Annotated in this window: 111 protein-coding genes, 1 tRNA gene and 2 pseudogenes (1 of these 114 only partly in view); 54 read left to right on the top strand and 60 right to left on the bottom strand. The window is 65.0% G+C overall.

Features of this window, described 5'->3' with window-relative positions:
* Positions 1-716: the 5' end (the start) of an oligoendopeptidase F gene (pepF, locus tag P2T60_RS13260; protein WP_276279730.1), read on the bottom strand. Its footprint begins 1,078 nt before the window's first position; only the first 716 of its 1,794 coding nucleotides appear in the window; it begins with the start codon at positions 714-716; its stop codon lies beyond the left edge, outside the window.
* Positions 717-867: 151 nt separating this feature from the next.
* Here pepF and P2T60_RS13255 point away from each other — a divergent pair, with 151 nt between their 5' ends.
* A complete protein-coding gene (locus P2T60_RS13255; RefSeq protein WP_276279729.1) occupies positions 868-2,187 on the top strand; it encodes a M28 family metallopeptidase in 1,320 nt (439 codons plus the stop codon).
* A 204-nt stretch (positions 2,188-2,391) separates the two neighbouring features.
* Here P2T60_RS13255 and truA read toward each other — a convergent pair whose 3' ends face one another.
* From truA to P2T60_RS13195, 12 genes are all read right to left on the bottom strand, one after another.
* Positions 2,392-3,192, bottom strand: coding sequence for a tRNA pseudouridine(38-40) synthase TruA (gene truA, locus P2T60_RS13250; protein ID WP_276279728.1), 801 nt, complete (start codon positions 3,190-3,192; stop codon positions 2,392-2,394).
* 684 nt (positions 3,193-3,876) lie between these two features.
* Positions 3,877-4,152, bottom strand: a complete 276-nt coding sequence (locus tag P2T60_RS13245; protein ID WP_276279727.1) for a DUF5808 domain-containing protein — start codon at positions 4,150-4,152, stop codon at positions 3,877-3,879.
* A gap of 463 nt (positions 4,153-4,615) precedes the next feature.
* Entirely contained in the window at positions 4,616-6,313 is a 1,698-nt protein-coding gene (locus P2T60_RS13240; RefSeq protein WP_382210301.1) for a bifunctional N(6)-L-threonylcarbamoyladenine synthase/serine/threonine protein kinase, read from the bottom strand.
* A 165-nt stretch (positions 6,314-6,478) separates the two neighbouring features.
* Positions 6,479-6,613, bottom strand: a complete 135-nt coding sequence (locus P2T60_RS13235) for a 30S ribosomal protein S27ae (protein ID WP_276279726.1) — start codon at positions 6,611-6,613, stop codon at positions 6,479-6,481.
* Complete coding sequence (locus P2T60_RS13230) at positions 6,613-6,930, bottom strand: 30S ribosomal protein S24e (RefSeq protein WP_276279725.1); 318 nt, start codon at positions 6,928-6,930, stop codon at positions 6,613-6,615. The genes P2T60_RS13235 and P2T60_RS13230 overlap by 1 nt, the downstream gene beginning before the upstream one ends.
* Before the next feature lie 220 nt (positions 6,931-7,150).
* Entirely contained in the window at positions 7,151-7,837 is a 687-nt protein-coding gene (locus tag P2T60_RS13225; RefSeq protein WP_276279724.1) for a hypothetical protein, read from the bottom strand.
* A gap of 63 nt (positions 7,838-7,900) precedes the next feature.
* On the bottom strand, positions 7,901-8,452 hold the full coding sequence (locus tag P2T60_RS13220) for a GTP-dependent dephospho-CoA kinase family protein (protein WP_276279723.1): 552 nt from the start codon (positions 8,450-8,452) through the stop codon (positions 7,901-7,903).
* Between the two features lie 12 nt (positions 8,453-8,464).
* On the bottom strand, positions 8,465-8,662 hold the full coding sequence (gene spt4 / locus P2T60_RS13215; protein WP_276279722.1) for a transcription elongation factor subunit Spt4: 198 nt from the start codon (positions 8,660-8,662) through the stop codon (positions 8,465-8,467).
* A gap of 2 nt (positions 8,663-8,664) precedes the next feature.
* Positions 8,665-9,237, bottom strand: coding sequence for a DNA-directed RNA polymerase (locus P2T60_RS13210; protein WP_137284470.1), 573 nt, complete (start codon positions 9,235-9,237; stop codon positions 8,665-8,667).
* Between the two features lies 1 nt (position 9,238).
* Complete coding sequence (locus P2T60_RS13205) at positions 9,239-9,619, bottom strand: DUF188 domain-containing protein (protein WP_276279721.1); 381 nt, start codon at positions 9,617-9,619, stop codon at positions 9,239-9,241.
* A 1-nt stretch (position 9,620) separates the two neighbouring features.
* Complete coding sequence (locus P2T60_RS13200; RefSeq protein ID WP_276279720.1) at positions 9,621-10,853, bottom strand: translation initiation factor IF-2 subunit gamma; 1,233 nt, start codon at positions 10,851-10,853, stop codon at positions 9,621-9,623.
* Between the two features lie 106 nt (positions 10,854-10,959).
* Positions 10,960-11,145, bottom strand: a complete 186-nt coding sequence (locus P2T60_RS13195) for a hypothetical protein (RefSeq protein ID WP_276279719.1) — start codon at positions 11,143-11,145, stop codon at positions 10,960-10,962.
* A gap of 130 nt (positions 11,146-11,275) precedes the next feature.
* Between P2T60_RS13195 and P2T60_RS13190 the strand changes: the two genes are divergently transcribed.
* Positions 11,276-12,235, top strand: coding sequence for a winged helix-turn-helix domain-containing protein (locus P2T60_RS13190; protein WP_276279718.1), 960 nt, complete (start codon positions 11,276-11,278; stop codon positions 12,233-12,235).
* Between the two features lie 57 nt (positions 12,236-12,292).
* Here P2T60_RS13190 and P2T60_RS13185 read toward each other — a convergent pair whose 3' ends face one another.
* Both P2T60_RS13185 and rdgB read right to left on the bottom strand, forming a co-directional pair.
* Positions 12,293-12,667 (bottom strand): hypothetical protein, encoded by a 375-nt coding sequence (locus P2T60_RS13185; protein ID WP_276279717.1) that lies wholly within the window; start codon positions 12,665-12,667, stop codon positions 12,293-12,295.
* A 145-nt stretch (positions 12,668-12,812) separates the two neighbouring features.
* Positions 12,813-13,355 (bottom strand): RdgB/HAM1 family non-canonical purine NTP pyrophosphatase, encoded by a 543-nt coding sequence (gene rdgB, locus P2T60_RS13180; protein WP_276279716.1) that lies wholly within the window; start codon positions 13,353-13,355, stop codon positions 12,813-12,815.
* Positions 13,356-13,824: 469 nt separating this feature from the next.
* Between rdgB and P2T60_RS13175 the strand changes: the two genes are divergently transcribed.
* Both P2T60_RS13175 and P2T60_RS13170 read left to right on the top strand, forming a co-directional pair.
* A complete protein-coding gene (locus P2T60_RS13175) occupies positions 13,825-14,322 on the top strand; it encodes a pyruvoyl-dependent arginine decarboxylase (protein WP_276279715.1) in 498 nt (165 codons plus the stop codon).
* A gap of 86 nt (positions 14,323-14,408) precedes the next feature.
* On the top strand, positions 14,409-14,801 hold the full coding sequence (locus P2T60_RS13170; RefSeq protein ID WP_276279714.1) for a DUF5811 family protein: 393 nt from the start codon (positions 14,409-14,411) through the stop codon (positions 14,799-14,801).
* Positions 14,802-14,803: 2 nt separating this feature from the next.
* Here P2T60_RS13170 and P2T60_RS13165 read toward each other — a convergent pair whose 3' ends face one another.
* Together P2T60_RS13165 and infB are read right to left on the bottom strand one after the other, a co-directional pair.
* The gene (locus P2T60_RS13165; protein WP_276279713.1) at positions 14,804-15,055 is read right to left on the bottom strand and encodes a DUF8015 family protein; all 252 of its coding nucleotides are present in this window, start codon (positions 15,053-15,055) and stop codon (positions 14,804-14,806) included.
* Positions 15,056-15,220: 165 nt separating this feature from the next.
* Positions 15,221-17,023, bottom strand: a complete 1,803-nt coding sequence (gene infB / locus P2T60_RS13160) for a translation initiation factor IF-2 (RefSeq protein ID WP_276279712.1) — start codon at positions 17,021-17,023, stop codon at positions 15,221-15,223.
* Positions 17,024-17,243: 220 nt separating this feature from the next.
* Between infB and P2T60_RS13155 the strand changes: the two genes are divergently transcribed.
* Complete coding sequence (locus P2T60_RS13155; RefSeq protein ID WP_276279711.1) at positions 17,244-17,489, top strand: PRC-barrel domain-containing protein; 246 nt, start codon at positions 17,244-17,246, stop codon at positions 17,487-17,489.
* Positions 17,490-17,954: an NOB1 family endonuclease gene (locus P2T60_RS13150; protein ID WP_276279710.1), complete on the top strand. Its 465-nt coding sequence runs from the start codon at positions 17,490-17,492 to the stop codon at positions 17,952-17,954.
* A gap of 85 nt (positions 17,955-18,039) precedes the next feature.
* Here the strand turns inward: P2T60_RS13150 and P2T60_RS13145 are convergent, their stop codons facing one another.
* The 3 genes from P2T60_RS13145 to P2T60_RS13135 all read right to left on the bottom strand — a co-directional run bounded on the left by P2T60_RS13145 (position 18,040) and on the right by P2T60_RS13135 (position 20,808).
* Positions 18,040-18,183: a CopG family transcriptional regulator gene (locus P2T60_RS13145; RefSeq protein ID WP_276279709.1), complete on the bottom strand. Its 144-nt coding sequence runs from the start codon at positions 18,181-18,183 to the stop codon at positions 18,040-18,042.
* A gap of 114 nt (positions 18,184-18,297) precedes the next feature.
* The gene (locus P2T60_RS13140; RefSeq protein WP_276279708.1) at positions 18,298-19,407 is read right to left on the bottom strand and encodes a CPBP family glutamic-type intramembrane protease; all 1,110 of its coding nucleotides are present in this window, start codon (positions 19,405-19,407) and stop codon (positions 18,298-18,300) included.
* 108 nt (positions 19,408-19,515) lie between these two features.
* Positions 19,516-20,808, bottom strand: a complete 1,293-nt coding sequence (locus P2T60_RS13135; RefSeq protein ID WP_276279707.1) for a glucose-6-phosphate isomerase — start codon at positions 20,806-20,808, stop codon at positions 19,516-19,518.
* 193 nt (positions 20,809-21,001) lie between these two features.
* Between P2T60_RS13135 and P2T60_RS13130 the strand changes: the two genes are divergently transcribed.
* The 3 genes from P2T60_RS13130 to P2T60_RS13120 all read left to right on the top strand — a co-directional run bounded on the left by P2T60_RS13130 (position 21,002) and on the right by P2T60_RS13120 (position 23,570).
* On the top strand, positions 21,002-22,429 hold the full coding sequence (locus P2T60_RS13130) for a S8 family peptidase (RefSeq protein ID WP_276279706.1): 1,428 nt from the start codon (positions 21,002-21,004) through the stop codon (positions 22,427-22,429).
* Between the two features lie 64 nt (positions 22,430-22,493).
* A complete protein-coding gene (locus P2T60_RS13125) occupies positions 22,494-23,033 on the top strand; it encodes a DUF8056 family protein (RefSeq protein WP_276279705.1) in 540 nt (179 codons plus the stop codon).
* A gap of 57 nt (positions 23,034-23,090) precedes the next feature.
* Positions 23,091-23,570 (top strand): DUF5812 family protein, encoded by a 480-nt coding sequence (locus tag P2T60_RS13120; RefSeq protein ID WP_276279704.1) that lies wholly within the window; start codon positions 23,091-23,093, stop codon positions 23,568-23,570.
* A 9-nt stretch (positions 23,571-23,579) separates the two neighbouring features.
* Here P2T60_RS13120 and P2T60_RS13115 read toward each other — a convergent pair whose 3' ends face one another.
* Entirely contained in the window at positions 23,580-23,960 is a 381-nt protein-coding gene (locus P2T60_RS13115) for a DUF7968 family protein (protein WP_276279703.1), read from the bottom strand.
* A gap of 112 nt (positions 23,961-24,072) precedes the next feature.
* Here P2T60_RS13115 and secF point away from each other — a divergent pair, with 112 nt between their 5' ends.
* The 4 genes from secF (at position 24,073) to P2T60_RS13095 (ending at position 27,248) form a co-directional block, all read left to right on the top strand.
* Positions 24,073-24,954, top strand: coding sequence for a protein translocase subunit SecF (gene secF, locus P2T60_RS13110; RefSeq protein ID WP_276279702.1), 882 nt, complete (start codon positions 24,073-24,075; stop codon positions 24,952-24,954).
* The gene (locus P2T60_RS13105; RefSeq protein WP_276279701.1) at positions 24,955-26,544 is read left to right on the top strand and encodes a preprotein translocase subunit SecD; all 1,590 of its coding nucleotides are present in this window, start codon (positions 24,955-24,957) and stop codon (positions 26,542-26,544) included. It begins immediately after the preceding gene.
* 80 nt (positions 26,545-26,624) lie between these two features.
* On the top strand, positions 26,625-26,891 hold the full coding sequence (locus P2T60_RS13100; protein ID WP_276279700.1) for an AbrB/MazE/SpoVT family DNA-binding domain-containing protein: 267 nt from the start codon (positions 26,625-26,627) through the stop codon (positions 26,889-26,891).
* Positions 26,892-26,894: 3 nt separating this feature from the next.
* Positions 26,895-27,248, top strand: a complete 354-nt coding sequence (locus P2T60_RS13095; RefSeq protein ID WP_276279699.1) for a type II toxin-antitoxin system PemK/MazF family toxin — start codon at positions 26,895-26,897, stop codon at positions 27,246-27,248.
* A 5-nt stretch (positions 27,249-27,253) separates the two neighbouring features.
* Here P2T60_RS13095 and P2T60_RS13090 read toward each other — a convergent pair whose 3' ends face one another.
* Positions 27,254-27,412: a hypothetical protein gene (locus P2T60_RS13090; RefSeq protein WP_276279698.1), complete on the bottom strand. Its 159-nt coding sequence runs from the start codon at positions 27,410-27,412 to the stop codon at positions 27,254-27,256.
* A 423-nt stretch (positions 27,413-27,835) separates the two neighbouring features.
* Positions 27,836-28,459: a ribonuclease HII gene (gene rnhB / locus P2T60_RS13085; protein ID WP_276282206.1), complete on the bottom strand. Its 624-nt coding sequence runs from the start codon at positions 28,457-28,459 to the stop codon at positions 27,836-27,838.
* A gap of 328 nt (positions 28,460-28,787) precedes the next feature.
* On the opposite strand from rnhB, the gene P2T60_RS13080 reads away from it, so the two are divergent.
* Together P2T60_RS13080 and P2T60_RS13075 are read left to right on the top strand one after the other, a co-directional pair.
* Positions 28,788-30,230 carry an MATE family efflux transporter gene (locus P2T60_RS13080; protein ID WP_276279697.1) on the top strand — a complete coding sequence of 481 codons (1,443 nt, stop codon included), beginning with the start codon at positions 28,788-28,790 and terminating at the stop codon, positions 30,228-30,230.
* Between the two features lie 111 nt (positions 30,231-30,341).
* The gene (locus tag P2T60_RS13075; protein ID WP_276279696.1) at positions 30,342-30,638 is read left to right on the top strand and encodes a HalOD1 output domain-containing protein; all 297 of its coding nucleotides are present in this window, start codon (positions 30,342-30,344) and stop codon (positions 30,636-30,638) included.
* 28 nt (positions 30,639-30,666) lie between these two features.
* Here the strand turns inward: P2T60_RS13075 and P2T60_RS13070 are convergent, their stop codons facing one another.
* Positions 30,667-31,410, bottom strand: a complete 744-nt coding sequence (locus P2T60_RS13070) for a DUF2270 domain-containing protein (RefSeq protein ID WP_276279695.1) — start codon at positions 31,408-31,410, stop codon at positions 30,667-30,669.
* Between the two features lie 82 nt (positions 31,411-31,492).
* The gene (locus P2T60_RS13065; protein ID WP_276279694.1) at positions 31,493-32,833 is read right to left on the bottom strand and encodes a tRNA pseudouridine(54/55) synthase Pus10; all 1,341 of its coding nucleotides are present in this window, start codon (positions 32,831-32,833) and stop codon (positions 31,493-31,495) included.
* Between the two features lie 105 nt (positions 32,834-32,938).
* On the opposite strand from P2T60_RS13065, the gene P2T60_RS13060 reads away from it, so the two are divergent.
* Positions 32,939-33,274 carry a DsrE family protein gene (locus P2T60_RS13060; RefSeq protein ID WP_276279693.1) on the top strand — a complete coding sequence of 112 codons (336 nt, stop codon included), beginning with the start codon at positions 32,939-32,941 and terminating at the stop codon, positions 33,272-33,274.
* 526 nt (positions 33,275-33,800) lie between these two features.
* Positions 33,801-34,187, top strand: a complete 387-nt coding sequence (locus tag P2T60_RS13055; protein ID WP_276279692.1) for a DUF7383 domain-containing protein — start codon at positions 33,801-33,803, stop codon at positions 34,185-34,187.
* 40 nt (positions 34,188-34,227) lie between these two features.
* Here the strand turns inward: P2T60_RS13055 and P2T60_RS13050 are convergent, their stop codons facing one another.
* A complete protein-coding gene (locus tag P2T60_RS13050; protein ID WP_276279691.1) occupies positions 34,228-34,584 on the bottom strand; it encodes a hypothetical protein in 357 nt (118 codons plus the stop codon).
* 214 nt (positions 34,585-34,798) lie between these two features.
* Between P2T60_RS13050 and P2T60_RS13045 the strand changes: the two genes are divergently transcribed.
* The 3 genes from P2T60_RS13045 (at position 34,799) to P2T60_RS13035 (ending at position 36,183) form a co-directional block, all read left to right on the top strand.
* On the top strand, positions 34,799-35,098 hold the full coding sequence (locus tag P2T60_RS13045) for a helix-turn-helix domain-containing protein (protein WP_276279690.1): 300 nt from the start codon (positions 34,799-34,801) through the stop codon (positions 35,096-35,098).
* 338 nt (positions 35,099-35,436) lie between these two features.
* A complete protein-coding gene (locus tag P2T60_RS13040; RefSeq protein ID WP_276279689.1) occupies positions 35,437-35,697 on the top strand; it encodes a hypothetical protein in 261 nt (86 codons plus the stop codon).
* A 207-nt stretch (positions 35,698-35,904) separates the two neighbouring features.
* Complete coding sequence (locus P2T60_RS13035; RefSeq protein WP_276279688.1) at positions 35,905-36,183, top strand: hypothetical protein; 279 nt, start codon at positions 35,905-35,907, stop codon at positions 36,181-36,183.
* Positions 36,184-36,641: 458 nt separating this feature from the next.
* Here the strand turns inward: P2T60_RS13035 and P2T60_RS13030 are convergent, their stop codons facing one another.
* Both P2T60_RS13030 and P2T60_RS13025 read right to left on the bottom strand, forming a co-directional pair.
* Positions 36,642-40,148 (bottom strand): Eco57I restriction-modification methylase domain-containing protein, encoded by a 3,507-nt coding sequence (locus P2T60_RS13030; protein ID WP_276279687.1) that lies wholly within the window; start codon positions 40,146-40,148, stop codon positions 36,642-36,644.
* Between the two features lie 57 nt (positions 40,149-40,205).
* A complete protein-coding gene (locus P2T60_RS13025; protein ID WP_276279686.1) occupies positions 40,206-43,277 on the bottom strand; it encodes a PKD domain-containing protein in 3,072 nt (1,023 codons plus the stop codon).
* Between the two features lie 202 nt (positions 43,278-43,479).
* Here P2T60_RS13025 and P2T60_RS13020 point away from each other — a divergent pair, with 202 nt between their 5' ends.
* The 6 genes from P2T60_RS13020 to P2T60_RS12995 all read left to right on the top strand — a co-directional run bounded on the left by P2T60_RS13020 (position 43,480) and on the right by P2T60_RS12995 (position 50,567).
* Positions 43,480-44,319, top strand: a complete 840-nt coding sequence (locus tag P2T60_RS13020) for an undecaprenyl-diphosphate phosphatase (protein WP_276279685.1) — start codon at positions 43,480-43,482, stop codon at positions 44,317-44,319.
* A gap of 67 nt (positions 44,320-44,386) precedes the next feature.
* Complete coding sequence (locus tag P2T60_RS13015) at positions 44,387-44,944, top strand: DUF7342 family protein (protein ID WP_276279684.1); 558 nt, start codon at positions 44,387-44,389, stop codon at positions 44,942-44,944.
* A gap of 26 nt (positions 44,945-44,970) precedes the next feature.
* Positions 44,971-45,417 (top strand): toxin-antitoxin system TumE family protein, encoded by a 447-nt coding sequence (locus P2T60_RS13010; protein WP_276279683.1) that lies wholly within the window; start codon positions 44,971-44,973, stop codon positions 45,415-45,417.
* A 175-nt stretch (positions 45,418-45,592) separates the two neighbouring features.
* Positions 45,593-46,795 (top strand): sugar phosphate nucleotidyltransferase, encoded by a 1,203-nt coding sequence (locus P2T60_RS13005; protein WP_276279682.1) that lies wholly within the window; start codon positions 45,593-45,595, stop codon positions 46,793-46,795.
* 105 nt (positions 46,796-46,900) lie between these two features.
* Entirely contained in the window at positions 46,901-48,691 is a 1,791-nt protein-coding gene (gene glmS / locus P2T60_RS13000) for a glutamine--fructose-6-phosphate transaminase (isomerizing) (RefSeq protein ID WP_276279681.1), read from the top strand.
* Positions 48,692-48,746: 55 nt separating this feature from the next.
* Positions 48,747-50,567, top strand: a complete 1,821-nt coding sequence (locus P2T60_RS12995) for an ABC transporter ATP-binding protein (RefSeq protein ID WP_276279680.1) — start codon at positions 48,747-48,749, stop codon at positions 50,565-50,567.
* A gap of 34 nt (positions 50,568-50,601) precedes the next feature.
* Here P2T60_RS12995 and rfbB read toward each other — a convergent pair whose 3' ends face one another.
* Complete coding sequence (gene rfbB, locus P2T60_RS12990) at positions 50,602-51,528, bottom strand: dTDP-glucose 4,6-dehydratase (RefSeq protein WP_276279679.1); 927 nt, start codon at positions 51,526-51,528, stop codon at positions 50,602-50,604.
* A gap of 204 nt (positions 51,529-51,732) precedes the next feature.
* Here rfbB and P2T60_RS12985 point away from each other — a divergent pair, with 204 nt between their 5' ends.
* Positions 51,733-52,740 carry a hypothetical protein gene (locus tag P2T60_RS12985; RefSeq protein ID WP_276279678.1) on the top strand — a complete coding sequence of 336 codons (1,008 nt, stop codon included), beginning with the start codon at positions 51,733-51,735 and terminating at the stop codon, positions 52,738-52,740.
* Positions 52,741-52,988: 248 nt separating this feature from the next.
* Here P2T60_RS12985 and P2T60_RS12980 read toward each other — a convergent pair whose 3' ends face one another.
* Entirely contained in the window at positions 52,989-53,699 is a 711-nt protein-coding gene (locus tag P2T60_RS12980; RefSeq protein WP_276279677.1) for a class I SAM-dependent methyltransferase, read from the bottom strand.
* A 217-nt stretch (positions 53,700-53,916) separates the two neighbouring features.
* Here P2T60_RS12980 and P2T60_RS12975 point away from each other — a divergent pair, with 217 nt between their 5' ends.
* Positions 53,917-54,126, top strand: coding sequence for a hypothetical protein (locus P2T60_RS12975; protein ID WP_276279676.1), 210 nt, complete (start codon positions 53,917-53,919; stop codon positions 54,124-54,126).
* Between the two features lie 51 nt (positions 54,127-54,177).
* On the opposite strand, the gene P2T60_RS12970 is transcribed toward P2T60_RS12975, so the two are convergent.
* Positions 54,178-55,128, bottom strand: a complete 951-nt coding sequence (locus P2T60_RS12970; RefSeq protein WP_276279675.1) for a glycosyltransferase — start codon at positions 55,126-55,128, stop codon at positions 54,178-54,180.
* A 161-nt stretch (positions 55,129-55,289) separates the two neighbouring features.
* Here P2T60_RS12970 and P2T60_RS12965 point away from each other — a divergent pair, with 161 nt between their 5' ends.
* The 9 genes from P2T60_RS12965 to asnB (P2T60_RS12930) all read left to right on the top strand — a co-directional run bounded on the left by P2T60_RS12965 (position 55,290) and on the right by asnB (P2T60_RS12930) (position 64,293).
* The gene (locus P2T60_RS12965; RefSeq protein ID WP_276279674.1) at positions 55,290-56,384 is read left to right on the top strand and encodes a DegT/DnrJ/EryC1/StrS family aminotransferase; all 1,095 of its coding nucleotides are present in this window, start codon (positions 55,290-55,292) and stop codon (positions 56,382-56,384) included.
* Entirely contained in the window at positions 56,381-56,809 is a 429-nt protein-coding gene (locus P2T60_RS12960) for a sugar 3,4-ketoisomerase (RefSeq protein ID WP_276279673.1), read from the top strand. The genes P2T60_RS12965 and P2T60_RS12960 overlap by 4 nt, the downstream gene beginning before the upstream one ends.
* A 48-nt stretch (positions 56,810-56,857) precedes the next feature.
* Positions 56,858-57,559, top strand: coding sequence for an acetyltransferase (locus P2T60_RS12955; protein ID WP_276279672.1), 702 nt, complete (start codon positions 56,858-56,860; stop codon positions 57,557-57,559).
* 252 nt (positions 57,560-57,811) lie between these two features.
* Positions 57,812-58,570 (top strand): glycoside hydrolase family protein, encoded by a 759-nt coding sequence (locus tag P2T60_RS12950; protein ID WP_276279671.1) that lies wholly within the window; start codon positions 57,812-57,814, stop codon positions 58,568-58,570.
* A 51-nt stretch (positions 58,571-58,621) separates the two neighbouring features.
* Positions 58,622-59,563, top strand: a complete 942-nt coding sequence (locus tag P2T60_RS12945) for a GNAT family N-acetyltransferase (RefSeq protein WP_276279670.1) — start codon at positions 58,622-58,624, stop codon at positions 59,561-59,563.
* A 319-nt stretch (positions 59,564-59,882) separates the two neighbouring features.
* A complete protein-coding gene (locus tag P2T60_RS12940) occupies positions 59,883-60,956 on the top strand; it encodes a glucose-1-phosphate thymidylyltransferase (protein ID WP_276279669.1) in 1,074 nt (357 codons plus the stop codon).
* A 2-nt stretch (positions 60,957-60,958) separates the two neighbouring features.
* A complete protein-coding gene (locus P2T60_RS21900) occupies positions 60,959-61,141 on the top strand; it encodes a hypothetical protein (RefSeq protein ID WP_382210314.1) in 183 nt (60 codons plus the stop codon).
* 89 nt (positions 61,142-61,230) lie between these two features.
* Positions 61,231-62,391, top strand: coding sequence for a glycosyltransferase family 4 protein (locus tag P2T60_RS12935; protein WP_276279668.1), 1,161 nt, complete (start codon positions 61,231-61,233; stop codon positions 62,389-62,391).
* Between the two features lie 48 nt (positions 62,392-62,439).
* On the top strand, positions 62,440-64,293 hold the full coding sequence (gene asnB, locus P2T60_RS12930; RefSeq protein ID WP_420028683.1) for an asparagine synthase (glutamine-hydrolyzing): 1,854 nt from the start codon (positions 62,440-62,442) through the stop codon (positions 64,291-64,293).
* Here the strand turns inward: asnB (P2T60_RS12930) and P2T60_RS12925 are convergent.
* Positions 64,290-65,390, bottom strand: coding sequence for a glycosyltransferase (locus P2T60_RS12925; protein WP_276279666.1), 1,101 nt, complete (start codon positions 65,388-65,390; stop codon positions 64,290-64,292). The two genes, asnB (P2T60_RS12930) and P2T60_RS12925, sit on opposite strands and share 4 nt — an antisense overlap.
* A 278-nt stretch (positions 65,391-65,668) precedes the next feature.
* On the opposite strand from P2T60_RS12925, the gene asnB (P2T60_RS12920) reads away from it, so the two are divergent.
* Both asnB (P2T60_RS12920) and P2T60_RS12915 read left to right on the top strand, forming a co-directional pair.
* Positions 65,669-67,570 carry an asparagine synthase (glutamine-hydrolyzing) gene (gene asnB / locus P2T60_RS12920; protein ID WP_276279665.1) on the top strand — a complete coding sequence of 634 codons (1,902 nt, stop codon included), beginning with the start codon at positions 65,669-65,671 and terminating at the stop codon, positions 67,568-67,570.
* 55 nt (positions 67,571-67,625) lie between these two features.
* Entirely contained in the window at positions 67,626-68,771 is a 1,146-nt protein-coding gene (locus tag P2T60_RS12915; RefSeq protein WP_276279664.1) for a hypothetical protein, read from the top strand.
* Positions 68,772-68,795: 24 nt separating this feature from the next.
* Here P2T60_RS12915 and P2T60_RS12910 read toward each other — a convergent pair whose 3' ends face one another.
* The 5 genes from P2T60_RS12910 to aglF form a co-directional block, all read right to left on the bottom strand.
* Complete coding sequence (locus P2T60_RS12910; protein WP_276279663.1) at positions 68,796-68,969, bottom strand: hypothetical protein; 174 nt, start codon at positions 68,967-68,969, stop codon at positions 68,796-68,798.
* A gap of 25 nt (positions 68,970-68,994) precedes the next feature.
* Complete coding sequence (locus P2T60_RS12905; RefSeq protein ID WP_276279662.1) at positions 68,995-70,116, bottom strand: glycosyltransferase family 4 protein; 1,122 nt, start codon at positions 70,114-70,116, stop codon at positions 68,995-68,997.
* 51 nt (positions 70,117-70,167) lie between these two features.
* Positions 70,168-71,583, bottom strand: a complete 1,416-nt coding sequence (locus P2T60_RS12900) for a sugar transferase (protein WP_276279661.1) — start codon at positions 71,581-71,583, stop codon at positions 70,168-70,170.
* Between the two features lie 69 nt (positions 71,584-71,652).
* Positions 71,653-72,639 carry an SDR family NAD(P)-dependent oxidoreductase gene (locus tag P2T60_RS12895; protein ID WP_276279660.1) on the bottom strand — a complete coding sequence of 329 codons (987 nt, stop codon included), beginning with the start codon at positions 72,637-72,639 and terminating at the stop codon, positions 71,653-71,655.
* A gap of 89 nt (positions 72,640-72,728) precedes the next feature.
* Complete coding sequence (aglF, locus tag P2T60_RS12890) at positions 72,729-73,535, bottom strand: UTP--glucose-1-phosphate uridylyltransferase AglF (RefSeq protein ID WP_276279659.1); 807 nt, start codon at positions 73,533-73,535, stop codon at positions 72,729-72,731.
* A gap of 946 nt (positions 73,536-74,481) precedes the next feature.
* Between aglF and aglM the strand changes: the two genes are divergently transcribed.
* Positions 74,482-75,774: a UDP-glucose 6-dehydrogenase AglM gene (aglM, locus tag P2T60_RS12885; RefSeq protein ID WP_276279658.1), complete on the top strand. Its 1,293-nt coding sequence runs from the start codon at positions 74,482-74,484 to the stop codon at positions 75,772-75,774.
* A gap of 19 nt (positions 75,775-75,793) precedes the next feature.
* Here the strand turns inward: aglM and P2T60_RS12880 are convergent, their stop codons facing one another.
* Entirely contained in the window at positions 75,794-78,169 is a 2,376-nt protein-coding gene (locus P2T60_RS12880; RefSeq protein ID WP_276279657.1) for a hypothetical protein, read from the bottom strand.
* Between the two features lie 139 nt (positions 78,170-78,308).
* On the opposite strand from P2T60_RS12880, the gene P2T60_RS12875 reads away from it, so the two are divergent.
* On the top strand, positions 78,309-78,473 hold the full coding sequence (locus P2T60_RS12875; protein ID WP_276279656.1) for an HVO_A0556 family zinc finger protein: 165 nt from the start codon (positions 78,309-78,311) through the stop codon (positions 78,471-78,473).
* A gap of 83 nt (positions 78,474-78,556) precedes the next feature.
* Here P2T60_RS12875 and P2T60_RS12870 read toward each other — a convergent pair whose 3' ends face one another.
* Together P2T60_RS12870 and P2T60_RS12865 are read right to left on the bottom strand one after the other, a co-directional pair.
* Positions 78,557-79,366 (bottom strand): class I SAM-dependent methyltransferase, encoded by an 810-nt coding sequence (locus tag P2T60_RS12870; RefSeq protein ID WP_276279655.1) that lies wholly within the window; start codon positions 79,364-79,366, stop codon positions 78,557-78,559.
* A gap of 78 nt (positions 79,367-79,444) precedes the next feature.
* Positions 79,445-80,608, bottom strand: a complete 1,164-nt coding sequence (locus P2T60_RS12865; RefSeq protein ID WP_276279654.1) for a tubulin/FtsZ family protein — start codon at positions 80,606-80,608, stop codon at positions 79,445-79,447.
* Positions 80,609-81,042: 434 nt separating this feature from the next.
* Between P2T60_RS12865 and P2T60_RS12860 the strand changes: the two genes are divergently transcribed.
* The 3 genes from P2T60_RS12860 to trmY are packed head-to-tail and all read left to right on the top strand — an operon-like array spanning position 81,043 to position 82,326.
* Entirely contained in the window at positions 81,043-81,288 is a 246-nt protein-coding gene (locus tag P2T60_RS12860) for an AbrB/MazE/SpoVT family DNA-binding domain-containing protein (protein WP_276279653.1), read from the top strand.
* Positions 81,278-81,679: a type II toxin-antitoxin system VapC family toxin gene (locus P2T60_RS12855; protein ID WP_276279652.1), complete on the top strand. Its 402-nt coding sequence runs from the start codon at positions 81,278-81,280 to the stop codon at positions 81,677-81,679. Before P2T60_RS12860 ends, P2T60_RS12855 begins: the two co-directional genes overlap by 11 nt.
* A gap of 50 nt (positions 81,680-81,729) precedes the next feature.
* Positions 81,730-82,326 (top strand): tRNA (pseudouridine(54)-N(1))-methyltransferase TrmY, encoded by a 597-nt coding sequence (trmY, locus tag P2T60_RS12850; protein WP_276279651.1) that lies wholly within the window; start codon positions 81,730-81,732, stop codon positions 82,324-82,326.
* Positions 82,327-82,644: 318 nt separating this feature from the next.
* Here trmY and P2T60_RS12845 read toward each other — a convergent pair whose 3' ends face one another.
* From P2T60_RS12845 to P2T60_RS12820, 6 genes and pseudogenes are all read right to left on the bottom strand, one after another.
* Positions 82,645-83,412 (bottom strand): chemotaxis protein CheC, encoded by a 768-nt coding sequence (locus tag P2T60_RS12845; RefSeq protein ID WP_276279650.1) that lies wholly within the window; start codon positions 83,410-83,412, stop codon positions 82,645-82,647.
* Positions 83,413-83,593: 181 nt separating this feature from the next.
* Positions 83,594-83,770, bottom strand: a pseudogene (locus tag P2T60_RS12840) (cytochrome P450); the annotation flags it as partial.
* A gap of 76 nt (positions 83,771-83,846) precedes the next feature.
* A pseudogene (locus P2T60_RS12835) lies at positions 83,847-84,122 on the bottom strand (cytochrome P450); the annotation flags it as partial.
* 33 nt (positions 84,123-84,155) lie between these two features.
* A complete protein-coding gene (locus tag P2T60_RS12830; protein WP_276279648.1) occupies positions 84,156-85,466 on the bottom strand; it encodes a cytochrome P450 in 1,311 nt (436 codons plus the stop codon).
* A gap of 220 nt (positions 85,467-85,686) precedes the next feature.
* Positions 85,687-85,759, bottom strand: a tRNA-Pro gene (locus tag P2T60_RS12825).
* 191 nt (positions 85,760-85,950) lie between these two features.
* Positions 85,951-86,403 carry a TIGR00725 family protein gene (locus P2T60_RS12820; RefSeq protein ID WP_276279647.1) on the bottom strand — a complete coding sequence of 151 codons (453 nt, stop codon included), beginning with the start codon at positions 86,401-86,403 and terminating at the stop codon, positions 85,951-85,953.
* Positions 86,404-86,824: 421 nt separating this feature from the next.
* Between P2T60_RS12820 and P2T60_RS12815 the strand changes: the two genes are divergently transcribed.
* On the top strand, positions 86,825-87,544 hold the full coding sequence (locus tag P2T60_RS12815) for a profilin-fold protein (RefSeq protein WP_276279646.1): 720 nt from the start codon (positions 86,825-86,827) through the stop codon (positions 87,542-87,544).
* Here P2T60_RS12815 and P2T60_RS12810 read toward each other — a convergent pair.
* The gene (locus P2T60_RS12810) at positions 87,541-88,728 is read right to left on the bottom strand and encodes a M20 family metallopeptidase (RefSeq protein WP_276279645.1); all 1,188 of its coding nucleotides are present in this window, start codon (positions 88,726-88,728) and stop codon (positions 87,541-87,543) included. The genes P2T60_RS12815 and P2T60_RS12810 overlap by 4 nt on opposite strands.
* A gap of 6 nt (positions 88,729-88,734) precedes the next feature.
* Positions 88,735-89,910: a trans-sulfuration enzyme family protein gene (locus P2T60_RS12805; RefSeq protein ID WP_276279644.1), complete on the bottom strand. Its 1,176-nt coding sequence runs from the start codon at positions 89,908-89,910 to the stop codon at positions 88,735-88,737.
* Positions 89,911-90,144: 234 nt separating this feature from the next.
* Between P2T60_RS12805 and P2T60_RS12800 the strand changes: the two genes are divergently transcribed.
* The 6 genes from P2T60_RS12800 to P2T60_RS12775 all read left to right on the top strand — a co-directional run bounded on the left by P2T60_RS12800 (position 90,145) and on the right by P2T60_RS12775 (position 95,771).
* Positions 90,145-90,672: a P-loop nucleotide/nucleoside kinase family protein gene (locus P2T60_RS12800; protein WP_276279643.1), complete on the top strand. Its 528-nt coding sequence runs from the start codon at positions 90,145-90,147 to the stop codon at positions 90,670-90,672.
* 417 nt (positions 90,673-91,089) lie between these two features.
* Positions 91,090-91,842: an endonuclease NucS gene (gene nucS, locus P2T60_RS12795; protein WP_276279642.1), complete on the top strand. Its 753-nt coding sequence runs from the start codon at positions 91,090-91,092 to the stop codon at positions 91,840-91,842.
* A gap of 445 nt (positions 91,843-92,287) precedes the next feature.
* Positions 92,288-93,007 carry a DUF2270 domain-containing protein gene (locus tag P2T60_RS12790; protein WP_276279641.1) on the top strand — a complete coding sequence of 240 codons (720 nt, stop codon included), beginning with the start codon at positions 92,288-92,290 and terminating at the stop codon, positions 93,005-93,007.
* Between the two features lie 82 nt (positions 93,008-93,089).
* The gene (locus P2T60_RS12785; RefSeq protein ID WP_276279640.1) at positions 93,090-93,914 is read left to right on the top strand and encodes an alkaline phosphatase family protein; all 825 of its coding nucleotides are present in this window, start codon (positions 93,090-93,092) and stop codon (positions 93,912-93,914) included.
* 67 nt (positions 93,915-93,981) lie between these two features.
* Positions 93,982-94,992 carry an ABC transporter ATP-binding protein gene (locus P2T60_RS12780; protein ID WP_276279638.1) on the top strand — a complete coding sequence of 337 codons (1,011 nt, stop codon included), beginning with the start codon at positions 93,982-93,984 and terminating at the stop codon, positions 94,990-94,992.
* A complete protein-coding gene (locus tag P2T60_RS12775; protein ID WP_276279637.1) occupies positions 94,989-95,771 on the top strand; it encodes an ABC transporter permease in 783 nt (260 codons plus the stop codon). Before P2T60_RS12780 ends, P2T60_RS12775 begins: the two co-directional genes overlap by 4 nt.
* Positions 95,772-96,013: 242 nt before the next feature.
* Here the strand turns inward: P2T60_RS12775 and P2T60_RS12770 are convergent, their stop codons facing one another.
* The 5 genes from P2T60_RS12770 to hmgA form a co-directional block, all read right to left on the bottom strand.
* The gene (locus P2T60_RS12770) at positions 96,014-96,805 is read right to left on the bottom strand and encodes a hypothetical protein (RefSeq protein ID WP_276279636.1); all 792 of its coding nucleotides are present in this window, start codon (positions 96,803-96,805) and stop codon (positions 96,014-96,016) included.
* A 285-nt stretch (positions 96,806-97,090) separates the two neighbouring features.
* Positions 97,091-97,600, bottom strand: a complete 510-nt coding sequence (locus P2T60_RS12765; protein ID WP_276279635.1) for a DUF302 domain-containing protein — start codon at positions 97,598-97,600, stop codon at positions 97,091-97,093.
* Positions 97,601-97,702: 102 nt separating this feature from the next.
* Positions 97,703-98,683, bottom strand: coding sequence for a ribose 1,5-bisphosphate isomerase (locus tag P2T60_RS12760; RefSeq protein WP_276279634.1), 981 nt, complete (start codon positions 98,681-98,683; stop codon positions 97,703-97,705).
* Positions 98,684-98,727: 44 nt separating this feature from the next.
* Positions 98,728-99,051: a DUF7991 family protein gene (locus tag P2T60_RS12755; protein ID WP_276279633.1), complete on the bottom strand. Its 324-nt coding sequence runs from the start codon at positions 99,049-99,051 to the stop codon at positions 98,728-98,730.
* A gap of 493 nt (positions 99,052-99,544) precedes the next feature.
* Positions 99,545-100,774, bottom strand: a complete 1,230-nt coding sequence (hmgA, locus tag P2T60_RS12750; protein ID WP_276279632.1) for a hydroxymethylglutaryl-CoA reductase (NADPH) — start codon at positions 100,772-100,774, stop codon at positions 99,545-99,547.
* A 303-nt stretch (positions 100,775-101,077) separates the two neighbouring features.
* On the opposite strand from hmgA, the gene P2T60_RS12745 reads away from it, so the two are divergent.
* On the top strand, positions 101,078-101,212 hold the full coding sequence (locus tag P2T60_RS12745; protein WP_276279631.1) for a hypothetical protein: 135 nt from the start codon (positions 101,078-101,080) through the stop codon (positions 101,210-101,212).
* A 20-nt stretch (positions 101,213-101,232) separates the two neighbouring features.
* Here the strand turns inward: P2T60_RS12745 and P2T60_RS12740 are convergent, their stop codons facing one another.
* The 6 genes from P2T60_RS12740 to P2T60_RS12715 form a co-directional block, all read right to left on the bottom strand.
* Positions 101,233-101,763: a DUF5817 domain-containing protein gene (locus P2T60_RS12740; protein ID WP_276279630.1), complete on the bottom strand. Its 531-nt coding sequence runs from the start codon at positions 101,761-101,763 to the stop codon at positions 101,233-101,235.
* Positions 101,764-102,005: 242 nt separating this feature from the next.
* On the bottom strand, positions 102,006-102,344 hold the full coding sequence (locus tag P2T60_RS12735) for a cupin domain-containing protein (protein WP_276279629.1): 339 nt from the start codon (positions 102,342-102,344) through the stop codon (positions 102,006-102,008).
* A 144-nt stretch (positions 102,345-102,488) separates the two neighbouring features.
* On the bottom strand, positions 102,489-103,394 hold the full coding sequence (locus tag P2T60_RS12730) for a tetratricopeptide repeat protein (protein WP_276279628.1): 906 nt from the start codon (positions 103,392-103,394) through the stop codon (positions 102,489-102,491).
* Positions 103,395-103,487: 93 nt separating this feature from the next.
* Complete coding sequence (locus tag P2T60_RS12725; protein ID WP_276279627.1) at positions 103,488-104,885, bottom strand: hypothetical protein; 1,398 nt, start codon at positions 104,883-104,885, stop codon at positions 103,488-103,490.
* A 156-nt stretch (positions 104,886-105,041) separates the two neighbouring features.
* Entirely contained in the window at positions 105,042-106,319 is a 1,278-nt protein-coding gene (gene icd / locus P2T60_RS12720) for an NADP-dependent isocitrate dehydrogenase (protein ID WP_276279626.1), read from the bottom strand.
* Positions 106,320-106,414: 95 nt separating this feature from the next.
* Positions 106,415-107,122, bottom strand: a complete 708-nt coding sequence (locus P2T60_RS12715; protein ID WP_276279625.1) for a hypothetical protein — start codon at positions 107,120-107,122, stop codon at positions 106,415-106,417.
* 536 nt (positions 107,123-107,658) lie between these two features.
* On the opposite strand from P2T60_RS12715, the gene P2T60_RS12710 reads away from it, so the two are divergent.
* On the top strand, positions 107,659-108,573 hold the full coding sequence (locus P2T60_RS12710; protein ID WP_276279624.1) for an isoaspartyl peptidase/L-asparaginase family protein: 915 nt from the start codon (positions 107,659-107,661) through the stop codon (positions 108,571-108,573).
* 30 nt (positions 108,574-108,603) lie between these two features.
* On the opposite strand, the gene P2T60_RS12705 is transcribed toward P2T60_RS12710, so the two are convergent.
* Positions 108,604-110,127 (bottom strand): hypothetical protein, encoded by a 1,524-nt coding sequence (locus P2T60_RS12705; RefSeq protein WP_276279623.1) that lies wholly within the window; start codon positions 110,125-110,127, stop codon positions 108,604-108,606.
* Positions 110,128-110,360: 233 nt separating this feature from the next.
* On the opposite strand from P2T60_RS12705, the gene map reads away from it, so the two are divergent.
* Positions 110,361-111,257: a type II methionyl aminopeptidase gene (gene map / locus P2T60_RS12700; protein ID WP_276279622.1), complete on the top strand. Its 897-nt coding sequence runs from the start codon at positions 110,361-110,363 to the stop codon at positions 111,255-111,257.
* Positions 111,258-111,422: the final 165 nt, after the last annotated feature.

Below are 111,422 nucleotides of genomic sequence, written 5' to 3'. Positions count from 1 at the left end.
ACCGTCTTCTCGAAGGCGGTGCCGATGGTGTTGTGGAAGTTACCGAGCGTGCCGAAGAAGCTCTCGTAGACCGTCTGGCGGAACTCGCGGTCCGGATTCTTCAGGAGGGTCGTGAGGTTGCTCTGGGTAATCTCGACCGACTCGCCGTCTGGTTTCTCGACCGTCGGGAACTCCACGTCGGAGTTCATCAGCATGTTGTAGATGTCGTCGGAGGCCCGCGTCACCTCGCCGAGTTCGGCCAGCACGTTCTCGACTTCCGAAGAGCGCGTGTGGTCTGCCACGCGGAGTACGTCGTGGAGGTAGTGGTCGTAGGTCTCCAGTCCGTCGGTCGCCTCTATCATCGCGTCGAGTTCGTCGCGGTCGAGGTCCTGAATCTCGGGTTCGAGGAAGCTACTCGCGCTGTCGAGTTGCGACCCGAGCGCCATCGCGCGGGACGAGAGGGCCTGATACTGCTGGTCGGCGGTGTTCTCGTCTTTCCGCATCCGGGCGTAGTTGACCACCATCTCGACCTGCCGGAGCAACTCGTCGCGGAGTTCGAGGACTTCCAGTAGCGTCTCGCCGTCCTCGGTGGCCCGCCCCTCGTAGGCGGCCAGTTCCTCGAGTCGCTGTTGGGCGTCTTCGTACGACTGCTCCCACTCGTCGTCGGTCGCGTATATGCTCTCCAAATCCCACTTGTACTCGTCGTCTATCTCCGACCGTTCGGGAACGGAACTCATATCGTTTGGTTAGGAAAGACCGACTGTAAGCCTTTGTCATTCGGAAGTCGGGTTCGGGGAACCCGGGAGGGTCGTCGGGAGTCCGCAAGGGTCGGCGGCAGTCGGCAGTTCCGGGCGTGGGTTTTTGACCGTCGGCGACTCACACCCGGCCATGGACTCAGAGACCGCGGCCGCGCTCGCGGCGGCGTGGACCGACGACTACCCGTGGGAGTTCCTGACGAGACTGACCGAAATCGGCGACCGGATGGGCGGGTCGCCGGGCGAGCGCCGGGCGGCCGAACTCGTCGTCGAGGGGTTCGAGCGCGCGGGTGCGCGAGAGGTTTCGGTCGAGTCCTTCGAGATGAACCGATGGACGCGCGACGAGGCCGAACTCGCCGTCACTCACCCCGTCGAACGGTCGTTCGAGACCATCGCACTCCCGTACTCCCCGCCGGGCGAGGTTCGGGGCGAACTCGTGGACGCGGGCCACGGCACGCCAGCGGAACTCGACGAGATGGACGTGGAGGGGAAAATCGTGGTCGCGTCCACGACGACACCGAAGGGGTCGCGGTTCATCCACCGGATGGAGAAGTTCGGTCACGCCGCCGCCGCGGGTGCGGCGGCGTTCGTCTTCCGGAACCACAAGCCCGGCCAACTGCCCCCGACCGGGGCGCTCCGGTTCGACCGGGAGGCCGCGGTTCCGGGCGTGGGCGTCAGTCTGGAGACCGGCGACTGGTTGACCGACTACGCCGACCGGGGAGGGCGGGCCGTCCTCCGGGTGGACGCCGAGACGACGCCCGGCACGAGTCACAACGCCCGCGGCCGACTTGGGCCCGAGACGGACGACGAAATCCTCGTCGTCGGCCACCACGACGCCCACGACATCGCGGAGGGCGCGCTCGACAACGGGTGTGGCATCACCGTGGTCGTCGCGGCGGCCCACCTCCTCGCGCGGATGGACCTCGACGCGACGGTCCGGGTCGCGGGCGTCGGATGCGAGGAGACCGGACTGCTCGGTGCGGAGACCCTCGCCGAGCGACTTGACCTCGGTTCGGTCCGCGCGGTCGTGAACGTGGACGGCGCTGGCCGGTTCCGAAACCTGCGCGCTCACACTCACGGCTCGGAGACGATGGAGGAACTCGTGGCGTCGGTCGCGGACGAGGCGAACCAACCAATCGCGGTCCGCGAGCAGGTCCACCCGTTCAGCGACCACTGGCCGTTTCTCGAGCGCGGGGTGCCCGCGCTCCAACTCCACAGCGAAAGCGGCGAGCGAGGGCGCGGGTGGGGCCACACTCACGCCGACACCCGCGACAAGGTTGACGACCGGAACCTGCGCGAACACGCGATGCTGACGGCGTTACTGGTCCGAGAGGTGGCGCGGACCGACGAGATACCGCGGCCGAGCGCGGAGTCTGTCGCGGGGAATCTGCGCTCGGGCGACTACGAAGAAGGCATGAAGGCGGCCGGAATCTGGCCCGACGGGTGGGACTGAACGGATTACTCGACGCAAAACGACGGTAGGAGTGCAGTATCCGAAATGGTGGTGCCATGGGATTGCACTCGCTACCGCCGTTCCCGATTTCGGAGCGCGGGATAATAACGTTGATTGCTAGCACACGATTTAAACGGCACTTACCATTTCGAGGGGGTCGGCGAGTGGAACGAACAGTCCGTGTCCCGGCACCGAAATTCCTCGTTACGGCGACTCGACGCGCTCGGCGACTTCGGCGGCGACCCGCGCGCCGGTCGCTCGCTCCGAGCGCAACTCCGCGAACACCTCGCGGGTCCGGGCGGCGGCCTCCTCGTCCGTCGAAAACGCCAGCGTCGGGTACGCGGCGTCAACCAGCACGAGGGGGTAGGCCGGGGCGGGCGCGACGCCCTCGGGACCGTCGATTTGCGCCGGTCCGAGTACGCGCTCGACTTTCGCGGGTTCCGCGTGGCCGGTCGCCACCGCTCGGACCAGCGAGACCACCCGCCGGACCATCTCGCGGACGAACCCGCCCGCGCGGAGTTCGAAGACGAGGTAGTCGCCGTCGCGCCGAACGTCGGCGCGCAGGTCTCTGACGGTGTTCTCGTCGTCGGGCGTCAGGTTGTGGAAGTCGTTCTCGCCGCGGAGTCGCGCAAGTGCGTCCCCGGCGCGCGCGAGGTCGGCGTCGGGCGCGTAGCAGTGGTAGACGTAGGCCCGCGACTCGGCGTGGTGGGTCGCGTGGAAGTCCGCGGGCGCGTCGGCGCTCGCCCACGCCCGGACGCTCGCCGGGAGTTCGCTGTTCAGCGCGGCGGGGGTCAACCAGTCGGGGCACTCGAAGGCGACGGTCTGGGCCACCGCCGACACCCCGGCGTCGGTCCGCCCCGCCGCGGCGTAGCCCTCCGGCTTGCCGTCGGCGACGCCGAGCGCCCGGAGCGCGTCGAAGATGGCGTCCTCGACGGTGGGCACGTCCGGCTGGCGCTGGAAACCGTGGAACGGTCGGCCGTCGTAGGCGACTCGGAACGCCCGCATCGGTTCGTGGTCGGACGCGGAGGTATTTAAAAGGGCGGAAGCGGGAACCGGGGCGTAGAGGTGGTCAGCAGACCGACCCGGACGCGCCCGGCCGACCACCCACCGGCGAACGCTCGGCCGACCAACCGACGGGGATGGATAAAGGGGCCGCCCGCTCGCGGGCCGAAGGCCCGTGGTCGTCTCAGCGACCCCTATCTGGAGCGAACGGAGTGAGCGGAAGATATGTCGCTGAGCGACCGTCTGCGGAGCGAAGCGACGCAGACCTCGGAAGTCGCACGCCCGCGTGGTTCGAGAGCGACGCTCTCGTCATCCCGAAAATCTCCGATTTTCGGCGACAACGCAGTGAGCAGGAACGTCTTCCGGTGGCGAGCGGGCGGGGGCTTTCGAGGACTTCTTTGCCGTCGTCCTTCCTGCGGTTGCGGTGCTGTTGCGTAGCGAGCGGGCGGGGACTTTCTGGGCCGTCTTCCTAGCAGTTTCTGTGGTCGCGGTAGCGGTTCGTAGCGAGCAGGAGGGGGCTTTTGAAACGTTCATTGTGGCGGTTTCCCCGGTAGCTGTCACGAGACGTAGCGAGCGAGAGCTTTCTGAACGTTGTTCGTCCCGATTTCGGCAGTACGGTCACGTAGCGAACGAACGTACCACTAGTCGAACGACTCGACACCGCAAAAACCGCGGAACGAACGGCTCTCAGTCGTCGTCTACGACGACTTCGACCGGGCCTTCCTCGGCGGCCATCTGCTCGCGTTCGCCCTTGCGCTCGTGCCAGAGCAGTGCGCCAGCGACCGCCAGCACAATCCACGACCGCCAGTTGGCGAGGTTGAGCGTGTAGCCGATGCCGAAGGGCTTGTCTACCAGCATCCCCTCGTCGGGTTTCCAGTACGCCGAGAGCATCCGCCCGATGCTCGGCCGCTCGAAGTTGTACGGAACGCCGAACAGTTCGCCAGTGCTGGGTCTGTCTGCCATGTGAGACGAGTACGTCGGAGAGGAATAAAGTGCTTTGGCTACGCGACGAAAGCATCTGTCGTCGCATTGACCGGCTTTCGGGGTCGGGAAGCATTGTTCCTATCGGTTAGAAACAACTCTACGTTTCTTTTAGAACTATTTTTGATTTCTAGAATACGTATTTATTGTTCCAATTAACTCGGAGCCCGGTTGAAAAGACGCCGTGGGGAGACGAGAGAGACGCTAGCTACCGCTCCGTACCCTCTGCTCCGCGACCGCACAACATCGCGACGGCGAAAACCGACGAGAGAGCTAGCCTCAGGCTTGAGCCACTCAGACCGCACCGCCACCGCAACCGCGAACCACACACCTCCCCAACCGACTCCCTCACTTCGTTCGGTCGTCCCTCGCGCGGTCTGGCGCGACACAGGGTCGCACCAGCGCGCGCCGAGGTGGAGTGAAAAACCGGCGCGCGGACCGCGACCTACTGGTACCGCCCGCGCCCCTCGACCTCTCGAAGCCGTTCCAGCACCGCGCTGTCACCGACCTCGGCGTAGGCGTCCTCGAACTCCCGCCGGAGCGCCGCGGCGTCGTCTGCGGTCCCTGCGAGGCTCTGGTCGAAGACGTGGAGGTCCATCGCGTAGTCCTCGGCGTCGTCGGTGTTGTAACCGAGTCCGAAGTCGATGAGGTAGGTGCGCTCGCCCTGCTCGCTGCTTCGCCGCTCGCTGTCCGCGCCGCCTTGCGGCGGCGCGGAGCGCCGCCCGACCCGAACGTTCCGCGTGGTCGGGTCGCCGTGGACGAATCCCGCGGCGTGAATCGCCGCGAGGTGGCGGGCCACGTCGCGCACTCGCTCGGGGGTCAACTCCTCTCGGAGGTCGGCCTCGCCCACGCGCTCGAAGACCAGCACGCCCTCGCGGGGGTCTACGTCGTAGACCACCGGCGTCGGCACGCCGTGCCTGCGGGCCTCGCTGGTCAGGCGCGCTTCGAGGACCGTCCGGTCGCGCCGGAGGCGCGCGTCGAGGTCCGGGTGGCGGTAGCTCTTGGGCAGGCGGCGCTTCGTGACTCGCTGGTCGCCGATTTCGACCGTCGCCTCCGCGCCCTTCACCTCCGACCCGTCGTCGCGCCAGACGGCCACCGACTCGTCGTCGCCGCGCCACGACACGTCCACTTGGTCGGGCCGGAAGTTCGGGTCCACCGCCGACTCTTCCACCGCGATGGTGTCGCCCGCGCGGACCATCTCCGCGCCGAGGACCGCAATCATCCCGGCGTTGTCCCGGAGGAATCGGGGGTCGGGCGCGTAGAACTCCGCGCCGCGCTGGTCGCACATCTCCCGCAACATCTCTCGGAGTCGGGCGTTCTGCCCGACGCCGCCGCCCAACACCAACTCGTCGCTCCCGGTCAGCGAGAGCGCGCGCTCGGCCACTTCCGTCAGCATGGCGAAGACGTTCTCTTGGAGCGAGAAGCACACGTCCTCGACCGTCGCGCCGTCGCCGCCGTTCCGTCGGCCGTCGTAGGCGTCCTTCGCGGCGCTCATGATGCCCGAGAACGAGAAGTCCATCCCCTTGACGACGTAGGGCAACTCGGTGTACTCGCCGTCTCTCGCGGCCTCCTCGACTTTCGGGCCGCCGGGGTGGGACCACCCGACGTGCCGGGTGAACTTGTCGATGGCGTTGCCGACGCCGGTGTCCATCGTCTCGCCGAGGACGCGGTACCGGCCGTTCCGGTAGCCCAACACGTGAGCGTTCGCGCCCGAGGCGTTCAGGCAGACCGGCGAGTCGAACCCCGACTGCTGGCGGCCGATTTCGAGGTGCGCGACCATGTGGTTGACGCCCACGAGAGGTACGTCGAGGGTCTGGGCCAACGCGCGCGCCGCCGTCCCGACGGTCCGCAAGCAGGGGCCGAGTCCGGGACCGCGCGAGAACGCCACCGCGTCGATTTCCCCGTCGGCCGCCGCCAGCGCAGTCTCCACGACTTCCGGAATCGCGTCGCTCATGTGTTCTGCGGCCTCGCGCGGGTGGATGCCGCCGCTCTCGGGTTGGTAGGCGTCGGTCTCGATAAAAACGGCGTCGGAGTCGCTCGCGTCGGTGTCGTAGACCGCGGCGCTCGCGGCCCACGCGGTGCCTTCGATTCCGAGGACTCGCAGGCCCCGGTCGGCATCGGTAGTCCGCCGTTCACTGGACATTGTTCACCGTATCAGTGTTCTGGCTCCCGCACGGCCGCCGTTCGCGCCGAACATACGGCGCGACCAGCGGGAGCGCCGTTTTACCGCGAGCGAGCGGCCTTTTTGGTCCAGATTTTTGCGCCGAGCGGTTCGTCGGAGGCGAATCCGAGGCGCAAAAAGGTGGTCTTACTTCCACTCGGTGTATCCACACCGACCGCAGTGGAGGCGGTCGCCGTGGTCGGCGAGGAACGAGTCGCCACACCGGGTGCAGGTCTCTTTGTCGGTCGTACCGTCGTCGTCGTAGTACTCGTTGCGCGCCATTATTCGGCCTCCTCCGCTTCCGCCTCGGCGTCGGCGTCGGCGGCAATCTTGTTGCGTTCGAGCATGTAATCCTGTTCCACGTCGCGGGCGTGTTCGGGGCTGTCGTAGACCTTCGCGTAGCCGACGGTCTTGCGCATGCCGAACTTGGTGTTCATCTCGTGGACGACGACCTCGCTCGAATCCTTGTCCAACTTGGCCGCGAGGCTGTCGCGGACCGAGAGACGCGAGGGGGTCGCTTCGTCGTGAACTATCTGGAACCGCACTTCGGACCGGTGGAGCATCGGATTCTGCTCCTCGGAGAGGATTTCGACTTCCATGTGTATCGCTCAGTTACTCACTAATTGGCCGTGAACGTTGTAAAAGGATTTCGAACAACCTTTTCCAGCGGGCGCGTCCCGAGAGACGCGCCCTTCGGAAAACGTTGATGAAAAACACGGCGGTCCCCCCGCCAGTCGCTTCGCTCCTTCCGGTCGTCGCTTGGTCCGCGCTCACGTTCGTTCGCTCGCGGTGGAAATCACTGGGTTCGGACGCTCTCGGTCAGTACCGCAGTTCGCTCGGCGGTTTGACGACGACCTCGGTCTGCGGTTCGTCTTCGGCTTCGGTGACGACGTGGGCGACGGACTCCTTGTTCTCGGGCAGGTCTCGTTCGCGCTCGGCGACCATCAGGACGAACGTCCGCCGGAGGTCGGGGACCTTCTTGCGGTACTTCCGGAGCTGAGAGAGCAGTCGTTCGCGGCTACTGTAGCTCCCAGCTAGTTTGACTTCGATGACGTACTGGCGGTCCTCCCGCTCGTGTGACACGAGCAAATCGACGCTACTCCGACCGAACTTGGCCTCCTGTTCGACCGCGTACGGTTGGTCGGCGAGGCGATACTGGAGGCCCTGAAACAACTCCGAGCAAATCCACGCCTCGCGGACCGAACTACTGTTCTCGTGGCCCGCATTCGCCGAAATCTCGACCCCGTTCAGGACGTGGCGGAGGCGAGTCGTCACTCGCTGTGGTCCGTCGTCGTCGAACTCCTCCCGAATCGTCTCCACGAGGGCTTCGTAACTACACTCGCCGTCGTCCATCGCCCGCTTCAGCGAGCGCCGAATTCGCTCCACGAACGCCGACTTGTCGCCGTCGTACTCGGTCACACGTGGACAGTGCGCCCGACGGACCGACCGGAGTTCGGCGACCGTGAGACTCCGGAGTATCTGTTTCAACGCTCCAGCGCGCGGCATACCCGTCGGTACTTCGATACGGGAAGATAAACGCACCGACACGAGCGCGACGACGGGGGGAAGCTACCCCGCGTCCAGAATCTCGAACAGCGCCTCGCTATCGCCGTCCATCCGTGACAGAAGGTCACGCATCGCCGCTTTCGACTCGTCGGTCACTTCGGCGTGGACCATCCCCTCGTTCGGTTGGCCGTAGACCACGCTCGCGCCGAGTGGCGCGGCGACGATGGCGGGCAGAGCCACGAGGTCCTCCTCGCCCTCGACCACGAGGACGGTTGGTTCGGGGTCCACGATGGCTTCGCGGAGGGCTTCGACCAACTCGCGGGAGAGACCCCCGGCGGGGTTCTCGACGTGGACCTCGCGGGTCTCACCGCCGAGGCGCGCGACGCCCTCGGCTACTCTGTCTTCGACTTCCTCGCGCTTGGTCAGGCCGTCCACGACGGCCACGTCGGGCACAGTCCCGGCGCGTTCGAGGTGGTAGGTCACGACATCGCCCACCGCGAGGAGCGGACCGTCGATTTCCGAGAGTAGCGACTCGGCGTCGGTGAAAAGGGGACCCATCGGCTCCTTTAGCTCCCCGCGCATCGCGTCGGGGAGCGTGACGAGAACGTCGCTCACGGCGTTCCCGTCCTACCGGACCTTCAGCGCGTACTTGCCCGGCTTGGTCACTTCCATCTCCTCGGCGATTTGGCTCTCGTCGGGGTGGGCGATGATGACGTAGCCGCTCCAGTCCTCGGTGAGGCTGGTCGAACCGCAGATGGGACAGGTGTCCTCGTCGGGTTCGGCGACGGCGTGGCATTCGCGGCAGGCGAGGCGGTCACCGGCCATCGTTATTCACTCTCGGTGGTCGCTTGGCGCTTCTCGCGCTCTTCTTTCAGCCACCCGTGCTTGCCGAGACCCACCTGCTTTGCGGTGAGACCGATTTTGCTCTCGCGGGGGTTGCGCTCGTCGATGCTCTTGGTGACGATGCGCGCCCGCACCGAGTCGCCGACACCGAGCGTGCGGTTCGACTCTCGGGAGGCGAGCATCTGGCCCTCCTCGTCGTAGGCGAGATACTCGTCCGAAATCTGGGAGACGTGGAGCAGGCCGTCCACCGGACCGATGCCGACGAAGGCACCGAAGTTGACGACTTCCACGATTTCCCCGTCCACGACTTCCTGCATCTGTGGGTCGAACGTAACCGCGTCGAACTCCGCTTCGTAGTAGACGCCCGGTCGGTTCGGCAGGACCGCGCCGTCGCCGATGTCGTGAACGTTCACGACGCTGACGACGCTCCCGACATCTTCGTCCATCCGACCCTCTAACTTGTCCTGCAGTAGCTTCTTCACTAGATTCGGCGTCACGTCCGCGAGGTGTTCTGGGGGGACCTCGACTGTATCCTTGAGTCTGACCCGTTTGTACATGCTAAGGTTTGCTAATTGCGAGTTTGTTCCGGGCCCTTATATGAATTACCGGTGCGCCCGCGTCGAGCAGACGCTCCTTGAGGGGGCCGTCGTTCGTGACGACGTACTCGAACTCGGGGGCGAGTTCGACCAGCGCGTCGTCCGCGTACGATGCTTCGTGTTCGACTGTTCGACATCTGTCGGCCGCCAAGTCCGCGCCGACGCTGGCCGCGACTGCTTGCGCACTCGCGCCCTCCGAGAGTTTTGCGAGTTCGTCGCGGACCGCCCGCGGGACGACACAATCGAAGTCGCCCAGCAGACGCTCCACCTCCTCGAAGAGGCGCACGTCGCACTCGACCGGCATCATGAGCGCGCTGGTGTCCATGGCGACCGTAGCGACCATGCTATTCGCGCAGGGTGCCGACCCCGATGAGCCGCCAGCGCGCACCGATGCGGCGGTTGATGGCGATTTGGGCACCTTCAGGCGCGCACACCGGGCGCTTGAGCGTGACCTCGCACTCGCCCTCGCGGGCGCTGGTCACGGACCCGACCGTCGTCGCGGTGCCGATGGTTAGCATCAGCGGTTCGCCGGTCGAGATGTCGTCGATGTCTTGGTCGTCGAGTCCGACGAGGCGTTCGAGCAGGTCCACTTCCATCGTGAACTTGTTCCACGTCGGGGGAAGCGTGCCGGGCGTCCCGGCCACCTGTCCCGCCAAGGCGTCGCCTTTCGTGAGGCTCGGGTCGAGACCCGTGCCGACGCCGAGCAGTCCGCCCGGCGTCACCTCGTCTACCATGTCGCCGCCCGCCTGAAGCGAGCGCACGTCGGTCTCGACGGATTCCCATCGGGTCTGTCCGCCTTCTTCGACTTCGCGGCCGGGGCGGAGTTCGAGTTCGTCTCCCTCCGTGAGTTTGCCTTCGACCAGACTGCCGCCGAGGACGCCGCCCATCAGACCGTCCCACGTCGTGCCGGGTCGGTTGATGTCGAAACTCCGGGCGACGTGCATCCGCGGGTCGGCGTCGGGGTCGCGCTCGGGCGTCGGAATCTCCTCTTCGACCGCCTGAATCAGCAGGTCGATGTTGACCTCCTGTTGGGCGGAGATGGGGACGACCGGCGCGTCTTCGGCGACGGTGCCCTCCACGAACTCCTGAATCTCCTCGTAGTTGCGCTCGGCCTGCTCGCGGTCCACGAGGTCGATTTTGTTCTGCGCGATGACGATGTTCTCGATGCCGATGATGTCCAACGCCATCAGGTGTTCTTCGGTCTGTGCCTGCGGAACGGGGTCGGTCGCCGAGACGACCAGCACCGCGCCGTCCATGATGGCCGCGCCCGACAGCATCGTCGCCATCAGCGTCTCGTGTCCGGGGGCGTCCACGAACGACACCGTGCGAAGCGGTTCGCTCTCGCTACCGTCGGGGCACGTCTCGTCTACCGTATATCGCTCCGGCTCGTCGAGGCCGGGACACTGCCGGAACGTGGCGTCTGCGTACCCGAGCCGGATGGAGATGCCACGTTTCATCTCCTCGGAGTGCTGGTCAGTCCACTCGCCGGAAAGCGCCTGCACGAGCGTTGTCTTTCCGTGGTCTACGTGACCGACCAGTCCGATATTCACCTCCGGTTGGGCGTGTTTTCCTGTCAAAGTTGACCTCCTGAAGTAATTCTACTGGAAGATTCGCCCCGAACGACTGATAAACCTACTGTTCTCGGTCGGGCGTCCGGAGCCACTCGAATCCTACACGGTCGATTCATCGGGTCGGCCGAGTCGCGGCCTTCGCTTTCGTCTCTCGTCGGTAAACGTCGTAGAGGACACCCGCCGTTATCAGCACGCCTGCGAGGACGACGAGCCGGTTCTCTCCGTCGTCGAGCGGGCTAGCAGTCGCTGGATGTACGTCGAACTCCCGACCTTTCGTGATTCGTTCGTCCAGCGACATCGCTCTTCAGGGAGAAGCATCTACGCGAGTAAAGCAGTTTCGGCCGCGAGCGCCCCGAGTAAAAATTAGAAAATTTACATAAACGGCGTTAAGGCAACACTTTAGCCGATAGCGGTCGCAGTACTGTCGCATGAGCGGAACTACCGGGCCGAACACGGACCTCGGCGACCCTGAGGAGTCCCCTGTTCAGGACTGCGAGAACTGCGTGGCTCCGGCCGAGGCGTTCTCGGTCATCGCCAACGAGACGAGACTGTCGATTCTGGAGGCGCTCTGGCAGGCACCCGACCGGCCGGTGACGTTCTCGGACCTCCGGCGGGACGTGGGAATGGCCGACAGCGCGCAGTTCAACTACCACCTCAAACAGCTCACCGACCACTTCGTGGTCCGGACCGACGACGGCTACGACTTCCGGCAGGCCGGGAAAAAGGTCGTCCGAGCGATTCTGGCGGGGTCGTTCAACGAACACCCCGAGATGGGACCCTTCGAAATCGAGGGGACTTGTGCCGACTGTGGCGCGAACTTGCAGGCCTACTACGACGACGAGATGCTCGCCATCGACTGCACCGACTGCGGGAAGAACCACGGCCGGTACCCGTTCCCGCCGGGCGGACTCAACGACCGGTCCCGCGAGGAGATTATGGACGCGTTCAACCAGCGCGTGCGCCACCTCCACTGTCTGGCCGCCGACGGCGTGTGTCCGGAGTGCAACGGCCGGATGACCACCACCGTCACCCGCGACGCCGAGGACTACCTCGGCCTAGAAGTCCGCGTGGACCACGAGTGCGAGCAGTGTCGCCACCAACTCTACTCGGCGGTGGGCCTGTCGCTTCTGGACCAGTCGGACGTGGTGACGTTCCACCGCGAACACGGCGTGGACCTCTGTACGACGCCCTACTGGAGGCTCGCGTGGTGCGTCAGCGACCAGCACACGACCATCCTCTCGGCGGACCCGTGGAAGCTACGGGTCGAGATTCCGCTGGACGACGAGACGCTCTCGGTGACGCTCGACGGCGAGTTGAACGTGCTGGAACTCGACCGGACGTGCGGGTCGGCGTCCCCCGATGACGGCGCGCAGGCGATTTCGGATTGACAAAGGAAATTATTTCTTTTGCGATTAAGGGGTTCTCTCTAACACTCATTTTGGTTTTCATAGGCTCAGTAGATATTGCTCACGGTCGGCGTCACAGCCGTCGGCGAACGCCCGGCCGACCAACCACCGGCGAACGCCCGGCCGACCAACCACCGGCGAACGCCCGGCCGACCAACCACCGGCGAACGCCCGGCCGACCAACCACCGGCGAACGCCCGGCCGACCAGCCGCCGGGGTGGGATAAAGGGGCCGCCCGCTCGCGTTTATCGTGGTCGTCTGACCGACCTCTATCCGAGCGAGCGAAGCGAGCGAGGATACGTCGGTCAGCGACCGCGAGCGGGTGGGGGCTTTCGAGGACTTCTTTGCCGTCGTCTTTCCTGCGGTTGCGGTGCTGTTGCGTAGCGAGCGGGCGGGGGCTTTCGAGGTCTTCATCGTCGCGGTTCTGGCGGCGACAGTAGCAGTGCAGAGCGAGCGGATGGGGACTTTCGAGGAAGATACGGTCTCTCCGGTTCCTGCGGTCGCTGTCGTGGTACGTAGCGAACGAACGGACGAAACAGAACCGTCCCGAAACTCGGCGCTACCGATTCTCGGCCAACCAGTCCGCGAACTTCGCCAGCGCCCGTCCGCGGTGGGAAATCGCGTTCTTGCGCTCGGTACTCATCTCGGCCATCGTCGTGCCCTCGTGTTCGAAGATGGGGTCGTAGCCGAATCCGCCCTCGCCCCGCGGCGCGACGATGCGACCCGGCACCGCGCCGTCGAACGTCTCGGTCGTCTCGCCGTCGTGGTAGGCGACGATACACCGGAAGCGCGCGCGGCGATTCTCCTCCATCTCCACGAGGTTCCAGACGCGCTCGACGCCCACGGTGTCCTCGACGTACGACGAGTAGGGACCGGGGAACCCGCCGAGCGAATCCACGAACAGGCCCGCGTCGTCCACGACCACGGGGTCCTCGCCGCCGGTCTCCTCGAAGGCCTCCTTCGCTCCGGCGACGGCGATTTCCGCGAGGTCGTCGCTCTGCATCTCGGTGTAGTCGTAGTTGACCTGTTCCACGTCGTCGGTGAGATACTCGCGGGCCTCTGCGACTTTCCCCTCGTTGCTCGTCACGAATCTGATGGTCACGTTGTCGGGTCCTCCGGTTGGTTCCCGGTCGGACTGGGCGGCGGTTATAGCCGACGGTTTGCGGGCGGAGTGGTAGGCGAGAGCGAATCGTGTGAAGACGGCGAGATAGCTACAAGTCTGAGCCACTGGAGACCGCAACCGCACCGCGACAGCACAGCACCACACCGCGACAGCACAGCACCGCGCTCCGACAGCACTCCGACCGCACCGCCACCGCGCCCCGACCCTCCCCGCGTGCGTCTGCGCTCGCGGGGAACCGCGAGCGCGAGCGCAGACGCGGCGCATCACTGTGAGTGGTGAGTCCTGTGAGTGGTGAGTCGGGCGCGTCCCGTGGTCTGTCGCGCCGAGCGCGTCCGAAGTGGTAGTGACACTTCGAGCCAACCCCCGCGTCCGCGACGATTCGTCGGACCGAGGAGGACACAGGTCCGAAATCGCAACCCCTTACCTCGCCCGGCGATTCTCACCGGACATGAGTACGATTCGAGTCGCGTGGGGAACGGGAACGGGACCCACGGAGATGTCGGCCTACGACGCCGCGCTCGCGGACGCCAACCTCCACAACTACAACCTCGTCGCCGTCTCGTCGGTCATCCCGGCCGACGCCGAAGTCGAGGCGGTCGGCACCGCCCCGGACCTCGGTCCGGCGGGCGAGCGCCTGACCGTCGTCGAGGCGTCCGCGACTCGGGCGGGTCCGGGCCACGTCTCGGCCGCGCTGGGGTGGACGGCGAGCGAGGGCGAACCGGACGCCGACGGGAGCGGTCCCGGCCTGTTCTACGAGGCCGCGGGCGAGACCGACCCCGAGGTCGTGGCCGAGCGAGTCCGGACCGGACTCGCGGCCGGACGCGACCTGCGCGAGTGGACGTTCACCGACGAGCGCATCGAAACCGCGACCATCGACCCCGACGCCGGAACCTACGCTTCGGCGGTCGTGATAGCGGCCTACGGCGAGAGCGAGCCGATTTGCTGACGAGGGTGCGCTCGTTTACCGTGACATCCTTTCCCGAAGCCGAGGGCTTTTATAATATCCGGCCCTAACCCACTGGCGTTAGACAGATGAACGGAAACACCCCCTACGCGGGCGTCCCCGGCAAGACGCAGGCAGGTCAGCGCGCGAACGCCGACGTGCCGGACCTCTCCCCCGAGCAGAAGCAGTCGCTTCGTGACAGCATCACCGACATCGCGTCCCGGACCCGCGAGTTCCTCCCCGACGAGTACGTCGTCGGGTCGAAGGTCGCCGACGACGGTAACGGACCGCAGGCGCAGGTGTCGGTCCAACCGCCGGTCGGCCACCCGGTCAGCGCCGGTTTCAGCCCCAGCATCGAGGACTTCGACGGCGACGACCTAGACACCCACGAGGAGGCGGAAGTCGCTCGCGGTCTCGCGGCCAGCGCCGCCATGCAGGTCAAGCAGATGATGGGCGACAACATCACCCCGACCGGTCGATAAGGCTACGCCGACGACCCGCCGACCGGCCCGCGCGGACCGCGCCGCGTCGGTGGGTCACGGAAGAGGAGATGGCCGAGCGCAATCGCGGACAGCGCCGCACCTGCCGAGACGCCGACTTGCGTCGGGACGGAGAACAGTTTTCCGACGAGCAGTCCGACCAGCAACGGAAGCGGCAGGACTGCGAGCGCGAGGTCGTAGTAGGAGACGTTCGGTACTCCGGCGTTACCACTGGGTAGTTGGATTCGCCCGAGCATGAAATCACCGTCCGGTGGGACTGTCGGGTCTCTTTCGACTAAAAGTTATTGCTCAGTAGTAGCTCTCAAGTCGTGGTTCTCGTCTCGGCGAGACCAGTCGAAGCGACGACGGTCTCGAAATCGAAAATCCGCGTCCGTTCGCTCCGACGAATCCGAACCGATTTCCTACTTCCCCCAGAAGGGGTCGCGCTTGCGCTGTTTGTCGAGGTACATCTGGAGGGCTTCCAACTCGTCCACCGGGATGTCGTCGGCGAGTTCCTGCTCTAGGATTTTGGCGTGCTTCTCGGGAATCTCCATCCAGAGTTCGTCGCCTTCCTCGATTTGGCGACCCACCGTCGGACCGTCGATGGCGACGCTCACGCGATTTCCGCTCCGGGCCTCGTCTACGTCGTCGCCCTGCTCCTGAATCCCTTTCAACTGGCCGACCCGCGTCGGGTCGTTGCCCTCGAACTTCACGACGTTGCTGTTCTTCTTGACGGTCCCCGAGAGAATCTCGACGCCGACCACCGCGGGGTCGTTCTGTCGGAATGTGTGGTCCTGCAGAATCTGGAACCGGGCGGGCCGGGTGATGTTGTCCAGCACCGTCTCCTGTTGGGCGCGTTCGAGTTCCTCGACGTACTCCTCGTACTCCTCGATGAGTCGGTAGATGACGCCGCTCTCGAACACCTTCACGTCGGTCTCCTCGACTTTCCGCTCGGCGTCGGCGAGTACGTCCACGTTGAACGCGAGGATGGTCTTGTGCTTGTCCTCGTTGGCGGTCGAAGCCACGCTGATGTCCCGCGGTGCCACGTCGCCGACTTCCGCCCGCATGATGGGGATTTCGGCCTCGTCCATCGCGTTGGCGATGGCCTCCAGACTGCCGAGAGTGTCGGCCTTCACGACGACGCCCTGCTCTTGGGTCTGGACCTCGATTTCGGAGAGTTCGGCTCGGACCTCCGCGATGACTTCCTCGATGTCGCGGTCCCGGACGACCCGGACGGGCGCGCCCGCCATCGCCTTCCCGAGGTCTGGCGCGGCGATTTTGACGCCGGACGCGGCCGCGATTTCCTCGACCTTCTCGAAGCGGTCTTCGGTCCGAATCTCCGCGAGCGGTCGGGGCTTCAGGATGGCCCGCACGTCGGTCACGATGGGTTCGTCCAGACCGCCGACGACGATGGTCTCGTCCTCGCGGATGGTGCCGTCGTACAGCACCACGTCGAGGGTGGTCCCGAAGCCCTTCTCCTCTTTGACTTCGAGGACGGTGCCCGCGCCGGGACCCGTCACGTCGATGGCCATGTCCTCTTTCATGTACCGCTGGGCCAGTCCCATCAGGACGGTCAGGAGGTCGGGAATCCCCTCGCCGGTCTCGGCGCTGACGGGGACCACGCCGATGTTCCCGCGGAAGTCCTGCACTCGCCAGTACATGTCGGCCGAGAAGCCCTCGTCGCTCAATTCGCCGATGATTTCGTAGAGTTCCTCGTCCAGTTTCGAGTTCGCACGGTCGCTCTGGGCCTCCTTGGTCTGTTGGACCGGCGCGTCCTCGTTGGGCTTCCACCCCGGTATCGTGTCGATTTTGTTCGCGGCCACGACGAACGGCGTCTGGGACTGCTTGAGGATGCTGATGGCTTCGAGCGTCTGGGGTTGGAAGCCGTCGTTCACGTCCACGACGAGGATGGCGATGTCGGCCAGTGCGCCGCCGCGCGACCGGAGCGTCGTGAACGAGTGGTGGCCCGGCGTGTCGATAAAGAGCAGGCCGGGCAGGTCGAAGTCGCTCGGGTCGATGAGGCTTCCCGCCACCTTCGACACCACGTCGAGGGGGATGGCGGTCGCTCCGATGTGCTGGGTAATCGCGCCCGCCTCGCCTTCGATGACGGTCGAACCGCGGATTTTGTCCAGTAGACTAGTCTTGCCGTGGTCTACGTGCCCCAGTACGGCGACGATTGGGGTTCGCAGACCTTGTTCGCTATCGCGTGTATCTGTGTCAGGCATAGGCTACCACCGGGGGAAAGAAGGTTTCTTACTCAAGAGGTACTTCGCGCGGCATTTAACTTTTGCGAGGCTAGGTCTCTGCGAGCGAGACGCCGCCGACGCGCCCGGCCGACCAGCAGACCACCGAGACGACTTCCGGGACGACGCGAGTCCGAAAGGAACTACACCGAAGACCGCGTTCCCCCTATCCTTTATATGGGAGCGCTCAGTAACCCCCCGTATGTCCGAAATCCTCGCCGAAAACCTCTCGGGGAAGGCCGTCATGGGGTCAGACGGGACAGAACTGGGTATGTTGTACAACATCACCATGGACCTCAAGACGGGCGAACTCTCGGACTTGCTCGTCGAACCGGACGAACAGTTGAACAGTGACGCGGTGGAGTTCGGCTCCGACGAACAGGGTCGATTTCAGGTCCCCGTGCAACGAGTGCAGGCAGTAAAAGATTACATCGTCGTTCAGCGGTAAATGTACGTTCTAGACGCCTCAGCCTTCATCAACGAGTATCACACCAGCGCGGACACGGCGACCATTCCGATGGTCCGCGAGGAACTAGAAGACGAGAGCGCCTATCGCTTCGACGCGATGGAAGGCTCCGGGATGCACATCCACATCCCGCAGGACGGTGCGGTCGAGCGAGTCCGCCGGGCCGCCGGGGAGACCGGCGACGCCGAGGAACTCTCGACCACCGACATCCGCCTCATCGCGGCCGCCTTCGAACTTGACGCGACCCTCGTCACCGACGACTACGCCATGCAGAACGTGGCCGAACACATGGACGTGAGCGTCGACATCATCGCTCAAGACGGCATCTCCGAACAGCGCGATTGGCTCTTCCAGTGTCAGGGATGCGGCCGCGAGTTCGACGAGAACAAAGACCGGTGCCCAATCTGCGGGAGCGAACTCACGCGCAAGAACCCCTCGAACGCCTGATTCACTCGACCTATCCGGTGTTACCGGACGACTTCGCCGACGCCCGAGTTCCGGAATCGGTCGGCGACGGCCGACCGAGGCTGGACTACTCGTCGGTCTGTATTTCTTCGAGACCCACCGTGACGAGTTGCTGGAGGACCTCTTGAGTCGTCAGGTCGTACTCGCGGGCCAGCGCCTCGATGCGCTCGGCGAGGTCCCGCTCGCACGTGAACGAATAGCGACGCTCCATGCAATTTTCGAAAGTGATTGGAGCTGTTAAATCTACGTCAGACGCGAGGCGGACGCGGGACAGACGCACAGCACACGCCGTCGTTTTGCGACCCAAACCGCGCCGGGTCGTCGGCTACACGCCGCCCGACATCTGGAGGTACATCGCCGCGAAGATAACCGCGTCGAAGGTGCCGTGAATCGCGGCGGGGACCGTGAGATTGTCGGTCAGGAGGTACGACGCCCCGAGGACGAGCGAGAGGAAGAAGATGACTACGAGCGTACTCACCAGTCCGGGGAGGTCGGCCCCGGCCGCGTACGCCGGGATGTGCGCCAGCGCGAACACGACGCTGGCGACCAGCACGCCGCCCCACTCGCCGAAGGTGCCGTACAACGACTTCTGGATGATGTTGCGGTAGAGCAACTCCTCGCCGGGTCCGATGAGGAGCCACGACGCCGGAATCAACAGCAGGAGGACTTGGGGGTTGCCGCCCGAGGCGGCCTGTTGGACGCTGTGGTCGGCGGTACTCACGCCGAGTTCCGAGAAGACGGCCGCGACGAGCAGTTGCAACCCGAACAGTGCGACCACGCCGACGACGGTGTAGCCGAGGTCCCGCAGGTCCGGCACGCGGAAGTCGAGGTACGCGAGCGTCTTGTCCGTCCACTGGAAGTAGACGAGCGCGACGGTTCCGGTGCCGAACCCGAGTGCGACTGCGCCGATGGCGAGTTGGACGCCGGTGCCGGGTTCGCCGGGGAGAACTCCTCCCGCGATACCGAGCAGGAGACTCCCCCACAGCGAGATTGCGAACAAGCCCGCGAAGCCGACTGTGAGACTCCACGCGACTTCCTTCGCGGCGCGCCCGAGCGACTCGGGGAGTCCCCTGCCGTCGCCATAGGCCGCGATGACGCCGCCGATACCGCCGACGAACGCGAGCGTCACGCCCCACGGCGAGAGAGTCGGTGCTTCTGCGACGGGTGCGCTCGTGCCAGCGAGCGTGCCCGCGGTCGCTACGCCGACGTAGCCGACGATACCGAGACTGGCGACGCCAGCGACGAGCGACCCCGAACCGCGGGCGAGCAAGTCGCGCCGACGGAGGGCGAACGCGCCGAAGGCGGCGGTGCCGAGGACCGCGAGGACGACGTTTTCGACCGGGCCGACCCCGACGGTCCCCCACGGGAACGCGGCGGCCGCGAGAGCGAGTCCGGCCAACACGACGCCGACGCTCGCGGCAGAACGGTCTTCCATACCTCGGACAAGGACCGGCCGGGCTAAAGTCCCTATGCTTGGGCGCGGCGGGTGTCGGTCGCGCCGCGCCAGCGCGAACCCGACCGACGGTTCCGCGATACTACGAGATTACTCGACCGTCAGCGTCGTCTTCTCGGCCACGGCGTCGGCCTCCTCGAAGTCCCCGCCGCCCAGCAGACCGCGGGCGGCCTTCTTGCCCCACTCGACCGCGGGTTGGGTGAACGTCGAAACGTCGGCGAGTTCGCCGTAGACGACGCAGGCGGCCTCCATGCCGTAGAGGAGTTCGCCGAGGCTTCGCTCGTCAATCCGGTCGATTTCGACCCGGACGTTGGGTTGGCTCGCGGCGGCCAGACTCGCTTCGGTGGCCTCGAACTCGGCGTCCAGCAGTTCGCCGAGCGACGACCCGCCGAGGTACGACAGGCCGTCGAGGTCCGTCTCGGGAATCTCGCGGTCGGCGCGCTCTTCCGGGCGGACGAGCGTGACCATCTTGTCGTGGGGTCCCGCGCGGTAGAGTTGAAGCTGAGAGTGCTGGTCGGTCGCGCCGAGCGCGCGGGCGGGAGTCTGTCCCCGCCCGTCCTTACCGAGGCTCTCGGCCCACAACTGGGCGAACCACTCGGCGAACGTTTCGAGCGACTCGGCGTAGGGCATCACGGCGTTGACTCCGGCACCGCGCTCTTCGAGGGCGTAAGAGGTCGCGCCGTAGGCGTAGGCCGGACTCTCGTAGAGCGACCCTGCGAGGCGGTCCGCCTCGTCGCTCGCGCCCGCCAGAATCGCGTCGAGGTCGTGGCCGCAAATCGCGGCGCAGGCGAGTCCGACCGTCGAGAGGACCGAGAACCGACCGGGCACGCCGTCGGGGACCGAGAGCGCGGGCAGGTCTTCCTTCTCGGCGAGTCGCCGGAGGTTGCCCTCCTCGCCGGTCGTGACGAAGGTCCGGTCGGTCCAATCGACGCCCACGTCGGCCATCGCCTCGCGGACGACGAGGAAGTTGGCGAGCGTCTCGGCGGTGGTTCCGGAGCGCGAAACCACGTTGACCGCCGTCGAGTCGAGCGGCAGGGAGTCGAGCAACCGGGTGACGTGTTCGGGGTCCACGTTGTCGAGGAAGTAGGCGTCGGTCTCGGAGGGCAGGCCGTTTGCGAGGGTCGCGGCCCCGAGCGCCGACCCGCCGATGCCGACGGTCACGAGGGCGTCGGCGTCGGCGAACGGTTCGACCGCGGCCCGAATCGCGTCGGGGTCGGCGGTGTCGGGCAGGTTCAGCGCGGCGTAGCCGTGTTCGGCGTCCTCGCGGCCGCGCTGGATTCGCTCGTGGGCGTCGGCGACTCGCTCGTCGAGTTCGTCGAGTTCGGTGCTGGTGAGTCCGGGGTCGGCGACTTCCGACAGTGCGTTGCCGAGGTCAACTCGCATGTACCCCTATCCGCGACGGCGTAGGACTAAAATTGAGGTGGTGTTCGGCGCTCGTAGTTCCCGACAGCCGCGATGTAGCTCGATTCGGGACCGGCTTTTTCGTCTAACTGCGCCTACTAGTTTGTTAGAATATCAGTTCAAGGTGAAGTTTTAAGTAGCTGTTAGTATTTGTATATTTAGGAGAGAAAATAAAATGATTGACACTACCCTGACTCGCCGTCAGGTGCTCCACGGAATCGCCGCAGGTACGGCCACTACGGGACTTGCGGGCGCGGCAACCACGAAGCGCCCGACCCGGAAAATCGTCGGTCTGAGGGCCGACGAGTCCTTCGACCGGGCACGGGACGCGGCCGACGACGTGTACCGCGAACTCGACTTCGGTTCCGTCGGGAAGGCAGTCGCTGGCACGTTCTCCGAGAAGGCCCTGAAGGGTCTCCGGAAGAACCCCAAGGTCCGGTACGTCGAGGACGACGGCACGGTACGGGCGCTGTCCCAAACCCTGCCGTGGGGCGTCGACCGCGTGGACGCCGACGTGCTACACAGTAACGGCGAGACAGGTAACGGCGCAGACATCGCTATCCTCGACACGGGAATCGACGACGACCACCCCGACCTGCAAGCCAACCTCGGAACCGGCAAGGATTTCACCGGCACCGGAACGTGGGACGACGACAACGGTCACGGCACCCACTGTGCCGGAATTGCCAACGCCATCAACAATAGCCAAGGCGTCGTCGGCGTCTCCACCGAAGCCACCCTTCACTCCGTCAAGGTTCTCTACAGTAGCGGAAGCGGCGTGTTTTCCGACGTTGCCGCGGGCATCGAGTACGTCGCCAATCAGGGCTGGGACGTAGGGTCGATGTCGCTCGGCGATTCCACCGGGAGTTCGGCGCTTCAGGATGCGGTCGAGTACGCCCGGAACAACGGCGTGTTCCTCGTCGCCGCGGCGGGCAACTCCGGGCCATGTTCGGACTGCGTGGGCTATCCCGCGGCCTACCCGGAAGTCATGGCGGTCAGTTCGACCAACTCCAGCGACGGCCTGTCGAGTTTCTCCAGCACGGGTCCGGAAGTCGACATCGCCGCACCCGGTTCCAACGTCTACTCGACGTACGTCGGTGGCGGCTACGACACGCTCTCGGGGACCTCGATGGCCTGCCCGCACGTCGCTGGCGCGGGCGGCCAACTCATGGCGAACGGCGCGAGCAACTCGAACGCCCGCTACACGCTCGCGGAGACGGCCGAAGACATCGGTCTCGGAAACGACGAACAGGGTGCCGGTCTGCTCGACGCCAAGGCGGCGGTCGGCAGGGAAGACCCCTCCGTGACTACCGACGGCGGTGTCCCCGGACAGGGGAGTGTCACCATGTACGGCGAACTGCACGACATGGGTGCTGGCGCAAACTCCGCGGACGTGTGGTTCGCATGGGGCTTCCAGAACGAGGGCTTCCCGCACACGACCGGCAGGCAATCACTATCGTCACCCGGCGAATTTACGGCCGTGGTTGACGGACTGCGCGACGGCGAGACAATCCAGTTCAAAGCCGTCGCCGAAGACAACGACGACGGCGACAGGGACGAGGGCACCGTTCACCTAGAGGCGACCTTGATGCCGAAACCTTGACTGACTCCGAGCAGGCCCTTTCATCGCACCCCTTTTCACCTCGCACTCCCAACCTCTCGATGAGATGGGCGACACCCGAACCGAGAGCGACCCCGCCGAACCGTCCGGGTCCCGGAGCGTCGTGGTCGGCGCGTTCCGCCGAGCGTTCGCCGAGACCGACTCCCGACTGCTCAAGTCCTACGCCGTCGTGAGCGCGCTTCTCGGCGCGCTCACGTCGATTCTGCTCCTGCTGGCGTTCCCGGTGTGGGTGTTCAACACCACCGGCGGGTCGGAACTCGCCACCTTCTCGCGGGCGTTCCTCGTCGTCGGCGGGGTCCTCCTGCTGGTGGTGCTGGTCGCGCCCGTCTACTCGTCCGGGCGGCGGCACGCCCGCGGGACCGCGAGCGTCCGCGCGGACGCGACGCTCGCGCTCTCGGGCTACCTGTTCGTCCTGTCGCTGTACGTCTCGCTTCTGATTTCGGCTCCGCCGGGTCAACGCGAGACCCCGCCCGCGCTGGTCGCGCCCGCGGTGGAGTTTCTCTACTCGCTCCCGTCGGTCTACGCCGTCGCGCCGCCACTGCTGGCCGCGGCGCTGGTCGCCGCCGTCCACCGATTCGCGCGATAGCGGTCGCCTGCGGGGGCAAGCGCAACCGGGAAAAGCGCGGCCTCCGTAGGTCGAATTATGAGCGACTCCGACCCCAGCGAGAAGACGAGTACCTTCCTCGTCACCCACGCCGAGGGTAATTCGGCAGTCCTGAAGGACGTACGCGACGGGCAAGTTCACACGCTCTCCTCGAACCCCGGCGTCGAAGAGACTGACGCGGTGGAGGCCACCGTCGCGCCCGACCCGCCGATGAATCTCACGTGGTCGGTCGTGGAAGTCCAAGAGCGCCGCACCCTCTCGACGGAGCGAAGCGAGGAACCCCCGACGGTCCAAGAGCGCGAACTCGCCGACGAACAGGAAGTCGGCGAAGTCGCCCGCGAAGAACGCGCCGGAGACGGCGAGATTCACGTCCTCTCGGTCCCGCCCGAGGACACCGAGGACGCGGTGGCGGACGTACTGGACGACGAGGGAACGCTCTCGCGGGCGGCCCGACTCGGCGTCTCGCGCGTCGAAGTCCGCGCGGAGGAAGGCGTCGTCAGCGTGCGCTACATGCCGTAGCGGAGCGAGTTACACTTCGTTCGGTCCGCCCTCGCTCTGGACCTGCCAGCCACCCTGAATCCCGCAGGCCTCCCGGACCGAGAACTCGACTGCCGTGTCCGGGCCGAACGTCTCGCCGCCCTCGATTTCCTCGATTCGGAGCGGCACGTCTAAGGTACTGCCACAGCATCCGACGCCGACGAACTCCTCGAAAACGTCGCCCTGCCGAACCCGGTCGGTCTTGGTCTTGCGGAGGTACGCGACGAACGCGTCCTTCTCGACCTGAAACCGTCCCCAGTCGCTCAGGTCCTCGGGATACGAGACCACCACGCGGTCGGCGGGCGTGAGGTTCTCGTGTCGCTCGCGTAGGTTCTCGTCTCCTGTCGCCGTCTCGTCGGTATCTGTTCCCATGTCTCCGACTACGCGGGCGAAGGGTTTGAGCCTTCTTCCCGCGGGAACATCTCACGTGAAAGCGAACTGTATAAGAACACTTATTCACGGCCGTACCACATTCCACACCCATATGGTAGCGTTCGAAGTGCCGGAGGTGGACTACACCCAGTACACCAACCGGCAGTTGGCGGCGATACCCCTCGCAGTTCTCGCCGTCGCACTGCTGGTTATCCTCGGGTGGCAACTCACCACTGGCGCACCGGTACGGCTCGGTATGGAGTTTACTGGTGGCACGGAGCTACGCGTCCAGACTTCGACACCGCCCTCCGAAATTTCCACGGCGTTCGACGAGGAGGCGACGGTCACGCCCGTCCAGACCTCCGCGAACACCTACATCGTGACGTTCCCGCCTGAGGCCGAAGACATCGCTCAGCAGGCGCGAAACAACTTAGAACCGGTACAGGGCCAGTCCACCGCGGACATGGTGAAGTCCGTGCAGGGGACCTCCGCGAGTTTCGGTGAATCGACCCAGCGACTCGCGCTGATGGGCATCGGTCTCGCGTTCGTCGGCATGAGCGTCCTCGTCTTCCTCATGTTCCGGACGTTCGTACCCTCCATCGCGGTGGTCATCTCGGCGTTCAGTGACATCGTGATTCCGGTCGCGCTGATGAACCTGCTGGGCATCCCGCTGTCGCTGGGTACGGTCGCGGCCCTGCTGATGCTCATCGGGTACTCGGTGGACTCCGACATCCTGCTGAACAACCACATCCTCCGCCGGTCGGGTGGGTTCTACGAGTCCACCCACCGCGCGATGCGGACCGGCGTGACGATGACCGTCACGTCGCTGTCGGCGATGGCCGTCATGTCGGTTGTCGCCTACTTCTTCGGCATCGACCTGCTGGCGTCCATCGGTATCGTCCTCGTCCTCGGTCTGGCGACCGACCTGATGAACACGTACATGCTCAACCTCAGCCTGCTTCGCTGGTACAAGTACGAGGGGGTGTCTCGATAGATGGACTTCCGAGACAACTGGCGAGTCATCCTGCTCGTCGTCTTCCTCGTGGTCAGCACGTTCGCGCTGTTCTCGCCCGGCGTCGGTGGCGACGCCGGTGGCGGCGACGGCGCAGTCGTAGAGGAGACCAGTAGCGGCCCGACCAACCTCCAGTTCGGTCTCGAACTCTCCGGTGGGACTCGCATCCGCGCGCCCGTCAACGGACTCACGGCCGAGAACGTGGACGTGCCGCGGGGGACCCAACCGCTCACCGTAGAGCGACGGGTCGCTGGGAACATCTCGGGCGTCACCGCTTCCGACGTGACCGTGCGCCTCGCGGCCGCGGCCAACGAGACGACTACCGTCGAAGTGTTCAGCGACAACGTTACCGAAGACGAGTTCGCAAGCGCCCTCCAGCAGGCCGGATACTACGCGGACGACACCACCGTCCGACAGGGCGTCACCGAGGAGACCCGAAGTACGGTCGTGCGCATCCTCCGGGACAAGATTTCGAAGGCCGGACTCTCGGGCGGCCGCGTCCAAGAGGTCGAAACCGCGGACAACCAGCACTTCGTGGTCATCGAGATGCCCAACACCAACCGGACCGAAGTCGAGGACCTCGTGACCGAACGCGGGAAGGTCGAAGTCGTCGCCACGTTCCCGGCCGACAACCAGACCGGCAACGGCACCCAGTACCGCCAAGTGCCCCTGCTCTCGCAGGGCGACTTCAGTAGCATCGGAACTGCTCAAGAGAGTTCCACGAGTGGTCCAAATGTTCCTGTCGTTCTGAATCAGCAGGCCGCCGAGAACTTCTCGAACGCGATGCGGAAGTTCGGGTTCGTCACCGAAGGCGTCGGCCAGTGTCGCTGGCGGACGAACCCCGAGGACCCCGGATACTGCCTGTACACCGTTAAGGACGGCGAAACCGTCTACGCCGCGAGCATGGGCGAGCGACTCGCGGGAACCTTCCGCCAAGAGAAGTTCACCCAGAGTCCGAGCTTCGTCATGACTACGACGAACATGTCCGAGGCGCGTGAACTCCAGATTCACCTGAACGCGGGTGCGCTCCCCGCCTCGCTGAACATGGAGCAGGGCACGTCGTACTTCCTCGCGCCGAGTCTGGCCGAGGAGTTCAAACTCTACTCGCTCATCACCGGACTGGTCGCGGTCGGCGCGGTCAGCGCCGTGGTCTTCCTCCGGTACGGAGACCCGAAGGTCGCCGCGCCGATGCTGGTGACGGCGCTTTCGGAAGTCGTCATCCTGCTCGGGTTTGCGGCCGCGGTCCAACTGCCGCTGGACCTCTCGCACATCGCCGGGTTCATCGCGGTCATCGGGACCGGGGTGGACGACCTCATCATCATCGCCGACGAGGTGATGTCGGAAGGCGACGTGTCTTCCTCGCGGGTGTTCCAGAGCCGCTTCCGCAAGGCGTTCTGGGTCATCGGTGCCGCCGCGGCGACGACCATCATCGCCATGAGTCCGCTGGCGGTCCTCTCGCTCGGGGACCTGCAAGGATTCGCCATCGTCACCATCCTCGGCGTCCTCATCGGGGTGCTGGTGACGCGCCCGGCCTACGGTGACATCCTGCGGAGTCTGCTGACCGAGAAGTAAACTCGCTTTCCGTCACTTCTTCGCTCGCTGGCGTCGTCCCGAACGAAACAGACATAAGTATGAATCGGATATGAATCGGTATGGGAGGGAGCGAAAAACGAAAAGTGGGGGAACGTGGACAGATAACGCTTCCCAAAGACCTGCGGAAACGGTTCGGCATCCACGGTGGAGACGAAGTTATCGTCAGCGAGGAAGACGACAAAATCGTCATCGAGACGCCGGTGTCGGAGGCCGACCTCGCGGAGGGGTATCGTCGTCGTGCGGACCGTGACCGGGAAATCGCCGACGCGTTCGACGGGGTTTCACGCGAAGCGGCTGAAAGAGTGGGCGATGTCCCCGACTGGTAACTCATGCAGGTTCGTCGTGGCGATGTGGTAGTCGTCGAACTCGACCCGACTCGTGGTTCCGAACAGCGAGGAACCCGCCCGTGTTTGGTCGTTCAGAACGATGTCGGGAACGAGAACGCGCCGACTACTGTCGTCGTTCCGTTCACGACTTCGTTCGGCGAAAGACTGTACCCGTTCGAGGTGCTAGTAACGACTGAAGAGTCCCCACTCCGCGAAGCTTCGGTTGCAGTTTGTAGCCAAATTCGTACGGTCTCCATCGACCAGCGGATTCGGGAGAACCTCGGAGCGATTCCGGACGACAAGATGGAAGAAATCGATACTGCTCTCGAGTACAGTTTGGGACTCCGGAACATATAAGACTCTTACTCGTCGTCTCCCGCAGATTGCTTCCCGTCCCGGTACTCCCCGAGCAGGTTCCACGGCGAGAACTCGCCGGAGAGCAACCGGTCCAACAGTCGCCACTTCAACAGCGCCGCGACTGCGAAGAGACCGAAGAAGACGACTTCGAAGGGACTCGGCATCGCCGCGAGCAGTGGGGGACCATACTTCGCGGTCCGAACCCCACCGCCAAAAAGTTCAGGATAGCTCACCCGACGCCGATTGACGCTCGTCCTTCTCCACCCGGCGCGCGCTGGCGCGGCCCGCAAGTGGCCGCGCCGACGGCGTGCGAGAGACGAGTAGCACAGGCCGGAGCGAAGCGACTGAGGCTTGCGAGACGCTTCGCGTCTCGCTGACCTGCGACCGCAGGCAACGCAGTCGGTTGAGGACGTGGCCCTCGCGATGCGGGGCGGTGCAGTGCGGTCTTCATCGGAGTCGGCAGTAGCTAGCTTGACCGCCGTAGCAAACTCCGCCAGCGTAGCAAACCTCGCCGATGTAGCAAACCCGCCGGTAACAGGTCCGAACCCCTCGAAAAAGCCTACTTTCCCCGCTCCGACCTGCTCGACCTAAAACTCCCCCAGTCCAGACTGCTCGGCCTCCGCCAGCACGTCCTCGCAGGTGGACCAACTCCGTCGCGCGCAGTCGGGCAGACGGCCCTCCGCGGCCACGAACGACTCCAGAAACTCCCGAGTAGTCGAGTCGCTCGGATAGCCCGACCCGAGGTCCCCGAGTTCCGGGCCGTACTCGTCGGCGTAGCGGTCGGCGAGCGTTGCGACGTGGGCGTCCCGTTCGACCTTGGCGACGATGCTGGCCGCGCCGACCACGGCGTACTCGTCGTCGGCCCCGTGTTCCGCGGTCAGCGACACCTCTGCGGGTGCGCGGTCGGCGACTCTGCGGGCGAAACGTTCCTCGCTGGTGTCGCCCGCGTCCGCGATGCCCTCCGGGGCGCGCTCGTCCGGACCGACGACTTCGCCGACGGCCTCGGCGTGGGCCGCCACGGTGAGGGTGTTCATGTCCTCGTCGCCGTCGATTCGCTCGACCGGGACTTCGGCGACGCCGACCGCGATGCGGTCGGCGTCGCGCAACTCGGCCGCGATGCGCTCGCGGCGCTTCGGGGCGAGTCGCTTCGAGTCGGCGATGCCCGCCGGGAGCGCGTCCGAGTCGGAGACTCGGACCGCGGCGGCGAACATCGACCCGAGGACCGGACCCTTTCCCGCTTCGTCTACTCCGAACACGCTCCCGAAGTCTGTGCGCGACTAATTGGTTGTTTCGATGGTCGGCGGGGTGCGGTTCGGGAGGACTTGAGGTTTGTATAGGAATGTTAAAGAATTGTATAGTTATGTTTAGAATTGTTGTAACTTGCCGGACGACCGTTCTGTCCCGGCACGCGAAGCACGTTCGTCGTTCGACTCGGCGCGCGCCGGGGACGGAGATAACGCTCGCGTCACGGTTCGCGTCCGAACGCCTCTCACTCACATAGAAACTATTTTACTTTCGATTCGAAATACTCCGACTAACGTGGTACGCTTCCCGAATCCGGTCCGACTTCTCATCCTCGCGGTCGGCTGGGTGCTCGCTCGCGTCGGTCTCGTCGCCCCGGAGCGAGTCCGTCGGACGACGGACCTCGCGTGGCCCCGCATCGTCACCGGACTCGCGCGGATGTCGAAGAACGCCGTGGACGTGGCGATGGTCGGGTTGGCAATCGGCCCGGTCGCAATCGCGGGCATCGGTTTCGCCAGTCCCTACTGGGGCGTCGCGTTCTCGCTCGGCGGCGGCATGGCGGGCGGGACCATCGCGCTCGTCTCCCAGCGCTACGGCGCGGACGCCCGCGACGAACTCGGACAGGCGGTCCGGGCCAGCGCCGCCGTCGTGGTCGCGGTGTCGCTCCCCGTGGCCGCGACCTTCTGGCTCTTTCCCGCCGACCTCATCGCGGTGATGACCGACGACGCGCGGGCGGTCGAACTCGGCGCGGACTACCTCCGGATTCTCGCGTTCGGCGTCCCGTTCGCGGGTCTCAACCTCGTCGGAAGTCGGGTCTACATCGGCGCGGACGACGCGTGGACGCCGATGGTCGTCCGCGGCGGCGGCGCACTCGCCAACGTCGTCCTCAGCGGCGTCTTCATCTTCGGTCTCGACGCGGGCGTCGTCGGGGCCGCCGTCGGCACCGTGCTGGCGAACGTCCTCGTGACCGCGACGTTCGTCGCGGGTCTCGTGTGGGGTCGTCTCCCGGGCGTCGGCGACTTGCCCGTGCAGGTGAATCCCGTCGGCACCTACCTCGACCGCGAGACGATTGTGGACTTGGTTCGCATCGGTCTCCCGGTCGTGGGCCGCAACGGAATCTGGACCGTCGCCAAGTTCCCGATGCTCGCCATCGTCGCGCTGTTCGGTCCCGGCGTGGTCGCGGCCTACGTCATCAGTCGGCGCATCTGGGGACTGATGAACACGCCCGGTTGGGGTTTCGGACTGGCCGCGAGCAGTCTCGTCGGTCAGGAACTGGGCACCGGCGACGAACGCGCCGCCGAGGAGTACGCCGTGGACATCGTGGTCTTCTCGGTCGCTACCTACGTCGTCGCGGCGGCGCTGGTGGGCGCGTTCGCCGAACCAATCGTCCTCCTGTTCGTCGGTGACGCCAGCGACCTCTCGATTCCGGTCGCGGTAGCACTCGTCTACGCGGCCTGCGTCGCCGCCGTCGGACAGGGCGTCAAAGCCGCGACCGCGGGACCGCTCGACGCCAGCGGCGACACGCGCTGGCCGTTCTACAGTCAAGTCGTCGGCATGTTCGGGGTCGCCATCCCGGTGGCGTATCTCGGAGCCACCACGTCGCTCGGACTGATGGGTCTCTACCTCTCGTTCGTCGCCGAGACGACGGTTCCAGCGGTCATCAACTACTACCGGTTCTCGACCGGCAAGTGGAAGGCCATCAGTCGGGAGTTCCGACCGGACGCGCCCGCCGACGATTGAACGACCCAATCGCCACGAGCGCGGGAATTTCACGCCCCCGCAGACGGGACGAACAGAGCGTCTGACGGGTGTCTGCCGGAGATTGATGCCTCTGGAAGTCGTCCGACAGGTATGGCAGTTTCGACTCACTCGACCGAGACCGACGCGACGGCACTCTACCGCACCCGCCACGACCCCACCGACTCGGAACCGGTAAGCAGGACGCTCTACACCGCGCTCGCGGCCGTCGAGGGCGTCTCGCCGTCGGAACTCGACCTCACACTCTACGACAGCGTGGACGTGGACGCCATCGACGCCCTGTTCCGGGCGAACGAGACCGCCGACTGGCAGTTCACCGCCACGGTCGAACGGTACGAGATTCGGATTCACGCCGACGGCCGGGTCGCCGTTTCGTCCGCCGTCGAGTGACCGACGCCGAACGGCGGGACCGCGCCGGTCACTCTCTCCACGGGTCGGTCTGCTCGCGCTCGTGGAACTCGCGCTCGCCTCGACTCACGACGCCGTAGACCACGACGGCCGTCATCGCAAGGTAGAACAGGCCGACGCCCATCACCACCGTCGCGCCCGAGATGCCGAATATTCGGGCGGTCGTTCGCCACGTCTCCTTCGGTTGGAACACCGTGATTCGGACCAGCCACGACGCCAGCAGGACGAGCAACAGCGGATAGTAGATGCGCCGGAGTCGCCGGGCCAGCGCGACGAGCATCGGCGTCTTGACCGACGGGTCTCTGAGGTCGGCGGCGAGACGCTGCCGCCAGTCGGGATGGGTCGGTTCGCTCTCGGGGTCGAACACTCCCGCGAACAGGTCCTGTTCGAGCAGTCGGACGCGCTCGCGCCACACGTCGTAGGCCCGGTAGCGCCGGGTCTCGACCACGAGAAAGACCACCATCGCGCCCATCCCGACGAGCAGGAGGTAGTGGGGGTTGCCGGAACTGGAGAACACCCACGTCAGCAGGGCGGCGATAATCGTGACCGCCCAGTAGGATGTCTGGTCGAGACGACCCCGCCACGTCGTCGTGCGGTGGAGTTGTCCCCGATAGAAGTGGCCGAGCATCCCGGTCATCGCCGAGGGGTCGCTGGCGACGGCCTCCCCGACGTTCTGTCCGAACCGGTCGCCGGGGTCGTCGTCCGGTATCTCTTCGCGGTCTTCGTTGCCGTGTGGCCGGTCGTCGGGTCCCATGTCGGCGGTACGCCGTTTCGGTATCTACGGTTTGTGGCGCATCGGTCGCCTCGGTCGGACCGCGGTCTCCGGACCGAAGTCCTCAGACAGCTTCCTTCAGATACTCGGGGTCGTCGAACGCTTCGTCTTCGCCCTCGACGGCCACTACGTCGAGCGCCGTGACCTCCGCGCCGACGCCGAGCAGACCCGCGAGACTCGGGGTTGTCCGGCCGTCGTCGCCCGAGACGAGTTCCTTGACGTAGAGACCGCCTTCGCCGTGGACTTCGAGTTCGCCGGTTCGGGTGTCTTCGAGGTGGCCGTCGATGTCGTAGACGCTCCGGGTCCGGGTGAGCGAGGCCCGGCGGTGGTCCACGCGCTGGGGAGTGTCCTGTTCGACGGTAGCGCCTCGGAGTTCCTCGATGGCCGCTTCGAGGGCCTGCTCGGTCACGTCGTCCTCGAAGGCAACGTCCATCCGGTAGGTCTTGCTCGCGTCGAGTTCCTTGACGCGCTCGACCATCTCGTGAGTCGCCAGCGCGAGGTCGGTGACTTCGACCTTCCCGTCGGCGAACTCGTTGATTTCCCGCTGGAGCGCGTCGGTGTCCACGCTCCGGGTTCGGGGGCGCTTGACTTCGATGACGAAGGGTCGGCCGGTCCCGAGCATTTTGGCGTCCACGTCCTCGCGGCCCGCGCCGTGGAACAGCGCCTCCTCGCCGTCCATCGCCTCCAAGACCGGCGGGGTGGTGAGTTGCTCGACGCTCTCGTCGTAGAGATAGCCCGACCCGCCGCAGTGGTCGCAGGGTTCCTCGCCGCCGCCCTCCGCGAGTTGCTTGCCCGACCCGCCACACTCCCGGCAGGGCCACTCGGTCTGGGGGATGTCGCGCTTCAGTTTCTCGTACCGGCCGTAGACGAACGCCGAGTTGATTTGGACCTCGACCGCGTGGTCCGAGATTTCTCCCTCCTCGCCCGCCCGCGGCGCGGCCTCGACGTTGAGCAGGGCCAACACGTCGGGGCGCTCGAAGTCCACTTCGGTCCCGGTGAGTCGGCCGACGCGCTTGCCGACTTCCCGGTTGAACTCGGACTTGAACGACTCGCCCGCGTCCTCGGGCAGGTCGGCGGACTCACGGAGCAGGGCCTCGTTCTCCTCGATGAGCGGCGGGGTCCGAGTTCCGACCTGATAGGTGGCGAAGTTCCAGCCTTCGAGCGAGTCGGCGACTTTCCGCGCCCACTCGTCGAACCGCTGGCTCTCGCCCTCGCACACCCAGCAGGTCTCGGGGTCGGTCGGGTCGAAGGGGTCGTCGTCCTCCAGTGCGGCCGCGACCCGGAGCGAGCGGCCGCGTTCGTCGTTGGTCAGCCCGAAACTCCGGTCGGCGAAACACCGGCCCAGACAGGAATCGCAGACCGGGCCGTTCTCGGCGACCCGGCGAGCGTCTTCGAGGATGGTCATGTCGATAGGGTGGCGACGCGGCGGTTTACGGGTTTCTCATTCGGCGCGAAGCGACGGTCCGACGCCACCGCAACCCCTTTCGCCCCGCCGCGAGAGACCCCGAGCATGCAAACCGTCTTCCACGTTTCGACGCCCGAGGACGTGCGGGTCGTCGTCGCCAAGGTCCGGAACCTGCTCGCCGACGAGTCGGTCGAGATGGAGTCGGTCGCGGCGGTCTTCGACCGCGGGGAGGCCATCGCCAGCCTCCACGCCGACTCGGACCTCGCCGGGGACCTCCGGGACCTTCTCGGCGAAGGCGCCGGTCTGAAGGTCTGTCGCAACGCCGCACGGCACCCCGCGGTCTCGGAGACCGACTTGCTGGAGGGAGTCGAAGTCGTCTCGTCGGGCGTCGGCGAACTCACCCGGTTGCAGGACGAGGGGTACGCCTACGTCCGACTCTGAGGGGGATTGTTCTCTCCGCCAGCGTGCGCTCGCGTGCGACACGCCCACTCCGGCGTGTGCGCCCGCGCTCGACCGTCCACCCCGGCGCGTGCGGGCGCGGCCCGCGAGTGGCCGCGCCCATCCGCGCGAGGTCGTCGGCGCTGTGCGCCGACTGCTCGGCAGACCGGATTGTCTGCCGGTGGACGACCGAACGAGTACCCGAAGGGTACGAGTGAGGGAGTCGGTTGGGGAGGTGTGTGGCCCGCGGTGGCGGTGCGGGGCGGTTGCGGTCTTCATCGGTTCAAGCCTGAAGTTAGCTTCCTCTCGACAACTTACGTCTGTAGTGCCGACTCATCTCTAGCGGGACCGACGAACGCCGAAGACGACTACCACCACTACCGACTACCACACCGAAGACGACTACCACCACTACCGACCACCACACCGAAGACGACTACCACCACACCGACCACCACCGACAAGGACCCAAACCCCTCTCCGACCCATCGACCCCCACGAATTTCACGGCGCGCGTCGTGGACGGGGTATGGCTTACCGCGCCAACTACGCGCTGGTGAACGTGAGCGCCCACCTCGGGGACGAGGACGCGCTGGACGTGCCGTGGGCGGAGTACGTCGGCGACGCTACCTCCGAGTTCGAGTTCACGGTCCCGACCGACCGCGCGACCGACCCCTACCTCGGCTTGCAGGCCTTTCGCGTCGGTGAGTACGGCCACGAAATCCAAATCAACGACGAGTCGCTCGGCGGGTTCGACGTGCCGCCCGCCGACGGGTGGCAGTACTGGGAGGACGCCATCACCGACACCGAACTCCACGAGGGCGCGAACACGCTCCGGGTCCGTCGCGACGAGTCCACTGACGACAGTTTCGCGGTGAACAACGTCACGATTCACTGGCGCGAACCCGTCGAGTAGGGTCCGGCGGGGTCTCGCGGGGGAGATGGGACCGAACTAGCTATTCCCGATTTCGTTCCTCACTACCGCGCTCGGCGTCCGTCCGCGAGGTTTCACCCTCGGGATACCACGTCGGCGTCTCCCCGGTAGGTCGCCACGACGGGGTGCGCCCGTCGTCAGCCCACGGGTCGGTCTCGGCGCAGAACCGCGCGAGATACTCCTCGGTCGCGTATCGGAGGTCGAAGACGGTCTGGCGCATCCGTTCGACCTGCTCGGCCGAGAGGTCGCCGTCCCGGTAGACCGCGCTGGCGGTCTCGTCGGCCGCGACGGTCGCATCCTCGGCGAGGCGAGTCACCACCTGCCACGTTGTCTCGCGTGCGATGCGTTCGTACTCGTCGGTCCGGTCAGTGGGTGTCATTTTTGTCGTGGGGTCGCCCGTCGCGTCTTCGGGTTCCGACGGGAGTCGGTCGTCGGGTCGCGTCGGGAGTGGACTTCCTCACATCTCGATTGTGGACGGGCGAACAAGTAATTACTGATGGCAACTACTAACTCATGCTACTATAAGAAACAACCGATAGTTGTAGGCAGAGTGAAAAGTCGGTAGCGAAAAACCCCGATAGGGTAGTGAGACTGTGAAACTCCAGCGGCCAACCGATTTCCTGATTCTCCAGCAACTCGCCGACGGTGGCCGAAACGTCGCGTCCAACGTCGCACTGGAAATCGACAAGAGTCGGTCGCACGTCAACGTCCGACTCCCGATTCTGGCGGACTACGGACTGGTCACGAAGATTGGCCCGGCCGAGAACTCAGGCCTGTACGAAATCACCCCGAAAGGGCGGGTCGCACTCGCCCACCGCGAGGCGTACGACGACCCCGACGTGGACTTCGACGCACTGGTCGAAGCAGAACGGACAGACGGAGACGCCGAGTGACCGCCGCGTCGCCTCGGTGAACCTTGGTAGCGTCTCCCCGGCGGGCCACAACGACGGGGCGCGCCCGTCGTCAGCCAATGGTTCGGTTTCGGTGCGGAACCCCCCGATATGCTTCTCGGTCCGGTCAGTGGGTGTCATTTTTGTCGTGGAGTCGCCCGTCGCGTCTTCGGGTTCCGACGGGAGTCGGTCGTCGGGTCGCGTCGGGAGTGGACTTGCACGATGTCACTGTCTCGCTATAACCACTTCAAGATTTGCGTTCGCAAGTCTGTAGAATTCTATTTAGGAAGCAATCTCGTTCCACCGGAGCGGTTAACCGACTGTTTCGCCGCTTATTCGTCATGCGCCAGCGTGCGGAGTGGATGAAACCGGCCGACGACGCTATCCTCGAATACGTCAGCGACGCCGGTGAGGTCCCGCCTGCGGTCGTCGCCCGGAATACGGACATGCACCGGAACTACGCGGGCGAGCGATGCCGGGAGTTGACGAGTTACGGCCTGCTCGAAAAGCGCGAGGGCGGGTACTATCGACTCTCCGACCTCGGTGCGGCGTACCTGAACGAAGAGCTAGACGCGACGACCTTAGAAGGGAACGACGGGTGAATCCGCGGGGCCATCGTCCTCGGCGGTTCGGCATCCTCTCGGGTTTTCGTTCCTCGCTCTCCTACCCCCGCTATTCCTCGGATAATTTTCATCACGGTCGGCGACAATGTATCTACGCTCGAAACCCATCTCTCTCCGGACGAGACAAACCTCTACATTGCTAAAACGAGTACTTATTTATACTTCGGCACCGAAATTCGGTCTACTATGCGAAAGCACGCTAGCTGGCTGACCCAGACCGACGAGCGAATCCTCGAATTCATCCGCGAACACGGCAACCACCCGCCGACGGCGATTCGCAACCGCCTCGCCGAACTCGGCGACGACCTCGACTACTCGGCCAACCACGTCGGGATGCGTTGCCGCGAACTCGACGACTACGGCCTGCTCGACAACCTCGGCGGCGGCACCTACGCCATCACCGAACAGGGCGAGCGGTTCCTCGACGGCGAGTACGACGCGGGCGACATCGAAAGCCGCGACTAGGAATCGGGACGTTCGGTTTTCGTTTTCGGAGTCGCTGGCCGGGTAGCGGTTGCTGTGTCGGCGGTCAGGAGTCGTCGGAATCGTCGCGGTGACACCGGAGCGAAGAAGTCCTCGAAAGCCCCCGCCCGCTCGCTACGCATCGGTGGAAACGTGAGTGCGACCGCAGGTATCGGAGCGAAGAACGTTTCAAAAGCCCCCGCCCGCTCGCGGTCGTTCAGCGACATATTCTCGCGCCTCACTTCGTTCGGCGCTCGAATAGGGGTCGCTGAGACGACCACAGGCCTGCGGCCCGCGAGCGGGCGGCCCCTTTATCCCACCCACGGCGGTTGGTCGTCGTCGCGTCCTGTCGGTTGATGGGCCGAGCGCGTCCTGTCGGTTGGTCGGCCGGGCGTTCGCTGGTGGTTGGTCAGTCGGGCGTGTGCGGCCGTCGTGGTCGGTGCGGAGAAGAGGGAGAGGGGTTAGTCGTCCGCTTCTGCTTCGGGTATTTGTTCGTTCTCAGGGCCGGAGCGGCCGTATTCGGTGTTGTAATCGGTAAGGAAGTCGAGTTCTGCTTGGCTAAGGTCGAAAATCTCCGCCAAGAGTTCGTCAGTCTTGTCGATTATCGGCTTTACCTGCGGCATGTCGAACTGGTCGCGGTTTCCGCCAGCGTGAACACTCTGCATCTTGCTCCAGAGTTCGTCAGCCAGTTCTTCGATTTCGTCTCTGTACGCTTCCAATTCGTCCGGTTCCGGCAACGGGAATCGGGTGATGTGTCCCGTGTTGAGGTGCCGGAAGTCCGCGTACGTCATCCAGTAGAGATAGAACAGCGACGAGTTGACCGTCAAAAATACCATCTGACACTCTAGTTCGTTGTCGAAGTAAATCGGCTCAATCGTAGTCGCGTTTCCGTGTACGTTCTCCGGAACAGCGTTGAGCCAGTAGCCGCCACCGCGCCGACGGAAGACCGGGTACTCGGTTTCTTCGTCTGCCTCGGCATCTGCGACGATTCGGTTCGATTTCTCCCGGAGTTTCACGATGATGTTCTCGATAGTCCCCGTGCCAACTTTCGGTAACACTTCGTAGCTTCGGTCGTTGCCGCCGATTTTCTCCCTGAGTTCGAGACCTTCGACGCTCCGGTAGGAGGGGTCTGTAAGTATCTCCTGTCGGTTCTCCCCATCGAATTGGAGGAACTTCGTCGTTCGAATCTCGCCCTGTTCGTCCGGATTCGTTTTGTGACCCGAGAGTAGAGCGATACGGACGATTGCGTTCGGGAACACCTGTTGGGGACGATGGGCAAAACAGGCGATGTCGGTTTGCTCTAAGTGGTCCCGCAGGTAGTCGTGGAACTCGGTAAGGTCACTCTGGTAGACGAGACGAAGTGTGGTGATATTCCCGAAGTACCCGCCTTCTTCCAACAACTGCAACTGTCGTTCCACGAAGTTCGCCGAGATGTCCCGAATCCCGCTGGTCTCGTACGTCGAGACGAACATCTTCTCTTCGTCCGAGAGCAGGTCGCCGTAGGGAGGGTTCCCGAGTACGATGTCGAAGTCGATGGAGTGGGTGTTTCCGCGTTCCTCCGCCACCTCCGGGAACTCCGCGACCCAGTGGAACGGCTTGCCCAGAATCCGGTCCAAGTCGTGCTGGGTCGGTTGGCGCTGGACCTCCGAGAAGACGTAGCCGTCTTCGAGCAGGTCCCGGAGTTTTCCGGCCAGAATCGCCTTGTCGTATCCGCCGTTGCCGTTCTCCTTGGTCTTGAGCGACCGCTCCCACTCCGCCACGTCCTGCTTGGCGCTCTTTTTGTACACCGAGAAGCCCATCCCCTCCAGTCGCTTGGTCTCGTCCTCCGAGAAGGCCGCGCCGTCCTCGCGTTTCACCCGGACCAGCGAGAACGTCGGGTAGAGGGTGTCGGCGTCGATGGACTCGACCACGGCGTCGAACTCCGCGGCCGTCTCGATGCTGGTCTCGACCGGCTTGGAGAACAGTTCGAGGTACTTCCGGTCGAGCGCGGGCCGAATCTCCTCGTCCAGATACCGCTCGATTTCGCGGGGGTCGCCCTCGTCGTCGCGCTTGTACTCGATGCGCTTGCGCTCGATTTCGCCGATGTCGTTGTTCCACACGTCGGCGTCGTCGAACGACCCCGCCAGCGGGAGACCCACCAGCGAGTTCCCGTGGGTGATGTTCACGTCGATGTTCGGTAGCTTGCCGAACTCGGGTTCCCACTGGTTGCCCTCCACGATTTTGAGCCACACCCGGAGCTTTGCGATTTCCGCCGCGATGCGGTCCACGTCCACGCCGTAGATGGCGTTCAGCGCGAGCGCCTTCTTCTCGGCGAAGCGCGTCCGGTCGTCGGGTTCCTCGCCGTCGGCGAGTCCGCGCAGAATCGACCCCTGCGCCCGGTGAATCTCGTCCATCGCGGTCGTCAGGAAGTGGCCCGACCCGCACGCGGGGTCCAGCACCTTCAACTCCCGCAGGTTCTGTTTGGCGGCCGCCATCGTCTCGTCGTCGCCGAAGTCGATGCGGGTCTGGTCTGCGCGGGGCGAGAAAACCGCCTCGTCGCACTTCTCTATCTTCTGGAGGAGTTCGGCCAGCGGGAGTTCTTCGAGATAGCTTCGGGCGTCCGCGGCGTCGCCCTCCCCGTCCGCGACCGACTCCACGAACGTCTCGACCAACACGTCCCGAATCTTGGGGTCCACGGACTGCTCGGTGACGATTTCGGTCACGTCGTTTGGCGTGTAGTAGGCCCCGATGTCCTTCTGGGTGCGCTCCTGTTCGATGTGGTTGATGGTCTTCTCGAAGACGCTCCCCAGAAGCGCCGGGTCGAAGCTGTCGCCGTCCAACTCCAGCCGACTCCCCTCGATGAGGTCCCGAATCACGTCGGGCAGGATGCGGTCGATAACCCGGTAGCGCGACTCGCCCTCGACGTTCTCCCGGAACAGGCCGCCGTTGAGATACGGCACCTCGCGGAACCACCCGTCGGGGTCGCGGTGTTTCGGTTCTCGGTCCGCCTCGGGCGTGTTCAGCAACTCGTAGAACAGCGGCCGAATCTGGGTCTCGTAGAGGTTGCCCGCGAACTCGTCGCCGTACTCCCGGTAGTGTTCGACCCGCTCGCGCAGGAACCCCTCGGGAAGTACCGACCGCGTTTCGAGAAACTTGACGAACAACAGTCGATTCACCAGCGTAATCGCAAACAGCCGCCGCTCCCGAACCGAGGGTTCGCCGTCGCCGACGAACCGAATGTCGTCCATCAGGCAGGTGTCGTAGTCGTACTCGTCGCTCTCGCCGAACAGCAGTTCGATGTACAACTCGTAGAACGCTTCCACGTCCCGCTTTCTCCGGTCGCGGATGCGCCGCGGCGCGGTCTGCGAGAGCAGTTCCGAGAACGACTCGCGCTCGAACGCCGAGACGAACGCCGCGATTTTCTCGTCGGGGTCGGCGTCGAGACCCGACTGCTCGACGAGTCTTTCCTCGTGGGCGATGGCCAACAGCGCGTCTCGGAAGTCCACGTTCGCCTGCTCGATTTCGGGATACTCGGTGAAGTCGCCGCCCAACTCGATTTTGAACACCTGCCACCGAATCCCGTCGGAGACGATGCCGTACTCCGCGCCGATGGACTTCCTGTCGAGGTAATCTTTAATTTGGCCGACGGCGTTCTCGAACTGGTTGAGTTGCTTGTTCTCCCCGATGACCTTCGTGTCGAGGTTCGCCACCTCGAAGTCGGGCCACACCACGGTTCCCCCGCGCTCGCCGTAGGGTTGGCGGACGCATTCGAGTCCGACCGCTTCGAGAAGTGGATAAATCAACTGCTCTTCGGCGTACCTCTCGGGTCTACTCCCGAGTTCGGCGCTCTCCAGCGAGTAGGTGTCGTCGGACAGTACGACTTCCAACTCCTGACTTGCGGATACGTCGTCGCGCTCGGCCAGCCGTCCGTAGAGGTCGTGAACGAACTCCGTCAGCACGTCCCGAACGGCGTCTGTCGTCCCCGCCATAGTAACTACGGAAACCCAACCAGACGAAGGATAAATTTGTACCGTTCTCGCCGCCCGTCAACTCAGCAGATAGCCCCACAGCGCCGCCGCGAGCAACGCCGCGGCGAACAGTCCCAGCGAGAGTACGTCGCCGTTCACGCCGCCGGAACCGTTCGCGCCCGCGTCGTTCGACTGGTTCTCCCCGGCGGACTCGCCGTCGTCCGCGCCGGATTGGGTCGCGTCACTCGCTTGCGACATCGCGTTCGCCGACGCCACGGCCTCGCGGTCCAGACCCACCGCGAACACAGAGAACCCCGGCGAGACGGCCTCGAAACGGTGGAAGCCGTCTTCCGACCCGCCGAGGCTCGTCGCCAGCGTCTGCCACTCGCCGCCGTGGTAGCGGTAGAGGCGGACCGCCTCGGGCGAGACGCCCGCCTCGTCCAGCGCCGAAGTTGCGACCCGGAACCGGAACCGTGCGGTCCCGATTTCGGCGTCGGAGACGTTGCGCTCCTCGACTTCGAGGTACGACAGCACCGCGCCCGCGTCCGGACTCGGCGTCCCGCCGGGCCGGTCGGCGGACGCCGACGCCGCCAGCGAGAAGTCCGACGCGCCGTCCGCGACGACCGACACCGACTCGAACGCCGAGCGATTCCCGCCGAAGTTCTCCGGGAGTCGGACCGCGGCCGGTTCGCCCGCCGTGGCGTTCTCGACTGCCGCGACTACTCGGCCGCCGCCGACGCGCTCGACGCTCACCGTCTGTTTCGGCTGTTTTGCGTCTTCCCGCTCGTCGTCCGCGTCCTCGCTCGCCGACCCACCGGTGTCGCCACTGCCGCCACTGTTGGCTCCGGTTGCGTCGGGTTGGACGCCGCCGCCTCCGCCGCCCATTCCGCCACCACCGCCCATTCCGCCACCGGCACCGCCGCCGCCCATTCCACCGCCGGACTCCGATTCGTTCGCGGCGACGGTCACGTTCCGGTGGACTTCTCGGCCCGCGGCGTCCACGAGGGTCACGCGGTACTCGCTCGGCGCGCCGAATCCGTGGGTCGCGTTATCTCCCGTCACGTTCGGGTCGCCGGGGGTCGCCTCGGGAGTTCCGTCGCCGTCGAAGTCCCAGCGATACTCGCCGGTCCGGTTCGCCCGGAAGACGACCGACTCGTTGACCGTCGGGCGGTCGGGCGCGTACGAGACGGTCGGCAGGGCGTTCGGAACGACGGCGACGGCCACCGAGTCGGTGTCGTTCGCGCCGTGGTCGTCGGTGGCGGTCAACTCGAACCGGAGCGTCCGGGTGCGGTTGACCTCCGGCGCGGTGAACGTCGGTGCGACCGCCGACTCGTTCGAGAGGTTCACCGCGGGTCCGGCGGTCTGGTTCCAGTCGTAGGTGAACCCGTCGTGGAGGTCGGTCGTGTACCGGCCGTCGAGCGCGAGGTCTGTCCCGGCGACGACCGACTGGTTCGACCCGGCGTCGGCGTCCGGCGGTTCGTTGGGCACCTCGACGGTCCGGGTGCGCCGGTCGGTCCGACCCCGCTCGTCGGTCACGGTCAGGGTCACGTCGTAGGTTCCGCTGTCGGTGAAACTCGTCGTGACCACGCGCTGGTCGGGGACCTCCGGGCCGTCCTCGAACGTCCACGAGTAGTTGGTGAGGGTCGCCGACCCGTTGCTCGGCGAGGCGTCGAACGTGACCGACTCGCCGATGTCGGGTGACAGTTCCGTCACCGAGAACGCCGCGGTCGGCGGCGGGAGTTCGACCGTCACCTGCTCGGTCGCGTTCGCCCGGTTACCCGTGGGGTCTACGACGGTCACGGTTGCGTCGTAGCTCCCGTTCTCGGCGTACTCGTGGACGACGGTCGGGTCGCTGGTGTTCCGGTCGGTCGTCCCGTCGCCGTCGAAGTCCCACCGGTAGTCGGCGATTCGGTGGCCGTCGTCGGAGTCGCTGGCGTTCAACCGGACCGACTCGTTGGTCTCGACGGTCGTCGCGTTCGCCGACAGCGCGGCCGTCGGCGCTCGCTCGTCCACCACCGAAATCGTGACGTTCGTCGCGTTCGGGTTGCCCGCCCAGTCGGTCGCCGCGAGTTCGACCGAGTAGTTCCCCGGCGCGGCGAAGGCGTAGTCGAGCAGACGGGTGTCCCACGGTTGGTCCCGAATCGTCCACGTCGTGCGCTCGATACCAGACTCGTCGGTCACGTCCCGCGCGTCGAAGGTCACGTCCTCCGAGACGTTGACGGTCCGGGGCGCGACCCGGTAGTCGAGTGTCGGCGGGTCGCTGTCGTTCAGCGCCAAGACCACCCGCCGGTGGGTCGCGTTCGTCACCGACAGCGAGACTTCGCGGTCCGACAGCGAGGCGTTCGGCGCTTCGACCGCTACGGTGACGTTTCCGGCGAGTTCGACGCCGACGCGCCCGCCGACGGTGAGTCGTCCGCGCGCGTCCGTCCGCCCGACGAGCGTCGCGTTCGCGCCCTCGCTGGCGTGGGTGAGTCGCACCGTCGCGTTCTCCACCGCGGTCCGGTTCTCGGCGACCACGGTGACGTTCAGCACCGACGCCGCCGGGAGCGAGACGTTCCGCGTCCGGTCTTCCGTGGCGTTCACCCGGCCGACGGCGTAGACCGCGGGCCGACCGTCGCTCTCGTCCGACGAGTCGTCGCTCGCGTTCGCGCCAGTCTGCCGGTAGGTCAGGTCGTAGCCCCGGCCGGTCTCGCCGTCGAGGCGGAAGCGTCCCTCGCCGTCGGTGCGGTTCCGGTCGGCCGACCCGAGTCGCACGGTGTCGTTCGCCACCGGGTCGCCCTCGGCGTCCTCGACCCGTCCGCGGACCGCGACGGTGCCGTCGATGGTAGTGTTCCCGTCGCTGTCGCTGGTGGTCGTGGTGGTGGTAGTGGTGGTCGTCGTGTTCCCGCCGCTGTCGTCGGTAGTCGTCTCGCCGTCCGCGACAGTCGTCGTCTCGTCCGCGACGGTCACGGCCGTATCGTTACCGAGGGTCGTTTCTTCCGCGTTACCTCCGGCCGCGACGACCGAAGCGCGGTCGCCGGGGCCGACGGCCGCGGTGGTCGATACCGGCGCGAGGGCGCTCGCCACGAGGAGAACGGCCGCCAAGACGACGACTGTCGGGCGAGCGCCGCCGCTGTTGGAGACGCTGGGAGGGGTTTGCTCGCGTGCCATGTGTGCGTGCCATGCCGACCGGAACGGTCGTTGTCCGTTGGTTTCTCCAATGCCTTATTAAAATACTGGAAATCAAATTGAAAGTCAAAATTCTAGTATTTTTGGTACCCGGGTCGCCCGACCGCCGTCGCGGACGCTCCCCGACGGAGCGTCCGCGACCGATTTCCGCGCCGTTTTTACCGCGGGCGTTCGCCCATCGAGTATGAATCGCTCGTCGCTCGTCGCCGTCGTCGCGGGCGCGTTGCAGGGCGTCTTCGAGTGGTTGCCCATCTCCAGCGAGGGCAACGTCACCGTCTTCCTGACCGCGCTCGGGTCCTCGCCGGAGGCCGCGGTTCAGTTCTCGCTGTTCCTCCACGCCGGGACCGCGCTCTCGGCGGCGGTCTACTACCGCGACGAGTTGGGCGACGTGGCGGGTGCGCTCGCCGGGTGGCGACCCCGCGAGGCGTTCGCGCCCGACGCTGGCGCGTCGGGCGCGAGCGAGCGCGCGACCCTCTCGTTTCTGGGAGTCGCCACGCTGGTCTCCGGCGTCGTCGGCATCGGGGCCTACGCCACGCTGGAGACGGTCGTCTCGGAACTCACGGGCGGCGCGATGGTCGCCCTCGTCGGCGTTTTGCTCGTGGCGACCGGCCTGCTCCAGCGAGTCGCCGACGGGTTCGCGCTCGGCGGCCGGGAGTCGCCGGACCTCGCCGACGCGGTGCTGGTCGGCGCGTTGCAGGGTCTGGCCGTCCTGCCGGGCGTCTCGCGGTCGGGCACCACCACCTCGGCGCTCCTGTTTCGGGGCCACGACGGGCCGTCGTCGTTCCGACTCTCGTTCCTGCTGTCGATTCCGGCCGCGCTCGGCGCTGGCGCGCTGGTGCTGGCCGACACCGGCGTCCCGGCGGTCGCGCCGGTCCCCGCGGCGCTGGCGGTCGTCACCGCCGCGGTTGTCGGCTATCTGACCATCGGCGCGCTGATGCGCGTCGTGAAGCGCGTGCCGTTCTGGGGCGTCTGCGTCGGTCTGGGCGCGCTGGCGATTCTGGGCGGCGCGGCGCTGGCGGCGTGAGTCGTCCGAAGAGGATATATCTCGTCTTTGGAAAAGATATATCCTCTCACGGGTCGAAACCCGGTGCATGAGCGACGGACCGACCGGACCCACGCCGTCGGACTCGCACGCCGACGAGAGCGCGCGACGGTGGCGCGACGACCGGACGACGTTCCAGCGCGTCTACGACGTGATGACCGGGACGACCGACTACGCGACGGCCAGCGACGTGGCTGAGACCGCCGACTGTTCCGACGACGGTGCGCGCGACGCACTCGACCAACTCGTCGAGATGGGAATCGTCGAACGCCGAGAGGGTCGTCCGGCGACGTACCGGCGCAACGACTCGTACTTCCGCTGGAAGCGCATCGAAGACCTCGCCACGAACAACTCCGTCGCCGACCTCCGCGCCCGGATAGACGAACTCGTCGCCGAGGACGAGCGTCTCCGCGAGCGATTCGACGCGCCCGGCCCGGAAGCCGTCTCTCCCGCGGCGTTCGAGACGAACGACCACGACGAGATTCACGACCGATGGGACGCGCTCGCTCGGTGGCGAACCGTGCGTCGGGACTTGGAGATATTCCAGCGCGCCGCACACCGCGCGGAACGACGCGGCGGCGACGCCGACGACGCGGTGTCGGTCTGACCGTCTCGAAGAGGTGTTGGAACGCGATGAGGGACTCACCGCGAGACGACGACTCGACTTCGACGGGACGACTCGACGTGCCCACGCTCCGGACCATCGGCCGACGTGCCGATAGCCATCCGCTCGTGGCGTCGTGGGAGTTCGTTCCGAGTAGCGCCTCCCCGCGCGAACTCGAAGTGCGCCTAGACCAGAACGGGTATCCGCGGGACGTGGACGCCGCGCGTCTCGACGTACACTGGTTCACGACTGACGACTACTACTTCCACTACGTCGAGACGCGCGGAGACGAGCGGTATCAGTGCCCGTGGGACCGCCATCCGAAAACCGACGCACCGCGGACGCACTTCCACCCGCCGCCGGACGCGGGGACCGCACGGGACTCGCCGCTCGGTACTCACCACCTCGACGTGGCGTTCACCGTTCTCGACTGGATTAGCGAGCGCGTCGAACGACTCCACGAGGATACCGGGTGACGTGACAATTGCAGAAGCGTCTTAAACAATCAAATTTCGTTCTCAAACGACAACTATTGATGCTCCGGCGGTAGCGTTCGTTGCGCCCACGGTCGCGTCTCGCCGCCGCCGCTCGTCGTCTCGCGGCGTCTCCCGAGGGCGAAAGTTGATACGGCCCGTAGCCGATACGTAACCCATGACCGTTCGCGCCGCCGTCGTGCTGGCCGCGGGAGAGGGGACCCGTCTACGGCCGCTGACTCGGAACCGTCCGAAACCGATGCTTCCGGCCGCCGACCGGCCGATTCTCGAACACGTCTTCGACGCGCTCATCGGGGCCGGAGTCGAGCGCCTCCACGTCGTCGTCGGCTACAAGCGCGACCGGGTGCAGGACCACTTCGGGCCGACCTACCGGAACGTCCCGGTCAACTACGTCGCCCAAGACAAGCAGTTGGGGAGCGGTCACGCCCTCCTGCAGGCGAGAGAGGCCGTCGCCGACGAGGACGGCTTCCTCGTCGTCAACGGCGACCAAGTTATCGAGCGCCAGATGGTCGCCGACGTACTCGACGCATTCGAGGAGACCGACGGGGCCGCGACCCTCGCCGTGACCGAGCGGGCCGACGTGTCTCACTACGGCGCGGTCGTGATGGACGGCGACCGGGTGGTCGAGTTGGTCGAGAAACCCGAGACCGACGACTACCGCCTGCTCAACGCCGGAGTGTACGCCTTCGACCCCTCAATCTTCGACGCCATCGAGGAGACCCCGCGTGTGCAGGGGGAACTCGCGCTGACCGACACGCTGGTCCGCCTCATCGACCGCGAGGCGACGGTTCGGGGCGTCGTCACCGAGGAACTCTGGGAGGACGCCACCTACCCGTGGGACCTGCTGGACGTGGCCCGCGACCTGCTCCTCGGCGGGCGCGTCACCGAACCCGAACGCGGCGAGTCGGTGTGGGTCGCCGACAGCGCGACGGTTCACGACGACGCCACGCTCCAAGGTCCGGTCGTGGTGGGTCCCGACACGGAAGTCCGACCCGGCGCGGTCGTCGGCCCGTACGCCGCGCTCGGCCGGAACGCCACCGTGGGCGCGAACGCCGTCGTCTCCCGGTCGGTACTCGACACCGACACCCGCGTCGGCGCGAACTCGACCCTGTTGGACTGCGTGACCGGACAGGGCGTCTCGCTCGGCGCGAACGCCACGGTTCCGGGCGGACCGGGCGACGTGCGCGTCGGCGACACGGTTTTCGAGGGCCAGCGACTCGGCGCGCTGTTGGCAGACCGGGTGCGCGCCGACGGCGACGTGAGTTTCGCGCCCGGCACACTGGTCGGACCGAGCGCCCACCTCCGAACCGGCGTCACCGCGTCCGAAAATATAAGCGAACACGCCGACGTGTTCCGCTAACATGAACGAGATTGCGGTGACTACGACCGAGGTGGCGGCGAGTGCGACCGAGGTGGCGGCGAGTGCGACCGAGGTGGCGGCGACTACGGACGAGGGTACGGACTGATGTGTGGTATCATCGGTTGCGTCGGCCGCGGCGACGAGACGCTCGACGTTCTGCTGTCGGGTCTCGAAGGACTGGAGTACCGCGGCTACGACTCCGCGGGGGTCGCGCTCTCGAACGGCGACCTGTCGGTGTGCAAGCGCGAGGGCGAGATACAGCGACTCCAGCGTGCCGTCGCCACCGACCTCGGCGGGCCGGTCGGCATCGGTCACACCCGCTGGAGTACCCACGGCCCGCCGAGCGACGACAACGCCCACCCCCACACCGACTGCGCGGGCGACGTTGCGGTCGTCCACAACGGCATCGTGGAGAACTACGCCGACCTCCGCGAGGACCTCCGGGCGGCGGGCCACGAGTTCGAAAGCGACACCGACACCGAAGTCGTCCCCCACCTAATCGAGGACCGACTCGCCGACGGCGCGACCTTCGAGGAGGCGTTTCGCGCGGCGGTCGCCCGACTGGAGGGCAGTTACGCGCTGGCCGCCGTCTCGAAAGACTCGGAGGCCGTCCTCGCCGCCCGAAACGACTCGCCGCTGGTCGTCGGCGTCGGCGACGACGCCGCCTACCTCGCCAGCGACGTGCCCGCGTTCCTCGACTACACCGACCGCGTGGTGTATCTGGACGACGGCGAGTTCGCCCGCCTCGAATCCGGGTCGTGGACCGTCTCGGACGCTGAGGGCCGACTCCTCGACAAGTCGGTCTCTCGGGTCGCGTGGGACGCCGAGGAGACCGCAAAGAGCGGCTACGACCACTACATGCTCAAGGAGATTCACGAGCAACCCCGCGCGCTCCGGAAGTGTCTGCGTGGCCGGGTGGACGAACTCACGGGGTCGGTCGAAGTCGAGTCGTTAGCGGGTCTCGACCCCGAGTCCGTCCAGTTCGTCGCCTGCGGTACCTCCTACCACGCCGCGCTGTTCGGTGCCCGACTCCTGCGCGAGTCGGGCGTCCACGCGCAGGCTTTCCTCGCCAGCGAGTACGCCACCGCGCCGCCGCCGATTTCCGACGGCGGTCTCGTCGTCGGCGTCACCCAGAGCGGCGAGACCGCGGACACCCTCGCGGCGCTCCGGGAGGCCAGACGCCGCGGCGTCGAGACGCTGGCGATGACGAACGTGGTGGGTTCGACCGCCGCCCGAGAGTGCGACCGGACGCTGTTCATCCGCGCTGGCCCGGAAATCGGGGTCGCGGCGACCAAGACGTTCTCCTCGCAGGTCGTCGCGGCGAACCTGCTCGCGGGCGTCGTCGCGTCCGGCGACGACGCCCGCGAGATTGTCGAGGCCCTGCGCGACCTGCCGGGGCAGGTTCAGGCCATTCTGGACGACACTCGGGCCGCGAAAGTCGCCGAAACGTACGTCGATAGCGAGGGCTACTTCTTCGTCGGCCGGGGCCACCACTACCCGGTCGCGCTGGAGGGCGCGCTGAAGATGAAAGAAATCACGTACAAGCACGCCGAGGGTTTCCCGGCGGGCGAACTCAAACACGGCCCGCTGGCGCTCGTGACCGACGAGACGCCCGTCTTCGCCGTCGTGACCGGCGACGGCCCGGAGGCGACCAAGACCGTCGGGAACGTCAAGGAAGTTGAGGCCCGAGACGCGCCGGTCGTGGCGGTTACGGACGGCGCGTCGGACGCGGGCCGGTTCGCCGACGCGGTGCTGGAGATTCCCGAGACCCACCCTCGCGTGGCCCCGGTGCTGGCGAACGTCCAACTCCAGTTGGTCGCCTACCACGTCGCCAAGCGACTCGGCCGAAGCATCGACAAGCCCCGGAACCTCGCCAAGAGCGTCACCGTAGAGTGAGCGTTACGGCCGTATCGTATCGTTTTTCTATTCGGATGGAAGTCCTTTGCGTAGAATGGATGCAGACTCCGAGCGGATTCACTACCGGAAGCAACTCCAAGCTCTAGTGCGAGTTGCCAGATACAGACCGGGATTTACGGCGGCGATTATCGTCGCTGGCGTCTTTGCGGCGGCGCTCGAAGCGGTCGGGTTGAGTTTCATTCTTCCAATCATCGAAATCGTGCAGGCACCGGGGAATCCGGCGGCCAACGCGGAGGGGGTACTACTGGTGTTCGTGGCGGCGTATCAGCGGCTGGGAATTCCATTCACGCTCGCTACCGTGGTCGCGGGCGTTAGTTTCGTGCTTACGGTTCGGTGGACCTCGACGTTCGCCGTCCGATGGTTGCGCGGAGTTTTGGCCGTTAACTACACGCGAGAACTACAAACACGGGCGTTCGGAAATGCACTCGACGCGCGGGTCGAGTACTTCGACCGGGAGGGGTCGGACGATATTCTCAACGCGATTGTAACTCAGGCCGAGTACGCCGGTCGAGTCATACAGTTCGTCGTCAACTTCCTCGAACAGGGACTGCTGTGTCTGATGTACCTCGCAGTCGCGTTCGTGCTGTCACCGCTTCTGACACTCTTTGCCATCGTGTTTCTCGGTGGCTTTTCGATACTGTTCCGGTACGTTTTGGAGTCGGGCTACGATATTGGCGACCGGGTTGCGGACGCAAACGAACGCGTCCAACAGACCGCACAGGCAGGGACACAGGGAATTCGGGACACGAAGCTATTCGGGCTAAAAGGGGAACTCTTCGGTGATTTCTTGGATGCGGTAGAACAGTTTGCCAGTTCGAGTATCAAACAGCGTCGTAATCAGCAGGCGATACAGAATTTCTACAACCTGTTGACGGCAATCTCGGTATTCCTGTTGATATATCTCGCTATAGATTTCGCCGAGATGTCACTTGGCGCACTGGGTGTTTTCCTCTTTGCGATGTTCAGACTCGGACCGAAGGTGAGTAATCTCAACACGAAACTCTATAAGATAGAGAACAACCTCCCGCATCTCGTTCGAACGCAGCAGTTCATCGACGAACTTGACCAAAGTCGAGAGCGGGAAGTCGAGTTAGAGTCGGTGCCTGAAGAAGTGCGAACGGTTACGTTCGACGATGTTCACTTCTCGTATCGAGGTCAGGACGAGGAGGTACTGTCGGGTGTCTCTCTAGAACTCGAGAAAGGCGAATTCGTGGGAATCGTCGGTGAGTCCGGTGCTGGAAAATCAACAATCGTCTCGTTACTGGCCCGCTTTTACGAACCGGATTCCGGTGAAGTTCGGGCGAACAGTCACCCGATTGATGAAATGCCAATCGACGAGTGGCGCGAGCGGATTGCAGTCGTTCGTCAGGACCCGTTTATCTTCAACGACACGCTTCGCTACAACCTCACCATCGGGAATCGGGATGTCTCGGAGGAAAAGTTGGACAGAGTTACTCGGATTGCCAAGGTAGACGAGTTCTTCGACGAACTGCCCGAGGGATACGACACACGACTCGGGGACCACGGTGTGCGTCTCTCGGGGGGACAGCGACAGCGTGTCGCGTTAGCCCGAGCGTTACTGAAGGAAGCAGACGTGCTTGTGCTCGACGAGGCTACGAGTAATCTCGATTCGATGCTGGAGAAAGAGGTGCAAACGTCCATCGAGAATCTGGAATCGGACTACGCGATGATTGGAATCGCCCATCGACTATCGACAGTACAGAATGCCGACCGGATTCACACGGTCGATTCGGGAGAAATCATCGAGACCGGAAGACACGAGGAACTCGTTGCGAAAAACGGACAATACGCGAAACTGTATAGCATGCAGTCGCAAGGTACGGAGAAGACGTGAACTGTTCCGTTAACAGAGGGACTACACAACTGAATCAGTCGAGATAGTAGCTAACAGTCGAGTCGAGGGCGTCCTCGAAGGAGTAACTGGGCTTCCAGCCGAGTGATTGAATCTTTTCACTTTCGAGTGCGTACCGCTGGTCGTGGCCAGCACGGTCCTCGACGAATTCGATTAGCTCATCTGAGGCACCGACGGCATCGAGAATCGTCTCGGTGACTTCGAGGTTCGTCTTCTCGTCGTGACTACCGATGTTGTAGACCTCGCCGACCTTGCCATCCCGGAGTACGAGGTCGAGCGCACGGCAGTTGTCCTCGACGTATAGCCACTCGCGGACGTTCGACCCGTCGCCGTACAGCGGCAACGGTTCACCGGCGGCGGCGTTCTGGATAAACTTCGGTATCAGCTTTTCGGAATGCTGTCGTGGACCGAAGTTGTTGCACGTTCGCGTGACGAGTACCGGTAGGTCGTGAGTTGTCTCGTAGCTCTGGGCGAGCAGGTCGGCACCTGCCTTCGTCGCAGCGTAGGGATTCCGTGGATTCAGCGGGTCGTCTTCGGCGAATTTCCCGTCGAGTACTTGACCGTACACCTCGTCGGTAGAAACCTGAAGGAATCGCTCGATACCGGCGTCCTTAGCCGCATCGAGGAGTGTCTGTGTACCTTGCACGTTCGTCGAGACGAACGGTTTCGCCCCCTCGATAGAGCGGTCGACGTGTGACTCCGCCGCGAAGTTGACGACCACATCAACGTCTGCAACGAGGTCGGTGACGAGGTTTTGGTCGCGGACATCTCCTCGAACGAATTCGTGGCGAGGGTCGTCGAGGACACCCTCTAGATTGTCTCGAGAACCCGCGTACGTCAGTGCATCGAGCGTGACGACTTCAGCGTCGTCGTGTTCGCCAAGAACGTAGTGGACGAAGTTCGACCCGATAAACCCAGCGCCGCCAGTGACGAGGATGCGCATATTGTGGCCATGTTAGGGGCATCTATTTACATTCTTGTTGGAACACGCTCCTCGTCGGCGAACGGGCCGCTCGGTATGATATTGTCAACTTCGGCAAACAGCGTAATTGGGAAGTTAGCTCGGGACGACAATCCCCTCTATGTAAAACCGTACAGTTGGCTCATCGCGGACTTTATACGTGGCGCGTTTGGAAACGAGTTCAGTATGGGCATCGCCAGATTAGTGAAGCGAGGAATTGCGAATCCGCTAAAACTCCGAAAGTTAGTTACCGAAGAAGTGGTGCGACACAATATTGGCAGGGAGCTAAACAAACTGTATCATAGTCGCGGAAACAAGCGGTCGTGGAATCCTCGTGGTATCGACATCTTCAGTGAGGACTGGGATAACCTCGTCATCCTTGATGCGCTTCGATACGACGCAATGCGGGCGGCTATCGACCGCCGTGGTCTTGAGTGGAATATTACATCTCGTATCTCTCGTGGTTCTCAAACTCCGGAGTGGCTTTACGCGAATTTTGCTGGCCGCCAACTCTACGATGTCGTCTACGTCTCGGCGTCGGCGATGCCACAGTACCTTGGCGTTGAGAACGGCGATAGTAAACGCCAGCAGCGATACGGGTTTAATCTTGATGTTCACGAACTCAGAAATATCTGGATGGACCCGCCAGAACAAGCCGTGGAGACGTTCATCGAGAGGGATGAGGCCGACATGGTGTTGCCCGCCGAAACAATGATTGAACCGGCATTAGAGGCGGTCGAAGACCATCCTGACAAGCGTATTCTAATTCATATCACGCAGCCACACGACCCATATCTCGGTGAAACTGGCCGTAGTTTATACGACGACGTTGATGCACCGTGGCAGGCGAAACTCACGGGTGACCTCAATGTACCCGTATCGACGCTCCGGGAGGCGTACCGGGAAAACGTAGATATGGCAGTGGAAGCAGCGGCGGAACTGGTTGAGAAAATGCCGGGAAAGACTGTGGTCAGTTCGGACCACGGCGAACACTTGTTGGACCGTGCCGGTCCAATTCCAACGCGGGAGTTCCTCCATCCGGATAAGGTGTATACCGACGAACTGGTGAAGGTACCGTGGGTTGAATTCGAAGGCAGACGACGGGAGATTACCGCCGAACCGCCGGTAGCTCAAGCAGATGAGACAAAAAACAGGACTACGGAAGAACAACTAAACGCGCTCGGCTATCTCTAGCGAGATTCCGTCAAACGTGACCAATCCAAGCGGTGTTACCGACTCACCTCAGAACTCGGTTAAATGGCGGAGCTGAGTTACGGCCGGGAACGTACGTGTCTTCGACACGAAGACGAAGGAGTACCGGCGACGGGTTTCAGTCCACCGGACCGTACCTTTCCGGTGCGACCGTAGACTTCGCAGGTTCGGGAGCGAGTCGGGAACTAGCATCTCTCGATTGTACTGAACGGGAACTGGCGGCAACTCACCTAACGGCCGTCGGCTTCTTTGACTGCGTATCCGAAGCTACTTGTCCAGCCTTTACTCCCGTCGCTGGGGATGCAACCAAGTCCACTTCCCGCCCCGACGAGACCCGGCGGAGAGGTATCCAATGTCGTTTGCCACCAGTCTCGGTCAAAATATAGCTGGCTCACCGGATAAAAGTCCGCACCGTGGGTATAGATACGGCAGTCTTCTTTGAGTTGGGGCCAAAGCTCCTCTAACACGATGGCATTCGCGTCTCGGTAATCAGCATCGACGTAGCCGAGGGCGCACTCCTCGGAGAACTCCGGAAGAGTCTCGTCGAACGGGCCTTCGTGAATCGTCACTCGTTGGGGGCACCCGTAGCGGTGGAGGTATCGCTCGAAATCAGCGCGTGACGCCACGTAGTCGTCTGTGGTCCATCCGGATTCTGACCCGACTCCCTCGCCGACTATGTGTGCGTCTTCAGGGGTCGAATCTTCAGGCATTCCATCAAAGGAATCGAACACGTGGACGTGGCGGTCTGTAAGTTCTGCGGCGAGAGAAAGGTTTGCAGTGGTTCCCCCGAGGTAACAACCGCACTCGACGATACAGCCCTTTTTTGACCGGGGAAGCGTGAGAATCTCACTGATAAGTAACAGTTGCTCACTGAATCTCATTCCAGCGGGAATAGAACGGTAATTCCGGGCCATCCGTGCAAGCAATAACAGATTGTCCATCACTGACCGTCCCCGCCGACCGGTTGACCCGAATATGCGTGCAAAGTATAGCGGCCAGCTAGCGGCGTAGAGTAGGTTGCGATAGGTATCGTAGAGACTACCGAGCCTATTCAACGTGGACATAGTATAACGCTCCCCGTGACTTCGTTTATACCTTGTGATTCTGTAACTATCATAGTTCAGCACAGTAATGCCGATACATACCGTAGTCGGGTATATGGACGAGTGGAAGCTGGTACGACGTTCCGACGGCGAGGAGTATCTGTTTCGGAGCGGTGAACGACGCGATGTCTCCGACTGTCCTGCCGAACTGTTCGATACCGTCCGGTCGCATCTAAAGAACGTTGACGAGATTCGAGTCAACGAGACGACCAAACCGGTCTCGGAATCGGCACGACGGAGACTCGAAGAGTTGGGGTACCGATAAGGCTTGCTCTGGCGTCCCGATTCGGTTAAGAAACACGGTGTTGCTTCGCTACTAGTTGCTCTCGTTGGTGGGTCCGAGTCCGACCTGATTCAGCCAGCTATACACCCACCATCCAATCCACTTCCACGAGTAGACGGAGTATCGGACGCTGTTAAGCAGGTTGTGGCGGCCGCGTTCGTTCTCGTTTGCGAGAATATCCGACACCGCCCTCCGGTAGTACATGTATCCTCTCCGGTGTCGAACCGCATCGCAAAGTTCGGGATACCGGCTCTCGACGATGGCGAGCGTCACAAATTTGTCTATATCGTGTTGGACGGATTCAGTGATACTTTCGCTGTGCTTTCGGTAACGCGCCATCGGTCTGTCGATGTACCTCACCGTCCCGTCCGTGGTGGCGCACGTTTCAATCCACATGAGCCAGTCTGAGGCGATGGGGACGCGCTCGTCGTATCCGTCTGCGGGGATAGCCTCCCGGCGTACCATGATGCTCTGTGCAGACAGGAAACTCGTGCCCTTAATTACGAGTTGTTCGGCGAGCGTTCCCGTGTCACCCTCTACGGGAGGTGTCCCTTCGGGACCCGAATTCCAGTAGAATTTGGTTTCACCGTTCTCCGAGTCGAAGACTTCGACATCGTGATAACATAGCGCGCAGTCCGGGTCTGACTCGAGAACCTCGACCTGTGACCGTATTTTTCCCGGACGCAGGATGTCGTCACCCGAGTGAAAGACGACGTATTTCCCCGAACAGCGCCGAAGCACTTCGTTGCAGTTCCCCGTGATACCGAGGTTCTCCTCGTTCCGGAAGGCCGTAATAGTCTCTGGATACTCCGCGGCGTACCGAGAAACGATGTCCCACGTCGAGTCCGTCGAGCAGTCGTCTCCGATGACGATTTCCAGATTCTCGTACTCCTGTTGCAGGGCCGACTCTATTGACTCCTCGACGTAGTTCTCGTGGTTGTACGTGGGGAGAAAGACCGAGACTAGAGGTTCGGAATCTGGCATTCTGGTAATCGGAGTAAGACAGTTCTGCCCTTTATCTCCTACTAAACGTCGAACGACTACCGATTATCGCGTAAGCGGTCGCTCGGCAGGTCCGTTACTGTGTCGTGTGCCCACGTCAACCAGAAGCCAAATTTATAGGCCGACGGGGTAACGATTCACTAATGCCTACGGTCCCATTTCTGGATTTCTCGCGGGAGTACGACGAAATCGGGTCGGAGATGCTTGCGGCGGCAGAAACCGTACTCAGTTCGGGCGACTACATCCTCGGAAATCAGGTCGAAGCGTTCGAGCGGGACTTTGCGGAGTACGTCGATGCGGACCACGGTATCGGGGTGAACTCCGGCTCGGACGCCCTGAACCTCGCACTAGACGCGGTAGATATTGAGGCGGGTGACGAGGTAATTCTGCCCGCACATACGTTCGTATCGACCGCGGACGCAGTTGTCCACAACGGCGGAATCCCGGTGTTCGTCGACATCGACCCGGAGACGTACACAATCGACCCGAGTAGCGTCGAACGGAACCTCACGGAGGACACTGCGGCGATTATCGCGGTTCACCTCTACGGCCAGCCTGCGGATATGGACCCGCTCCTCGAACTCGCCCGTGAACACGACCTTGCAATCGTCGAGGACGCATCTCAGGCGCACGGCGCTACGTACAAGAATCGGCCCGTCGGCGACATCGGGGACGTTGGTTGCTTCAGCCTCTATCCGACCAAGAACCTCGGCGCGTACGGCGACGCGGGAATCGCCGTAACGTCGGACGACGAACTGGCCGAGTACCTTCGGATGGCCCGCGAGTACGGGTCACCCCGAAAGTATCGGTACGAATTCGTCGGGTCGAACAGCCGACTCGACGAGTTCCAAGCGGCGTTCCTCGACGAGAAACTCGAGTACTTAGACGAGTTCAACCAGCGACGGCGTGACTGCGCGGCACAGTACGATTCTCTGTTGGAAAGTGTCGTCACTCCGACGGTCGCCGACGACGTATCGCACGTCTACCACCTGTACGTCGTTCAGACGCCTCACCGGGACGCACTTCGGGAACACCTCTCCGAGAGTGGCGTCCAGACCCTCATTCACTATCCGACGCCGATTCACCAGCAACCCGCCTACGAGGACATCGGGCGTACTGGAGACCTGTCTGTGACCGAGCGCACCGCGGACCGGATTCTCTCCCTCCCGATGCATCCTTGGTGCCGGAGTGACGAGATTGAGTACATCGCCGCACTGATTGAGGAGTTCGAGGCATGAATCACGACTGTGATGACCCCTCCATCGGTCGCCGAATCGACCTTCCGAAAATCGCCGACGAGCGCGGGAACCTCACCTTCATCGAGCAAAACGGTCACGTCCCATTCGAAATCAAACGCGTCTACTACCTGTACGACGTACCCGGCGGCGAGTCTCGGGGCGGCCACGCCCACCGCGAACTCGAACAGTTCATCATCGCCGCTAACGGGAGTTTCGACCTCGTACTCGACGACGGAACCGACCGTGAGCGCATCCACCTCAATCGCTCGTATTACGGAATCTACATGCCCGCTGGCGTCTGGCGTGAACTCGAGAACTTCTCGTCGGGGTCGGTGTGTCTCGTCCTCGCGTCCGAACACTACGACGAGGACGATTACATCCGGGACTACGAGGCGTTCGTGGAGTGGCGCGACGACACTCTCTAGTCCCGCCGGATGAACCACCTTTTTACTACGGAACAATCCAGATTTCGTATGAACCAACCCGAGAGAACGGACGGCAGGGACCTTATCATCGTCGGCGCGGGGGAGACTGCCAAAATTGCTCACGAGTACTTTCGATTCGACTCCCCGCACACGGTGCATGCCTTCAGTGCCGAAGAGGAGTACATCGATTCGGAGACCGTGCAGGGCCTCCCCGTCGTCCCGTTTAGTGAATTGGCTGAGAAGTATCCCCCGTCGGAGTACGCGGCCTTTGTCGCCGTCTCGTCCACGAAGTTAAACCGAGTTCGCCAAGACCTGTACGAGCGAACGAAGGAGAACGGTTATTCGCTGGTGTCCTACGTGAGTTCCGACGCCTTCGTGTGGCGAACCGCGGAAATCGGCGAAAACGCGTTCATCTTGGAGAACAACGTGGTGCAACACGACTGTACGATTGGTGATAACGTCGTTCTCTGGAGCGGCAACCACGTCGGACACCGAAGTCGAATCGGCGACCACAGTTTCATCACATCCCACGCCGTGATTTCCGGGTTCTGTGACGTTGGCGAGTTCTCGTTTATCGGCGTTAATGCCTGTATAGCCGACGAGACTTCTATCGGAAACGATTGTATCGTCGGAGCGGGCGGAGTCGTCCACAGGGACCTCAAAGAGGGGAAGGTCTACGTCGGGAATCCGGTCGCCCCACTGGAGAAGAGCAGCTACGAATCGATGGGCATGGAACGGCCGGAAGAATGACCGGACTATCGGTACGGCCTTTCGACCGCGGCTTTGTTGCGAGAGAACCAAGACGTGTTTAACGATAGAGGCCAGAGGAATCGTATGAGTAGGCATCACTACCAGAAGTTGGGGAGAATATATGCCGTCGATTCTCAGCAATCGTGGAAGTCCGCCTACGCATACGTTCCGACACCATACCGGGTTTCGGAAGACCGTATTCGGCTATACTGTGCCTATCGAGACGAGGATGACGTTGGACGTGTCGGATTTGTGGACGTTGATGCAGACGAACCGACGACGGTTGTAGATACTGCTACCGAACCGGTACTCGACACTGGCGACCGGAACGCATTCGACCACTACGGGGTTTCACCTGCCTCAGTTGTCGAGATAGGCGATTCGTTGGGGCTGTTTTACTTCGGATGGGACCGCCCCGAGGAAGTCCGCTATACGATGTTCGCGGGATTGGCGCTCTCGAACGATGGCGGCGATTCGTTCCAGCGCTACTCGGACGAACCAATCCTTCCGCCGATTGAGGGCGAACGATACGCCCGTTCGGCGCCGTTCGTGATTCGATGTAACGGAAAATACCACATGTATTACGTCGCCGGGGATGAGTGGATTGCGGTCGACGGCCAGAAAGTCCCAACATATAATCTGAAATATAAACAATCTTCGGATGGATTATACTGGGACGACGGACCCGGAGAGACCGTGTTAGAACTCGACGGCGAGGACGAGTACGGCTTCGGTCGCCCCTTCGCTATTCACGAGAAAGGCGTGGTGAAGCTTTGGTACTCGGTTCGAACGCGGTCGAAGGGGTATCGAATCGGCTACGCCGAATCGACCAACGGTACGGATTTCGTCCGAATGGACGAACAAGTCGATATCGATGTTTCGCCCTCCGGGTGGGATTCCGAAATGGTCTGCTTTCCCGGCGTGATAGACGCCGGAGACGGACATCGATACATGTTCTACAATGGGAACGGATACGGGAAAACGGGAATCGGAGCTGCGAGACTCGAATAATGAGAAGCATCAATGGTAAATAGACTCAGCAAATCATAACCACAACAGAGAATGGAACTGGTCGAATACACACCTGAATTCGAGGCGGACTGGAACGAATTCGTTGCACGGTCCAAGAACGCTACCTTTATGTTCAATCGGGGATACATGGAGTACCACTCGGACCGCTTCGAGGATAAATCGCTCATCTGTTACTATAAGAACGACCCAATCGCGCTGTTTCCCGCGAACGTCACCGAAAACGAGATGATTTCCCACGGTGGCTTGACGTTTGGCGGTTTCCTTACCTCTAACCGGGTAAAGACTCCGAAGATTATGGAACTCTTCGAGGAACTGACTACCTATGCAGAACGGCAGGGACTTGAGCGAATCATCTACAAGTGCATCCCATATATCTACCACAACTATCCGGCCTCCGAAGACCGATATGGACTGTTCCGGCACGACGCTCATTTGACGAGGCGTGACGTGACAACGGTCATCTCCCGTCCCAATCACCCCGAGTTCCAGAAGAACCGACGGCGGAAAATAGCCGATGCGGAAGACGCTGGACTCCAAGTGCGTGAGTCCACCGACTTCGAAACCTACTGGGACATCCTCGAGATTAACCTTGACGAGGAACACGACGTAGAACCCGTCCACACCTTAGAAGAAATTGAACTTCTCCACGACCGTTTCCCGGACAACATCCGACTAATTGCGTCCTTCGAAGAGGGCCAGATGGTTGGCGGTGTAGTAATATATCAGAGCGAGCAAGTTGCCCGAACCCAGTATATCGCGAATAGTAACAGAGGCCGTGAAGTCGGTGCATTGGACATCGTCTTCGACCGCTTAATCCACGGGAACCTCATCAGTACCGAGTACCTTGACTTAGGCATTTCCACGGAAGACGCTGGCCGGTATCTCAACGAAGGACTGGTGTTCTTCAAGGAAGGCTTCGGGGGGCGAGGGGTCGTTCACGACTTCTACGAGATTCCAATTGGAACCTATTGAAAACTAATCGGGAGTCCGTACATGCCCTTGACTCCGCGTTCGGACAACTGGACTAGACCTTTTCTTCGAATGACCGTATTGAGGGCTACAACGGAGTACCTCTTTGGGAGACGAGTCGAACGGCTTTGTACTCGGCGAGCAGAACCAAGCGTTCGTTCCCATCCCGGATAAAGATTGGTAGATTTAAGTCCCGACGAGAACCAGTAGCCGCTAGTTATGAATCTCCGTCGGACCTCGGCGGCTACGAGAAAACGGAGGAGAGGCGCGCAGAACACGACACTGACGAGATCTCGGTTGATTGGCGGGTGGACTTAGACGAATGAAAGGGCTGGTACTCGCGGGGGGAACTGGGTCACGGCTTCGCCCGATTACGCACACTGGACCGAAACAACTCGTCCCCGTAGCGAACAAGCCGGTCATCCAATACGGTATCGAAGACCTCGCGGCGGTCGGAATCGACGAGATTGGGGTGGTTCTCGGAACGAAAGGTCGTGAGGAGATACAGAACTTCCTCGGTGACGGCTCCGACTTCGGTGTAGATATTACGTACATCGTCCAAGGCGAACCGCTGGGACTCGCACATGCGGTCGGATGCGCACGGGAATTCGTGGACGGTGACGACTTCGTTATGTATCTCGGAGACAATATCCTCAAGCAGGGCATCGGGGAGATGGTCGAGCGTTTTCGCGCGGAGGACTGTGCCGCAGGTATTGCACTCCAGCACGTCGATAACCCCCAGCAGTTCGGTGTTGCCGACGTGGAACCGGACGGGACCGTCACACGCCTCGTCGAGAAACCCACCGACCCTCCGTCTGACTTGGCACTCATCGGAATCTATATCTTCTCACCGAAGGTCTTCGACGTGATTTCGGACCTCGAACCGTCGTGGAGGGGTGAACTCGAAATCACCGACGCTATTCAGGCACTCATCGAACGCGGTGAAACGATTGACTCCCACGTCGTGGATGGCTGGTGGAAGGATACCGGGAAACCGATGGACATCCTCGAAGCCAACCGATTGGTCCTCGAGGAGAAACCCGGCTCACGGAACGGAACTATCGACGGCGGGGCAGACGTTATGGGACACGTCGACCTCCACGAGGACGCCGCTATCGAGTCGGGGGCCGTGGTCCGCGGGCCAGTGAGTATCGCCGCCGAGACGGTTATCGAGGATGGAAGCTACGTCGGCCCGTACACGTCCATCGGTCCCGACTCGGTAATCGACGGCGTTCACATCGAGAACAGCATCATCGTCGGAGAAAGCACCTTGTCAACCGATGGCAGAATCGTCGATAGCCTCATCGGTCGCGGGGCCAGCGTCGGGAGTTCGAAAGACCTCCTCCCCGAGGGGCGACGACTCGTCGTCGGCGAGAACTCGAATCTGAAACTCTAACAATGCGCATCGAAACCCTTACCTGCCCGGTTTGTCGCACCGTCGTCGCGGCGAACGTCCTCGAGTCGAACCGAGTCATGAAATGTCCCGGTAACGGCTGTGAATCGGTCCTTCGATTCGAGGACCTCCCCGAAGCTGTGCAAGACCACTACGTCGAAAACCGGACCGACTACCGGGTCGAGTAGAGAGTCGCGCGGCGGTGTTCGGGGAGTAGCTACGTTCGTTGCTAGCGCTTATCGACACACCTAACTACACTTCCTGACAGTCGTCCAGTATGCACGTCGCCTTCCTTTCGCTCAACGCGTACGATATGCTCACGGGAGGGCACGAGGGAAACGTCGGCGGTTCCCAACTCCAGCAGGCGCTCATCGCCGAGGAACTCGCCGACCGCGGTCACGAAGTCACCTTCGTCGAGAACGACGCGCCGTTCAAAGAAGCGACCGCGGTAAACGGCGTCCGCGTCGTTCTGAAAGACGAACACTCCGACAGGAGCCTTCCGGTTCGTCTCCCGGCCCGCGTTGCTTCCACGCTCCGAACGCTCTCGGAGATAGGTCCCGATGCGGTCTACGCTCGGGTTCCGAACCTCGACATCTTTCCGGTCGCGGCGTACTGTTCGGTCACGGACACCCGGTTCGTCTACAACTTCGCTCACGACAGCGAACTCACCGACGACCCCATGGTCTTCGACGGTTCGCTGAGCGACAACGCGGTCTACTGGGGACTGATGCAGAAGGCGCTCGGGTCCGCGGACGTACTCGTCGCTCAAAACGACTTCCAGTACACTCGTGCCCGCGAACGCTTCCCCGGAACGAACGTCTCGCTCGTCTGGAACGGCTATCCCGACCCGGAGTCGGGCGGCGACTCGGGCCGCGACCCCGACTCACGGACGGACCGGTCGGACGATGCTCCGACGAAGGTACTCTGGGTCGCCACGTTGCGCGAGTGGAAACAACCCGAAGTCGTGTTGGAGTTGGCGGCCGAGATTCCGGACGCGGAGTTCGTCGTGGTCGGCGGCCGAGCGTCGGAATCGCCCGACCTGTACGACTCGTTCGAAGCGGCCGCGAACGAGACCGAGAACGTCCGGTTCGAGGGGTTCGTTCCCTACGAGAACGTGGACGAGTACTTCGCTCGTGCGGACGTGTTCCTCAACACCTCGACCGACGAAGGCTTCCCGAACACGTTCCTCCAGTCGTGGGCGAATCGAACCGCGGTGGTCAGTCTGAACGTCGACCCCAACGACATCCTCCGGGAAAACGACATCGGCTACTGCGCCGACGGGTCCGTAGACGAGATGGCCGAACGACTCGGGGAACTCGTTCGAGACGACGAACGTCGTCGTCGGTATCTGACCAACGCCTACGAGTACTTCGTGGAGAACCACAGTATCGAACAGGTCACCGACCAGTACGAGGCGGCCCTCCGCGGGGAGTTGTAAAATGAGCAAAGGTAAGAGGGGTTGCCCTGAACTACCGGGATAGAACTCATGTGTGGAATCGGCGGAAAGATTTCGTTCGACGGTCGCCCCGACCCCGGGCTCGCGGAGGCGATGAACGAGTGTATGGACCACCGGGGTCCGGACGCGGAGGGCGTCTACGCGTCGGGTCCCGCACTGCTCGCTCACCGCCGGTTGAGCATCCTCGACCTGAGCGAGGCCGGACGCCAACCGATGGCGAACGGCGACGGGACCGTCCATATCGTGTTCAACGGCGAGATTTACAACTACAAGGAGTTACGCGACCGGGTAGACGACTACTCGTTTCGGTCCGAGACCGACACCGAAGTCCTCCTGCATCTCTACGAGGAGTACGGCACCGACTGCCTCCAGTATCTCCGCGGGATGTTCGCGTTCGCCATCTGGGACGAGCGAGCGGAGCGCCTCTTTCTGGCGCGCGACCGTCTCGGCCAGAAACCGCTGTTCTATCGGGACACCGACGACGGCTTCTGGTTCGCGTCGAGCATCAAGGCGATACTCGCCGACGACGACGTGTCGGCCCGGCCCGACCACGACGCGATTCGGTCGTATCTCAACTACCAGTACGTCCCCACGCCGAAGACGGGCTTTCGGGGCATCGAACGACTCGCGCCCGGCGAGTACGCGGTGGTCTCGGAGGGGGGCACGACCAGAGACCGGTACTGGAGTCTCTCGTACCGAAACCAGTCCTCGAAGTCTCCGTCCCGACTCGCCGACGAACTTCGGGACCGACTCCGGGAAGCCACGCGACTCCGGATGCGCAGCGACGTGCCCGTGGGCGTCTTTCTCTCGGGGGGCATCGACTCGTCGGTGGTCGCCGCGCTCATGGACGACGTGGCCGACGACCCCATCGGAACCTACTCAATCGGGTTCGACAAGGAGGCCTACGACGAACTGGAGTTCGCCCGCGAAGTCGCCGACGCCTACGGCACCGACCACCACGAGTACGAGGTGACGCCCGATTCGATGGACGTGCTTCCCGAGATTATCGACCAGTACGAGATGCCCTTCGGCGACCCCTCGGCGCTCCCGACCTACTACGTCTCGCAGGTCGCCTCCGAGGACATCACGGTGGCGCTCACGGGTGACGCGGGCGACGAGAACTTCGCGGGCTACGACCGGTACACGTGGGACCGCGTGGTGTCGCTGGCGAGACAGATACCGCGGCCGGTCCGACGACTCGGGGCGAAGACGCTTCGGTCGATGCCGAGACCCGTCCGCGAGCAACGCCACGCGCACCTCGCCCGGCGGACGCTCGAAATCGCCAACGGCGACCCGGTCGAACAGTACTCCCGTTTCATCTGTCACGCCACCGGCGAACAACTCGAACGGGTGTGGGACGGCCCGGTTCCCGACGACGAACTCGCCCAGTTGCGGGACGCGTTCGCACGCTCTGACGGCCCGACGCGCCTCGACCGGGTGACGCACGTCGATTTGCAGACCTACCTCCCCGACGACCTGCTGGTGAAAGTAGACCGGGCGAGCATGGCCCACTCGCTGGAAGTTCGGTCGCCGTTCCTCGACCACGAAGTCGTGGAGTTCGCCGCCCGCATCCCCTCGAAGTACAAGTGGCGGCGCGGCGAGGGCAAGTGGATTCTCAAGCGCGCGTTCGAGGACCTCCTGCCCGAGAAGGTTCTCACTCGGTCGAAACAGGGGTTCGGCGTCCCGATAAACGAGTGGTTCCGCGGGGAACTCCGGGAGTTCGCCCGCGACAACCTCGACAGTCTCGGGGCGCGACCCGCCTTCGACCCGGACGGACTCCGGGTGACGCTCGACGAACACGTCCGGGGGAGCGAAGACCACGGCTATCGGCTCTGGGACCTCGTGATGCTCGAACAGTGGTACGAGCGGTTCATCGACGGTTAGCCGAGGTCGTCGTACAGGTCCTCGAACTGCGAGACCATCGCGTCGAGGGCGAACTCGGATTCGGCGCGTCGTCGGGCACCCGCTCCAAGTTCGGCGGCGTCCTCGGGGTTCGAGAGCAGGTCGGCGATTTCCCCGGCGAGCGCTTCGGGACTCCGGACCGGGACGTGTCGCCCGCTCCGGCCGTCGAGAACTAGCTCCGCGTTCCCGTCCACCGGCGTCGTGACGATTGGGAGTCCGGCCGCCATCGCTTCGAGGAGCGCGCCCGGTAATCCCTCGTAGTGGGAGGGGAACGCGAACAGGTCGAAGGCGTCGAGCAGTTCCGGCACGTCGTCGCGGGTCCCCGGCAGGTGGACCGACTCCTCGCAGGCGAGTCGCCGGGCGCGGCGTTCGAGGGCATCGCGCTCGGGACCGTCGCCGACGACGACGAGGTGGGCGTCGGGGTGGGACTCCCGGACCGTGGGCCACGCGTCGAGCAGGTCGTGGTGGCCCTTCCGCTCGACCAACCGGCCGACGGTTCCGACCAGCGGCGCGTCCGCCGGGACGCCGAGTTCGGCCCGGAGGTCCTCGGAGGCAGTCGCCGACCCGTAGACGCTCAGGTCCCGGCCGTTCCGAATCACGTCCACGTCGCCGTCGCTCGCCCCGCGGTCGGTGACGAAGCGCGCGCCCGCCGCCGAGTTCGAGACGATTCGGTCCGACAGCGCGAGCGTGAGGCGTCGGACCGCGCTCCGGAGGGGCCGAGGGTTCTCGGGGACCTCTCGGACGCCGGTGACGACGGTCACGCCGGGGGCGAACGCACCCGCGAGTCGAGCGAGCATGTTGTCGAAAAACAGGAACGACTGGAGTACGTCCGGGCGCTCCGACCGGAGCGCCCGGACGAACCGAACCGGGGCGCGAACGTCGTGCTTGCCGGTGGCGTCGAGCGAGCGGAGCGTCACGTCGTCGTCGAGGTCCGACGCGAGCGGTCCGGGGTCGGCTATCGTCCAGACCGTCGGGTCGAACCGCGACCGGTCGAGACCGTTGACCAAATCGACCAGCGTGCGCTCTGTGCCTCCGACTGCCAAGGTTCCGATGAGATACCAGACCTCGGTCTCCGACATGAGCGGTCTCGTCCGGGTGGAGTCGTCCGACCCCTAAAACGACTCCCCTTCGGGTCGGCCGTTCTTCACCCAACGTATCCATCCCTTAAAGAAAGGAAAACATTTCTTTTAGCAATATTTAACCATCTATAGCCGTCGCCGAGACGACCGCCAGCGGTCGTCTCGGCGACTCCTCCCGCGGCGACGAGAGACCCGTCGCCGGACTCGGCCGGGGCTACGAAGCGAAACAGCTATTCCGAGGCGGCTACCACCCGAACACAGGTTCGGACCGCTCGATTATGTGTGGCATCGCTGGCGTCTTCGACCCGACCGACGCCCCCGACGAGGAACTTCTCCGCCGGATGAACGACTGCCAGACGCATCGCGGACCCGACGACAGGGGCGTCTACCGCGACGGACCGGTCGGGTTCGCCCACCGCCGCCTCAGCGTCATCGGTCTCGAAAGCGGCCGACAGCCGATTTTCAACGAGGACGGGTCGGTCGCCGTCGTGTTCAACGGCGAACTCTACAACTACCGGTCGATTCGGGAGTCCCTACGGAGCAGGGGTCATCGGTTCGAGACGGACACCGACACCGAGGTGCTGGTCCACCTCTACGAGGAGGAGGGTCTCGAACTCGTAGAGCGTCTGGACGGCATGTTCGCGTTCGCGCTCTGGGACGCCGACCGCGGGCGACTCGTCCTCGCGCGCGACCGGATGGGAATCAAACCGCTCGTCGTGGCCTCCGACGACGAAGGCCGGTTCGCGTTCGGGTCCGAGATTCCGGCGGTCCTCGAAAGCGGGGTCGAACCCGGCGGTCTCGACCGGACCGCGATGGCCCGGTACTTCGCGTTCGGGTTCGTCCCCGCGCCCCACACTCCCTTCCGGAACGTGCGGAAACTCCGTCCGGGGGCGATGGCGATACTCACCTCGGAGGGGATGCGCCGCGAGCGATTCTACGCGCCGTCGGTCTCGCCGGAGTCGCCGCCCTCGCTGGACGCGGCCGCGACCGAGTTGCGCTCCCGCGTCGAAGCGGCCGTAGAGCGCAGACTCGTGAGCGACGTACCGCTGGGGGCCTTCCTCAGCGGCGGCATCGACTCCAGCGTCGTGGTCGGAACGATGGCCTCGCTGTCCGAGACGCCGGTCCGGACGTTCACGGTCGGGTTCGACGAGGCGCTGTTCGACGAGTCGCGGGCCGCCCGCGAAGTCGCCGACTACCACGACACCCGCCACCGCGAGTTCACCGTCTCGCCCGCGGACGTTCGGGAAGTCGTCCCGGAGGTGGTAGACGCGATTGGCGAACCGTTCGCCGACCCGTCGCTTCTGCCGACCTACGTCGTCTCGCGCGAGACCAGCGACGAGGTGAAAGTCGCGCTCTCGGGCGACGGCGCGGACGAACTGTTCGCCGGGTACGAGAAGTACCGCGGCGAGTACTTCTCGCGGTACTACCGGGCGATTCCCGGCCCGGTCCGGAGTCGGGTGGTCGAACCCGCGGTGGACCGCCTGCCCGCCTCGCGCGGAAACGACCTCGGGGAAGTCGCCCGGAAAGCCCAGAAGTTCGTCCGCGGCGGCGTCGAGTCGGTCCCCGACCGTCACTTCGAGTGGATTCGACTCCCCGACGACCGGACGACCGGCGCGTTCGACGCCGCGAACCCGGTCGCGTCCGGCCGAGCGGACCTCGCCGAACGCCACGCCGAAGCCGAGTCGTTTCTACCGCGGGCGAGACGCGACCCCCTCGCCCGGATGCAGGCCGTCGATACGTTTCACTCCCTGCCCAACCAGATGCTCCGGAAGGTGGACCGCGCGAGCATGTACAACTCGCTGGAGGTCCGGGTCCCCTTCCTCGACACCGGCGTCGTGGAGTACGCGATGGGCCTGCCGACCGAGTACAAGATTACCGCGAGCGACCGCAAGCGCGTCCTGAAGCGCGCGTTCGCCGACGTGCTTCCGGACTCGATTCTCGACCGACCCAAGCGAGGCTTCGACGTGCCAATCGGCGAGTGGCTGAAACGCGACTTCGCCGCCGAGTTCCGACGGACGGTCGAGACGGTCGAAACCGACCTGTTCGACGCGCGGGCGGTTCTCGACGTTTTCGAGGAACACGTCCACGGCGCGCGCGACCACACCCGGTTCCTCTGGAGCGTCTACGTGTTCGCCCGGTGGCTGGACCGGATGCGCGCCCGCGGCGTCCTGAGCGAGTGACCCCGACGCCCGAAAACGGTGCGTATATGGTCCCTTTCCGACACCTTCATGTCAGATGCTGTTCGCAACGGTGTCGAGCGTCCTGTTACTCTTCGCGCTCGCGGTCTGGTCCCGGAGTCGGGCGTACCGAGCGTTGGCGACGACCGCGCTCGCGGGCCACCTCGCGCTGGCGCTGGTCGTCCCGGCGCTCCCCTACCGGTGGGACGTACACCGATTTCACGCGGCCGCGACCGCAATCGCGTCCGGGTCGGTCCCCTCGACCTACGCCAGCGTGAACGCGTTTTCGGCGTTTCAGGGCATCCTGTACGTCGTCTTCGGCAGTACGCCGACGACCCTCTCGGTCGTCAACGGACTGCTGGCGGTCCTCACCCCGATTCCGGTCGTCGCGCTGGCCCGGCGACTCTACCCCTCGGCCGTCGATTCGACCGACGGGGTGGCCGCGCTGGTGCTGTTCGCTCCGCTCGCGTTCCTGTTCTCGACGCTCCCGATGCGGGACGCGCTCTCGACGCTCCTGTTTTTCGTCGCGCTCAGACTCGTGACCGACGTGTTCGTCGCCTCCCGGCACTGGCACGCGGTGGTCGCGGTTCCGCTGGTGGCGCTCCTCTCGACTCTCCGTCCGGAACTCGCGCTTCTCGTCGTCGTCGGGAGCGTCGCCGCGGGGGTGGCGTGGGTTCTTGACGCCGTGGGTCGCCGGGACGTTTCGTTCGCGTCGCTGACGGTGGCCGTCTCCCCGGCGAGCGTGACCGGGTTTCTGCTGTTCGCCCGCGAGTTCCCGCTGGCCTACCTCAATCGAGTTCTCGAACGCCGGTCGGTGGGCGGAGCGGTGTACCTCGACGGTCTCTCGTACGTCTCGTGGGCCGACGTGCTGGTCCTCGCGCCGGTTCGGGCCGTCTACTTTCAGTTCGCCCCGTTTCCGCTCCACGTCGACTCCGCGTTCGACCTGCTGGCCGCGCTCGAACTCCCGGTGTTGCTGGTCCTCGCAATCGCGGCGTACCGGTCGCTGGCGGCGTGCGACACCGACCAGCGAGTCTCGGCGCTCCTGCTCACGGCGTATCTCGGCGGCGTCGTCGGCTACGGTCTCATCGACTCGAACTTCGGGACGACCGTCAGACACCGGGTTCCGTTCGTGTTCCTGCTGGTCGTGTTCGCGTCACCCGTCGTCGAGCGCCACTGGCGGGCGCTCCGGGGAGAGTCGCGTTGACGGCGACTGACGTTCTGACGGCGGTCACTCCGAAGGCGGTTCGGTGAACGGAGACGCGACGACGACGGTGAGCAAAAACAGGGCCGCGAAACTCAGGAACTTCACGGCGGCGTTGAGGTCGGCGAGCGCGACCCGGACGGTGCTGAGAACTACCGCGGCGGCGACGAGTCCCCGTATCACTCGCCGAACTACGTCCATACGTCGAATCGGACGCCGGTCGAAGTTAGTCCTTTAGGTTCGCGAGGCGCACCATCGCGTCTGTCGTCTCCTCGACGGTCCGGTCCCACGTGAATCGCCGGTCTACCGACTCCCGGCCCGCCTCGCCGAGCGCCCTCGCCAGTTCGGGGTCCGAGAGCAGGGCGTCGAGCGCGTCCGCGAACGCGCTCACGTCGCCGACCGGGAACGTCTTTCCGGCCCCCTCCACGACCGGCGCAACCTGCTCTAAGTCGCTCGTGACTGCCGGGGTCGCCGACGCGAGCGATTCGAGGACGGTCCGGGGAAGCCCCTCCGCGCGACTCGGAAGGACCAGCACGTCCGCCGACCGGTAGACCGTCGGCATCTCGTCGTACGAGAGGTGGCCGAGGAACGTCACGGCGTCGGCGACGCCGAGGGCCGTCGCGCGCGTACGAAGGTCATTACGAAGCGGCCCGTCGCCACAGAGGTAGAGTTCGGCGTCGGGATGGTCGTCGCGGACGCCCGCGAACGCCTCGATTGCGTCCGCCGGGCGCTTGCCGTCCACCAACCGGCCGACGAACAGCACCACCGGCCCGTCGGCGGCTATCCCGTCGTGGCCCGGTCCCTCGGGAGTGAACCGGGTCTGGTCGATGCCGTTCGCAACGACTTCGATGTCGGTTTTCACGCCGAACTCCCGGACGCGCGCCCTGTCCTCGCCGGTGTAGCAGAACACCACGTCCGCGGCGTCGAACGTCCACCGGCCGACCGTCCGGAGGTAGGCGTCGAAGAGCCACTCCGGGGCGTTCTGGGAGTAGAGACCGTGATTCGTGATTGCCAATGGAGTGTCGCCGAGTCGTCGCTTCACCGCCGCGAGGTTGGTCGAGAAGTACAGGTGCGAGTGGGCGTGAACCACGTCGTAGTCGTCGGTCCGGGCGAGGAACCGGCCGACGCCCGCCGACATCTCGTTGCCGAGGAGTTCGGCGGTCGGCGACCGGCGAACGAGCGTGTAGCCGTCGCGTTCCTCCCGTCTGGGCTTGTCGTCGGCGGCGACGGTCAGCACCGTCACGTCGTGGCCCATCGCGGCTTGGTCTCGGCTCATCGCGTGGACGTGGTACGGGCCGCCACCGGGAACGTCGGGATACACCTTCTGTGCGACGCGAAGAATCCGCATTCGGTCGTTCGGTCCGGTTCGACGGTTAATACTCTACTGGTATCGGGTCGGCTATCGCTCGCGGAGGACCTCGCGCACGTCCACCAACACCTTCCAAATCTGGCGGACGACGATTTTCACGTCGAACCAGAACGACTGTCGCCGGATGTACTCCAAGTCGCTCCGGAGTTTGGCCTCCGGGTCGGTGCTGTTGGCCTCGCGTATCTGGGCGAGTCCGGTCAGTCCCGGTTTGACGAACCACCGCTTTCGCCACGCGTCGGCGGTCTGTTCGAGCAGTGGCTCCTCGTCGGTCCACACCGCTCGCGGCCCGACGACACTCATCTCGCCGGTCAGGATGGACCAGAGTTGGGGAATCTCGTCCAAGTGGGTCCGGCGCAGGATTCGGCCGACGCGGGTGATTCGGTCGTTCTCCTCGTCGTCGGTCGGAACCGCCGACTCGCCCTCGGGGACCATGCTCCGGAACTTGTACACCGCAAACGTCTCGCCGCGTTCGGCGGTGCGCTCTTGACTGTAGAACACCGGGCCGGGACTGTCGAGTTTGACCGCGGCGGCGACGACCGCGATGAACGGCGCGAACGCCACCAGTCCGACCACGGCGAAGGCAACGTCGAAGGCGCGCTTGAAGGCGTAGTCCTGCCAGTCCCACGGCGCGAGTTCGATGTCCACGATTTCGCTCCCGCCGCCGACCGACGCCGTGAGAACGCTGTCGGCGTGGTCGCGGTGGACCTTCGCGTTTACGCCGTGTTCGTAGCAGGCGTCCAGCGCGCCGAAGAACTCCGCGCGGTCGGGGCGGGCGAACGCGAGAACCGCAGTGTCAACGTCGTACTCGACCAACACCTCGTCGAGGCGCGAGAGACCGCCGAGACAGTCGAGGTCCGGTAGCGCCTCGTTTCCGCTCCCGTCGGCGACTGCGGGGGTCGCCACGCCGGGGTCGTCGCCCGAGTAGTAGGGACTCGGCGGCGAGACGTAGCCCACGACCGGCACGTCCGTCGCGTCGAGTACGTCGCGTATCTCGTCGGGGTCGTCGCCGACGACGACGACCCGCTCCTCTCTGGAGGGTCGGTGACGGATGGCGACGAACCACGTCGGGAGGACGACCAGCAGACCGGCCACCGTGAGCGCGAGCGTCGAACGCGGGAGCGGGTAGGTGTAGTCGAAGTAGCCCACCGTCGCCATCGCCAACCCCGCGACGACGACGCGCTTCTGGGTCAGCAAGAGCGTGTCGAGAATCCGGCGGGGCCGGGGCTTGTACAGCGGTACGAGGCTCCCGACCACGATGAGCGCGGTGGTTACGACCGCGAGGACGAGAGCGTCGCCGGTCAACACGACCGCGGGGAGTCTTCGGAACACCGGCACGGCTGTCGTGAGCGACTGGGCCGTCGGGTGGTTCGCGGCCACGACCGCCCCGACCGCGAGGAGCGCGGTCCCGACGACGCTCACGACTCGGTACCGATGTCCCGAAACCATCAAACTATCACCCGTAGTCTGCTCGCTTAAAACCTGCCATCCCGCCGTTCAGAAAAGCTTTCTGACATCTCACGAGTTCCGGACCAGCGGTTCGTACCAGTCGCGGTTCTCGCGGTACCAGTCGGTGAACCGCTCTACGCCCTCTCGGATGGTCGTGGTGGGTTCGTAGCCGACGAGTTCGTCGGCCTTCGAGATGTCGGCGTGGGTGTGTTCGGAGTCGGCGTCGTTTCGCTCGGCGTATTCGAGTTCGAGGTCCGGCGCGAGTTGGTCCCGAATCTCCTCGGCCAGCGTCCGAATCTCGATGTTGTCGGTGCTTCCGACGTTCATCGCCTCGCCGTCGGCGGCGTCGGTGTCCAAAAGCGCCCGGTTCGCCCGCACCACGTCGCCGACGTAGGTGAAGTCGCGGGTCTGGGTCCCGTCGCCGTAGACGACCGGCGGTTCGCCGTTCAGACACCGCGAGACGAAGTTCGAGATGGCCATGTTCGGGCGCATCCGCGGGCCGTAGACGGTGAAGTACCGGAGCGCGACGGTCGGCAGGCCGTACACCTCGTTGTAGACGCGAGTGTACTGCTCTTGGGCCACCTTCGACGCGCCGTAGGGACTGACCGGCGTGTTGGGGTGGTCCTCGTCGTAGGGCAGGTACTCGGGCTTGCCGTACACCGACGAGGAACTCGCCACCACCACGCGCTCGGTGTCCGAATCGCGGGCCGCCTCCAACACGTTGAGCGTGCCCGAGACGTTGATTTCGTTGACTTTCTGTGGCTCTTCGACGCTGGTCCGGACGCCCGCTTGGGCGGCCTGATGGAAGATTACGTCGGCGTCGCCGACCTGTTCGTCCACGAGGTCCGCCTCGCGCACGTCGCCTCGGACCAGTTCGTAGCTTCCGTCGCCGTCGGCGGCCGCTCGACGGCCCGCCTCGACGTTGCGTTCTTTGAGACCAACGTCGTAGAACGGCTCGAAGTTGTCGAGCGCCACCACGTCGTGGCCGTCGCGGGCGAACGCCTCGGCGAGGTGGCCGCCGATGAACCCCGCGCCGCCGGTGACGAGTATTCGCATTACCTACTTCTCCGAGACGCGATTAGCAAAAAGCCACCGAGTCGGGCCGGAAGTTCGGGCGACTGACCCTTTCGCGGGACCGGGGGAGTTCAGTTGGCCGACGCTTCGGTCGAATCGGCGTCTGCGGTGGTGTCGTCGTCGGTGGCGTCGTCGTCAGGGTCCGCGTCGTCGGCGTCTGCGTCCTCGTCGGCGTTCAGAAGTCGCTCGGCCTTCTTTCGGTCCTCGGGGTAGCCAACGTCCACGCGCCACCCGTCCATCCGAATGGCGTCGATGGTGCGCCCGCTCTGGATGAGCAGGTCGATGGCCTCGCTGATTTCGTACTCGCCGCGGTTGGAGGGTTGGACGAGGTGACAGGCGTGGAAGATGGCGGGCGTGAACGTGTAGAACCCGGTCATCACGAGGTTCGACGGCGGATTCTCGGGTTTCTCTACCACGTCGGTAATCTCGCCGTAGTCGTTGGTCGCACAGACGCCGTAGCGTCCGGCCTCCTCGTAGGGCACTTCTTCGGTGAGGAACGCGGCGTCCGCGCGGTCCTCTCGCTGGCGTTTCACCACGTCGCCGAGGTTCGCGTCGAACACGTTGTCCCCCAACATCAGCATGAAGTCGCCGTCGATGTGTTCCTCGACGGTCAGCAGTGCGTGGGCGAGTCCCTTCTGTTCGCGCTGGTGGGCGTAGGTCACGGGAATCCCCTCGAACGCGTCGCCGTAGTGACTGATGATGTCCTGCTTGCGGTAGCCGACCACGACGACGAACTCGTCGGCACCCAACTCGGCCAACTGCTCGAAACACCGCGTCAGGATGGGCTTGCCGTCCACTTCGACCATCCCTTTGGGCTTCTCGTCGGTCAGCGGCCGCAGGCGGGTCCCCTCTCCGGCGGCGAGTACGACGGCTTTCACGTTCGTCGGAACGTCGCTGGAGTGGTAAATATTTTTAGACTCGCCAGCGGCGCGGTGGGTCGTCGGGTTTCGGTGGTGGGTCGTTGGGGACCGGACGTTCTCGTCCGTTCGTTCTGAATTACTACCGCAACCGGGACAACCGAGACGACGAACGTCTCGAAAGCCCCCGCCCGCTCTGCATCGTTGGAAACGTGAGTGCGACCGCCGGAATCGTAGCGAAGAACGTCTCGAAAGCCCCCGCCCGCTCGCGGTCGCTCAGCGACATATTCTCGCGCCTCACTTCGTTCGGCGCTCGAATAGGGGTCGCTGAGACGACCACGGGTCTTCGACCCGCGAGCGGGCGGCCTTTATCCACCCGGTGGTCTAGTCGGCCCGTCGTCGCGGCGGCGGACGATTCACCGGCATTCGGTAGTCGCTTATCGGACATTCTTTTATGGCTCTAGAAAATACTTCGATACGGTAAATAATTAAAAATATTGCTAAGAGAATTGTTTCGAGTGCCCACGCCCGCCGGTATCGGCGGGCGCTCGCCGCAACCAACCACCAGCACACGCCCGCCGAAACTCACCACCAGTTTGGGTGGGTGAAAGGGCCGCCCGCTCGCGCACCGCTTGGTCGCCTCTGCGGGCACTATTCGAGCGAGCGAAGCGAGCGAGAATATCCCGCAGAGCGACCGCGAGCGGGCGGGGGCTTTCTGAGACTTCTTCTCGGTAGTCCTTCCGGCGGTTGCGGTGCTGTCACGGAGCGAGCGGGGGTGTTCCGAGCGTTCGTCTCGGTAGCTCTTACGGCTACTATGCTGTCACGGAGCGAGCGAAGACTCTCCAAACGCTCGTTATCCCGACGCCGCCGATTCGCCGACGCCGAGAGAACGACCACGAACATCTAGAACGACCACGAACACCTCGAACCGAATCCTGAAGGGCGCGCGCCGCGACAGGGACGCACGATGAACGTCAGCATCGTCGGGAGCGGGTACGTCGGCACCACCGTCGCGGCCTGTCTCGCCGACTACGGCCACGAGGTGACGAACGTGGACATAGACGAGGGAGTCGTCGCGGCCATCGAGTCCGGCGAGGCACCGATTCACGAACCGGGACTCGCGGACCTCGTGGCCGAGTACGGCGGCGAGCGCCTGCGAGCGACCACCGACTACGCCGCCGTGCGCGAGACCGACGTGACGTTTCTGGCACTGCCGACGCCCACCGGCGACGACGGGCGCATCGACCTCGGCGTGCTGAAGGCGGGCGTCCGGTCGCTCGGCGAGGCGCTGGCGTCGAAAGACGACCCGCACGTCGTCGTGGTCAAGTCCACCGTCGTCCCCGGTACCACCGAGGAGACCGTCGCGCCGTTGCTGGCCGAGGCGTCCGGAAAGACGCCGGGCGAGGACCTCCACGTGGCGGCGAACCCCGAGTTCCTGCGGGAGGGGAGCGCCGTCGCCGACTTCCGTGACCCCGACAAAATAGTCTTCGGCACCGACACCGACTTCGCGCGCGACCGACTCCGCGAGGTGTTCGAACCCCTACTCGCCGACGCCGACGCCGCACTGGTCGAGACCGGGATTCGGGAGGCAGAGATGATGAAGTACGCCAACAACGCCTTCCTCGCCTCGAAGGTCAGCCTCGTCAACGAACTCGGGAACGTCTGCAAGGAGTACGGCGTGGACGCCTACGAGGTGGCCGACGCGCTAGGACTGGACGACCGCATCGGCGCTCGGTTCCTCCGGTCGGGCGTCGGGTGGGGCGGCAGTTGCTTCCCGAAGGACGTGGCCGCCCTCATCGCCGCCGCCCGCGACGCTGGCTACGACCCCGCCATGCTGGAGGCCGCCGTCGAAGTCAACGACGAGCAACCCGAACGACTCCTCGACTTGCTCGAAACCCACCTCGACCCGGCCGGAAAGCGGGTCGCGGTCCTCGGACTCGCGTTCAAACCCGGCACCGACGACGTGCGAAACTCCCGCGCCATCCCGGTCGTCGAGGGTCTGCGCGAGCGCGGTGCCGAAGTCGTCGCCTACGACCCGGTAGCGACCGAGAACATGCGCGAGCGGTTCCCCGACATCGAGTACGCGCGGTCGGCCGCCGACGCCCTCGACGGCGCGCACGGGACCCTCGTCGTCACCGACTGGGACGAGTTCGCGGCGCTGGACGACGCCTTCGACGCGATGGCCGACCCGGTGGTCGTGGACGGGCGGCGCATCGTGGAACGGCGCGAGGGCATCACCTACGAGGGACTGACGTGGTAGCGAGGGAGATAGAACTTCGCTACCCGCCGACGCTGACGTTCCCGCCGTTTTGGACCGCACTCTCTGGCACCGCCACCGTTCGGTTGCCGACCGAGTAGGTCCCCGAGTACGGCACCGTCACCGAGAACTCGCCGTCGGGTCCGGTCGAGACCTTCCGCCGGTACTCGAACGACGCGCCCTCGATTTCCACCGACTTCGAGACGGTCAGGGTCGCGTTGGCCGAGCGCGCGCCGGTGACGTTCGCGCCCGGAACCGGCGTGAACACCTTGACCGACCCGTCGTCGCTGGCGTACAGCGCCCGGTAGTGGCCCGCGCCGGTCGCTCCGTTCGGCCCGGCGCTCCCGTATCGCAGGTGGAGTCGGGCGTAGTTGGAGTTTTTCGGCACCTTCTGCACGTCGAGGTCCTTGGTGACGACGAACCCGACGTTGCCCTGCAACTCCCGGTACTGTCCCTCGGGGTCTTTCGACGCGAGGAACGGTTCGTAGTGCTGTTCGGCGAAGTGGTAGCCTTTCGCCTCGCCGCTCACGAAATGGTTGTACATCCGATTCCGACCCCACTTGCTCAGCACGTAGTTCCGGGGGTACTCCCACCCCTGCTCGTCGGCGTGGCCGTCCATCCACGCCGCGGCCTCGAACTTGTCGTCGGCTATCTGCACCTGCTGGTGGCGGACCGCGGTCTGGAGCGTGCCCACGCTGGCGACCAGCACGAACAGGACGAGGACCGCCGTGAGCGTCCCTCTGTCGGGGAGTTCGAGCGACGGAAGCGGCGTCCCGTCGCGCGACCCGTCGTCGCCGAACGCGGGCGGGGAAATCACGTCGAGTTTCGCGGCGGCGGCGACGAAGCCGTAGCCCGCCAGTATCGCCGCGAACGCCGCGAACTCGCCGACGAACCGCCGCTGGAGCGTCGCCAGCACGAGGAAGTACCCGCCGTAGGTGCAGACGACCAGCCACGGCGCGTGGCTACGCCGGTAGGCGCGCGCGCCGACCCCCGCGAGTACCGGCAACGCGAAGAACCACGCCAACCCGAGTTCGAATATCGGCCCGAGGAGGAGTCCGAGCGCACCGCCAGCGAACAGCGACTGGGTTTCGGCCGCCCCGGAGAAAAAGAGGAGCGACCCGACTCGCTCGCCGAGTCGCGCGGCGTACGAGGGGAGAAACACCTGCAACAGGACGAGTCCGCTCAGGCCGCCTGCGACTTCCGCGCCGCCGAGAACGAACGCGGGCATCTCGGCCCGCCGGACCGCCTCGCCCGCCAGCGAGACGCCCAGCACGCCGACCAGCAACAGCGCGGGCGAGTAGGCCACGACGCCGGTGTGCCACCCGAACCCGGCGTGAGCGAGGTGCGACAGCACCGACGCCACCGCCAGTCCCACGAGTATCGGCGCGCTGGCTACGAGGGGCGACCGGTCGGCCCGCACGTCCGCGGCGGCCCGGACCGCGACGTAGGCACCGAGCGCACCGATAAGGAGCGGTCCGGCCTCCCACGCCATCACCTGTCCGGCCACTGCGACCCCCAGCACGCCCGCCGCGACCCACGGCCGAACTGCCGAGAGGCGCTCGCGGTCCACGTCGGCCACCCACGCCAGCGAGAGCGCAGTCAGCGCCAGCCACGGGTAGTCGAAGGCGTGGTGGTCGGCGAAGCCGAGACCGGTCCGGTAGGCGAACGCCGGAATCACCGCGAGGACGCCGACCGACGCCAGCGCGACCCGCCGGTCGTCGGTCACGCGGACCGCCAGCGCGTAGACGAGGGCGGCGACGACGAGCGCCGAGACGACGGGGTACCACGCCAGCACGAACCCGGCGGCGTCGGCACCGCCGAGCAGGTTGGTCAGCCACCACAGCGCCCCGACCATCAGCGGTTCGCCCTTCGCCACTTCGATGGGAAGTCCCGAGAGGACGCTGAAGTCGAACGCGCCGGTCGCTTCCGCGGAGAGTCGTTCGACCCAGTACCGGTAGTAGTAGGGGTCGTTCGAGGGGAGGACGACGTACTCGCCCCGGAAGACGCTCGGGAAGACGTAGGTCCGCATCAGGAAGACGAACGCCAGCGCGACCCCGAGCGCGCCCGTCTCCGTCCGCGACGGGAGCGACAGCGAGACCCCCGACGCGGACGAGAGCGACGACGAGTCGTCGCTCTCGTCCGCCGACTCGGTGCCGGGCGGGGTCTCGCCGTCGAGACTCGCTCGGACTGCCTCGGGGTCGGCGACTTCGTACTCGTCGCCGTCCTTGGCAACGATGTCGCGGGAGACCAACTCGCCGAAGGTCCCCGAGTCGAGGGGCACGTCGTCGAAGGCCCACCCGTCGGCGTCGGCGTCTACCGCGAGGAGTTCGCGGAGGTCCGATTCGAGTCCGGGCCGGTCCGCGAGAAGGTCGTCGGTCGCCTCGCGTACGCTATTCATGGTGGGCGAATGTCGTGAGTAGCGTATAAACTCTGCGAACGTTCGGCGGGAGAACGCGACTCGACCCTCCGACGAGGGGGTGTCAACCGCCGATACATTTCCGGTACTTTAATTATCCGGTGTCGTTCTGTTCGGAACGATGCAACAAGTAGCCTCAGAGAATACGTCGGAACCAGTTCTCGCCGCGCTCGTCGGTGACGATTGCAGTTGGTGCGCGGCGGGGACCTTGGCGCGCGAGGAGTTCAAGGGTGACGCCGCGGTGGTCTGCGAGGAGTGCGGGACGCCCGCGGCCCGCGTCTGGTAGTCAGTCACGCTCTACTTTCTGGTGAGTCGTCTCCCCTAATCCCTGAACACGTCGGCGTACCGAGAGTCACTCGTCCGGACGTGCTAGTGCTGGAATACGTAGGTGTTCACCGTCTCCGGATAGTTCTTCGGCGCGTCCGTGCGTACGTGTTCGAGGCTCGGATGATGCGTCGCCACGTACTCTTGGACTTCGCTCGGGGTTGCGAACTCGAACGGATAGCCCCCGAGCCAGTCTCGAACGTCGTGCCAGTAGTCCATACCGCGGTTCTGGCGATAGGAGTCGAGATACGCGAGCGGGCTTTCGCGTTTCAGGAGGGTCCGAGCGGTGAGGTGCGCTCCGCCGTACCCGAAGACCAGCAGTTTCTGTACCGGCCGAGGCATCCGGTTGAACGCGCGCTTGATTCGGCGGGCTACGAAGGAGTTGTAGAGCGACTCGCCGCGTTCGACTTTGTTGTAGATGCCCAGACACAGACGGCCGTCGTCGGCCAGCAATCGCGTCGTGTGGTCTATCGCCCGCCACATCTCGCCGGTGTGGTGGACGACGCCCCAGCAGTACACCGCGTCGAATTCGCCGAGACCGGCCACGAATTCGCTATCGAGGATGTCTCCCCGTTCGACCGTCCAATCGTCGGCGTCGGTCTCGTCTCTCAACCGGCGACAGCACGTCACAGAGTCCTCGTCGTAGTCGAAGCTCACAATCTCACTCGCGCCCAAGCGGTGGGCCGCGAGCGAAAACAGGCCGCTTCCACACCCGATGTCCACTACTGACTGGCCGTCGAGCGAGTCGCGGTCGAACACGTCTCTCAGCTCTCGTTCGGCTTGCGCTACCTGTTCGTCGGTTAACTGGTCGAGATACGACTCCCAGTTCTCTCCGAACTCGAACCGATTACTCATGGTCGCGCCCTCCGAACCTAGCCATGTGTTGGCGCAGGTAGACTCACCTAAAAAGGCTAGCGTCTCCAGCGCGACTTCTCAGAACAGGGCTTCCAGTTCGTCGCTCTCGTCTCGGACCAGACTCTCCAGATTCTCCTCGCTCTCTTCCTCGATGTCCTCCAGATTGTCCTTGGTCTCGACTGCGACGCTCTGGAGGTCCTTGATGCGCGGCACGTCCGTGACCCCGGACAACAGCGTCACCGCGGCGACCCGGTCGGTGCCGGACATCGGATAGTCGCCGCCCCGGACCTCCATGCTCGCGGTCTCGTTCTCCAACCACTTCCGGCCGCGCTCGATTCCCTTCCGGTTGAGGTGGTCGTTCGGCCCGCTCATGACCACCAGCGAGCGGTCGGTGCTTCGGACCTCGCAGGGGAGCGTGAGACGCCCGAGCGCCGCCTTCCGGACGAGACTCGTGATGCGGTTGGTAGTCTCGGTGGCGTCGAGGTCCGTCTCGGAGAACCGGCCGAGCAGACCGCCGCCCGCCGTCTCGACTTCTTCCGTGGCGTACCCGACGGTCGAGACGCCGCCACAGGAGAGCGTGTTGATGATTTCGCTGGAGTCTACGACGCTCTCGGCGACTTCTTGACCTTCTTGGACCTCGCCCGCCGAGAAGAGGATGCCGAACCGCCGGACGATTTCCTCGTTGATTCGGTCGTAGCCTCCGCGGACCGACTCGCCGGTCTCGCGCCACGCGTCGTTGTCGAACACGAGCAGGTTGTCCACCTCGTCCACGAACGTCTTGAACGACCGCGCGGCGTTGAGCGTGTAGATGCCGCCCTCGTCCTCGGCGGGCAGGACGCCCAGTCCGTAGACCGGTTCGGTGTAGATGCGCTTGAGGTGGCCCGCGAGGACGGGCGCGCCGCCCGACCCGGTGCCCCCGCCCATCCCCGCGACGACGAGGAACGCGTCGACTTCGTGGACCGGAACGTGGTCGATGGCCCCCTGAATCTCGTCGATGTCCTCCTCGGCGATTTCCGCGCCGAGTTCGTTGTCCGCACCGACGCCGTGGCCCTTCACGCGGGCCTGTCCGATGAGGACGCGGTTTCGCTCGGGGACGTGTTCGAGTCCCGCGAGGTCCGCCTTCGCGGTGTTGACCGCGATTGCCGACCGGACGACGTTGCTTCCCGTCTCCCGGTCGTACTCCACGAACTTGTCCACGATTTTACCTCCTGCCTGCCCGAAGCCAATCATTGCGAGCTTCATACTTTGGTGCCTCCCTAACGCCGATGTTCGCGAGTTACCCGGCGACTGACCGCGAGTCGCGCCGGGCTTATCGGCTGTACTTCGACAGGTCGGGAGTCTTATCCATAGTTATACGGCGGCACACGGGGTTTCAGGCGGTGGCACACGAGCGTTACTGCGATAAACGAGCGGCGGCTCTGTCGGTCAGAGGCTCTTTTCGACGGTGACGTATGCGGGTTCGACGGTGAACTCACCTTCGAGGCGCGGTCGGCCACTGTATCGGGATTCCGTTCGAGAGAGACGACGTAAGCACCGCCTGAAACCGCTGGTCTCGACCGGGACACGGCGCTCGAACGAAACGGCTACTCGCGGACCTATTTTTCGGCCATCATTCCCATCTCTCACTCGAAAGTGGGAAAGAAGTATCTGACGCCCACACCTACTACGGCGTGGAAATGACCAAGGTAGCGACCGACGACCGGGGACGAATTACGATTCCGAGAGAGGCGCGCGAGCGGTACGGTGACGAGTATCGACTCGTAGAACTCCGTAGCGGTATCAAACTCGTCCCGATTCCGGAGGACCCCCTCGAAGCCCTCCGCTCGGCGGCGAGCGAGGAGTTCAAGTCGGCTTCGACCGAGGAACTACGCGAGGCCGGACTCGAACGCGGCCGCGAGGAAGCCGAGGAGCATGTACGCTGACACCGATTTCTGGGTCGCGCTGTTGAAAGGTGACGACTGGCTCACGGAACGCGCCGAAGAACTCTACGCCGAACACGGCGACGACCTCGACGTATCGCTGACCACGTTCGTGGAACTGTTCCTCATCGAAGAGCAGTTCTCGTTCGACCGAGAGAAAGCCGCTATCAGCATCTTGGAGATGACCGACGCCGACATCGAGGAAGCGGTCGTCTTCCAAGCGTCGGAGTACATCGACGACGGCCTGAACGTCTTCGACGCTTTCCACGCGGCACTCGCCGGGGACACAATCCTCTCCAGCGACAAAGCGTTCGATGGTATCGGCATCGAACGTGTGCAGCTCGACCCCGAAACGGTGGCGACCGAGAGCCGTCGAGAGGCCGACGAGAGGTAAGTTCGCTCGACTTCCGACGCGCGTATTATCCCCGGCCGACAACCGCCTGTATGCGCCAGTTCATCGTCCTCGGTCACGACGCGCCCACGACGCCCGACTTCTCGTTAGACGACCTCGCGGGCGGCGCGGGCCGCCTCGACGTGCTGTGTCGGTGCGTCAACTCCGCGTTCTTCCTCTCGCACGCGATTCGGGAGGACGTGGAAGTCCACCTCGTGTTACGCGACGAGGTGACGGTTCGCTTCGATGGGTCCGAACTCCGGCGACTCAACCCCGACGAGCGAAGCACGGCGGCCCTGATTCGGGGTGCGCTGGAGGAGAAAGCCGAGGCCATCGGCCACATGGAGGCCGAGAGTTCGCCGGGCGTCCACATCTCCAAGCGGGGGTTCGAGGCGGTGCTGGAGGAGGCCGCGCGCGACGGGACGGTCGTCCAACTCCACGAGGACGGCGACCCGGTTGCGGACGTGGAACCGCCCGCGGACCCGGTGTTCGTCGTCTCGGACCACCACGACTTCGGCGACGACGAGGAATCCCTGCTCGCGGACGCCGCGGACGCGCGGGTGCGCCTCGGCCCGGAACTGCTCCACGCCGACCACGCCATCACCGTCGCGCACAACTACCTCGACACCGAGGGGTTCACGCGCTACTGACGCCGACTCGGGGTGTCGGTATTTGTGTAACTTTCCACCTCGGCGCGTGCGGGCGCGACCCGCGAGTGGTCGCGCCCATCCGCGCGAGGGATGAGTATCGCAGGGAGAAGCGACCGGAGGGAGCGACGACCGAGAAACGCAGTCGGTTGGGGAGGCGTGTGGTTCGCGGTGGCGGTTCGGTGCTGTGCGGGGCGGTTTTGATTGGTTCAAGCCTGAAGCTAGCTCCCCCGAACTCATCTACCGGTCACAAATCCACTCCCCCGAACTCATCCACCGGTCACAAATCCACTCCCCCGAACCAGTCCACCGCGATGTCCCTCAGCGGTCGATGACCTCGGGACTCACCCGCGAAATCTCGGAGACGAACTCCGCTTCGCCGGGGAAAACGAAGATGGTCGCGTCGATGTCCTCGGCGACTCGGAACCGCGAGGTGAGGTAGAGACCAACGTCCGAGACCGAGAAGACGTGGTGGACGAGCGTCATCTCGGGGTTCTGGACCGCCACGGGCGCGCCGGTGTCGATGGAGGTATCGAACGTCTCGGCCCACTCGTCCACGAAGCCGTTCGCCATCACGTTACAGAGTTCGGTCAGGGCGTCCCGGCCCATCTCCGTGGCGACGACCGACGCCGCGTCCGCGACTGCGCGTTGGAGCATCAGCGACGCCGCGCGGTTCGCGCTCTTGACCGGGAACAGCACCAAGACGGTTCCGGCGACTGGCTTGCGCATCCGGACGCGCGCACCGGCGCGGTCCTCGACGCCGAACTGGTCGAGAATCGTCTCCGGTCCCGCGTAGCCGATTTTGACCTGTTCGGTCTCGACGCTCAGGTCGTCGCCCGCGACCTTCCGGAGTCGGGACTCGACGCCATCGACGCCGACTTCGCCGAGCCAGTTCAGGACCGCGATGGTTTCGAGCGGAATCGAGAGTCGGCCGTCGTCGCCTTCGGGTGCGGACTTTTCGGCGTCGGCGGTCGGTTCGGTGGTGTCCGTTGAGGCCCTGCGCTCACGGTCGGCGTCGATTGGTTCGGCGGGTTCGAATCCGTCTTCGGGGTCGGCCCGTTTCTCGTCGCGTCCGTCGCCGCGCATCATGGTTCGGCGGCGGTGCTGTGGGTGTCCCTCGGAATCGTGCGCGTCGTCCGGCGGCGGTCGATTGCTACGCCTGTGGCAGTCGCCATGTGTCGTCGTTCGTCGGTCCCACCGAAAACATAAAACGTTGTTCGCCGCGACTGCCGGAAATATTCGGACGCGCTACCGGTACAGTTCGAGTGCGTTACCGACGACGGACGGTCGCCTCAATATCGACGGTCGGCCGGAGCGTCAGCGACGGCCGAAACGCCAGCGGTCCGTCGGTGGTCACGTTGAGGTCCACCCGACCGACCATCGTCGCCAGCGCCATCACCAGTTCGAGGCGGGCGAACCGCATCCCGATGCAGTGGCGCGGGCCGCCGCTGAACGGGGTAGGCGTACTCCGGCCGGTCGCCCTCGCGGGTCCAGCGGTCGGGGTCGAACGTCTCGGGGTCGTCCTAGAATCGCCCGTCGCGGTGGAGGACCCACTGGGGAATCATCAACTGCGCGCCCTCCGGAATCTCGCACCCGCCGAGGGTCACCCGTTCGGTCGCCTCGCGGTTGACCGCCCACGCCGGAGGGTAGAGTCGAAGCGTCTCGTCCACGACGTTTTGGACCTGCCCCAGCGCCTCGAAGTCGTCGGCGACGGGCGAGCCGTCGCCGACGACTTCGCGGATTTCTTCGGCCAGCGACTTCCGGACTTCGGGGCGACGGCCCAGTTCGTACCACGCGTAGGTGAGCGCCGTCTCCGCGGGTGTTCGGAGTCGTCAGCGGCGGTGGACGGTCATCTCCACGTCACCTTTCGGCTGGAGCGTCTGCCCGGCCGACAGCTCTATTTCGTCGTACTCGCGCTCGAACTCCCAGTCTTTCAGGAGCGTCGCGAGGACCAACTTCGCTTCGAGGGTGGCTAACTGCTGGCCGATGCACCGACGCGGCCCGCCGCCGAACGGGAAGTAGGCGAACTCGGGGCGGTCCCCCTGTTCCTCCCAGCGCTCCGGTCGGAACGTCTCGGGGTCGTCCCAGAAGCGCTCGTCGCGGTGGAGGACCCACGTCGGCAGGATGACGAGCGAGCCTTCGGGAACGAGATAGTCGCCGAAGGTCACGTCGGTCTTCGGCGCGCGCCGCAGTTCGTGGGCCGGTGGGTACAACCGCATCGCCTCTTTCACGACCGACTCGGTGTACGAGAGCGACAGCGCGTCCTCGAACTCGGGTTTCCCGTCTATCACCTCGTCGAGTTCCTCGCGGAGTCGCCGCGCCACGTCCGGATTCTGCGACAGGAGGTGAAGGGAGTAGGTCAACGTGAGCGCGCTCGTCTCGTGGCCCGCCAGCAGGAACGTCATCATCTCGTCGCGGATTTGCTCGTCGTCCATCTCCTCGTCGGACGCCAGCAACATCGACATGAGGTCGCTCCGGTCCTCGTCGCTGGTCCTGCGCGACTCGAGGATGTCGTAGACCTGCGATTCGAGGTGTTCGATTGCCTCCTTGCGGCGACGCAGGAAGGGAATCGGTGCCCAATCCGGCGCGAGCATCGTAATCGGTTGTTTACTGGGTTCGAGGACCGCGAGCAGGTCGTCGACCGCATCGTACATCCCTCGGTCGGCGATGTCGATGTCGGCACCGAGCATCGCTTCGAGGAGGATTTCCAGCGTCACCTGTTGCATCTCGCGTCGGAGACCGATGGTCTCGCCGTCGTGCCAGCAGTCGGCGGCGTCGGACGCCCGCCCGACCATACTCTGTGCGTAGTTTTTGGTGTGTTCGAGATAGAACGCGGGCTTCATGGCTTCTCGCTGGCGCTCCCACAGTTCGCCCTCGCTGGTAAACAGACCCGTACCGATTGCGTCTCGGAGTTGCTCTTTGATTTGCTCGTGTTTGTGAAACTCGTCTCCGGTGTTCATCAGGACTCGTTCGATGTCTTCGGGTTCCGTGAGCATGTACGAGTCCATGCCGATGACTTTGTAGTTCACCACGCGACCGTACTCGGCCGCGCGCTCTTTGAACTCGCACGGGCCTTTCACCCATTGGTGGGTGTTCCCAATGATGGGCAGTTTCCGGGGTCCGGAGGGCGTCTTCGCCGTCATTCTCCGCGGAGGTTTCGGTTGCAAATACTTGAATTTACTGCCATATATAAGGGAAAAATACCCGTCCTGATGCGCTGACGCGGCGGTGAACGAAGCCGCGACCGACTGCTCGGGAGTGACAAGTAACTGTCAACTATGCGCAGCACATCCACGGCGACCGGACTCGATACGCCAATCCGTACGCCGTTCGTCGTCTCCGTCAGAAGTTGCGGGTTGGTAGTGGGCCGGCGCGAATTCGAATCGCGGTTACGGCCACCCGAAGGCCGAAGGATACCAAGCTACCCCACCGGCCCGCAAGTAAACCAAAGCGCGTCCGAAGTTTAATCCTTCCGGATTTGGCTGACCGGCCCCGGTTCGCGACGCTCGAACCCCGCCGTCGTCGCGCCGTCCGACCGACGCGCACCGCGTCGGTCGGACTCGTCCTAACGATTGAAATCCGTTTCTTTAGCCATCTAAAGATACCTATAAGGCTTATTTCTATTGCTCAAACGTCTTCGTCGGTGGCCGACTCCACGAACGTCACCGCGTCGGCGGGCGAGGCGACGGCTTCGACGCCCGGCGCGTCGTGGGTTCCGAGTCCGGCGACGGGCCGGTCGTAGACGCCCGCGAAGCCGAGTTCCGAGAGGGTGCCGACGCCGCCGTCCACCGCAATCACGGCGTCGCCGTTCAGCACCACCAGCGCGTTCCGGGCGTGGCCGAGTCCGGTGGCGACGGCGGTGTCCACGTAGGGGTTGGCCGCGGCGCGGTCCTCGCCGGGGAGGATGCCGACGGTCCGTCCGCCCGCCTCGCTCGCGCCGCGGCAGGCGGCCTCCATCACGCCGCCCAACCCGCCGCAGACGAGGGTGTGACCCCGGTCGGCGAGGAGTCGGCCGACTTCCTCGGCGCTCGCGGCCTGCTCGTCGGTGACTGTGCTTCCGCCGATGACGCTGACTCGCATGGGCGTAGGTGATGCTTGATGGACCGTGAGGGTGTCGTTCGCTTCTTTGGAGGTGGTGTTTCGGGTGGAGGACGTGTTTGGTGAGAGGTGTTTGGTGAGGTAGCTTCGGGCGTGGGAACGGGAGAGATAGAGAAAAGCTAGCTTCAGGCTTGAACCAATCAGAACCGCACAGCACCGCCCCGCACCGCTCCCGCGGACCACATGCCTCCCCAACCGACTGCGTTTCTCGGTCGTCGCTCCCTCCGGTCGCTTCTCCCTGCGATACTCGTCCCTCGCGCGGATGGGCGCGACCACTCGCGGGTCGCGCCCGCACGCGCCGGGGTGGAGAAGGTTGAGTCCGCGCGCCGAGGGAGAGTAACCCACGACGACCCCCGACGCGCAGGTCACGCACCTTTTGTCGGTCGCGTCCCGAGAGTCACCGATGACAGAGCAGTTCGACCTCGCCGTCGAATCCGCCGAAGACCCGGCCGAGCGCCGGGACGAAGTGGTCTCGCGGGTCCGCGACCACGCCGGAAAAATTGCCCGCGAACTCGCCCTGCTTCAGGGCGGCGACTACGGCAAGCGGACCTTCGAGACCGACGGCGGCGAGTGGACCGTCAAGTACGAGGCGGGCGACCTCCAGTTTCTCCTGTTCGAGGGCCGCAAGGCCGAGACCTACGTCGTCTCGACCCACCAGCCACCCGACCCCGAGGACCTCGCCGACGCGATGACCGACTACGACGCCTTCGTCGCGGCGTTCAACCGCTACGTCCGGTCGCTGGACGGCGTGCTGGACGGCGTTCCCGCCGACTTCCCCGACGTGGCGTCCACCGAGTCCGTCGTGGCCGAGCGCGACCGAATCCTCGGGCGCGTCCGCGACGTTGCCGACCGGATGGCCCACCAACTCGCCCGCTACGAGGGCGGCGACTACGGGTCCTTTTCGGCCCGAGTCGCGGGCAACCGCTGGGAACTCAAGTGGGAGGACGGCGGCGCGTCCTACCTCCGGGTCGGCGGCGAGGGCGGCATCTACCTCCTCTCGCAGTATCAACCGCCGTCGGCCCCCGACGTGCGCAACCTCGCCGAGGACGTGCCCGCGTTCGTGGAGTCGTTCAACGACTACGTGGCCGACCTCGACGCGAGTCTCGACGGCGTGTCGCTCTAACCCTCCGACAGCACTCCCCTCGCGGCCTCCGTCAGAATTTGCAGGCCGAGCGCGGCGTCGTCCAACTCGACGTGTTCGTCGGCGGTGTGGGCCTGCGCGAGTTCGCCCGGTCCCCAGATAATCGCTGGCGTCCCGCGCGCGACGAACTCCCGGGCGTCGGTCGCGGCCTCCAACCCCCACGGGTCGGCGGGCGCGTCGGCCAACTCCGCCGAGAGTCCCCGGAATCGCTCGGCGAGGGAATGGTCCGGCGAAATTCCGGCGGAAGCGTAGTGCTGGACCAGCGTCAGGTCGGTCTCGACGCCCGACTCGCGCGCTACGCCCGCGAGCAGTGTCTCGATTTCGTCCTCGACTTCCGCGAAGGTCTCGTCGGGCAGGACGCGCCGGTCCAGCAGGAACTCCGCGCGGTCGGCCAGCACCGCCATGTTCGAGTCGGTCCCGGCCTCGAACTCGGTGACGGTCGCGTACGCCCGCCCGACGAGCGGGTCCGTGCGCTCGCGCACGCGACGGTCGTACTCCTCTACCGCCGCGAGGACGGGCCGAGCGGCGTCGATGGCGTTGACGCCTTGGTCGGGGCGACTCGCGTGGGAGGCAGACCCCGAGACGCCGACCCGGAAGGTGGCGACCCCCTTCGCGCTCGTGCCGACCCGGAAGTCGGTGGGTTCCAGCACGACCGCCAAATCGCCGCCGTAGCCTTCCTCGATGAGCGTCCGGGTGCCGGGGTCGCCGGTCTCCTCGCCCATCGCGCCGTGGAAGACCAGCGACCCGTCGAGATTGCCCTCCTCGATTTCTTCTGCGAGGTCCCGGACCGCGAGCATGGCGACGGCGACGTTGGTCTTCATGTCGGCGCTCCCCCGGCCGTAGAGTCGCCCGTCCTCGACGGTCCCCGCGAAGGGGTCGTGGCTCCACTGGTCGGGGTCGCCCGCGGGCACCACGTCGAGGTGGCCGTTGAGGACGAGCGTGGGACCCGCGTCGGGGTCGCCGACTTGCGCGACTGCTTGCGCTCGCTCGGCGCTCGGTTTCTCTACGAGACTGGCGTCGATGTCGCGCTCGGCGAACCAGTCCACGACGAACTCGGCGCAGGGTCGCTCGTCGCCCGGCGGGTTCTCGGTCGGGATGGCGACGAGTTCGGCCGCGAGGTCGGCGAGTTCGTCGGTGTCGTCGCGGTCCGCGCTGTCGTGACTCATGGGTCGCTAGTCGGTGGCCGCCTCGAAGGTCGCTTCGATGGCCCCGTCTAAGTCCGCCAGCAGGTCGTCGGGGTGTTCGGTGCCCACGCTCAGGCGGACCAGCGTCTCGCCGATGCCCGCCTCGGCCAACTCCTCTTCCGAGAAGTCCTGATGAGTCATCACGGCGGGGACCTCCGCGAGGCTCTCGACGCCGCCGAGACTCTCGGCGAGGGTGAACACGTCGAGGTTCGCGGCGAACCGCGCGGACTCTTCGACGCCGCCCGCCAACTCGAAGCTCACCATCCCGCCGAAGTCGGCCATCTGGCGGGCCGCGATGTCGTGGTTCTCGTGGGACGCCAGTCCGGGGTAGTGGACACTCTCGACTCGGGGGTGGTCGTCCAACCGCTCGGCGACCCGCCGGGCGTTCCGGCAGTGACGGTCCATCCGGGCCGAGAGGGTCTTGACGCCCCGGAGCGCCAGAAAGCAGTCGAAGGCGCTCGGAATCGCGCCGCGGGCGTACTGGACGTACTCGATGCGCTCGGCGACTGCCTCGTCGTCGGTGGCGACTGCGCCCGCGATGAGGTCGGAGTGGCCGCCGACGTACTTCGTCAGCGACTCGACCGCGATGTCCGCGCCGAGTTCGAGCGGTCGCTGGAGGTACGGCGAGGCGAAGGTGTTGTCCACCGCACAGAGCGCCCCGTGGTCGTGGGCGGCCTCCGCGATGGCCGCCACGTCGCCGATGCGGAGCATCGGGTTGGTTGGCGTCTCGAAGTAGACCAGTTCGGTCTCGGGCCGAATCGCGTCGGCGACCGCTTCGGCGTCGGTGATTTCGACGTGGGTGACTTCGACGCCGTACTCCGAGTAGACGTTGGTCAGGAGTTCGTGGCTCTCGGCGTAGAGGTTCGCGCCCGCGACCACGTGGTCGCCGCTCGAGGGAAGCGAGAACACCGCGTCGATTGCGGCCATGCCGCTGGCGAACGCCGAGGCGTGGGTCCCGCCCTCCATCTCGGCGAACGCCGCTTCGAGTCGGTCGCGGGTGGGTTCGGCCATCCGGGAGTAGCGGTAGTCGCCGCGGGTGTCGGTCGGCGTCTCGTACTCGTAGGTCGCGGTGGCGTGAATGGGCGGCGTCACCGCGCCGTGTTCGCCGGAGTCCCCGCCCGAGTGGACCTCTCTGGTCTCGAACCGCCGGTCGTGGTCTGCCATGACGTACTGTGTCAACACGTTCCATTAATAGATGTCGCCTCGCGGGTCGCCGTTTCCGGGAGTGCGCGCCGGTCCCGTCGGGCGCGTTGCCGACCGACGGGGACCGCGCTCGGGGGTCGGTCCCACTCGCGTTCGGTTTTCCACACCTTCATTAGGGGTTGGGTTCGTGGGTTACAGTAATTGAAATGACCCGGACCTGCGCGAGAACGCAATCAGGGGCGGTCGGTGGTTGTCGTGTCTGAGACGAAGACGCTCGACAGACGGCAGGAGACCCCGCAGTTGGTCGTCGTCTGCGGCCTGCCGGGAGTCGGCAAGACCACCGTCGCCGAGGACATCGCCGAACGCCTCGACGCGCGACTCCTCCGGACCGACGTGATTCGCAAGGAGATTCTCTCGGACCCCGACTACACCGAGGAGGAGGCCCGGATGGTCTACCGAGAGATGTTCGACCGCGCACGCGAGGAAGTCGAAGACGGCGGGAACGTCGTCTTGGACGGCACGTTCAAAGACACCCGCTACCGGAACCGCGCGACGGTGGTCTCCGAGTCGCTGGAGGCCGACTTCCGACTGGTGAAAGTCGAATGCGCCGAGGAGGAGGTCCGCGACCGAATCGAGAGTCGGGAGGACGACGAGAGCGACGCCGACTTCGAGATTCACGCGATGTACCGCGAGCAGTTCGACCCCATCTCGATGGACCACCTGACGGTGGACAACTCCGAGGGCATCGCCGAGACGACCCGCCAAGTGGACGAGGAGTTCTGAGTCGCCGCGGGGTGCGCGCGTCTTCCGACGCGCGCACCTGAGACAGAAAAACGATGGTTTCGGCAATATTTTTCTTTCTTTTGCACGAGTGGATATTCCTTAGAGATTGCTACGCACGTCTCGGCGTACAAATTCGGCGCGTGCGGGCGCGACCGCGGAGCGTGTCGCGCCCGTCCGCGCGAGGGACGGCGGCCGCGGACGCGGCCGCCGAGGTTGGGGAGGCGTGAGGTGCGGTGGCGGTGCGGGGCGGTGCGGTCTTGATTGGTTCAAGCCTGAAGCTAGCTTCTCCTCTCCTTGTCCGTTCGCGTCGGCACTCTCCCGTCACGTCTGACTCTTCTCTTTCCCCTCGTGTCCCCCGTCGCCCACATCCGAATCCCCTACCTTTTTGCCCCGCTCCCGACCACCGAGCAAAGACGAATGGTCGCCGAGCAACTCGACGCGCCGAATCCCGAAACTCTCGTCGCCGAGGCGAAGGCGGCGTTCCGGGACGGCGCGATGCTGACCGTGCAGGCCCGCTGTGAAGTAGCGTACGAGGGCCGGACCTCCGGCCACCTCGGACCGGGCGACCGGATTCTGGTCGCCAAGCCCGACGGCACGTTTCTGGTCCACCAGCCCACCGGCCACAAGCCGGTCAACTGGATGCCCGGCGGCGGAAGCGTCTCCGCGCGCACGAGCGACGGGGACGCGGTTCTGCTCGCGCGGCGCACGAACCCGAGCGAGCGCGTGGAAGCCCGGATTCTCGACGCCTACGGTCTGACGCGCTTCGACGCCACCGACGGCGCGACTTACGAGGAGTCGGGCACCGAGGCCGAGATGCACGAGTACATCGAAGCCAACCCCGACGCGCTGGAGGAGGGCCTGCGCGTCGTGGAACACGAGCGCGAGTCGAAGTACGGCTTCATCGACTTCTTCGCCCGAGACGGGAACGGTACCCCGGTCGTCGTGGAGGTCAAGCGAATTCAGGCCACGCTGAACCACTTCGACCAACTCCAGCGGTACGTCTCGCTCTACCGAGAGGAAAACGACGAGGTTCGAGGGATGCTCGTCGCGCCCGACGCCTCCGAGCGCGTCCGGCGCGCGCTCCGGGACAACGGACTGGAGTTCGTGGCGCTCTCGGAGTTCGACACCGACGCGAAGGGAGCGATGGAAGCGAAGCTGACGGACTTTTGAATTTCAGGAGGAGGTTTCGACCGCTCGCTACGTACTGCTATCGTAACCGCCAGAATCGTAGTGGTGAAGGCCTCGAAAGCCCCCGCCCGCTCGCGGTCGCTCTGCGGGATATTCTCGCTCACTCACTGCGTTCGTTCACTCGAATAGTGGCCCACAGAGACGACCACGGGCCTGCGGCCCGCGAGCGGGCGGCCCCTTTATCCACCCCTGTCGGTTGGTCGTCCGGGCGCACCCTGTCGGCTGATTGGCCGGGCGCACCCTGTCGGCTGATTGGCCGGGCGCACCCTGCCGGTTGGTCGGCCGAGCGCATCTTGTCGGTCAGTCTGCGACGGCCCCGAACGACGGCTTCGACTCTATAGCGGAAATCAAATAGCCGTCGAGCGGCTATTTTGTACAGCGTGGAACTAACTATGCAAGACCGATTCGACCGGGGTGAGGCGGCGACATGAGCGACCCCGAGGACGAGACCCGCGGTGAGACCGACGAAGACGACGCGCCCCCGCCCGACTCGACCGTCGGCAAGGGCCTGCTCGACGCCGAGATGGGACCGAGTTCCTCGATGGCCCACCTCTACCGCGGCGAGATTCACCGGATGACGCTGTGGCGCGAGCGATTGGACCAGACGACCAACTGGGCGGTCATCGTCATCGCGGCCATCCTGACGTGGGCGTTCTCCAGCGCGGGCAACCCCCACTACGTCGTGCTGGTCGGCGCGGCGGTCGTCTCGCTGTTCCTCTTCGTGGAGGCCCATCGGTACCGAGCGTACGACGTGTGGCGCTCCCGAGTCCGCACGCTACAGGAGAACGTGTTCGCCTACGGTCTCGACCCCTCGAAGGGACTCGTGGACGAGAACTGGCGCGCGCGCCTCGCCGACGACTACCGGACGCCGACCCTCAAAATCACCGCCGAGGAAGCCGTCGCCCACCGCCTGCGCCGGGTGTACCTGCCGCTTTTCACCGTCCTGCTCGCGGCGTGGGTCATCCGCGTGGTCGCGTTCGCCCTGCGCCCGTGGCCCGCGAGCGCCGCCATCGGTCGGATTCCGGGTCTCGCCGTGACCGGGGTCGTGTTCCTCGCCTACCTCGCGGCGGCCGTCGTCGCGCTACGCCCCCGGACGTGGCACGCCCGCGACGAACTCCGGACCGAGAACCTGCGGCGGTATCGATGAGCCGCCGTCGCTGGCTTCGGGACGCCGCTTTCGCCCCCCAACGGGAGCGTAACAAAGGCCGACCGGATGAAAGCCGGGGTCGATGTACTCACTCGAACAGTTACGGCAGGGCGTCGAGAACCCTCGCGCCGCGCTTCGGGAACTCAACCGCCTCTACTGGACCCGCCTCGGCGGGCGCGACTACAACACCGGCGGCACCGCGCTCTTCGAGGAGGACTGGGACAACTGCCTGATTCTCGACGGGTGTCGGTACGACACCTTCGCCGACGTGGGCCGGGAGTTCGACCTAGACGGCACCCTCGACTCGCGTGAGTCCCGTGGGTCGGCCACCGCGGAGTTCCACGAGGTGGTGGACGTGTGGGGCGACGCCATCGACTACGGCGACGACGGCGTGCCGCCCGAACCCCTCGCCGAGGCCGCCCGCGACGCGGCGGTCGAGTACCCCGACAAGCGCCTGCTGGTCCACTTCGTCCAGCCTCACGCCCCGTACCTCGGCGAGCGAGGCAGGGCGGCGTTCCCGGACTACCGTTCCAACCCACTCGCCGACAAGTTCCTCGGGCGAATCGACGCGCCCGAGCGACTCCTTCGGACGGTCTACCGCGAGAACCTCGAACTCGTTCTCTCGGAAGTCGAAGGACTCCTGCCGGACCTCCCCGGAAAGACGGCCGTCACCGCCGACCACGGGATGCTGTTGGGCGAACGCGAGTTCCCCGTCCCGATTCGGGGTTACGGCCACCCCGAGCGAGTCTACACCGACGAGATGGTCGAAGTCCCGTGGTTCGTAGCCCACAACGGAGCCAGAAAGAACCTCGTCGCCGAACCCTCGGTGGGCGCGTACGGCGAGAAGCAGACCGCGGCGGTGGACGAACAGGCCCGCGAGCATCTGGAGCAGATGGGGTACCTGTAGTTTTGCGGGTATCGGTCCGGGCCGCGTACCAACGCCCTTTTCGCCGCGACGCGTCTACGCCTCGCCAATGACTGCCGCCATCGAAGTCGAGGACCTCCGAAAGCAGTACGAGGGCGTGCAGGCGCTCGACGGCGTGTCGCTTTCGGTTCCGAAGGGGAGTTTCTTCGGTCTGCTAGGACCGAACGGGGCGGGCAAGACCACGTTCATCAACATCCTCGTGGGACTCGTCCGTCGGTCGGGCGGCCGGGCCGAGGTGTTCGGCCACGACGTGGAAGACGACTACCGGGAAGCGCGGGACGCAATCGGTCTCGCGCCCCAAGAGTTCAACGTGGACCGGTTTTTTCCCATCCGCGAAGTGCTGGAACACAAGGCTGGCTACCACGGGATTCCGTCGGTCGAGGCCCGCGAACGCGCCGACGACGTGCTGAAGCGCGTGGGCATCTACGAGAAGCGCGACACCCGATTCAACTGGCTGTCGGGCGGGATGAAGCGCCGGTTCATGCTGGCGCGAGCGCTCATCACCGACCCGGACCTGCTGATTCTGGACGAACCCACCGCGGGGGTGGACGTGCAGTTGCGCCACGACCTCTGGGACCTCATCACCGAACTCAACGAGTCGGGGACGACGATTCTGCTCACGACCCACTACATCGAGGAGGCCGAACGCCTCTGTGACGAGGTGGCGATTCTGGACTCGGGCAACCTGCTGACCGTGGCGACGCCCGCGGAACTGATGGACCGCGGGCCGGACAGGATTCGGGTCACGCTCCGGGACGCACCCGCCAGCGCGCCCGACCTGCCGACGCTCTCGGCGGGCGAGCGAGAGGGCCGGGTCGAGAGCGTCGAGATGGACGGCGACCAGTTGGTCGTGACCGCGACGCAGGGCGGACTCGTCGCGCCGGACCTCGTGCGCGCGCTGGACCGCGGCGGCCACGAAATCGTGGACTTCGACATCTCCCGGACCTCGCTCGAAGAGGTGTTCGTGGACATGACCCGCGAGGGCGGGAGCGACCAAGAGGTCGAAGCAGTCGCCGCCGACGGGGGTCTGGGCGGGAGTCCGGGAGGTGACTCGCCGTGACTCTCTCGGGTCTCACCGGTTTCAAGACGCTCGCGCGCCGCGAGATTCTGCGATTTATCCGGCGGCCGCGCAACACCTTCGTCCCGCCGTTCGTGACCAACGTCCTCTACTTCTCGGTGTTCGGGGTCATCCTCGGCGACCGGGTGGGCGGGATACGTCTCGGCGGCGACCCGATTCCGTACATCCTGTTCATCCTACCGGGTCTCGTGGTGCTAGGGGCCATCTCGAACGCCTTCGAGAACGCCTCCTTTTCCATCTTCCACGGGCGGTGGAACGACTACATCGAGGAGACCCTGACCTCGCCGATGTCCTACTCGCGGATGGTGGTCGCCTACATCGTCGCGGGCGCGACTCGGGGCCTGCTCGTCGGGTCGCTCATCGCGGTCATCGGCGCGTTCTTCACGCCGGTCGGTGTCGAGCGACCGCTCTACCTCGTGGCGTTCGCGCTGGTCATCACGCTCCTGTTCTCCAGTTTCGGCGTCGTGGGCGGTCTCTGGGCCGACGACTGGGACAACCTGACGATGATGAACCAGTTCATCGTCCGACCGCTGGTGTTCTTCGGCGGGGTGTTCTACGCGGTCCGAGAGCTTCCGTCGCCGTATCAGGAACTCTCGATGCTGAACCCGATGGTGTACATGGTAAACGGCGTCCGGTACGGCTTTCTGGGCGTCTCGGAGGTTGACCCCAACTGGTCGCTGGCGGTCCTCTCGGCCCTGACCGCGGCCATCCTCGCGCTCGACGTGGTGCTGTTCAAGCGCGGGTACGGGTTGACGGACTGAGTGGCGGGACGCGCTATCGACGGTTCCACGTCGGCGCGCGCTGGCGCGGCCCGGAGTGGCCGCGCCATCGTCGCGCGAGGGACGAGGACCACAGCGACCGCAGGGAGCGAGGACCGCAGTCGGTTGGGGAGGACGTGGCCTGCGGTGGCGGTGCGGGGCGGTTCTCATCGGTGTCGGAAGTAGCTAGCTTCCCCGAAACTCCTCTCCGCGAACGCTTCTACGCTTCTTCCCCCGCGAACACCTCACTCCACCCGAAACGCCCGCTCTCGCCCCTCGCCGTACATGTTCTTCATCCCGCCGCCCTCGCCGCGGGCCTCCGCGTAGTAGGTGTAGGACCCCGCGGGCAACTCCGAGAGGGTCGCCGAGAACTTGCCCGAGTCGCCGCCGTTCGACTCGCCCGAGACGGCCACGTAGTCGGTCCAGTGCTTCTCGTCGCTTCCCTCGCGCCGGTAGAAGAAGTGGCCCGCCACCTCGTCGTAGGCGGCGAGACCCTTCGCAGTCGCCCGGAGGGTCACTTCGCTCCCGTCGTCGCTGACTTCCGGCGAGCGGGTCGCCACGCGCAGGCAGTTGGTCGAGGGACCCGAGCAGGGTCGGCCCGCCGTGACCGCGAACGTCTCGCTGACCCGCCGCGAGTGGCCGTCGTAGTTCGTGAGGTACGCCTCGGCCCGGTACTCGTAGGTTCGGCCGGGTTCGAGGTCCGACACGGTAGCTTCGAGATAGACGCTCTCGGACAGTGCGCCGGTCTTCGACCCGGCGTTTCGCCACTTGCCGCCGGTGGTGGCGTTCGCGCCGCCCGCCGCTTTCGGTCGGTAGAAGAGGGCGACTTCCACCTCGTAGTCGGTGTCGTACTTCGACTCCGCGGAGGCCCGGAAGGTGACGGCGGTGTCGCCGATTCGGGCGGGACGGGCGTAGACGCCGCCCAACTGCCACCGCTGTCCGACGCCGGGTTCGGAACGCTCCTGTGCCGCCGTGATTCCCGTGCCAGTCGCGCCAGCAACTGCGTAGCCGAGCAGTTCGCGTCTGCTGAGTGCCATCACTTGCGCGCACTCTCCGGCACCGTCATGAACCCGCGCCACCGTTTCGAGGGAAATCCCGGATTTCCGCGCTCCGCGGCCGGGTAAGCACTGCTTTCGCGGACGTTTCGGGTGTTTTCACGAACGGCCGACGGAAACCCGTATCGTCGTTTAAGAAATGCTTTCATTTCCGAAGCACATACTAACATTGCTTTGGCGAACAACTATCGTTGTCTCCGCGACGGGCGCGGAAAGTCGGCGGTGCGGGTGCGTCCGCTGGCGGACGCACCCGCACCGCCGACTCGCTCACTGTCCGGTCGCCAGCGACCGGAGCGCGTTCGAAATCGTGTTCGGCACGTCTTCTCGGCCCTCGACCTCGTGGCGGTCGGCTAGCCACGCCGGGTCGTTGTAGGTGACGTTGACGGTGCCGTCCTCGGCCTGCCAGACGAGCAGTTTCTGAGGCAGGTCGATGCCCGCGGTCTGACTCGCTTGCATCAGCTTCGTCCCGAGGTTCGGGTTCCCGAAGAGTATCAGCGTCGTCGGCCGGAGGTCGAGACCCGCGGACTGGGCGTTCCGTGCGTGGTCCACGGTCGTCACGAGTATCAGGTCGTCGTTGTCCTCGATGTCCTCCTCGATGCGCTCGACAGTCGCGCCGACGCTCTCGTTGCTCTGGACGGTGACGAGACCATCGCTGTCGTTCCCCTCGTTGTCGTCCTCGCCGTCGCTGTCGTCCTGCCCGGCCGCCGTCCCCGCGAGCGTGAGACTCGCGCCCGCGAGCGCGGCCCGGAGAAACCGGCGTCGCTCTGTCTCGTTCATGACTCGCCGGACCGACGACGCTCCGACGGAAAGTTATCCGGGCGGTTCGTCGGGGAAATCGGCGTTTCCCGGCGTCGGCAGTCGGTCAACCGGCTGTTTCGACTACTCTTCCCACGGTTCGCCGCCCTGCTGGTCGCCGAACAACTCCCGCATCAGCGTCACGATGCTCTCTGGCGGGAACTGGCCGCGCTCGGTCACGATGGCGTCCACGTAGCGCGGCGGCGTCACGTCGAACGCGGGGTTCTCGACGGTCAGGCCGTCGCCGCCGATGTCGCCGTCGATTTCGGCTTCTTCGTCTGCGGCGAGGACTTCGCGCTCGTCGCGCATCTCGATTTCGACCGTGTGACCAGTCATCGTGTCGGGATGGAGTTTGAGCGTCTGTGCCGCGACCATGATGGGGACGCCGCGCTCGCGGGCGTTGACCGCGAGTCCGGAGGTGCCGATTTTGTTGATGACCGACCCGTCGGCCGCGATGGAGTCCGCGCCGACCAGCACGTGGTCGGTCTCGTCCAGATACCGTCGGGCCGCGTTGTCAACGACCAGCGTAACGGGCACGCCCCACTCCCGGAGTTGCCGGGCGGTGATGTGGCCCTGCTTGCGCGGGCGGGTCTCCTTGACGATGGCGCTAATCTCCTTGCCCTGTTCGAGGGCCTTCTCGACGCACGAGAGCGCGTCGGTCGAGTGACAGTGGGTCATCACGGTGTCGCCGTCCCGGAGGCGGTTCGCGCCGATTTCCCCGAGGTTGTCCTGCGCTTGGTCGAGTTCGCGCTGGAACTCGCGGGCGCTCTCGACCACCGTCCCGCGCAACTGCTCGACCGTACTCCCCTGCATCCCGCGGAGGACGTACCGCAGTGCGTTGGGGAGGCTGACCGCGGTGGGTCTGGTCCCCCGGAGGTGGCGACCCGCCGCGCGCATCTCCGCTCGGAAGGCCTCGGGGGTCTCGGCGTCGCTGTGTTCGGCTTGGTCGGCCAGCGCCTCGGCCGCGGCGTCGGCGATGGTCGCCGCCCCGCGGATTTCCATGCTGGCGATGTCGGCCGCGACTTCCTCGACGGTCGGGTGGACCTCGGCGTCGGAGTGACTCATGGCCGGGGAGTACGGACTGAGACGGCAAAAGCGAAGGGGTGGCGTCACCGCGCGCTGTCGGGCAGTTCCACCTCGTCGGGCGAGGGCAACCAGAAGATGTCCAGCGATACCGCCAGCGTGAACGGGACGACCCACACCAAGATGAGCGCCGTTCCCCGGTCTTGAACGCCGCTCCCGCCGAATCCGATGAATCCCGAGAGCAGAATGGTGGTCCCGAAGTAAAGCAGTGGGACGAGGACCGCGGTGTACACCACCGCACCCCACGTCGTCGTGAGGCGGAGGCGGAAGAATCGGATGGCGACCGCCGCCAAGACGGTGTTGACGACCATGATGAGCAGGAACCCGAAGACTGTCGCGGCCGAGACCATTGCTACGTGGGTCTTGGGACTCGGCGTTCTTGTGGCTACCGGATGCGCGATGGCGCTTTTTCGACGGATGGGAGATAGCGGCGGGAGTCGGAGATGGAGTAACGACCGAGAACGGAGCTTCGGTAACTTCGTTCTCGAAAGCCCCCGCGCGCTCGCGGTCGCTCAGCGGGATATTTCGCGCGCGTAGAACTACGCGCGCGAAATAGTGGCCGCGCTGAGACGACCACGCAAGCGCGAGCGCGCGGCCCCTTTCAGTCCACCCAAACGCACCGCGACCGCGGGCCACACCCTCCCCAACCGACTCCTTCACTCGTACCCTTCGGGTACTCGCTCAGTCGTCCCCCGGCAGACAACCCGCGTCTGCCGAGCCATCGGTCGCTTCGCTCCCGATGACCTCGCGCGAATGGGCGCGGCGCGCTCGTGCGCCGCGCCAGCGCGCGCCGGGAGTGGAGAAGTCGCGCCTGCGCGCGCCGAGGCGGTCCGACTCGCCCGCCTACCGCCCGAGGTCTTCGTGGGCGCTCGACAGGTGGCGGGACGCGAGGGCGGCCAGAAGCGAGAGTTCCCCGGCGAGCGCGCCCACCGCGATGATTTCGGCGAGGGCGTCGGCGTTGCTTCCGGCGGGATTACCGCCGCCGCGCAGACCCAACACGTCGAGGGCCTCCGACTGGGTAGGGAGTTTGGTCCCGCCGCCGACCGTACCGACCTCCAGACTGGCGAGGCTGACGCTGGCGTAGAGGTCGTCGTCGCGGGCTTCGACGGTCGTGATGGCGTTGCTCCCTTCTACGACCTGCGCGGCGTCCTGCCCGGTGGCGAGGAACGCCGCGGCGACCACGTTCGCGGCGTGGGCGTTGAACCCGAGGCTCCCGGCTTTGGCGGACCCGACCAGATTCTTCCGGGTGTTGGCCTCCTCTATGGCCTCCGGCGTGGTGTGGAGTCGGTCCCGGACCGTCTCGCGGGGAATCTTCACGTCCGCGGTGACGCTCCGGCCCCGGCCCTCGACGGCGTTGATGGCGGCGGGTTTCTTGTCGGTGCAGAGGTTGCCCGAGAGCGCCACGAGCGAGGCGGGCGTCTCCTCTTCCACGAGTTCGGCGGCCTCCCGCGTGGCGATGGTCGCCATGTTCATCCCCATCGCGTCCTTGGTGTCGTAGACGAACCGGAGGTACACGGAGTCGCCGACGACGTAGGTGTCCATGTCCAGCAGTTCGCCGTGGCTGGTGGTCGATTCGGCGGCCTCGCGGAGTCGGTCGGCGTTCTCGCCGACCCACGAGACGACCTCCTCGGCCTCCGCGACGCCCGACACCCGGAAGACCGGTGCGCGGGTCATCCCCGACTTGGTGACGCGGGCGTCCGCGCCCCCCGACGACGCGATGACCGAGCAACCGCGGTTGACGCTCGCCAGCAGTGCGCCCTCGGTCGTAGCGAGGGGCAGGTAGAACTCGCCGCTGGCCGCGCCGCCCGCGACTTCCACGGGTCCGGCGACACCCATCGGAATCTGGGCCGCGCCGACCATGTTCTCGATGTTGGCGTCGGCTTGCTCGGCGTCGAACGCGTAGTCGCCGATGGCGTCCACGTCGGCGTCCGTCTCGGCCTCCAGCAGTCGTCTGCGTGCGGCCGCGGCCGTCTCGTGATCGGCGTACTCGTCCAGTTCGTGGAGTCGCAGTTCTCCCTCGCGCACCTTCTCGGCGAGTGCGTCCGGGTCGGAAGCGCCGGAATCGTCGGTCATGTCCGGGCGATGGCGGGCGCGACCCCTAACAGTTCCCATTCCGGGTGGCCGTGCTCCGTCGTCCGAACCTCCGGCCGCGCGACCACTTTTACTTTCACTGCGCACGTGGCTGAGGTTTATCCCTCTCTCGCTCGTAGCCGAAAGTGGTCCCCGAGTGGCCGACGGAGGCGGCGGTGAGTTCCTGCACCCAGCGTTGCCGCCTCCGTGAGGCGCGGACTCCAGCAGTTCGATTCGGTCTCCACCCGACCCCGCTGTCACCCCTACCTGCGAACGTCGCGCGCCGCCACCGAGGGACCATTTGCCATGACCGCGACCACTTCCGAGAGGGACGACTCCCTCACCGACTCGCGGTTCGCACAGTTCCTGCGACTGCTGAAACTCGTGCTGACGGTCCTGACGCTCGCGGTTTCGCTGTGGAAAGCGACGGGACTGGCGTGACGAGTCGTCTTTTCGGACGCTCAGAGCAACCGATACCGGCCGCGACTCTCGCTGACCTCGCCGCGCCGCGCCAGTTTTTCCAGCGCCTCGCGGACGTACTCGGCCGGGACGCCGCGCTCGTCCGCGAACGAAATCACCTCGTCCTCGGTCGGCCGGTCGAGTTCCCGCAGGGCCGCCAGCACGGTGTCCTTCCGGGAGGTGCCCCGCGTGCTGGCCGACCGGTTCTCCACGCGGTTGGCGGCCGCGGCGACTTCCTCGGCGTCGATGCCCGACGCCTCCAGATACTCCTCGTCGGAGACGCCCACGTCCTCGACCTGTGACTCCATCTCGGCGAACGAGTCGAGTTCCGCGAACGCCTCGCCCTCGTCCTGCCGGTTGGCGAGCATCGACGACCGGACCTCGCGGGCGTGGTCCTCGTCGTCGGTCTCCACGAACGTCCGCAACTTCTCGAACTTCCGGCGCTTGCCACACCGGGGACACTGGGTGGTCTCGGGACGACCCTCCACGATTTTGAGCGCCTGACAGTCGCTACACCCCACGACGGCGTACATACTCATCGGTCGGGCTTTTTCGTACGTGAATGTTCGGACTCGCGCGACTGGCGGGTCGCCGAGACACTGAAATTCTTTCTTTTCCACTTCTATAGATTTCTTTTACGATTACGTAGCTTTCTCTAAGCCTCCCAGAAGTAGCCCCGCTCGTTCGCCACCCGCGCGTCCGCTTCCGTCGTACCGCTCGGTCCCGACGCGACCGTCACGACGAGTCGCCCGTCTCCGCGCCGTCTCTCGGGCCGTCAGTCCTTCCAGTCGGGGTTCTCCCGCGGCGGACTGAACACGTCCACGCCCTCTACCGGCACGTCGCCGCGGTTCTCGGCGGCGTGGGGTTCGTCGGCGGGGATGGCGTAGGAGTCGCCCGCGCTCACGTCGATTTCCTCGCCGTCCACGACGAACGTCAGCGTCCCGTTGGTGATGTAGCCGGTCTGCTCGTTCTCGTGGTCGTGTTCGGGCACCTCCGCGCCGGGTTCTATCAGGAAGTGCTGGACGTTCATCTCGTCTGCACCGGCGAGTAGCGAGAGGTGGACGCCCGCCACTGCCTCGGTCGATTCTTCCGCGTCTTTTGGTACGACTTCCATGCGTGCGTACCGATGACGGTGGAGTACCTAAAGGTTCGACTCGGCGTAGGCGTCCTTCCGGTCGAAATTTCGAGGCGTCGGCGGCGTTCGGGCGCGATTGCTCGGGGAGCGTGGGAGTCGAAAAAAAAGGACCCGTCTCGACAGTCAGTCCAGTTCCGCGAGGAATCGGCCGAACACCTCGGCTTCCACGTCGCGGAGTTCCGCCTCGTTCTGCGGTCCGATGCCGGACCGCAGGTCGTCGGGGTCGGTGTCGGTCTCGCCGTCGTAGAGGTACTCGAACAGCGCAGTCGCGGCGTCCGAGAGTCGCTGTCGGTGGTCGGCGACGAACGCCAGCGTCTCCTCGCGGTCCACGTCCCGACCGGCGATTTCGGCGTGGGCGACCCTTCCGACGCCCGCCGCGAGGACGACCCGGAACTGACCGACCTGTTCGCGGACGACATCCCGGCGCTCCCACGTCGCGTCGAGCAGTTCCGCGCCCGACTCGTCTTCGTCGGCCAACAACCGGTTGAGCGCGAACCCGTAGAGGCGGCCCGCGCTGTCCTCGCTGTGAATCTCGTCGGCGTAGCGCTGGATGAGGTCGTTCCGGCGCTTTTCCGAAACTTCGCCCGGTTCGGCCTTTCCGAGAATCATGAGGGCGTGGCCCCACCACTGGGCGATTTCGGCGTCGTTACCGTCCTCTTGGAGGATGTCGAGCAGTGGCTCCAAAGCGTCGAGCGCCCCGTTCGCGTCCTCTTGACGGGCGTGGAGTTCGACCACGCGCTCGTAGTGCTTGCGGGCGGTCCCGAGGTCCCCGCTCTGGCGGGCCGCCCTCGCCAGTCGCAGTCCGAGGTCCACGGACTTCTCCCGTTCGCCGAGGCGACCCCGGACGCTGACCGCCCGGTCGTAGTACTCTACCGCCGTCTCGTAGTCGCCGCTGTTCTCGGCGCTCTGTGCGCGCTTCTCGTAGTAGAACGCTTCTGCACGTCGTTTCCACGGCAGGAGCTGGTCGAAGTTCTCTCCAAGCCACTCGTCGAGGCGACTGCCGCTCCCCGGTGCCTCCTTCGTACTCATGTGTTAATCACTCACGCGAAGTTTTATAAATCTCTCCATAGGAGAATTTAACCTACCGACGACAAAAAAGTCCGACCCCGGTTCGTTCCGGGTTCAGAGCGTCTCGTTCACGATACCGAACGGTTCGACGTTCGCCACTCTCGCGCCGAACTCCGACAGTCCCGAGAGGTCCTCGGTCGGGTTCACGGGACTCAGGCGGAGTCGGTCGCCTTCGAGTTCGGTGCCGTCGGCGAATGCGAACGGAAGCGGAACCGGGTCGCCGCCGTCTCCGGGTCGGAACTCGATGCCCGGCGGGTCGCCGTCGGACCCGCACCATCCGTCCACGAACTCGGCGGGCATGGTGCCGACGACGCCCGCTTCGAGGGTGGTCTCGCCGACGATGTCGTTGCCCTCGAATACGCGGGCGTGAACGGCCTCGCTCCCGACTTCCGTGAAGTCGGCCCGGATTTCGAGTTCGCCGCCGACGTTCGTCAGTGACGCGACCGGCGGCGGGCCGATGGGCCACCCGCCGTACGGCCCGAAGTAGTAGCCTTCGAGAACCGCGCCTTCGACGGTCAGGTCGAGGTCGCGGTACTCGAATTCGAACGACTGCACGCCGTCGAGGTCGATGCCGAATCCGTCCTCGCCGGACGACCCGACGTTTCCGACGCCGAGCGACGACCCGAGGTTTACCGGGTCGAAGCGCGCGTTCCCGAGTCGGCGGTGGGGACGACCGACAGCGTGGACCGCTTCGTCGTCGATGGTGAACTGTTCTCGGCCCACACCGACCACGTCGAGACCGGTCGCGGCATCGGGCACCGCATCGAGGTTCTCGGGTCGGATTCGGATTTCGTCGCCGACGTACTCGTCCATCCGCGGACCGATTATCGGGTCTTCGATGCCCACGATGACGATTTTGATGATAGGCCCGGCGTCGGTCCAGATGACGACGATTTTGATTTCGAACTCCACGTCACGGTCGGGGATGTACGACGGGTCGGTCGCCTCTTCGACTCTCCCGACGCGGTCGCCGCGGTCGTACACCTCGAACGTGTACGACCCCGAACCGAGGTTCTCGAAGTTCGGTTCGACCGCGAACCCGTTCGGCGAGTCGGTTCGGACGGTCCGGAACCGACCGATTCCGACGCCCGATTCGCCGTTGACGACGCCGCGATTTCGGAACTCCCGGTAGGAGTCTACCGGGACCGACGGGTCTAGCGTCGTGTTCACGGTGATGCCGCCCGCTTCGCCGAGTCCGACGCCGACGCCGGACTCGCCGGTGTCGTCGAGACCCGGAACGACGAGCGACCCGTTTTCCAGCGTCGGTTCGGCGCTCCCGAGTGCGGTGTGTTCGAGTCCGCCGAACCAGTCCCATCCGCCGGTCGTGACGGCCCCTGCGGACCCGACGCTCGCGCCCCCGAGCAGACCGGCGGCCCCGAGACCTGCAACACTCTGCAGAAGCGTCCGGCGTTCGCTGTCGATGCGGTCAGACTGGTCGGGTGGTTCTACCATACTGCGTCATCGCGCCCATTTATTTTATAATTATCTAGTAATGTATTTAAATGAAAGCGGTGAGATTTATTAATCGCTCGGTCGTCGCGACTGTCCCGCGTAGCGGTCGGAAAAATAGCGGTCGGGTCGAGAAAAGATATTCTCCGGAGTCGGCGATTACGCGAGGTCTTCGATGTTCGCGCAGATTTCCTCGGCGTAGTCGGTGGTGCCGAGTTTCTCGCCGCCCTCGATTTGGCGTTCGAGGTCGTAGGTGACCTTGCCCGAGGAGATGGTCTCTTCCACGGCGTCGCGGATGAGTTTGCCGGTGTCGTCCCACCCGAGGTACTCGAACAGGAGGCGACCCGAGAGGATGAGCGCGGTCGGGTTCGCCATGTCCTGTCCGGCGCGCTTGGGTGCCGAGCCGTGGACCGGTTCGGCGAGACAGCGGTTGTCACCGAAGTTCGCGCCGGGCGCGATGCCCAGACCGCCGATTTGGGCACCCGCGGCGTCCGAGAGGTAGTCGCCGTTGAGGTTCGGCATGGCGAGAACGTCGAACTCGTCGGTGCGCAGTTGCATCCACTGGAGCATCGCGTCGGCGAGTCGCTCCTCGACCATCACGGCGTCTTCGGGGATGTCCACTTCGTCCTGTTCCTCCCAGAGCGAATCGGGCGCGGCGAAGACTTCCTCGTCGGGGTACTCCTCGTCGGCGACTTCCATGCCCCACGAACCGAACTGGCCCTCGGTGAACTTCATGATGTTGCCCTTGTGGACCAGCGTAACCTTGTCGCGGTCGTTCTCGATGGCGTAGTCGATGGCCTCACGGACGAGGCGCTTGCTCCCTTTCTCGGAGATGGGCTTGAGACCGAGACCGATGGGTCCCTCGTGCATGATGCCGTCCATGTCCATCTCGTCCTCGACGAAGTTGCGGACCTTCTCGACTTCCTCGGTGCCCTGTTCCCACTCGATGCCCGCGTACACGTCTTCGGTGTTCTCCCGGAACGTCACCATGTCCATCTCCTCGGGCGCTTTCATCGGGGACGGAACGCCGTCGAGGTAGTAGGTCGGTCGGACGTTGGCGTAGAGGTCGAGGGTCTGGCGGAGCGCGACGTTCAGCGACCGGAAGCCAGCGCCGACAGGGGTCGTGAGCGGACCCTTGATGGCGACGCGGTGTTCGCGGATGGCGTCCACCGTCTCGTCGGGGAGGTTCACGTCCTCGCCGTACTCCTGTCGTGCGCTCTCGCCGGCGTAGAGGCGCATCCAATGGACCTCTCGGCCGGTCGCTTCGGCGGCCTTTTCGAGGACCTTCTGGGCGGCCGGGCCAACGTCCTGCCCGATTCCGTCCCCGTGGATGATGGGGATAATCGGGTTCTCGGGAACGTCCAGTCCGTCCTCGCCTTCTTCCTCGACGGTAATCTTCTCCCCGCCTTCGGGGACTTCCACCTTGTCGTAGCTCATAACATCCGAACCTGCGTGGGAGAGGGATAAAAGGCCTGCCGTTTAGCCGCGTGAGTGCCATAAATTCCCTTAAATTCCTAGTTTGTGGACGATACTCACTCCCGAATCGCGCCGACTAGCGCCCGAATCTGGGTCGGCCCGCTGGTCAAAAGCGCCCGCGGAAAACCGGTGCGTGCGCGGTCGAGAGCCCCCGAGAGCGCGTCTGCGGCGTCCTCGAACACGCCTCTCCCGTGGCCGAACAGCAGTCGCTCGGGTTCGAGTCCGCCGAGCAGGTCCCGCGGCGGTACCGGTCGGCGCAACAGGTAGACGCCGAGTCGTTCGTCGCCGACCCGGTAGACCGGTGCGGTCCCGAGCAGGTCGGGGACGTAGAGCGTGCCGTCGGCGGGCCGGTAGGCCACCGCCTCGCGCCACCCGGGAAGCGGCGTTCGAGTACGCACTCGAAAGCCGGAGTCGCCGAGGGTCGCGGCGCACCGTTCGACCGGCGCGGCGACGCGCTCGCCGACGCGGGTCATCGACGCCGGGAGGTAGACGGGAACGTCGTGACGGCGCGCGATTCGCCCGGCGTCCCGGGCGTGGTAGTTCGAGAGGACGACCACGCCCGCCACGTCGCCGAGTTCGGTGGCGAGTTCGTCCACACCGGGCGCGTCGAGGGGGTCGAACAGCCAGACGCCCCCGTCGTCGCCCCGAATCGCGTGACCGGCGCGGCGGGCGTCTTCCTCGGGGTGGGCCATCCACCCGCGGCCGTCGCGCCAGCGGTCGATTTCCTCGAAGTCGGCGGCGGCGTCTCTGACGTAGGTAGGCATGGTCGTTTACTGATTGGTCGCCGAACAGGTAGGTGCTGTGGTGATGGTTGTGTGGTGGTGGTAGGGTGGTCGCGGTGGTGGAGTTGTTCCGGAGAGAGCGAACAGGACGACGACCTGTGGACGACAGACGGAAAGGACCCGTGAAGCTAGCTTCAGGCTTGAACCGATGAGAACCGCGACCGCCCCGCACCGCTACCGCGGGCCACGCCCTCCCCAACCGATTCCCTCACTCGCTCCGCTCGTTCGGTCATCCCTCGCGCGACGGTGGCGCGGCCACTTGCGGGCCGCGCCAGCGCGCGCCAGCGTGAACAGAGATGCCGGGAGCGCGCGGATGTCGAACACCGGTCCGTTCTGCTCGAAAGCAATTCAAACAATTGTTTAAGCAATCGAAAACGTGCCTACGGCAGTATTTCTAACAGTTTTCCCTACCTATAGATTTCCGGCATTGCCTTCGCCTCGCCTTCGACCCTCGCGTCGTCTCGTCGCTCGCTCGCCGATTGGCCGGACTTAAGAACCCGCGCGAACCACGCCCTCGCATGCAGGTCATCGTTCACGGCGGGGCCGGAAGCGACCCCGACGAACCCGAACCCAGACAGGCAGTGTTGGACGAGGCGGCCGAGACCGGCGCGGGCGAGTCGTCGGTCCTCGACGCGGTGGAGGCGGCGGTTCGCGTCCTCGAATCGTCGCCGCGGTTCAACGCCGGGGTCGGCGGCGCGGTCCAGAGCGACGGCGCGATTCGGACCGACGCGGGCGTGATGACCAGCGACCGGGAGGCGGGCGCGGCCTGCTCGATGCCCGGCGTCGAACACGCCGTCAGCGCCGCCCGCGTCGTGATGGAGGAGACGCCCCACGTCCTCGTCTCGGGCGACCACGCCGTGGACCTCGCCGCGGATTACGGCGTCGTCGAGACCGGCGTGGACCTCTGGTCCGACGACACCCGCGAGAAGTGGGAGGACCTCGATTCGGTCCCCGAAGGCACCCCGAGCGAACACCTCGACTGGTTGCGCGAGAAGTTCGGCGGGAGTCCCGAGAGCGCGGCCGACGGGGACAATCCGAAGGACCACGACACCGTGGGCGCGGTCGCGTTCGACCCCGACCGCGACGAGTTCGCCGCCGCGACTTCCACCGGCGGCCGGTGGTTAGCCTTGGCCGGGCGGGTCGGCGACGTGCCCCAAATCGGGAGCGGGTTCTACGCCGCTCCCGCGGGCGCGGCCAGCGCCACGGGCGCGGGCGAGGACATCGCCAAGACCACCCTCACTCGCCGGGCGGTCCGGCACCTCGAATCGGGCCACGACGCCCAATCCGCGGCCGACCGGGCAATCGAGGAGTTCGCCGAACTCACCGGGTCGTCGGCGGGCGTCATCGTCTTGGACGGCGACGGCAACGCCGGAAGCGCGTTCAACTCCGACGCGATGCAGACCGCCGTGAGCAGTCGCTACGCCGACGAGTGACCCGAAAGAAGAGTCGAGTTCCGTGGTCCGCTAGGCTTCCGCGGTGGTCGTCTCGCCGCCCGCGGCAGTCGTGGTCTCTTGACCGCCTTCGGTCGTGGTCTCTTGGCCGCTTTCGTTCATCTCGCCCGTGTCGGTCTGGTTGCCCGCCGTTATCGACAGTTCGGCGGTCGCACGCGCGCCGTCGGTGTAGACGCCGTGGGTGTAGGTCCCTTCGGGGAACTGCCCGACGTTGACTTCGAGCGTGACGGTTCCGGCACCGCCAGCGGGAATCTGGACGAGACTCGACTCGACGACGTTACCGCCGATGCGGTAGGACGCCCGCTTGGTGACTCGCTCGTTGCCGACGTTGACGAGCGTGGCCCGCACGGTGTACTGTTCGCCCTGCTGGACTTCCGAGGGCGCGTCGAGGCTCTGGACCGCGACGATTGCGAGTCCGCCGCTCCCTATCTGGACCGAACTCGGCGAGGCGGACCCGATGGTCGCCGTACCGACGCTCGCACTCCCGACGGAGACGCTACTGATGGTCGTTTCGCCGTCTTGTGCCCCCGCACCTTCGTCTGCCGCGGTGGTCGTCTCTTCGTCCATCTCTTCGGTCGTAGTCTCCTGTTCGCCCATCTCGGTCGTGGTCTCTTGGCCCATCGCGGTGGTGGTCTCCTCCTGAAGTGCGGCCTCTTCGGTCGTGGTTTCGCCCATCTCGGTGGTCGTCTCGCCCATCGCGGTAGTGGTTTCCTCTGCCATCTCGGTCGTGGTCTCTTCGGCCGCAGTCGTCGTCTCCTCGGCGGCCGTCGTGGTCTCTTCGGCCTGCGTCGTGACCGCGCTGGTGTCCACGTTCATCAGGACGAGCGTCCCGATGGACATCTCCTGCACGTCCACGGTCTGGATGGTCGCGCTGTCGATAGTGACCGAATCCATCTGGGTCTGACCCGCGGCGGCAGTCGTGGTCTCTTGGCCTGCCGCAGTCGTGGTCTCTTGGGCCTCCATCGTCGTGGTCTCTTCACCCATCTCGGTGGTCGTTTCTTGGTCCATCTCGGTGGTCGTTTCTTGGTCCATCTCGGTGGTGGTCTCCTCCTGAAGCGCCGCCTCTTCGGTGGTCGTCTCTCCACCGGCCTGCTGGCCCGCCTCGGAGACCACTCGGAAGTTCCCGACCGTCAACTGCGAGACGTTCATCCGCTGGATGGTCAGGTCCCGCACGGTGGCCGACTGGACTGAGGTGTTGCCGCTCAGTGCCTGCGAGAGCGTCTGGTCGTCGGTCTGGAGGTCCGACACCGAGACGCTCTCCATCGAGAGACGCTGAAGTCTGAGATTTTGCAACGTCGCGTTTTCGAGCGTCCGATTCTGACTCTGCACGTTCACCGAACTCGCGTGCATCGTCTGAATCGTCGCGTCTTCGACTGTGACGTTGGCCAACTCCAACTGTTCGACCGTGACGTTCTGTAATGTTACTCCGTTCGCTTCGCCGGATGCCGATGGCGACGACCCTCCGAGGGTCGCCAGCGGAACGCTGGCGAGAACGAGGGCTGTCACCATCAGCACTGCGCCGGTTTCTCGTTGCATATGCAGGCAATCATATCGTCGGAATCGCCAATAAACGGGACTAACCGTTTCGTACCGTTTGGGGTTTTGACGGGCTATTACTGCCGTTACCGCCGAATTATCTCTCGGGTACGACCGCCCTAACCGCTCGGTGATATGTAGTCGGTCAGAAAAGTGTGGCGAGTTACCAGCGACCAACCGGTGACTTCCCCCGAGACGCAAACTCTTTCCGGCGCTCAGGCCAACGTAGGGGCATGAGCGAAACCGAGGTGGACCTCGAAGCCGAGAAGTTCGAGAAGCATCGAGAGGCCGGTGAGATTCTCTCGCAGGTCCGCGAGGAGGCCGCAGACCGCGTCGAAGTCGGGACGCCCCAGTTGGAAGTCGCCGAGTACGCCGAGGAGCGCATCCGCGAACTCGGCGGCGAACCCGCCTTCCCCGTCAACATCAGCGTGGACGAGGAAGCGGCCCACGCGACTCCGAGCGCCGACGACGACACCGAGTTCGGCGAGGAGATGGTCAACCTCGACATCGGCGTCCACGTCGATGGCTGGATTGCCGACACCGCGATTACGGTGGACCTATCGGGCAACCCGGAACTACAGGAAGCCAGCGCGGAGGCGCTGGAGGCGGCGCTCGACGTGGTGGAACCCGGCGTCGAGACGGGCGAAATCGGCGCGGAAATCGAGTCGGTCATCGACGGCTACGGCTACAACCCCGTGGTCAACCTCACCGGCCACGGACTCGACCAGTACCAGCAACACGTCTCGCCGAACATTCCGAACCGCGCCGTCTCCCAAGGCGTCGAACTCGAAGTCGGCGACGTGGTGGCTATCGAACCGTTCGCCACCGACGGCACCGGGAAGGTCCACGAGGGCAACGACGAGGAGATTTTCGCGCTCGAACGCGAGGGGTCGGTCCGCGACCGGCAGGCCCGGAAAGCCCTCGAACAGATTACCGAGGAGTTCAAGACGCTCCCGTTCGCCACTCGGTGGTTGGACGTGGGTCGCGCGGGGATGGCCCTGCGCCGCCTGAAGATGAACAACGTCGTCCACGGCTACCCGGTTCTGAAGGAAGACGACGGCAACCTCGTCAGTCAGAAAGAACACACCCTCATCGTGACCGAGGACGGGTGTGAAGTGACGACGGAGTAGTTTAGACGGCGCGAGACGGGTCCCGAAGAAACAATTTTCAGTTACGGTGGACTCCAGTCGGTCGGAAACGTCCGGAAAAACGAAAAGTCGCTTCGCGCCGGACTCCGCGTCCGGCCCTTTCCCCAGATGTAGAGCGAACGACGGTGACGCATCCGTCGGAAACCT

Origin of the sequence: Halorussus caseinilyticus, from assembly GCF_029338395.1 — an archaeon.
GTDB lineage: Archaea > Halobacteriota > Halobacteria > Halobacteriales > Haladaptataceae > Halorussus > Halorussus caseinilyticus.
This window is presented reverse-complemented; position numbering and strand designations above follow the sequence as displayed.

Excerpts from the sequence above, each read along its gene's own strand:
- P2T60_RS12900 (WP_276279661.1), bottom strand. The coding sequence starts at position 71,583 with ATGGTTTCGGGACATCGGTACCGAGTCGTGAGCGTCGTCGGGACCGCG.
- asnB (WP_420028683.1), top strand. The coding sequence starts at position 62,440 with ATGTGTGGAATCGGCGGAAAGATTTCGTTCGACGGTCGCCCCGACCCC.
- P2T60_RS13100 (WP_276279700.1), top strand. The coding sequence starts at position 26,625 with ATGGGAGGGAGCGAAAAACGAAAAGTGGGGGAACGTGGACAGATAACG.
- P2T60_RS12845 (WP_276279650.1), bottom strand. The coding sequence starts at position 83,412 with ATGATGCGCGGCGACGGACGCGACGAGAAACGGGCCGACCCCGAAGAC.
- secF (WP_276279702.1), top strand. The coding sequence starts at position 24,073 with ATGGTAGCGTTCGAAGTGCCGGAGGTGGACTACACCCAGTACACCAAC.
- icd (WP_276279626.1), bottom strand. The coding sequence starts at position 106,319 with ATGAGCTACGACAAGGTGGAAGTCCCCGAAGGCGGGGAGAAGATTACC.
- P2T60_RS12710 (WP_276279624.1), top strand. The coding sequence starts at position 107,659 with ATGCAGGTCATCGTTCACGGCGGGGCCGGAAGCGACCCCGACGAACCC.
- P2T60_RS13065 (WP_276279694.1), bottom strand. The coding sequence starts at position 32,833 with ATGACCATCCTCGAAGACGCTCGCCGGGTCGCCGAGAACGGCCCGGTC.
- P2T60_RS13130 (WP_276279706.1), top strand. The coding sequence starts at position 21,002 with ATGATTGACACTACCCTGACTCGCCGTCAGGTGCTCCACGGAATCGCC.
- P2T60_RS12875 (WP_276279656.1), top strand. The coding sequence starts at position 78,309 with ATGCAACAAGTAGCCTCAGAGAATACGTCGGAACCAGTTCTCGCCGCG.
- P2T60_RS12960 (WP_276279673.1), top strand. The coding sequence starts at position 56,381 with ATGAATCACGACTGTGATGACCCCTCCATCGGTCGCCGAATCGACCTT.
- P2T60_RS12790 (WP_276279641.1), top strand. The coding sequence starts at position 92,288 with ATGAGCGACCCCGAGGACGAGACCCGCGGTGAGACCGACGAAGACGAC.
- P2T60_RS13135 (WP_276279707.1), bottom strand. The coding sequence starts at position 20,808 with ATGCGAGTTGACCTCGGCAACGCACTGTCGGAAGTCGCCGACCCCGGA.
- P2T60_RS12870 (WP_276279655.1), bottom strand. The coding sequence starts at position 79,366 with ATGAGTAATCGGTTCGAGTTCGGAGAGAACTGGGAGTCGTATCTCGAC.
- P2T60_RS12760 (WP_276279634.1), bottom strand. The coding sequence starts at position 98,683 with ATGAGTCACTCCGACGCCGAGGTCCACCCGACCGTCGAGGAAGTCGCG.
- P2T60_RS13120 (WP_276279704.1), top strand. The coding sequence starts at position 23,091 with ATGAGCGACTCCGACCCCAGCGAGAAGACGAGTACCTTCCTCGTCACC.
- P2T60_RS13075 (WP_276279696.1), top strand. The coding sequence starts at position 30,342 with ATGGCAGTTTCGACTCACTCGACCGAGACCGACGCGACGGCACTCTAC.
- P2T60_RS12940 (WP_276279669.1), top strand. The coding sequence starts at position 59,883 with ATGAAAGGGCTGGTACTCGCGGGGGGAACTGGGTCACGGCTTCGCCCG.
- P2T60_RS13020 (WP_276279685.1), top strand. The coding sequence starts at position 43,480 with ATGAATCGCTCGTCGCTCGTCGCCGTCGTCGCGGGCGCGTTGCAGGGC.
- P2T60_RS13025 (WP_276279686.1), bottom strand. The coding sequence starts at position 43,277 with ATGGCACGCGAGCAAACCCCTCCCAGCGTCTCCAACAGCGGCGGCGCT.
- P2T60_RS12705 (WP_276279623.1), bottom strand. The coding sequence starts at position 110,127 with ATGCAACGAGAAACCGGCGCAGTGCTGATGGTGACAGCCCTCGTTCTC.
- P2T60_RS13070 (WP_276279695.1), bottom strand. The coding sequence starts at position 31,410 with ATGGGACCCGACGACCGGCCACACGGCAACGAAGACCGCGAAGAGATA.
- P2T60_RS12735 (WP_276279629.1), bottom strand. The coding sequence starts at position 102,344 with ATGGAAGTCGTACCAAAAGACGCGGAAGAATCGACCGAGGCAGTGGCG.
- P2T60_RS12965 (WP_276279674.1), top strand. The coding sequence starts at position 55,290 with ATGCCTACGGTCCCATTTCTGGATTTCTCGCGGGAGTACGACGAAATC.
- P2T60_RS12910 (WP_276279663.1), bottom strand. The coding sequence starts at position 68,969 with ATGGACGTAGTTCGGCGAGTGATACGGGGACTCGTCGCCGCCGCGGTA.
- P2T60_RS13170 (WP_276279714.1), top strand. The coding sequence starts at position 14,409 with ATGAACGGAAACACCCCCTACGCGGGCGTCCCCGGCAAGACGCAGGCA.
- P2T60_RS12955 (WP_276279672.1), top strand. The coding sequence starts at position 56,858 with ATGAACCAACCCGAGAGAACGGACGGCAGGGACCTTATCATCGTCGGC.
- P2T60_RS12805 (WP_276279644.1), bottom strand. The coding sequence starts at position 89,910 with ATGGCAGACCACGACCGGCGGTTCGAGACCAGAGAGGTCCACTCGGGC.
- P2T60_RS13105 (WP_276279701.1), top strand. The coding sequence starts at position 24,955 with ATGGACTTCCGAGACAACTGGCGAGTCATCCTGCTCGTCGTCTTCCTC.
- P2T60_RS12970 (WP_276279675.1), bottom strand. The coding sequence starts at position 55,128 with ATGCCAGATTCCGAACCTCTAGTCTCGGTCTTTCTCCCCACGTACAAC.
- P2T60_RS12935 (WP_276279668.1), top strand. The coding sequence starts at position 61,231 with ATGCACGTCGCCTTCCTTTCGCTCAACGCGTACGATATGCTCACGGGA.
- P2T60_RS13125 (WP_276279705.1), top strand. The coding sequence starts at position 22,494 with ATGGGCGACACCCGAACCGAGAGCGACCCCGCCGAACCGTCCGGGTCC.
- P2T60_RS12745 (WP_276279631.1), top strand. The coding sequence starts at position 101,078 with ATGACCGCGACCACTTCCGAGAGGGACGACTCCCTCACCGACTCGCGG.
- P2T60_RS13145 (WP_276279709.1), bottom strand. The coding sequence starts at position 18,183 with ATGGAGCGTCGCTATTCGTTCACGTGCGAGCGGGACCTCGCCGAGCGC.
- P2T60_RS12785 (WP_276279640.1), top strand. The coding sequence starts at position 93,090 with ATGTACTCACTCGAACAGTTACGGCAGGGCGTCGAGAACCCTCGCGCC.
- P2T60_RS13050 (WP_276279691.1), bottom strand. The coding sequence starts at position 34,584 with ATGACACCCACTGACCGGACCGACGAGTACGAACGCATCGCACGCGAG.
- P2T60_RS12855 (WP_276279652.1), top strand. The coding sequence starts at position 81,278 with ATGTACGCTGACACCGATTTCTGGGTCGCGCTGTTGAAAGGTGACGAC.
- P2T60_RS13185 (WP_276279717.1), bottom strand. The coding sequence starts at position 12,667 with ATGAAGACCTCGAAAGCCCCCGCCCGCTCGCTACGCAACAGCACCGCA.
- P2T60_RS13230 (WP_276279725.1), bottom strand. The coding sequence starts at position 6,930 with ATGGAAGTCGAAATCCTCTCCGAGGAGCAGAATCCGATGCTCCACCGG.
- P2T60_RS12915 (WP_276279664.1), top strand. The coding sequence starts at position 67,626 with ATGCTGTTCGCAACGGTGTCGAGCGTCCTGTTACTCTTCGCGCTCGCG.
- P2T60_RS13245 (WP_276279727.1), bottom strand. The coding sequence starts at position 4,152 with ATGGCAGACAGACCCAGCACTGGCGAACTGTTCGGCGTTCCGTACAAC.
- trmY (WP_276279651.1), top strand. The coding sequence starts at position 81,730 with ATGCGCCAGTTCATCGTCCTCGGTCACGACGCGCCCACGACGCCCGAC.
- P2T60_RS13140 (WP_276279708.1), bottom strand. The coding sequence starts at position 19,407 with ATGGAAGACCGTTCTGCCGCGAGCGTCGGCGTCGTGTTGGCCGGACTC.
- P2T60_RS12815 (WP_276279646.1), top strand. The coding sequence starts at position 86,825 with ATGACAGAGCAGTTCGACCTCGCCGTCGAATCCGCCGAAGACCCGGCC.
- P2T60_RS13055 (WP_276279692.1), top strand. The coding sequence starts at position 33,801 with ATGGCTTACCGCGCCAACTACGCGCTGGTGAACGTGAGCGCCCACCTC.
- map (WP_276279622.1), top strand. The coding sequence starts at position 110,361 with ATGAGCGAAACCGAGGTGGACCTCGAAGCCGAGAAGTTCGAGAAGCAT.
- asnB (WP_276279665.1), top strand. The coding sequence starts at position 65,669 with ATGTGTGGCATCGCTGGCGTCTTCGACCCGACCGACGCCCCCGACGAG.
- P2T60_RS12780 (WP_276279638.1), top strand. The coding sequence starts at position 93,982 with ATGACTGCCGCCATCGAAGTCGAGGACCTCCGAAAGCAGTACGAGGGC.
- P2T60_RS12945 (WP_276279670.1), top strand. The coding sequence starts at position 58,622 with ATGGAACTGGTCGAATACACACCTGAATTCGAGGCGGACTGGAACGAA.
- P2T60_RS12975 (WP_276279676.1), top strand. The coding sequence starts at position 53,917 with ATGGACGAGTGGAAGCTGGTACGACGTTCCGACGGCGAGGAGTATCTG.
- P2T60_RS12820 (WP_276279647.1), bottom strand. The coding sequence starts at position 86,403 with ATGCGAGTCAGCGTCATCGGCGGAAGCACAGTCACCGACGAGCAGGCC.
- P2T60_RS12895 (WP_276279660.1), bottom strand. The coding sequence starts at position 72,639 with ATGCGAATACTCGTCACCGGCGGCGCGGGGTTCATCGGCGGCCACCTC.
- P2T60_RS12905 (WP_276279662.1), bottom strand. The coding sequence starts at position 70,116 with ATGCGGATTCTTCGCGTCGCACAGAAGGTGTATCCCGACGTTCCCGGT.
- P2T60_RS12830 (WP_276279648.1), bottom strand. The coding sequence starts at position 85,466 with ATGACGGCGAAGACGCCCTCCGGACCCCGGAAACTGCCCATCATTGGG.
- P2T60_RS12985 (WP_276279678.1), top strand. The coding sequence starts at position 51,733 with ATGGGCATCGCCAGATTAGTGAAGCGAGGAATTGCGAATCCGCTAAAA.
- P2T60_RS12765 (WP_276279635.1), bottom strand. The coding sequence starts at position 97,600 with ATGAACGAGACAGAGCGACGCCGGTTTCTCCGGGCCGCGCTCGCGGGC.
- P2T60_RS12770 (WP_276279636.1), bottom strand. The coding sequence starts at position 96,805 with ATGGCACTCAGCAGACGCGAACTGCTCGGCTACGCAGTTGCTGGCGCG.
- P2T60_RS21900 (WP_382210314.1), top strand. The coding sequence starts at position 60,959 with ATGCGCATCGAAACCCTTACCTGCCCGGTTTGTCGCACCGTCGTCGCG.
- truA (WP_276279728.1), bottom strand. The coding sequence starts at position 3,192 with ATGCGGGCGTTCCGAGTCGCCTACGACGGCCGACCGTTCCACGGTTTC.
- P2T60_RS13155 (WP_276279711.1), top strand. The coding sequence starts at position 17,244 with ATGTCCGAAATCCTCGCCGAAAACCTCTCGGGGAAGGCCGTCATGGGG.
- P2T60_RS13210 (WP_137284470.1), bottom strand. The coding sequence starts at position 9,237 with ATGTACAAACGGGTCAGACTCAAGGATACAGTCGAGGTCCCCCCAGAA.
- P2T60_RS13165 (WP_276279713.1), bottom strand. The coding sequence starts at position 15,055 with ATGCTCGGGCGAATCCAACTACCCAGTGGTAACGCCGGAGTACCGAAC.
- aglM (WP_276279658.1), top strand. The coding sequence starts at position 74,482 with ATGAACGTCAGCATCGTCGGGAGCGGGTACGTCGGCACCACCGTCGCG.
- P2T60_RS12725 (WP_276279627.1), bottom strand. The coding sequence starts at position 104,885 with ATGGTAGAACCACCCGACCAGTCTGACCGCATCGACAGCGAACGCCGG.
- P2T60_RS12730 (WP_276279628.1), bottom strand. The coding sequence starts at position 103,394 with ATGAGTACGAAGGAGGCACCGGGGAGCGGCAGTCGCCTCGACGAGTGG.
- P2T60_RS13190 (WP_276279718.1), top strand. The coding sequence starts at position 11,276 with ATGAGCGGAACTACCGGGCCGAACACGGACCTCGGCGACCCTGAGGAG.
- P2T60_RS12860 (WP_276279653.1), top strand. The coding sequence starts at position 81,043 with ATGACCAAGGTAGCGACCGACGACCGGGGACGAATTACGATTCCGAGA.
- P2T60_RS13090 (WP_276279698.1), bottom strand. The coding sequence starts at position 27,412 with ATGCCGAGTCCCTTCGAAGTCGTCTTCTTCGGTCTCTTCGCAGTCGCG.
- P2T60_RS13040 (WP_276279689.1), top strand. The coding sequence starts at position 35,437 with ATGCGCCAGCGTGCGGAGTGGATGAAACCGGCCGACGACGCTATCCTC.
- P2T60_RS12755 (WP_276279633.1), bottom strand. The coding sequence starts at position 99,051 with ATGGTCTCGGCCGCGACAGTCTTCGGGTTCCTGCTCATCATGGTCGTC.
- P2T60_RS13005 (WP_276279682.1), top strand. The coding sequence starts at position 45,593 with ATGACCGTTCGCGCCGCCGTCGTGCTGGCCGCGGGAGAGGGGACCCGT.
- hmgA (WP_276279632.1), bottom strand. The coding sequence starts at position 100,774 with ATGACCGACGATTCCGGCGCTTCCGACCCGGACGCACTCGCCGAGAAG.
- glmS (WP_276279681.1), top strand. The coding sequence starts at position 46,901 with ATGTGTGGTATCATCGGTTGCGTCGGCCGCGGCGACGAGACGCTCGAC.
- P2T60_RS12740 (WP_276279630.1), bottom strand. The coding sequence starts at position 101,763 with ATGTACGCCGTCGTGGGGTGTAGCGACTGTCAGGCGCTCAAAATCGTG.
- P2T60_RS13235 (WP_276279726.1), bottom strand. The coding sequence starts at position 6,613 with ATGGCGCGCAACGAGTACTACGACGACGACGGTACGACCGACAAAGAG.
- P2T60_RS13175 (WP_276279715.1), top strand. The coding sequence starts at position 13,825 with ATGAGTACGATTCGAGTCGCGTGGGGAACGGGAACGGGACCCACGGAG.
- rnhB (WP_276282206.1), bottom strand. The coding sequence starts at position 28,459 with ATGTTCGCCGCCGCGGTCCGAGTCTCCGACTCGGACGCGCTCCCGGCG.
- P2T60_RS13150 (WP_276279710.1), top strand. The coding sequence starts at position 17,490 with ATGTACGTTCTAGACGCCTCAGCCTTCATCAACGAGTATCACACCAGC.
- P2T60_RS13115 (WP_276279703.1), bottom strand. The coding sequence starts at position 23,960 with ATGGGAACAGATACCGACGAGACGGCGACAGGAGACGAGAACCTACGC.
- P2T60_RS13010 (WP_276279683.1), top strand. The coding sequence starts at position 44,971 with ATGAGGGACTCACCGCGAGACGACGACTCGACTTCGACGGGACGACTC.
- P2T60_RS13060 (WP_276279693.1), top strand. The coding sequence starts at position 32,939 with ATGCAAACCGTCTTCCACGTTTCGACGCCCGAGGACGTGCGGGTCGTC.
- P2T60_RS13095 (WP_276279699.1), top strand. The coding sequence starts at position 26,895 with ATGCAGGTTCGTCGTGGCGATGTGGTAGTCGTCGAACTCGACCCGACT.
- P2T60_RS13225 (WP_276279724.1), bottom strand. The coding sequence starts at position 7,837 with ATGCCGCGCGCTGGAGCGTTGAAACAGATACTCCGGAGTCTCACGGTC.
- P2T60_RS12715 (WP_276279625.1), bottom strand. The coding sequence starts at position 107,122 with ATGCCTACCTACGTCAGAGACGCCGCCGCCGACTTCGAGGAAATCGAC.
- P2T60_RS12995 (WP_276279680.1), top strand. The coding sequence starts at position 48,747 with ATGGATGCAGACTCCGAGCGGATTCACTACCGGAAGCAACTCCAAGCT.
- P2T60_RS13195 (WP_276279719.1), bottom strand. The coding sequence starts at position 11,145 with ATGTCGCTGGACGAACGAATCACGAAAGGTCGGGAGTTCGACGTACAT.
- P2T60_RS13035 (WP_276279688.1), top strand. The coding sequence starts at position 35,905 with ATGCGAAAGCACGCTAGCTGGCTGACCCAGACCGACGAGCGAATCCTC.
- P2T60_RS13030 (WP_276279687.1), bottom strand. The coding sequence starts at position 40,148 with ATGGCGGGGACGACAGACGCCGTTCGGGACGTGCTGACGGAGTTCGTT.
- P2T60_RS12980 (WP_276279677.1), bottom strand. The coding sequence starts at position 53,699 with ATGGACAATCTGTTATTGCTTGCACGGATGGCCCGGAATTACCGTTCT.
- infB (WP_276279712.1), bottom strand. The coding sequence starts at position 17,023 with ATGCCTGACACAGATACACGCGATAGCGAACAAGGTCTGCGAACCCCA.
- P2T60_RS13240 (WP_382210301.1), bottom strand. The coding sequence starts at position 6,313 with ATGTCCAGTGAACGGCGGACTACCGATGCCGACCGGGGCCTGCGAGTC.
- P2T60_RS13015 (WP_276279684.1), top strand. The coding sequence starts at position 44,387 with ATGAGCGACGGACCGACCGGACCCACGCCGTCGGACTCGCACGCCGAC.
- P2T60_RS12925 (WP_276279666.1), bottom strand. The coding sequence starts at position 65,390 with ATGTCGGAGACCGAGGTCTGGTATCTCATCGGAACCTTGGCAGTCGGA.
- spt4 (WP_276279722.1), bottom strand. The coding sequence starts at position 8,662 with ATGGCCGGTGACCGCCTCGCCTGCCGCGAATGCCACGCCGTCGCCGAA.
- P2T60_RS12810 (WP_276279645.1), bottom strand. The coding sequence starts at position 88,728 with ATGAGTCACGACAGCGCGGACCGCGACGACACCGACGAACTCGCCGAC.
- P2T60_RS13255 (WP_276279729.1), top strand. The coding sequence starts at position 868 with ATGGACTCAGAGACCGCGGCCGCGCTCGCGGCGGCGTGGACCGACGAC.
- P2T60_RS12880 (WP_276279657.1), bottom strand. The coding sequence starts at position 78,169 with ATGAATAGCGTACGCGAGGCGACCGACGACCTTCTCGCGGACCGGCCC.
- P2T60_RS12865 (WP_276279654.1), bottom strand. The coding sequence starts at position 80,608 with ATGAAGCTCGCAATGATTGGCTTCGGGCAGGCAGGAGGTAAAATCGTG.
- rfbB (WP_276279679.1), bottom strand. The coding sequence starts at position 51,528 with ATGCGCATCCTCGTCACTGGCGGCGCTGGGTTTATCGGGTCGAACTTC.
- P2T60_RS13205 (WP_276279721.1), bottom strand. The coding sequence starts at position 9,619 with ATGGTCGCTACGGTCGCCATGGACACCAGCGCGCTCATGATGCCGGTC.
- nucS (WP_276279642.1), top strand. The coding sequence starts at position 91,090 with ATGGTCGCCGAGCAACTCGACGCGCCGAATCCCGAAACTCTCGTCGCC.